This window comes from Zavarzinia aquatilis (assembly GCF_003173035.1).
Taxonomy (GTDB): domain Bacteria; phylum Pseudomonadota; class Alphaproteobacteria; order Zavarziniales; family Zavarziniaceae; genus Zavarzinia; species Zavarzinia aquatilis.
On record NZ_QGLE01000015.1, the window covers coordinates 1 to 84,289 of the forward strand.

An 84,289-nucleotide genomic window follows, 5' to 3' on the forward strand; every position below is an offset into this window, starting at 1 on the left:
CAGGGCATCGGCCGGGGAGGCGTCGATCTGCCAGCGGTCGTTGAGGCCTTCCCCGACAGGCTGCTCCCCGAAAGCGAATTCGTATCTGCTCCGCCAGCCGTCCGGGTTTTTCAGGGCCATCAGCACGTCGGCGAACTTCACCTTCGCCTCGGCGATCCACGCCTGGAAGCGCCTGACGCTGGGCCAGGGCACCACCTGGCCATCAGGCATCACGGCATCCTCGCCGAGGTTGCCGCGCAACTGGCGGCGGACCTCATAGGCGGACAGGTGATCGCTCTTGCTCAGCAGCGCGAGCACGATTTCGACCGCCCGGCCGTCATAGGCACGGTCGATGATCCCGGTGTCCGCCCGGCCGCCATATCGGCCGGCGAGCGCCCCGATCTCGCCCTTCTTGACCGCCTCGGCGATCCGCCGAAGCGTCGCGACCGACAGTCTCGGCTGGGCCTCGAACACCCATCGAGGCTGCTTCGAGATCGCCTCGGGCAGAGCGGCAGGCAGCGGCTGCCCGGCCTTGATCGCCGAGGCCGCGTGGACCCACAGCGTGGCGAAGGACGGCATCGCCTGCCGGTCGGAGGCCCCGGCGGCCAGCCGATAATCGACGTAAGCGTGGTACAGCTCCAGCCGCCCGTCCCGGCGCTGCTCGGCCTTCGGCGTCGCCGAAATCTTCTCGGCCGCGACCAGGGCCGCCGGCGCCGGCGCCGGCGCCGGCGCCTTGTCCTTGAGCACGCCCTTGGCGGTGAGTTCGGCCTGCACGGCCGCGATCTGGTGGCGGGACAGAGCTGTGCGGACGTCGCGGGGCAGGTCGGAAATGGAGTAAAGCCGCTGCCGCCCGCCTCGGACCGATTTCTCGGTGTATAGCCACCCAGCATTGACGGCTCGATCGCGCGCTGCGCGATCAGTGACTTGCAGCGCCGCCGCGATCTCGGCGATCGTCACGAGCTTGGCCTTCATCGCCGTGCCCCCTTCCACAGGCGGCGGGCGGTGCGCTCTTCGCGGTCAAGCTCTTCGCGCTTCTCTCTGATCATTTCGGCCCGGATCGCGTGGACATACCGCCCCTCGATCACGGCCCGTCCCGTCAGTTCGGCGGCCAGCTGCAGCGGCCGGGGGTCGCCCGTCACCTCGACCAGGGCGACCAGCCGAACGTAGCTGATCGTATGATCTTCCTTGGCCTGGCTCGCGTAGGCGTCCAGCATCGATCGAGACACATCCTCGCCCAGGTAGTCCGACATCCGCCGGGCGATCTCATCCCGGCCCAGCTCACTGTCTGTCAGCGTCTCGGCCACGGCCCGCGCGATCTGACCGCGCAACGATCCTGCCCGCACCCGCCGCTCGTCATAGCGCTCGACCAGGGCCGGCGGCTCCCAGCCCAGCAGATCGCCCTGCCGAGGGTCTTTATGGCGCCGCGCCGCCATTCAGGCGGCCCTCCGCGCGACACGGGCCAGCACCACCTGCGGGGGCGCGGGGAAGCAGGTGACGCCGGCCCGGCCGGCCCCTACCATCGACGGTTGCGAACCCGAATCGATGGAGAAGCCCGTGGATGCGAAAGAGATCACCTCCAGATTGATTGAGGATCTTGTGGGGCGACCAATGGCCCAATGGGCGCCGCCCGTTCGCATCGCCGGATATGACTTGCTCACTACCGTTTGGCCCGTCCTCGAACGGGCATATTCATGGACGAGCGCGAACCAGTTGCCGTATCGGAGCAGGGCTGAGCGCGCGGCCGACCAGGCGATCGCTGAAGCCGCCATCAAGGGCGACATAACCCTATTGGATGCGGCATCGCCTCCGGCTCGGCGCGTCATCTTCGAGCGACTGGTCCAACTGGCGTTGGCGCTCTCGGCCGAAGAGCTGATCGGGATATCCGAAACCGTCATCGTGGTGCCTTCCGATCTTTCTCGGACGGCCCACTGGCGGATCGCGATGACATGGCTCCTGATTGAGATGCCCCTGCCTTGGCCACCTGGAGCATTTGATCGGCACGGGCCACAACTGCGGGCGTTGGCTCAGACAATCCAATGATGCCCCAGCTCACATGCTGGCGCCGCTTGGCTTCTGCATAGGCGGTCTCCCACACCCCCTGATTGCTTCGCATGTCAGGCGGCCTCCGAACTTTCGACATTGCGCTGCGACGCGGCGCGGGTAGGCTTGCGTTGCCTTGTACGGGCAAGGGGAATGCGCCCCCCGGCCTCGTCGAAATGTTCGGGAAACAGCTCCTGGTGAGGCACGCCGATCGCTTCGGCGATCGCCTGCTCAATGGCCAGTGAGGGGTATCCCGCCGCCGCGTAAGACACCGCTTGCTGGCTGACGCCCAGCTTCCGGCCCAGGGCACGGAAGTTCGAGCCGACGAGCCGCAGGCGATACTGGATCCACGCCCGCCTTTCGGTGGGCTTTTTGGGGATGTCTAGCCTTGGACGCTTGTTTGTCATGCCAAGGAGATTGCCGGGCAAAAAATTGCCTGACAAGCAATTTTTTGCCCTTCCGGCTTTCGCCGACCGCTCACCCGCGCAGAAATTGGCTCATTACATTGATTTTGTTAGTAAATTCCGGATGCCGGAAGCTCATGGAAAGCTGGAAGGAATACTTCCGGCTTTCTGCCGCATGAGCGCTGAGGAAGAAATTGGCGCGCGCCTCAAGGCGTGGCGCGATCAACTCGGGCTGACAAGGCAGGAAATGGCCGATCGGCTTGAAGTGCCTCTGCGCACTTACCAAAACCACGAAAGCGGCGCCTCGGGCCCCAAAGCGGCTCAGTTGCAGCGATTGGCTGACATTGGCTGTGACATTGCCTGGCTAATAACTGGGGTCTCAGCTCCGCTGGCGCCAGTTACCGGGCGGCCGCAAGCCAGCGACGCGACTATTGTCGGCATACCGCTATATGACGCACGGTTTTCGGCCGGAAAGGGTCTCTTGCCTCCAGAAAATGAATGGAGCCAAGACGTTAAGCTGCCGGAAGATTGGGTGCGTCGCGTTACCGGGCGGCCACCAAAGAACCTAATTATGGCCCAAGCCGAGGGCGACAGCATGGAGCCAACGATCAGTAGCGGCGACGAGATGCTGATTGACATTACCGACCGACTGCTTACGAACGGCAAGATTTACGCGCTGTCGGTTGCGGGAACTCTTCTGGTGAAACGGATACAATTATCCGTTTCTGGCATCATCAAACTTATTTCTGACAACAAAGATTATGACCCAGAGGAGATAGACCACAACACATCCACTGAAATTCAAGTTATTGGGCAGGTTGTGTGGTGGGGCCATAAGGCGCGCTAGAGCGGCTTATCTGCTTTGTTGTTTGGTAATGTGGCAAGAACGCCTAGAACGACCAATGTGGATGGGCCGACTGTCAGCAAGAGCGCCGTCAAATCTCGGGCTTGGTCGCTGATGCCACCAGCGCCGGACAGCTGAGGCCCTTTAGCCGCGCTGATCAGCGCCAACAGGCCAAGGTCGAGGGCGGCGGCGATCAAGGACCATATGACCCCGACGCGGCGAAATTTTTTCTGGGCGAGAACGCCGAGGCCAATGACCTGAGCCAATACCATTATCGCAAGCATTCCACCGTTCATTGCCACCTCCATTTTCAGCAAAGGTAGCGGCGTCACGGCTGGACGTCAGCACTTTTCAAAACGTCGCGATGTTTTGCTTGAGCACATGCCGTCGGCGGACAAATTTTTTCTGGATGACATTGATTTATAAGGGAGAATTACGGGCGGCGTCCCACCTTGTCCCCGAATATCCCGGCAAATCCCGGATCCCCGGTGTGCTCATCCAAAGTGTCGCCTAACACTGAGCCGGCCGGGGAACCTTGAGCTTGGCTGACGCGCCAGCTGTCGGCGCCGCTGAAAAGAGAAAGGGCCGGCACCACCGGCGCCAGCCCTTATCTTTAACACCTGCCAGCATCCCCCATCCGAAGTCCGGGGAATTGCTGGTAGCGGAGGAGGGATTTGAACCCCCGACACATGGATTATGATTCCACCGCTCTAACCAGCTGAGCTACTCCGCCCCATCAAGGCACCGGCTTTACGCCGGGAGGCCGCTCGTATAGGCGACCGGCGCCGGCCTGTCAAGCCTGTGCACGCCGGATCCACCCGCCACCCAAGACCCGGTCTGGCGCCGTCGCATCGTAAAGCACGCAAGCCTGTCCCGGAGCGACGCCATATTCGGGCTCGTCGAGGACGACCGTTGCCTCACCCGCGCCGAGACACAGTGCCGCCGGCACCGGCGCCCGGGCCGAACGGATGCGGGCAAGCGCCGGCACGTCTCGCGCGGCCTCGCCCGGGCCGATCCAGTTCAGTTCGCTGACCCCGATCTCGCGCCGGGCCAGCGCCTCGCGCGGGCCGACGACGACGCGCCGGGTTTCGGGTTCCAGCCGCACGACATAAAGCGGGCTATTGTCCGGCATGGCGCCGCCGCCGATGCCGAGGCCCTTGCGCTGGCCGACGGTATAGGAAATCACGCCCTGATGGCGGCCGAGCACCCGGCCCTCCATGTCGACGATGTCGCCCGGGTCCGCCGCGCCGGGGCGCAGCTTCTCGACCACCGCGGCATATTTGCCGGACGGCACGAAGCAGATGTCCTGACTGTCCGGCTTTTCCGCGACCGACAGACCGAAATGCGCGGCAAGCGCCCGCACCATCGGCTTTTCCATGTCGCCAAGGGGAAAGCGCAGGAAATCGAGTTCCGCCTTGGTGGTCGCGAAGAGGAAATAACTCTGGTCCCGGTTGGGATCGCGGCCGCGGTGCAATTCTGCGCCCTGCGGCCCCTTCACCCGGCGGACGTAATGGCCGGTCGCCATCGCCTCGGCGCCGAGGTCGCGGGCGGCGCCCAGCAGATCGCGAAACTTGACCGTCTGGTTGCAGCGGACGCAGGGCACCGGCGTCTCGCCCGCGAGATAGGCGTCGACGAAGGGCTCGATCACATTGGCGCGGAAGGCCTGTTCGTAATCGAGCACGAAATGGGGAATGCCGATCGCCTCGGCCACCCGGCGGGCGTCGCGGATGTCGAGCCCGGCGCAGCAGGCGCCCTTGCGCCCGGCCGCCGCGCCCTGATCGTAGAGCTGCAGCGTGATGCCGACGACATCGTAGCCCCGCGCCTTCATCAGGGCGGCGGTCACCGAACTGTCGACACCGCCGGACATGGCGACGACAACGCGCGCGCCAGGGGGCAGGTCGTCGTCGGGCGCGGGGCGCAACAGCCGCTCGAGGTCGAGGTTTTCGATCATGGCGGCGACCATAGTCGGCCCGGCAGAAACGGACAAGCGGCGGGAAGGAATTGCCGGGTTGCACGGCCCGCCGATGCCGCCATCCCCCGAAGAGGCGCGGTTTCCGGGCTTTCCGCCGGCTGGCCCGCTCCCTGCAAGGCGGAAGGCGTCTTTTCGCCGGAAGCCGTCATGGATACCGCCAGCCTGTCCCCTGTTCCCGTTGCCGCCCCCGTGCGCAATCCCGCGCCGCCGTCCACTGCCGGAGACGGCGGCTTCGCGGCCCTGCTGGACCAGCAGACCGAAAGCGCCGCCGCCACCGGCGGAAAACAGGCCCACCGGGCGACGCCGGACAAACCGGGCGACGGCGCTAAATCCACCGAAGCCAAGGCATCCCCGGCCGCGGAGGACACGACCGCCGCGGGCGAAGCGGGCACCGCGATGGCGACCGCCGGTGAAGGCGATGGCGCGACCAAGGGCGACCGGGGCGAGCGGACCATCGGCGAAGGCGCCGAGGAAGAGGTCACGGACAAGGTCGCGGGCGATGCCGCCCTGACCGATCCGAGCGCGCTGCTGACCGGCATGTTGCTGGATCTGACCGCGCCGACCGCCCGCAAGGACCAGGCGCCGCCCCCGGCCGCCGCGCCTCCGGCCGAAGCGGAGACTCCGTCCGGCGCCGGAAAGCTCGCGGGACGAGGCTCGGCCGCCCGGCTGGCCGCACCGGTCGCCCCCGGTCAGGCGGAAAAAGCGGGCGACGCCACACCTTCCGCCACCGCCAAAGCCAATTCCCCCGCGACCGAAAGCGCCGCCAAGCCCGCTGCCGCCGATCCGACCACGGCGGCCGTGGCCGCCGCACCGCCCCCGGCCCCGAGCGCGGCCGCCGCGGCGCCGGCACCGGTCGCCGCGCCCCGGGCCGTGCCCGTGCCGCTCGACCCCGAGGCGCTGTCGGTCGCCATCGCGCGGCGCGTCGACGAGGGCAGCCATGTCTTCGAGATTTCGCTGACACCCGACGATCTCGGCCGGGTCGATGTCCATCTCGAATTCGCCGAGGACGGCCAGATGACCGCCCGCGTCTATGCCGACCGGCCCGAAACCCTGCACCTGTTGCAGCAGGACAAGGCGGAACTGGTGCGCAATCTGGCCGGCCAGAGCACGGCGACGCAGAACGCGACCGTCAGCTTCGCCCTGCGCGACGGCACCGCCGGGCAGGGTGGCAATACGGGCAGCAACGGCTCGGGCGAGGGTGGTGGTGGCAACCGGCGCGGCCGGGGCCAGAGCGCGCTGGCCGCCGAAAGCGCGGCCGCCGCCACCAGCCCGCGCCAGCGCCGGGGCGGCAATGCCCTCGCCGTCGATATCCAGGTCTGAACCCGAGAGAAGAAGAAGGAAGGCAATGCCATGACCTCCGTCGCCTCCGCCAACGCCGCCAGCAGCACCGCCGCCAGTTCCTCGACGACGTCGACCGCGACCGCCGGCCTCGCCAAGAATTTCAGCACCTTCCTGACCCTGCTGACCACCCAGCTGCAGAACCAGGACCCGCTCAATCCCATGGACTCGAACGAATTCACCAGCCAGCTGGTCCAGTTCGCCCAGGTCGAACAGTCGATCAACGCCAATTCGACCCTGTCCAACGTGCTGTCCGCCCTGCAGGGCCAGGCGACGGCGAGCGCCGTCGGCTATATCGGCAAGGAAGTCGCGGTGCCGACGGCGACCGCCAGTTTCGATGGCACCACCCCGGTCACCTGGCAATATGGCAAGGACACCGCCTCGGCCTCGACCACGCTAAGCATCGTCGACGCCAAGGGCCAGACCGTGCGCAGCCTGACCGGTACCACCGCCGCCGGCACCACGACCTATACCTGGGACGGCAAGGACGCCAATGGCGATACGGTCGATGCCGGCAAATACACGCTGAAGATCGCCGCGCTCGACAGCGCCGGCAAGACGGTGACCACGGACATCAGCACGATGTCGCTGGTGACCGGCGTCGATTCCAGCGGCAGCGCCATCGAACTGGTGACCCGGAACGGCAATGTCGCCATCGACGAGGTGACCAATGTCGCCTCCGCTGATTGAGAATCGCCCTTAGGTCGGTGTTAACCCCGCCTCGCCTAACATCCTCCTGCCGATGGGCCGGCCCTTCCGGCCCCGCAGGAGACGAGTTGAGCGAGCATCATCATATGGACGACATCACCGAAGCCCTTCTCGGGCCGGAAGGCCGGGGCCTTCGGCTCGAGGATCTGCCGCCCGCGAACACCAAACGCTGGGTGATCCGGCGCAAGGCGCTGGTGGTCAGCGCCGTGCGTGGCGGACTGATCACGCTCGAGGACGCCTGCCGGCGCTATTCCCTCTCGGTCGAGGAATTCCTGTCCTGGCAGCGGGCGATCGACGCCCACGGCCTGCCCGGCCTTCGCGCGACGCGCATCCAGCTCTATCGCGACAGCTGAGGCGTCGCCCTTCCCCCCCCCTTGCATCGAAGCCCGGCCCTGCGCCGGGCTTCGGCGTTTTGGGGCCAGCGCGTCTTATGGCGGCAGCGTTAACCTCCTGTTCAACAGAAAGGGGGAAATTATTGCCTAGGTCGATGGCGCGGAGCCGGGGGCGACATGAACGAACTGCTGATGCGATTGAAGGGTCTGGGGCTGCGGCGCCTGCTGATGCTGGGCGCGGTGACCGCCGTCGTGGCCGCCTTCCTCGTCTTCGCCGCCAACCGCATGATGGCGCCGACCTATGCCCTGCTCTACAGCGACCTCGATCTCGGCGACTCGTCGCGCATCGTCCAGAAGCTGGACGAGCTGAAGGTTCCCTACCAGCTGTCCGCCGATGGCACGCGAATCCTGGTGCCCGAGGATCAGGTCGCCCGCCTGCGCATGACCATGGCCGAAAGCGGCGTGCCCGCCGGCGGCTCCATGGGCTATGAAATCTTCGACCGCACCGAGGCCATCGGCACGACGAGCTTCGTCCAGAACATCAATCACCTGCGCGCCCTCGAAGGCGAGATCGCCCGCTCCATCTCGGCCATCGACCGCATCGCCAGCGCCCGCGTCCATCTCGTGCTGCCCCAGCGCCAGCTCTTCGCCCGCGAGACCGAGGCGCCCTCCGCCTCCATCGTGCTGAAGCTGAAGGGTGGCAGTCTCGATCCCGCGCAGGTCCGCGCCATCCGCCAGCTGACCGCCGCCGCCGTGCCCGGCCTGAAGGCCGACCGCGTCTCCATCGTCGACGATCGCGGCAATCTGCTCGCCTCGGGCGACGGCGCCGTGGCCGACGGCGGCCCGTCGGAAGCCGTCGCCGGCAAGACCCGCGACTACGAAGCCCAGGTGCGCCGCGCCCTCGAACAGCTGGTCGGCTCGTCCGTCGGCTTCGACAAGGTGCGCGCCGAGGTTTCGGCCGAACTCGACTTCGACCGGGTGACGACCCAGACCCAGACCTTCAACCCGGACGGTCAGGTCGTGCGCTCCACCCAGACCGTCAACGACCGCTCGCGCAACCAGGAAAGCGGCTCCCAGGCGGTCACGGTGCAGAGCAACCTGCCCGGCGGCCAGGGCCAGAACGGCGGCGCCCAGAACACCTCCGACCGTTCGGAAGAAACGATCAACTACGAAATCTCCCGCACCGACCAGACCGTGGTGCAGGAGGGCGGCCGGGTGAAGCGCCTGTCCGTCGCCATCCTCGTCGACGGCACCTATCAGACCGCCGCCGACGGCACGCGGACCTATCAACCGCGCAGCCAGCAGGACCTCGACCAGCTCGAGACCCTGGTGAAATCGGCCATCGGCTTCGACGCGAAGCGCGGCGACCAGGTGCGCGTCGTCAACCTGCCCTTCGCCGACCAGTCGCTGCCCGAGACGGGCGCGGCGGCCGACGCCGGCTTCCTCGGCCTCTCCAAGGCCGATTATTTCAAGATCGGCGAGATTGGCGTGCTTGGCCTTGTCGCCCTGCTGCTCACGCTCTTCGTCATCCGGCCGCTGGTCACCCGCCTGCTGGTGCCGGCCGGCGGCACCGGCCACGCCCTGGCGGGGGCCATGGCCGGCGCCATGGCGGGCGGCGCGGCGCAGCTGGCGGGCCCGGGTGCCGCCGCCCTGCCCGGCCCCGACGGCCGCCCCATGCTGGCCAGCCCCGATCTGCCGTCCGAATTCGAGCAGATGGTCGACATCGCCAATATCGAGGGCCGGGTGAAGGCATCGAGCCTGAAGAAGGTCGGCGAGATCGTCGAGCGCCACCCTGAAGAGGCCCTGGCGATCATGCGCAACTGGATGTACCGGGAGTCGTAAGATGGCCGCGGCGAAAGACGAAAACCGCAATCTGTCCGGCCCCGAGAAGGCCGCGGTCCTGATGCTCGCCCTCGGCGAGGAGCATGGCGCGCCGCTGTGGCGCCTGATGGACGACGAGGAGATCAAGGAAATCTCGGCGGCCATGGCCACCCTCGGCCGGGTGAACGCCAATATGGTCGAGCGCGTCTTCGTCGAGTTCGCCTCGCACATGACGACCTCGGGCAACCTGATCGGTTCCTTCGAATCGACCGAGCGCCTGTTGTCGAAGTCGCTGCCCAACGACCGCGTCTCCCAGATCATGGAAGAAATCCGCGGCCCCGCCGGCCGTACCATGTGGGACAAGCTGGGCAATGTGAACGAACAGGTTCTCGCCGCCTATCTGAAGAACGAATATCCGCAGACGGTCGCCGTCGTCCTGTCCAAGATCAAGCCGGAGCACGCCGCCCGCGTGCTGGCCAACCTGCCCGAGGATTTCGCCCTCGAGGTCGTCAACCGCATGTTGCGGATGGAATCGGTGCAGAAGGAAGTGCTCGACAAGGTCGAGCAGACCCTGCGCACCGAATTCATGTCCAACCTCGCGCGCACCGCGCGGCGCGACGCCCACGAACTGATCGCCGAGATCTTCAACAATCTCGACCGCTCGACCGAGGCGAAGTTCATCACCGCCCTCGAGGAACGCAACCGCGAGAGCGCCGACCGCATCAAGGCCCTGATGTTCACCTTCGAGGATCTGCAGAAGCTGGACCCGAACGGCGTCCAGGTGCTGATGCGGGCGATCGAGAAGAGCCGCCTCGCCCTCGCCCTCAAGGGCGCGTCCGACACGCTGCGCGACATGTTCTTCTCCAACATGTCCGAGCGCGCGGCCAAGCTCTTGCGCGAGGAAATGGAGCAGATGGGCCCCGTTCGCCTGCGCGACGTGGACGAGGCGCAGATGCTGATGGTGCAATCCGCCAAGGACCTCGCCGCCCAGGGCCAGATCGTTCTCGCCGACGCCAAGGGCGACGACGAGCTGGTCTATTGACGGGAGCGCGCGGCATGAACGGCGGACCGGTGAAATTCACCTTCGATACCGACTTCCAGATCGCGGCGCCGCGCCCGAAGCCGGTGGCGCCCCCGCCGCCCAGCTTCTCGGCCGACGACTTGTCCGCCGCCCGCGCCGCCGCCTTCGCCGAAGGTGTCGCCGCCGGCCGGCGCGAGGCCGAGGCGGAAATCGCCGCCGCCCTGTCCCATGCCGTCGCCCAGGCGGGCGAATCCCTCGACGCCATCGCCGGCCACATCGCCGCGGGCGAGGCGGCGCAGAAGGCGGATGCCGCCGCTCTTTCCCTCGCCATCGCACGCCGCCTGTGCCCCGCCCTGACCGCGGCGCTGCCGCTCGCCGACATGGAAGCCATGGTCGGCGACTGCATGGCCGAGCTGAAGGACGAGCCCCGCGTGATCGTCCATGTCGCGGCCGCCATGGTCGACGCGGCCCGCGAGCGTTTCGAGGCGATCGCCGCCGCCCATGCCTTCCCCGGCAAGATGATCACCCTGCCGAGCGACGAACTCGCCCCCGGCGACGTCCGCATCGAATGGGCCCATGGCGGTATCGCCCGCGATACCGGGGCCCTCGCCGCCGCCGTCGAATCCGCCGTCACCCACTATATTGCCGCGCAGCGCCGCCAGACCGCCTGACCGGAGAAAGCCCCCATGCCCGCAGACCGTGACATGACCCTGGAAGAGCTGCAGAACGGCCAGGCCCTGGCGACCGACGAGGACGGCCAGATCCGCACGGCCCAGGATCTCGAGGCGGTGTTCGACATTCCCGTCGCCGTTTCCGCCGTGCTCGGCAAGTCCAAGCTGCAGGTCAGCCAGTTGCTGCGCATCGGCAAGGGCGCGGTGATCGAACTGGACCGCAAGGTTGGCGAGGCCATCGACATCTATGTGAACAATCGCCTCGTCGCTCGTGGCGAAGTGGTGGTGGTCGAGGATCGCCTCGGCATCACCATGACCGAAATCATCAAGGGCGACCGGCGCTGAAAGGGTATTGAACCATGCGGCTCATGATCGTCGGTTCGCTGTCGGGTGAATTCGGCACGGCGTCCAAGATCGCCATGTCGCGCGGGGCGAAGGTCGCCCACGCGGATTCGGTCGAAGGCGCGCTCCATGCCCTGCGTTCGGGGCGCGGCGCCGACCTGCTCATGGTCGATGTCCGGCTCGACATCGCCACCCTGATCCAGGCCCTCGCCGCCGAGCATATCCATGTCCCGGTGGTCGCCTGCGGCATCGGCAACGACACGCGGGCGGCGGTCCTCGCCATCCGCGCCGGGGCCAAGGAATATGTCCCGCTGCCGCCGGAGCCCGATCTGATCGCCGCCGTGCTCGAGGCCGTCGCCGAGGAAAGCCATAATCTGATCTATCGCGATCCCGCGATGGCCGAGGTGGTCCGCCTCGCCGAACAGGTCGCGCCGTCCGAAGCCTCGATCATGATCACGGGCGAGAGCGGCACGGGCAAGGAAGTCATGGCCCGCTTCGTCCACCGCAAGAGCCGGCGGGCCAATGCCCCCTTCGTCTCGGTGAACTGCGCCGCGATCCCCGAGAACCTGCTGGAGAGCGAACTCTTCGGTCACGAGAAGGGCGCCTTCACCGGCGCCGTCGCCCGCCGCGTCGGCAAGTTCGAGGAAGCGAACGGCGGCACCCTGCTGCTCGACGAAATCTCGGAAATGGACGTCCGGCTGCAGGCCAAGCTGCTGCGCGCGATCCAGGAACGCGAGATCGACCGGGTCGGCGGCTCGAAGCCGGTCAAGGTCGACATCCGCGTCATCGCCACCTCGAACCGCGACCTCGCGGAAGAGGTGAAGAAGGGCACCTTCCGCGAAGACCTTCTGTTCCGCCTCAATGTCGTCAACCTGAAGATCCCGCCCCTGCGCAAACGCCCGGCCGACGTCCTGCTGCTGGCCGAGCATTTCGCGCGGAAATATGCCGAGCTGAACGCGACGGGCGCCAAGGTCCTGACCGAGGATGCGCGCAAGCTGCTGCTCGGCTATGGCTGGAAGGGCAATGTGCGCGAGCTGGAAAACACCCTGCACCGCGCCGTGCTGCTGTCGCCCGGCACCACGATCGAGCCCGCCGCCATCGTCCTGCCCGACGGCAGCCGCCCGGTCGACAGCCCGTCGCCGACCGCCGCCGCCGCCTCGATCGCGGTCGCCGCCGGGGCCGCCGCCGGCAGCGGCAAGCCGCTGGTCGGCCGCACTGTCGCCGACGTCGAGCGCGACCTCATCCTCGACACGCTCGACCATTGCCTCGGCAACCGGACCCATGCCGCCAATATCCTCGGCATCTCGATCCGCACCTTACGCAACAAGCTGAAGCAATATACCGACGAAGGCGTATCCGTGCCCCTGCCCGGCGACGTCCGCACCGGCGTGGCCTGAGGCGGACGCGGACGATGGCGGACACCGGGGGCAATTCGGGCTTCGACGCGGGCGCCCTGCTCGGGCGGCTGCAGACGGCGCTGCGTGGCGGCGACGTCCTGCTGGCGATCGGCGTCATCGTCATCCTGACCGTGCTGATCTTCCCGATGCCGGGCTGGCTGCTCGACATCTCGCTGGCGCTGTCCGTGACCCTCAGCGTGCTCATCCTGATGACCTCGCTGTTCATCGAGAAGCCGCTCGACTTCAGCGCCTTTCCGACCGTCCTCCTCATCGCCACCATGCTGCGGCTGGCGCTGAACCTGGCGTCGACCCGGCTCATCCTCGAATTCGGCCATGAGGGCACCCATGCCGCGGGCGATGTCATCGCCGCCTTCGGCGGGCTCATCATGGGCGGTAATTTCCTGATCGGCGTGATCGTCTTCGCGATCCTCGTCATCGTGAATTTCGTCGTCATCACCAAGGGCTCGGGCCGCATCGCCGAGGTCGCGGCGCGTTTCACCCTCGACGCCATGCCCGGCAAGCAGATGGCGGTCGACGCCGACCTGTCGTCCGGCCTCATCGACGAGAACGAGGCGCGCAAGCGGCGCACCGAACTCGAACAGGAATCGACCTTCTTCGGCGCCATGGACGGCGCCGCCAAATTCGTGCGCGGCGATGCCGTCGCCGGCCTGCTGATCACCGCGATCAACCTGATCGGCGGTATCGTCATCGGCACGATGCAGGAAGGCATGTCGGCGGGCGACGCCATGCGCACCTATTCGACCCTGACCGTCGGCGACGGTCTCGTCTCGCAGTTCCCCGCCCTCATCGTCTCGACCGCCGCCGGCCTGATGGTGACCAAGGGCGGCACGCGCGGCACCGCCGACAAGGCGCTGTTCGGCCAGCTCGGCGGCTCGGCGCGGGCCATGGGCATGGCGGCCGCGCTCGCCTTCGTGCTCGCCCTGCTGCCCGGGATGCCGGCGCTGCCCTTCCTGATCCTCGCCGCCGGCGCCGGCTATGCCGCCTACCGGATCGAGCGCAAGCAGACGCAGGACGCCGAGACCAGCGCCGCCGTCGCCGTCGCCGAACAGAAGCGCGCCGTGCCGGCGGAAGAGCCGATCTCCTCCGCCCTCGCCATCGACAGCGTCCGCCTCGAACTCGGCTATGGCCTCATTCCGCTGATCAACGACGCGCCCGGCACCCGCATCACCGACCAGATCAAGGCCCTGCGCCGCCAGATCGCGGCCGAGATGGGCTTCGTCATGCCGGCCGTCCGCATCCTCGACAATGTCCAGCTGGCCTCGAACACCTATGTCCTCCGGCTGAAGGAGATGGAGGCCGGGCGCGGCGACATCCGTCCGCACATGCTGCTGGTCATGGACCCGCGCGGCGAGCCGGTCAGCCTGCCGGGCGAGCCGACGGTCGAGCCGACCTTCGGCCTGACCGCCGCCTGGATCGACACGTCCCTGCGCGAGGAAGCGCAGTTCCGCGGCCTGACCGTGGTCGACCCCGCGACCGTGATCACCACCCATCTGACCGAGGTGATCAAGGACAACATGGCCGAGCTTCTGTCCTATGCCGAGACGCAGAAGCTGCTCGACGAATTGCCCAAGCCGCAGCAGAAACTGGTCTCCGACCTGATCCCCGGGCGCTTCACCGTCGCGGGCGTGCAGCGCGTGCTGCAGCAGCTCCTGTCCGAGCGCATCTCGGTCCGCGACCTGCCGACCATTCTCGAGGGTGTCGGTGAAGCCGTGGGTTACAGCCAGAACGTCATGACCATCACCGAGCATGTGCGCAGCCGCCTCGCCCGCCAGATTTCCTTCGCCAACACGGGCCCGGGCGGTTACATCCCGCTGCTGCCCCTGTCGGCGGACTGGGAACAGGCCTTCGCCGAGGCGCTGGTCGGCCCGGGCGAGGAAAAGCAGCTGACCCTCGCCCCCAGCCGCCTGCAGCAGTTCATCCAGTCGGTGAAATCCTCGCTCGACCGGCTGGGCGCCGACGGCGAATTGCCGGTGTTGTTGACCAGCCCCGGCATCCGGCCCTATGTCCGCTCGATCGTCGAGCGGTTCCGGCCGCAGACCGTCGTCATGTCGCAGAACGAAATCCACCCGCGGGCGCGCGTGCGCACCCTCGGCCAGATCTAGGGAGGGGCTAGGACATGCGCCTTCGCACCTTCCACGCCGCCAACATGGCCGACGCCATGGCCGAGATCCGCAAGGCCCTCGGCCCCGATGCCATCATCGTCTCGACCCGGCGCGCCGCGCGCGGCATGGTCGAGGTCGTCGCCGCGGTCGAGGCCGCGACGCCGCCGCCGCCCGTGCCCGACCCGCGTGCCGCCATCGACCGTCGCCCCGACCCGTTCTCGCTGCACCGGGCCGAGGACGATCCGGTCGAGGCCCTGCTGGCCGGCCGCCTCGCCCAGATCAACACCCCCGCCGACGCGCCCGAGGAAACCCGGCACCGCAACGCCTTCGCCCGCCAGATCACCCGCGCGCTCGAATATCACCGCACGCCGCGCCGGCAGGTGGAGCGCCTGGTCCGCCTCGCCGGGGCGTTCGAGGGCGGCTCGCCGTCCGATGCCCTCGCCCATGCCCTGTCGACCCTGCTGCGCTTCGCCCCGCTGTCCGATCAGCCGCAACGCTCGATCATGCTGGTCGGGCCGCCGGGCGCGGGCAAGACAGTGGTCACGGCCAAGATCGCCGCCCGCGCCGCCGCCAACGGCACGCCGCTCCGCGTCGTCTCGACCGACACCCTGAAAGCAGGGGCGACGGCGCAGCTCGAAGCCTATCTGCGGGCGCTGAACCAGCCGCTCGGCCTCGCCGCCAATCCGGCGGAACTCGCCAAGACCGAACATGGCGGCAGCCGGGCGCGCCGCGCCGTCATCGACACCGCGGGCGCCAATCCCTTCGACGAAGGCGAGATGACCCAGATCACCCGTCTGATCGCCGCCGCCGACGTCGAGCCCGTGCTGGTGCTGGCCGCCGGCACCGATGCCCATGACGCCATGGATACCGCCCGGGCCTTCGCCCGTCTCGGCGTCCGGCGCATGATCGTGACACGGCTCGACGCCACGCGCCGCTTCGGCAGCCTGATCGCCGCGGCCGATGCCGGTGGCCTCGCCATCGCCGAGATCGGCGCCAGCCCCTTCGTCGGTCAGGGCCTGCGCCCGATCGACGCGACCGAACTCGCCCGACTTGTCATGCACGATTACGACCACATCGAAGCCGACCAGCTTCACGACGAGGCCGCCCAATGAGCACCGAAGCCCCCGTGGCCCAGAACCCGACCTTCGCCCCCGGCAGCCCCGCCCGGCGCGCCGACAACCGGCGCATCGTCGCCGTCGCCTCGGGCAAGGGCGGCGTCGGCAAGACCTGGCTGTCCATCACCCTGTCCCACGCCCTCGCCCGGGCAGGGCGCCGGGTGCTGCTGTTCGACGGTGACCTTGGCCTTGCCAATATCGACATCCAGCTGGGCCTGATGCCGGAACACGATCTGGGCGGCGTGATCGCCACCGGGGCCGACCTCGGCGCCGCGGTCACGCCGGTGCCGGCGACCGGCTTCGACGTCGTCGCCGGCAAGTCGGGCTCGGGCGCGCTGTCGTCCCTGACCCGGCAGGAGGTCGCCGCGCTGCGCCAGGGCGTGATCGACCTCAGCCCGCGCTACGACAATGTGATCATCGACATCGGCGCCGGCATCGACACGACCCAGCTCATCCTGGCCTCGACCGGAGGCACCGTCCTCGTCGTCGCGACCGACGAGCCGACCTCGCTCACCGATGCCTATGCCTTCATCAAGGTCGCCGGCAAGCTGATGCCCCGGCCCGACCTTCGCGTCGTCATCAACATGGCGACCTCCCGCGCCGAGGGCGAACGCACCTATGCGACGCTGAAGCGGGCCTGCGAGAGTTTCCTGAAATTCACCCCGCCGCTGGCCGGCATCATCCGCCGCGACAACAAGGTGAAGGACGCGATCCGTTACCAGACGCCCTTCCTCACCCGCCACCCCCATGCCGAGGCGGCGGGCGATGTCGAGGCGCTGGCGGCCGAATTGCTGAAACCGCCGACATGACCGGGCCGATCACAGGCCCGGCCGCCCCCTACGCCGTCGGCCTCGGCATCGGCACCGGCGATGAACGCGCGGCCGCCGAAGCCCGCGCGCGCGGCGGGGGCGAGACCGCCGGCCGCCAGACGCCGGGCGACGGCGCCGCCACCGGGCAGAATGCCGCGCCGGGCGAAACCGCCGCCCCGGCCTTGCGCATCGCCGCCGAATTGCTGCGCCTCGCCCGGGGCAGCCTGCTGCAGGCCATCGTCGGCGGCCCGGACGAACAGGGCCGCCCCACGCTGGTGACCAGCGCCGGCCTCTTTACCCCCGAAACCCCGCTGCGCCTGCCGCCACCCGGCACCCCGGTGACCCTGGAGGTCGGCGAGTCCGCCGAACTTCTGTCGGCGATCCTGCGCGCACCCGCCCGGGGCCAGCCGGATCAGAAGGTCGAGCTGCGGTTCCTCGGCGGGCCAGCTCCCGCGCCGGAAGACGGCACCAGCCGTCCGCTCTATCAGGCGCTGCAGACCGCGGCCGACGGCAGCCGCCAGGCCATGCTGGCGCTGCGCCTCGGTGTCGCCAGCAATCCGGCGGCGCTGGTCCTGGCGGCGACGGTGACCGGCCGGCGGCAAATGCCGGACGGCTCGGTCAGCCTGACCCTCAGCGCGGCCGACGGCAGCACGGTCACCATCGACGATGCGCCGCCCGGTCTTGGCACCGGGGCCCGGCTGATGCTGGAAATCGCTGGCCGCCGGCCCCTGGCCCCGGGGGCGGAGGAACGCCCGCAGGCGACGCCTTTGCCCAGTCTCGCCTCGGCCCCCGCCGCGATCCGCCAGTTCGCCGCCGGCCGCACGGCCATCGCCGGTATCGCCCCGCTGATGGGCGGGGAGGACGGCACGGCCGCCGCCCTCGGCCGGCTGCTGCCCGGACTGATGCAGGGCGGCGACCAGACGCTGGCGACCCTGCTGCTGTCGGCCGCGCTGCGTTTTCGCGATCTCAAGCGTCTCGTCGGCGAGGAAGAGGTCGGCCGGATCGAGAGCCGGGACGGCCCCGGCCCCCTGCTGCGCGCCGGGGCGGAATTCGGCGAACTGGCGCGGGCGGCGGCGGAGCCGGCGGCGAATGGCTGGCGCAGCGTGCCCCTGCCCTTCTTCGACGGCAGGGACATCATTCCCCTGGTGGTCTTCGTCCAGCGCCATGCCCCGCCGCCGGAAACGGTCGAGGAAGACACGCAGCAGACGGACCGCAAGACAAGGGGCGGCGCCACCCGCTTCATCGTCGAGCTGAGCCCGAGCGAACTCGGCCCCCTGCAGATCGACGGCTTCGCCCAGGGCGGCCGGGTCGATACCGTGCTGCGCAGCCGGCGGCCGATGCCGGCGGACCTGCGGGAAGGCTTGACCGCGCGCTATGGCGCCGTGCTCGCGGCGTCGGGCCTGGCCGGCACGATCGGCTTTCAGGTGCAGGAAGGCCCCCTGGGCACGCCGCACCTCGGCAGCCCCGCCGGCCCGGCGCGGCGCGGCGGCATCTCGATCACCGCCTGAACGGCGATCCCGGGTTCAGGGCCGGCGGCGCCGGTGCTGGACGATGGCGACTTCGTCGAGATCGGCCTGTTCGGCCTGCGCTTCCGCCGCCTTGCGCTGGCGCTGCTTCATCTCGACGGCGATTTCGTAACGCTTGACGTCCTGGAAGGCGCTGGCGACCGCATTGGCCGCCGCCTCGATCTTGGGCGCCAGTTCGTCGATGGTCTGCTGCATGGTCGCGCGGCGCTGGCGCGCGCCGGCGAGATAGGCGGTAAACTGGCGCAGGGCCTCGGCCGAGCCGGTCGTCGTCAGCCGCTCGCGCTCGATCTCGGCGTCGAGCATCAGGATCTTGTGATCGAATTCGGCACGCAGCTGTTCGAGCTCGGCCAGCATCCGCCGTTTCTCGTCGAGTACCCGCTGGTGCAGGCGGATCAGCGTGGGAAGCCCCCGCTTGCTGGCCATGGCCCTATTCCTCGTTCATCACGGGCGCCAGGATCTGCGCCAGTCGACCGTAACCCTCGTCGAGCGTCGAGTTCTCCGTCTTGCCCTGGCCGAGGAAGGCCTCCAGTTCGGGCTGAAGCTCGATCGACGTGTCGACCTCCGGGTTGGAGCCCCGGCGATAGGCGCCGAGGCGGATCATCTCGGACATGTCGTCATAGGCCGCCATGTAACGCCGGGCGGTCTTGACGAGGCGGTTTTCCCCGGCCGAATTGCAGCCCGGCATGGTGCGCGAGACCGAGCGCAGAATGTTGATGGCGGGAAACCTGCCGCGTTCCGCAATCGCCCGCTCCAGCACGATATGGCCGTCGAGGATACCGCGCACCGCGTCGGCGATCGGCTCGTTGTGATCGTCGCCCTCGACGAGGACCGTGAACAGGCCGGTGATCGAGCCCTGGCCGGTGCCCGGACCCGCCCGCTCGAGCAGTTTCGGCAATTCGGCGAAAACCGTCGGCGTATAGCCCTTGCTGGTCGGCGGCTCCCCGCCCGACAGGCCGATCTCGCGCTGGGCCATGGCGAAGCGCGTGACCGAATCCATCAGGCACAGCACATCCTTGCCCTGATCGCGGAAATATTCGGCGACGGTCAGGGTCATATGCGCGGCCTGACGGCGCATGAGCGCGCTTTCGTCCGAGGTGGCGACGACGACGACCGAACGGGCGAGACCTTCCGGCCCCAGATCGTCCTCGATGAATTCCCGCGCCTCGCGCCCGCGTTCGCCGACAAGGCCGATGACGATGACATCGGCGCTGGAATAGCGCGCCAGCATGGACAGAAGCGACGACTTGCCGACGCCCGAGCCGGCGAAAATACCCATGCGCTGGCCGCGGCAGCAGGTCAGAAACGTGTTCATGGCGCGAACGCCAAGGTCGATCTTGGCGCCGACGCGCTTGCGCTGATGGGCGGGCGGCGGGGCGCGGCGCAAGGGATAGGCCTGCGCCCCGCGCGGCAGGTCACCTTCGCCGTCGACCGGCCGGCCCAGGCTATCGACCACCCGGCCCAGCCATTGATCGCAGGGATAGACCGCGGCGACGCCATCCTCGACGATGACGCGCGAGCCCATGCCGACATTGTCGATAGGACCGAAGGGCATGGCGAGGGCGCGGGTCTCGGAAAAGCCGACGACTTCGGCCAGAACCTCGCTGCCGTCGCGCCCGACCAGCCTCATGCGCGAGCCGACGCCGACCATGCCCTTGACCCCGGCGACCTCGACCACCAGCCCCTGCACCGCGACGACCCGCGCGAAGCGGGTCAGCGGGGGGATGCCGTTGATTTCGGCGATCAGGGCTTGCACGGGCATGGCCTCCGGCATCATGGGGAAAACCGCCACATCATGCGCCCGCGACCCTTAACCGAGGGTAAAGCCGGACGCGGCTCATGCCGCAGTGCAGCTACCAATTGTTAAGCATGAGGCCGCTAAGGTGGTTGCATCGGCTGCGCGCGGGGCGCAGATTAACCTTTGTAAACATTTCGACCGCGACGCGGGTACAGGCGGGGGAAGCCGATGCGCGTTCTACTGATCGAGGACGATCCGCAAATCTCCAAGAGCATCGAGCTGATCCTCGGTGCCGAGGGGCTGAACGTCTACACGACGGACCTGGGCGAGGAAGGCCTCGACCTCGGCAAGCTCTATGACTACGACATCATTCTTCTCGACCTGAACCTGCCCGACATGAGCGGTTTCGACGTCCTGAAGAAGCTGCGGGCATCGCGGGTGACGACGCCGATCCTGATTCTGACCGGCATCGGCGGGCTGGATTCCAAGGTGAAGGGCCTCGGCTTCGGCGCCGACGACTATGTCACCAAGCCCTTCCACCGGGAGGAGCTGGTCGCCCGCATCCATGCGATCGTGCGCCGCTCCAAGGGTCATTCGCAGTCGCAGATCACCACCGGGCGCATGACCGTCAACCTCGACGCCAAGACGGTCGAGGTCGACAGCAAGCCGGTGCATCTGACGGGCAAGGAATATTCCATGCTCGAGCTGCTGTCCCTGCGCAAGGGCACGACCCTGACCAAGGAAATGTTCCTGAACCACCTCTACGGCGGCATGGACGAGCCCGAGCTGAAGATCATCGACGTCTTCATCTGCAAGCTGCGCAAGAAACTGGCGCAGGCCACCGGCGGCGAGAATTACATCGAAACCGTCTGGGGCCGCGGCTATGTCCTGCGCGAGAGCGCCCCGGCCGAGGGCGGCAAGTCGGCCACGGCCTGACGTCCCGAAGGTGCCGCCCGGTCAGAGCCCGGCGGCACGCTTCAGATGGTCGAGGATGAGGGCATTGACCTCATCCGGCTTTTCCTGGTGCAGGAAATGGCCGGTCCCTTCGATGACCTCTAGGCTGATCCCTGCCGGATAATCCTCGGGCCGCACGGCGCGGCGGAAAGCGTCCGCTGAAAAGCAACCGTCGCGGCTGCCCGCGAGGATCAGGCTGGGCCGCCTGATCCGGCGCGAGGCCCGGCGCACCCCTTCGCGGAAGCGCCCGGTGAAGGGCGAAGCCAGCGCCCGGTAATAGGCGAGGGCGGCATGTTTCACGCCCGGCGCCGACAGAGTCGCCTTCACGCCGTCGAGCACGCCCGGCGCCGGGGTCCAGCCCGGCGACCAGCGCCGCCACAGGATGTCGACGAGACGCCAGTCCCGTTTCTCCAGCAGCCAGTCGGAGAAACCGCGGGCCTGGAACAGGCCGATGTACCAGAAAGGCAGCGCCAGCCAGGGCGCCTGCGCCGCGATGGCGATCAGCCGGCCGGTGGGCGGGATCGCGATGGCGGTCCAGCTGGCCAGATTGTCGCCCCGGTCGGCGGCGACGACATGGCCGACGACGGCGCCCCAGTCGTGGCCGATCAGATGGACGGGGGCGGGCCCCAGGCTGTCGATCAGCGCGCCGAGATGATCGGCGAGGGCCGCGATGGTGTAATCGCCATCGGCGGGCTGGGACGACGGTTCATACCCCGGCATCAGCGGGGCGAGCACACGAAAGCCGGCGGCGGCCAGCACCGGCGCCAGGGCGTCGAAGGAATGATTGTTGTCGGGAAAACCGTGCAGGCAAAGGGCGATCGGCGCCCCCGCCGGCTCGCCCGGGGGCAGGGTCTCGAAGGCAGTCATCTGCAGGGCGCCGACGGTCAACGTGACCACCCTCGGCTCCAGTGCGACGAATTCCATAACGCGGCCTCCCCTCCTGTCTTTGGGCGGGGAGTTTGTCGCGACCGGTGCCGGGCCGCAACCCCGGCAAACGGGTGGGGCGGCTTCCCTAACGGCTGACCGGCGCGACCTCGTAGAGCCCGCGGCGGTCCTTGACCGGGCGGAAGCGATTGGACAGGCCGAGCACGGTTTCCGCGGCACCGAGGAACAGCATTCCGTCATCGGGCATGGCGTCGGCCAGGCGGTCGAGCACATTCGCCTTGGTCGGCTGATCGAAATAGATCAGCACGTTGCGGCAATAAATGACATCGCAGCGGCCGAGGCTGCCGAAACCGTCAAGCAGGTTATATTCGCGGAACTGCACCATCGAGCGGATCTCGGGCGCGATACGCCACTGGTCGCCTTCCTTCTTGAAATATTTGACCAGAAGCTGGATCGGCAGCCCGCGCTGGACCTCGAACTGGGTATAAAGACCGGCGCGGGCCCGCAGCAGCACTTCGGACGAGATATCGGTGCCCATGATCTCGATGCGCCAGCCGGCGAGCTGCGCCTTCTGTTCAGAGAGCAGCATGGCCAGCGAATAGGGCTCCTGCCCGGTCGACGCCGCCGCCGACCAGATGCGGATACGCTTGCTGTCCGCCCGGCTCTGCAGCAGACGCGGCAGAACATAGGCCTTGAAGGTGTCGAAGGGCGTGTTGTCACGAAAGAAGAAAGACTCGTTGGTGGTCATCGCCTCGACCACCTCGCGGATCAGCAGTTCGTCCTTGCGCCGCAGGGCGCCGACAAGGCCGTCGAGCGTGGAAAGTCCGCGCTTGCGGGCAATGGGCAGCAGACGCGATTCGACGAGATAGCCCTTGTCGCCGGTCAGAATCAGGCCCGAACGGGCCTTCAGCATGTCGGCCAGATACTGGAAATCGAGCGGATTCATCAACGCACCCCCGCCAGGGCCGGGCCCCGCAGCAAACGCTCGACCGTGGCGCCAATCTCCCCCAGCGGCAGCACGGCACTGCACAGGCCGGCGCCGGCGACGGCCCCCGGCATTCCCCAGACGACACTGCTCGCCTCGTCCTGGGCGATGATCGTGCCGCCGGCCTCGACCACGGCGCGGCTGCCATTGAGGCCGTCCTGCCCCATGCCGGTCAGGATCACGACGAGGCTGGCGGCGCCATAGGCGGCGGCGACCGAGCGCAGCATGGGATCGACCGACGGGCGGCAGAAATTCTCGGGCGGCTCGGTATTGAGACGCAGGACGCGGTTCATCCCCTGGCGCTCCACCACCATGTGGAAACCGCCGGGCGCGACATAGATGCGGCGGCCCTGCACCATTTCGCCGTCACGGCCTTCGGCCGCCGGCACGCCGGTCGCCTTGGTCAGATGTTCGGCCATGATCGCGGTAAAGGTCGCCGGCATGTGCTGGGTGATCAGGATCGGCACATCGAGACGGGAGGCCAGCGGCCCAAGCAGGGTCGCCAGCGCCTGCGGCCCGCCGGTCGACGAACCGATGGCGAGAAGCTGCGGCCGGATGGGGCCGGCCGGCCGGGTCACGATCGGGGCGGAAGGCGACAGCCGCGAGACACGGGGCTCCGTCGCCACGACAGTGGCTGCGGCCGGGGCCGAAACCGGAGCCGTTTCCGGACGCGAGCGTCCACGATGACGCCGGACCGCGGCGCCGAGCGCCCGGACCTTGTCCACCAGGTCGCGGCGGAAGGCCTCGACGGCATTGGTCTCCCGCGTCGAACTGGGCTTGGCCAGATAGTCGGCGGCGCCGAGGCTCAGGGCCTTCAGGCTGATTTCGGCACCCGCCCGGGTCAGGGTCGACGACATCAGCACCTTGGCATTGCAGGCCAGGCGCAGGATCTCGGGCAGCGCGGTCAATCCGTCCATTTCCGGCATCTCGACATCGAGGACGATCACTTCCGGGGCGACGCGGGCAAGCTGCCGGATCGCCATGGCACCGTTCGGCGCGGTCGCCACCACCTCGATGTCCGGCTCGGCGGTGAGCCAGCGCGCCACCATGCCCCGGATGACCGCCGAATCGTCGACGATCATGGCGCGTAACGGGGCCGCGTCGCCCGGTCTTCCCTCCGGTATCGTCCCACCTGCCGTCATGTCAGAGCGCACCGACGGAGGCGAGCTTGGCTTCGAGGATTTCCCGGTCGAAGGGCTTCATGATGTATTCGCTGGCACCGGCCTCGAGCGCGGCCTGGATATGCTCGATATCGTTTTCCGTGGTGCAGAAGACGACGATGGGCGCGTCCCCCCCCGGCAGGCCGCGCAGGGCGCGCAGGAATTCCAGCCCGTTCATGACCGGCATGTTCCAGTCGAGCAGGATGAAATAGGGCAGTCCCTGCCCGCAGCGTTCCAGCGCCTGCTGGCCGTCGCCGGCTTCATCGACCTCGAAGCCGATTTCCTCGAGCATACGGCGCGCAACCTTGCGGATTACGCGGGAATCATCGACGACGAGGCAGGTCTTCATGACCGGTATCCCGTAAAAGCAAAGACATCATTCAGGCCGCCCGCCGGCTTTCCAGCGTCAGGCGCAGCGATTCGAGCAGACCCGCCTTGTCGCCCTTGGCGACGTAATCGGCGAAGCCGACGGCGCGGCCGCGTTCGAAATCAGCAGGCGAGGTGCGCGACGACAGGGCGATGATCGGCGTGGAGCGCCAGCGCCCCTCGCGCCGGACCTGCTCCGCGAACTCGAAACCGTCCATGCCGGGCATTTCGATATCCGACAGGATCAGGTCGAAATCCGTGCCCTGCTCGCGCAGGCGCAAGGCGGTAACCGCATCCTCGGCCGTGGTCACGCGATAGCCCGCGACCGAGAGCACCGGCAGGATCATGTTGCGGAAGAACGGACTGTCGTCGACGAGAAGGACCGACCAGTTGCGGCTGGTCGTCACCACTTCGGCGGCCGAGCGGCGGAACCAGTCGTCATAGGCCTGGGTCAGATAGTGGGCGACATCGACGACGCCGGTCGCCTGGCCGGCGACGACGGCGGTACCGATCAGCCCCGGGCGTTCCGCCTTCAGCTCGACGTCGAGCCGGTCCTCGACGATGTCGATGATTTCGTCGACGGCAAGGCCCATGGCCCGTTCGCCATCGGCGAAGACGATGACCGGCTGCCCGCCCGACGTCTTCAGCCGGTGTTCGGCGTCGGCGCACACGATCGGCATCAGGCGGCCGCGATATTGCACCACCGGCCGGCCATTCGAGCGTTCGATCCGGTCGACCTCGATTTCCTCGAGCCGGGCGACCAGCGACAGCGGCACCGCCTTCAGCTCGTGCCCGCCGGCCCGGAAGATCAGCAGCGACGAGGCATCGCCCTGCTGGGCCGTGACCGCCTGATCGGTCTGGCCGTCGTGATTCTCGCGCAGGGCCTCGCCCGTCTGCAGGGCAAGACCGTTGGGGTCGAGGATCATGATCACACTGCCGTCGCCAAGGATGGTGTTGCCCGAGAACAGGGCATTGTCGCGCAGGATGGTCGCGACCGGCTTCACCACGATTTCTTCGGTATCGAACACCCGGTCGACGACGATGCCGAAGGTCTGGTTGCCGACCTGGGCGACGATGATGAAGGCTTCCTCGGGCCGCTTCGTCTCCGGCGGCACCAGCTTCAGCGTCTCGGCGAGGAAGATCAGCGGCAGCAGGCGATTGCGCAGGCGGACGACCGGCGTGCGGTTGATCTCCTCGATCCGGTGTTCGCTGTCGGGCGTCGCCCGCACCAGCTCGACCACGCCGATCTGCGGCACGGCGAAACGCTCGCCCGCGCATTCGACGATCAGGGCCGAGACAATGGCGAGGGTGAGCGGGATCTTGATCTGGAAGGTGGTGCCCTGGCCCGGATTGGTCTTCAGGTCGATGGTGCCGCCGATCTTCTCGATATTGGTGCGGACGACATCCATGCCGACGCCGCGGCCCGACACGCTGGTGACCTTTTCGGCGGTCGACAGGCCCGGGTGAAAGATGAAGCGGGCGACCTGGGCATCCGACATCGCCTCGAGATCGGCCTCGCTGGCAAGACCGTTCGACGCCACCTTCTGCCGGATCCGCGTGAGGTTGAGGCCCCGGCCGTCGTCGGCGATCTGGATGATGATGTGACCGCCCTCGTGATAGGCGTTCAGGGTGATGCGGCCGGTCTCGGATTTGCCCGCCGCGCGGCGCTCCGCCGGGGTCTCGAGGCCGTGGTCGGCCGAATTGCGCACCATATGGGTGAGCGGATCCTTGATCAGCTCCAGCACCTGGCGGTCGAGTTCGGTCTCGGCGCCGACCATCTGCAGGTCGATCTTCTTCTTCAGTTCGTGCGACAGGTCGCGAACGATGCGCGGCAGCTTCGACCAGGCATTGCCGATCGGCTGCATCCGCGTCTTCATCACGCCTTCCTGCAGCTCGGAGGTGCAGAGCGACAGGCGCTGAAGCGGGCCGGAAAACTCGGTATCGCCCATGCGGCGGACCATCTGCAGCAACTGGTTGCGGGTCAGCACCAGCTCCGAGACCATGGTCATCAGGTTCTCGAGCAGATCGACGGAAACACGCAGGGTCTGGTTGCCCAGCGGGGCCTCGCCACGGCCGTCGGCCGCCTCGGCGTGTTCAGACCGCTGGACCGGGGGCGCGGGGGGCGGATCGCGTTGCACGACGGCCGTCTCGGCCGCCTCCGCTTCCGAAAGCAGCGGCATCGCGCCAGCGGCGATCGCCTCGGGCCCTGGCGCCATCTGGAAGGCCGCCTCGAGTTCGTCCAGCGAGACTTCGCCCGGCTTCAGCACACGCGGGGGCATGATCGGGGCGACCGGCTCCGGCACCGGCGCGATGACCGGGGCAGCGGCCGGCGGCGGGGCATGGCGCCCCTCGGCCAGATCGTCGAGCCTGGCGATGATGGCGGCATCGGTACCCGGCGGCTCCTGCTCGGTTTCGCCGAGAACCTTCAGAATGGCCTTGATGGCGTCGATCGCCTCGAGAATCAGGCTGACCGCGTCCTCGGTCACTTCCATCTCGCCGGCCCGGAACTTGCCGAGCACGTTTTCGCCGGCATGGGCGACCGCTTCCAGCCGGGGCAGGCCGAGGAAACCACAGGTTCCCTTGATGGTATGGACGAGCCTGAAGATGTTGGACAGGACTTCGCGGTTGTTGGGATCCTGTTCGAGCTTGACGATCTCGACGTCGACGACATCGAGATTTTCCGCCGTCTCGGTAAGGAATTCTTGGAGCAAGTCGTCCACGGGCACCCCCGACGTCAGGCGCCGGCAGACGTGCGGCTGCCCCTGCGCTCGATCAATGCGTATCTGGGGCTAATGCTGGGGCCGTGGTTGTAAATATTCGATGAACGCGGGCGGCATTTCGCCCGCCTAGGCCAGCCGCAGCTCGACCGTGCCCTCGCGCGCGGCGCAGGTCAGACTGCCGCCGTCCTGCGCCGCGAGACCGAGCGCATAGACGACCGGGGCGGTGCGGGGTTCGATGCCGGCGTCGTCGCCACCGAAGACCGCGGCATGGGCGGCCGGCAGGACACAGCGGTCACCCGCGGACGTCACGACGACATTCCGCCCCGGACCGAATGAAAGATTGAGGCGACCACCACGGGGCAGACAATCCGCGCCGATCAGGGCCATGAGAAGGCCGATTCGGGCTTTCGCGCGGTCGAGCCCTTCGCGCGCGCCGTCAATCGTCGCGGCGATGCGCCGCCCCTGCATGACCGGCAGCAGGACTTCGGCGATTTCGTCATGGCTCACGATGGAGCCGTCGGCGGCGGCGCCAAAGGCCAGGCGGAACAGGCGCAACCGGGCCGAAAGTTCATTCGCGCTTTCGCCGACGAGGGCGATCGACTGGTCCCGCAGCTCTTCCTCGTCCGGGCCACCGTCGACATCGGTCAGGAGTTCGACACCATTGACCACCGCGCCCACGGGGCCGACCAGATCGTGGCAGAGACGCGAACAGAGAAGGCCGGCGAGAAGCAGAGGATCGGTCATGGAAAGCCACGAAATGCGGAAAGGGTTGGTCCGGGCATTGCCGCGACGGCGGCAAGGAGGGACAGTGACGCGACCGCACCTTAAACCAGCCCTCGCCCCCGCGCTACAGCGAGGCCATGGGCCCTTTCGCCGGAGCCCCGGAGACCGCCATGCACCGCCACACCGCGACAACATTGCTCACCCCCGGCGACCGGGTGCGCCACCCGGGCGAGCCGGACTGGGGCATCGGTCAGGTGCAGAGCGTGGTCGGCGCCCGCGTGACGGTGAATTTCGAACACGCGGGCAAGCGGCTGATCAATATCGCCGTGATCGACCTCGAGACGGTCGCCGACCATGGTCATTGAGCGCGGCGGCGGCCTCGGTCGCCGCTGCCCGGAAACACTGTGTTCACCCCGACGCGGGCCGGGCGGCGCGGCTTGCGCCCAAGGGCCGACATCCCCATAAAGAAAACCAAGTCATCGCAACCGGGGCTCGAACCACGACATGCAGATGATAGGGGGAGCGCTGAAATGGGCGGAGGAGCGGCCAGGGAGTCCATGGCGGTAACGGATGGGCTCATTCGCACGGTGGGGGATATTCCGCGCCATCACGCCGCGCGGCAGCCCGAGGCGACCGCCCTCGTGTTCGAGGGCCGGCGATCCAGCTTCGCGCGCTGGAATGACCGCTGTTCGCAGGTCGCCAATGCCCTGATCCGCGACGGCGCCGGCTCTGGCGCCCGCGTTGTCTTCTTCGCCAAGAATTCGGACTGGTATTACGAGGCCTATGTCGGCGCGACCAAGGCCAATGCGGTGCTCGTCGCGGTGAACTGGCGCCTCGCCCCGCCGGAAGTCGCCTATATCGTCAACGACAGCGCGGCCGAAATCCTGATGGTCGGCCCGGAATTCCTGCCGCTGATCCGCGAGATCAGGGCCGATCTGCCCCGCGTCCGCCGCATCGTCGTGATGGGCGAGGGCGGCGAGGACGGCCCGGGCTGGGAAGACTGGCTGGCGGGTGTCCCGACCGACGATCCCCAGCTGCCGACGGCGACCGACGATGTCGCGATCCAGCTCTATACCTCGGGCACGACCGGCCACCCCAAGGGCGTGATGCTGACCAACGGCAATGTGCTCGAGGCCATGAAGGCGGCCGAGAACGGCACCTATGGCCCGTGGCGGCCCGGGCGCGACAGCCTGCTGATGTGTATGCCGAATTTCCATGTCGCGGGGTCGAACTGGGGCCTGTTCGGCCTTTCGGTCGGGGTCGCGGTCCATGTCCTCGCCGAGGTCGACCCGGCCCGGATCCTGGCCACCATCGAGCGGGAGAAGATCAGCCGCGCCCTCTTCGTGCCGGCGGTCGTGCTCTTCCTCGTCCAGCATCCCGCCGCGCGGACGACCGATGTCTCCAGCCTGAAGACCATCCTTTACGGCGCGGCGCCGATCCCGCTCGACCTGTTGCGCGCGGCGATGGAGGTGTTCGACTGCGACTTCGTCCAGGGCTATGGCCTGACCGAGACCTGCGGCGCCACCATCTGCCTGCCCCCGGCCGACCACGACCCGGCGGGCAATCCCCGGATGCGCAGCTGCGGCAAGCCCCTGCCCGGGGTCGAGGTGCGCATCGTCGATGCCCTGGGCAAGGCCCTGCCGCCCGGCGAGGTGGGCGAGATCGTCATCCGCTCCGCGCTCAACATGATCGGCTACTGGGGCCGGCCGGAGGAGACGGCGAAGACCCTGCGGGACGGCTGGCTGCACACGGGCGACGCCGGCTACACGGACGCCGACGGCTATGTCTATATCCACGACCGGGTGAAGGACATGATCGTCTCGGGCGCCGAAAACATCTATCCGGCCGAGGTCGAAAGCGCGCTCTATGGCCATCCCGCCATCGCCGATGTCGCGGTGATCGGCGTGCCCGACGAGCGCTGGGGCGAGGCGGTGAAGGCCGTCGTCGTGCTGAAACCCGGGCAGGACGCCGCCGCCGCCGACATCATCGCCTTCGCCCGCCAGCGCATCGCCGCCTATAAGGCGCCGAAGACGGTCGATTTCGTCGACAGCCTGCCGCGCAACCCCTCGGGCAAGCTGCTGAAGCGCGAACTCCGCAAACCCTATTGGGAAGGCCGCGACCGTCAGGTGAACTGACCGCCAGCCGGAAGCCCCGGCACGCCCCGCCATGCCCCGGCTTCCGGCCGCGCCCAGGTTCCCCCGCCGGCCGGCCCTGGCGCGGGGACACCACATGCCGGATGCCCTGAACATATTGGAACGGCCAGGTCCGGGCGGGGTGTTGTGGCGCCGCCGGCTGTAGGAATATCGGCGGCTGATGGCAATTGATTCGAAGGGGCGTGCCAAAGCGCGCCACTTCGGCGAGAATCAGCAGCAAGGCGGGGCAGAATGGCGGACCAGGCGCAAAGGGACAGATTCGTGGCGGTGCTGGGCGGGCTTGGCGGCTCTGCCGGCAACGGCCGCCTGCGCGAGGCGCTCGACTGGGACGAAGCCGTCTACAACGCCGTGAAGGATGAACTCATCGCCGGGGGCGTGGTGACGCCCGGGCGCGGACGGGGAGGTTCGGTCGCGCTGGCCGGCGCGGTCGAGGCCAGGATCGCAGCGCCGGCCCCCACGGCGCCGCGCGCGAAGCCCGCGCGGGCGAGCGGCAATGGCGGCGATCTCGGCTTCGAGGCCGAACTGTTCAAGGCGGCGGACAAGCTGCGCGGCAATATGGAGCCGTCGGATTACAAGCATGTCGCGCTGGGCCTGATCTTCCTCAAGCATATTTCCGATTCCTTCGAGGCGAGGCACGCCGCGCTGCTGGCCGACTATCCGGAAGGGGCCGAAGACCGCGACGAATACGCGGCCGAGAACGTGTTCTGGGTGCCGCCCAGGGCGCGCTGGTCCCACCTCCAGGCCAATGCCAAGCAGCCCTCGATCGGCAAGATGATCGACGAGGCGATGCTCGCCCTCGAGAAGGACAACGAGAACCTCAAGGGCGTGCTGCCGAAGGATTACGCCCGGCCGGCCCTCAACGCCGTGATGCTGGGCGAATTGATCGACCTCATCTCCGGCATCGCGCTCGGCCAGGGCAAGGGCGAGGCGCGCGACGTGCTCGGCCGCGTCTATGAATATTTCCTGGGGTCGTTCGCCGGCTCGGAAGGCAAGCGCGGCGGGGAATTCTATACCCCGCGTTCCGTCGTCCGCGTCATGGTCGAGATGATCGAACCCTTCAGGGGCCGCGTCTACGATCCCTGCTGCGGCTCGGGCGGCATGTTCGTCCAGTCGGAAAAATTCGTCGAACTCCACGGCGGCCGCATCGGCGATATCGCCGTCTATGGCCAGGAGTCGAATTACACCACCTGGCGGCTGTGCAAGATGAACCTCGCGGTGCGCGGCATCGACGCCGATATCAAGTGGAACAGCGAGGGCAGCTTCCACAAGGACGAATTGCGCGACCTCAGGGCCGATTTCATCCTCGCCAATCCGCCCTTCAACATTTCCGATTGGGGCGGCGACCGCCTGCGCGAGGACGTGCGCTGGAAATACGGCACGCCGCCCGCCGGCAATGCCAATTTCGCCTGGCTGCAACATATCGTGCACCACCTCGCCCCCGCGGGCATCGCGGGCGTGGTGCTGGCCAATGGCTCGATGTCGTCGACCCAGAACGGCGAGGGCGCCATCCGCCAGGCCCTGATCGAGGGCGTGAGCGGCGCGCCCGGCGTGGTCGACTGCATTGTGGCGCTGCCCGGCCAGCTGTTCTATTCGACGCAGATCCCGGCCTGCCTCTGGTTCCTCGCCCGCGACCGCTCGAACGGCATCGCCCGCAACGCGAAACTGCGCGACCGGCGCGGCGAAATCCTGTTCATCGACGCCCGCCAGCTCGGCCATATGGTCGACCGCACGCGCAAGGAATTCTCCGACGCCGACATCGAGAAGATCGCGCGCACCTATCACGCCTGGCGCGGGGAAGGCGATGCCGGCAGTTACGAGGATGTGCCGGGGTTCTGCAAGGCGGCCAGTTTGGAGGAGATCAAGGCGCACGGGTTCGTGCTGACGCCGGGGCGATATGTCGGGGCGGCGGAGGTTGGAGATGAAGACGCGCCGTTTGCTGATCGGTTTGCGGCTTTGAAGGCAAAGCTCGAAAAACAATTCGCTGATTCCGACAAACTTAATGCCTTTATATTGCACAATCTAGCCAAGGTCACCAAGCATGGCTGAATGGCGCACTGCCAAACTGGGAGAGTTGGGCGAAGTTAACCGTGGGCGTTCCCGTCACAGGCCACGTGACGCTGCCCATCTTTACGGCGGAGCATATCCTTTCATACAAACAGGAGACATTAAGGCTGCGAACGGTCGAATTACGCGCCATTCTCAGAATTATAGTGAGGCAGGCCTTAGACAAAGTCGACTTTGGCCAGCGGGAACAATGGTTATTACGATCGCAGCCAATATCGCTGAAACAGCAATTTTGTCTTATCCAGCATGTTTTCCTGACAGTGTCGTTGGTTTTATTGCTAATAATAATAAGGCTGACGCTCGATTTATCGAGTATCAGTTCCGTCAACTTCGACGACTCATTCAACATGAAAACGTAGGAACTGGTAGCGTTCAGGATAATATAAATCTTCAGACGCTAGAACGTTTAGAACTCAAAGTTCCGCCTATCTGTGAACAGATTGCCATCGCATCCACCCTTGGTGCCCTAGACGACAAGATCGAGCTGAACCGGCGGATGAATGAGACGCTGGAGGCGATGGCGCGGGCGATCTTCAAGGATTGGTTCGTCGATTTCGGCCCGACCCGCGCGAAGATGGCCATGCGGGGCGAAGACCCGCAAAAGGACAATGTGGCCCGCGCGCCCTATCTCGCGTCGGACCTCTGGTCCCTCTTCCCCGACCGCCTCGACGACGAAGGCAAGCCGGAGGGGTGGCCAGAGGCGCCGCTGACGCAATTCTTCGAGATCGTTGGGGGGGGGCACTCCAAAGACGTCCGAGCCAACTTATTGGGGCGGCAATATTCCTTGGTTTTCAGTCGTTGATACCCCGCCGGGTAGTGAAATATTTATTTTCCACACGGAAAAGAAAATTACGGAGGCTGGTCTTCAAAATAGCTCCGCTCGCCTTCTTGAGGCTGGAGATACAATTATTTCGGCCCGCGGCACAGTTGGCAATTTAGCGATAGCTGGATGCCTCATGGCTTTTAATCAATCTTGCTATGGTTTAAAGGGGGTAAACGGATACGGATCATGTTTTGTTTTTCTAGCCGCCAAGAACATGGTGACGAAACTGCAATCGCTGGCGCATGGTTCTGTTTTCTCAACGATAACTCGTCAGACATTCGATTCTGTTCACCTTCCTAGGCCTGGCATTGCAATTGCGGAACAATTTGAGCTTGCAACATCCCCTTTGTTCGAACAGATACGCGCGAACGTGGCTGAGTCTGGCACCCTCGCCGCCACCCGCGACCTTCTCCTGCCGAAACTCATGTCGGGCGAGATTCGCGTCAAGGACGCCGAAAAGCTGGCCGGGGAGGCTCTATGACGCTTGCGCCTGTTCGTCCCGAAATGTTGCGCTGGGCGCGGGAGCGGGCCGGCATTCGTGATGCCGGCGATCTCACCGGGCGTTTCCCGAAGATCAGCGCGTGGGAGAGCGGCCACGCGCGGCGGCCGCCCCAGACGCAAATGGAGGCCTTCGCGAGGGCCGTCCATGCGCCTGTCGGCGATCTGTTCCTGCCGGCGCCGCGCCGCTGCATGGTGGTCGGCGCGAGGCGGTGTGGCGCGACGCGGTGGCGGCCGAATTTCCCGTGCCTCCTCGCGCTCAGCGCCTGCCGTGAAGCCAGGGCCTCAGCGCCTCAAGACGCGGAGATCGAATGATGGCCTATCTGTCCGAAGCTGCCATTGAACAGATGGCGCTCGAGCAGTTCGGCCACCTTGGATATGCGGTGGCGACGGATGCCGAGATCGGCCCCGACGGCAAGACCCCGGCGCGGGAAGCCCATGCCGATGTCGTGCTGGTCAAGCGCCTGACGGCGGCGATCGAGCGGCTGAATCCGTTCATTCCCGCCGAGGCGCGGGGCGATGCCCTGCGCAAGGTGCTGGCGACGGAGAAGCCGTCGCTGGTCGAGGAGAACCGCCGGCTGCACAAGCTGATGGTCGAGGGGGTCGACGTCGAATTCTACGGCGAGGACGGCACGATCCGGGGCGACAAGGTGCGCCTGATCGACTTCGACGATGTCGCCGCGAACGACTGGCTGGCGACCGGGCAATTCACCGTGATCGAGGGGGGCGTCAACCGCCGGCCGGATGTCGTCGTCTTCGTCAACGGGCTGGCGCTTGGCGTGATCGAGCTCAAGGCGCCGGGGGGCGAGAATGCCACGCTGGCCGGCGCCCATAGCCAGCTTCAGACCTACAAGGCGCAGATTCCGTCGCTGTTCCGGACCAATGCGGTGCTCGTGACATCCGATGGCATTACCGCCCGCGTCGGCTCCCTCACCGCCGATCAGGAACGCTTCATGCCCTGGCGGACGACCGACGGCAGCGTGATCGCCATGAAGGGCCAGCCCGAGCTGGGGGTTCTGATCGAGGGGGTGTTCGATCGCCGGCGCCTGCTGGACCTGATGAAGGACTTCACGGTGTTCGGCGAAACCGGCTCCGGCCTCGCCAAGATCATCGCCGGTTACCACCAGTTCCACGCAGTCCGGCGCGCCGTGGATTCGACATTGCGGGCGCTGGCCCTGAACCTCGGTCAGGCCAAGACGCCGTCCTATGGCGGCGGCCTGCGCGAGGAGCCCGCCACCTATGGCCTCCCCGGCGTCAGGGGATACCCGAGGGGTGACAAGCGGATCGGCGTGATCTGGCACACGCAGGGGTCCGGCAAGAGCCTGCTGATGGCGTTCTATGCCGGCCAGCTGGTCCGCCATCCGGAGATGGAAAATCCGACGATCGTCGTCATCACCGATCGCAACGATCTGGACGACCAGCTGTTCGGCACCTTTTCAATGTGCCGCGACCTGATCCGCCAGACACCGGTCCAGGCCGACAGCCGGGAAGACCTGCAATCGGCGCTGAGCCGGGCCTCGGGCGGGGTGATCTTCACGACCATCCAGAAATTCTCGCCGACAACGGGCGAGGCGGTCTACCCGCGGCTGTCCGAACGCCGGAACATCGTGGTGATCGCGGACGAGGCGCACAGGAGCCAATACGGCTTCCGCGCGCGGATCGAGCGGAAGACCGGCGAGATCGCCTATGGTTTCGCGAAATATCTGCGCGATGCCCTGCCGAATGCCTCCTTCATCGGCTTTACCGGCACGCCGATCGAGAAGGACGACGCGAACACCCCCGCGGTCTTCGGGGAATATATCGACGTCTACGACATCAGCCGCGCGGTGGAGGATGGGGCCACGGTCCCGATCTATTACGAGAGCCGCCTCGCCCGGATCGAGCTTCCCGAGGCGGAGAAGCCGAGGATCGACGCTGAGATCGAGGAGCTGACCGAAGACGAGGCGATCACCGAGCAGGAGAAGCTCAAGCAGAAATGGGCGGCCGTCGAGAAACTGGTCGGTGCCGAGAATCGCCTCGCCATGATCGCGGCCGACCTCGTCCGACACTTCGAGGACCGTGTCGCCGCCCTGGAGGGCAAGGCGATGGTGGTTTGCATGAGCCGCCGCATCTGCGTGGCGCTCTATAACCAGATCATCGCGCTTCGCCCCGCCTGGCACAGCGACGACGACGCCGCGGGCCTCGTCAAGGTCGTGATGACCGGGTCCGCCGCCGATCCGCAAGCCTGGCAGGCGCATATCGGGACCAAGGCGCGGCGCGATCTCCTGGCGAAACGGGCGAAAGACCCGCAGGACAGCCTGAAGCTGGTGATCGTTCGCGACATGTGGCTGACCGGCTTCGATGCGCCCTCGATGCACACCATGTATGTCGACAAGCCGATGCGGGGCCATGGGCTCATGCAGGCGATCGCCCGCGTCAACCGCGTGTTCCGCGACAAGCCGGCGGGCCTCGTCGTCGATTACATCGGTATCGCCCAGAACCTCAAGAATGCCCTTGGCCAATATTCGGGATCCGATCAGCGCCAGGCCGGAATCGACGAAGCCGAGGCCGTCGCCGTCCTTCTCGAGAAATTCGAAGTCGTGAAGGCGATGTATCATGGCTTCGATTATGCGCGGGGCCTGGCCGGCACGCCGCGCGAGCGCCTCGTCGTGCTGGCCGAGGCGATCGAGTGGATATTGCGGCGCCAGCATGAAGCCGCCGGCAGGGAGAGCACCGAAGACGGCAAGCGGCGGGAAAACCGCCGCTATCAGGATGTCGTGCTCGCCCTCTCCAAGGCCTTCGCCCTGGCGTCGGCCAGCGACGAGGCGCGCGCCATTCGTGATGAGGTCGGATTCTTTCAGACTGTCCGCGCGGCACTCGCCAAGACCGCCGACACAGCCGGGAAGAACGCGGCCGACCGGGAATTCGCCATACAGCAGATGCTGGATCGCGTGGTCGTCTCGACCGAGATCGTCGACATCCTGGCCGCGGCCGGGATCACGACACCCGACATCTCGATCCTGTCCGACGAATTTCTCGCCGAAGTGCAGCAGCTCGAGAAAAAGAACCTCGCGCTCGAGGCGCTGCGCAAGCTGCTGAACGATGAAATCCGGTCCCGCAGCAAGACGAATGTCGTCGAGACCAAGCGTTTTTCCGAGCGCCTGGAAGCCGCCATCGCCCGCTACCACACGAATGCGATCAGTACGGTGGAGGTACTGCAGGAGTTGATCGAACTCGCGAAGGACGTCCGCGCGGCGCGTCGGCGGGGCGAAGAAGAAGGTCTGTCAGAAGACGAGATCGCCTTTTATGACGCCCTGGCCGAGAGCGAGAGTGCCGTCCAGTTGATGGGCAACGACTCGTTGAAGGTGATCGCCCACGAATTGCTCGTGAGTCTCAGGGACAATGTGACGGTGGATTGGTCGCATCGAGAGAGCGCGCGGGCGCGGATGCGCGTTCTGGTGAAGAGAATTCTGCGCAAGCACGGCTATCCGCCCGATCTCCAGGACGCCGCGGTGCAAACCGTTCTGCGGCAGGCTGAAACACTCTCCGCCAGCTGGGCGCAATGAGAGGGGCCACGGTGGCCAGCCCCCCGCGCATCCATCCGGGGCAAGGGCGGCTTCCGCCGGACCGGCCTTGAGGCCAGCGCCCATTGATCGGCAATTTCAAGGGGGTGGATGGTGGACGCGGCTGGGATTGAACCAGCGACCCCTACGATGTCAACGTAGTGCTCTCCCACTGAGCTACGCGTCCGGACCATGCCGGCGGCCGGGGCTGTGGGTAGATGCCTTCGGCCGGGAGCCGCGTATTTAAGGTATTGCCCGGGCTTATGCAACACCTCTTTTTGTGCTCTGCCTGCACCGGCCGCCGGGTGATCGTGAAAGTGGCGTGACGATAGGCTTCTCGGCGCTTCACCTTGGCGCCCGAAAACGACATTCTATGGAAAGCCCCTGTCCGCAAAGCCCGAGATTGCCGCCCGTGTCCATCGTTCCCTTCGTCGCCAGTCTTGCCGATGCCGCGCGCGCAGAGCCCCGGCGCCGGGAGAGCGACGGCCGGGAGAACGAGGGTCGGGAGAGCGAGGGCCGGGGAGACAGGGATGGCGAATCGGGTGCGGTCGGCGTGCAGGCCCCGGCCGAGGGCGCCGAGACACGGCCGCTGGTGCTCAGTTCGCCCCATTCGGGTTCGGTCTATCCGGCATCGTTCCTGCGCCAGTCGCGGCTCGACCCGGTGTCCTTGCGCCGGTCCGAGGATTGTTTCGTCGACCGGCTGTTCGCGGCGGCGCCGCAGCATGGCGCGACCCTGGTGCGCGCCCTGTTCCCCCGCGCCTATGTCGACCCCAACCGCGAGCCCTACGAACTCGACCCGGCGATGTTCGCCGACAGTCTGCCGTCTTTTGCCAACACACGGTCGCTGCGCGTGCTCGGCGGCCTTGGCACCATCGCGCGGGTGGTCGCCGACGGCGCCGAGATCTATCGCGAGAAGCTGCCCTTCGCCGAGGCGGAGGCGCGCATATCCGCCTGCTACCGCCCCTATCACGCGGCGCTCGCGGAGGCCCTGGGCGAGGCCGAGCGGCGCCATGGCCGGGTCGTGCTGCTCGATTGCCATTCCATGCCCTCGATGGCCGCCCCGGGGGAGCGCGACAGCGGCCGCGGCCGGCCGGACATCGTGCTGGGCGACCGTTTCGGCATGAGTTGCGCCCCCATCGTGATCGAGACCGCGGAAAACCTGCTGCGCGCCCGGGGCTACCGGGTCGGGCGCAACGACCCCTATGCCGGCGGCTATATCACCCATCACTACGGCCGGCCCCGGCGCGGCCGTCACGCCCTGCAGATCGAGATCAACCGCGCGCTCTACATGGACGAGACGCGGCTGGAGCCGAACGCCGGTTTCGACCGGGTACGTCAGGACCTGGAGGCGCTGGTCGCCGCCCTCGCCGCCCTGCCTGACGGTCCGCTGTCGCCGGACTGACGCCCGTGACCGTCCTGCGGCCGGCGACACCGGACGATATCGGCGCCATCGCCGCCATCTATGCCCATCACGTCGACCATGGCTTCGGCTCCTTCGAGGAAATCCCGCCCGGCGAGGCGGAGATGGCCCGGCGTTTCCGCGCGATCACCGAGGCCGGCTTTCCCTATCTGGTCGCGGCAGCGGCGGACGGCCGCATCCTCGGCTATGCCTATGCCGGCCCCTATCGGCCGCGTTCCGCCTATCGCCATACGGTCGAGGATTCGGTCTATGTCCTGCCGGATGCCGTCGGCCAGGGCGTCGGCCGGGCCCTTCTCGCCCGCCTGATCGAGGAAGCCCGCGCAAGGGGGTATCGCCAGATGATCGCCGTCATCGGCGACAGCGGGAACACGGCTTCGATCGCGCTGCATCGCGCCCACGGCTTCTCGCATCAGGGAGTCTTGCGCCATGTCGGCCTGAAGAAGGGCCGCTGGCTCGACAGCGTGCTGATGCAGCTCTCCCTCTGACCGCGCCGGCCCTGCACCGCTGCGCTGAGCGCCGGGCAAAAAAAAGGGGCCGCGTCGAAACGCGGCCCAAGTTTAGGGAGGAAACGCCCAGGAAGGGCAGCGACACCGGCAAGCCGATGCCGCGGTGCACAATATGACATTGCAGCGCACGCTTGCCAAGCCCCGTTCTTGAAAAAATTGTTCATTGGGGGTCAAGCCCCTGAAAAACAATAAAATTTCAAACGCGGCCGGCTTCGGGCAAGGAAAACTCCAACCCGGCCTTCCCAAGGCACCGCGCCCGATTCGGCGCCCGGAGTGGCCCGGCGGCGGGGTGCACGGGTTGAGTCGCGCCATCGTCGACGGGCGGCCGCTGCCCCCTCGCCCCTCATGGATAACCCAATGGATAGATCGGCGAGATCATTGTCATATTTCCGACCTATTGTTCAACAAATCGTCATCAATTGAGTATTACCGGACACACCACGCCGAATTCGAGAAACGACATCATATTGTCTCTAATAGACGTGCTATAAGTCACCCGATGATTTGTTCTTGCATCTGTGTGACGGAAGGGTTCTGTTTTGTTGACACGGCTGTCGCCCACCTTGGCCCGACGCCAGGACGTCGACACGCTCGCCGCCCTGGGCGCGGGCATCGCCGGGCCGGTCGCCGACCAGTCGGCGGGCGATGACGACGCCGTCGAGTCGCCGAAGGACAAACGCCGCTACCGCAGCATCTTCATTTCCGACATCCATCTGGGCACAAGGGGCTGTCAGGCCGACATCCTGCTGGACTTCCTGAAGCACACCGAGTCGGACCACCTCTATCTCGTCGGCGACATCATCGACGGCTGGCGCCTGCGCCGTTCGTGGTTCTGGGCGCAGAGCCATAACGATGTGATCCAGAAGGTGCTGCGCAAGGCGCGCAAGGGCACGCGGGTGATCTATGTCCCCGGCAATCACGACGAGGCCGCGCGGGATTACGTCGACCTGCATTTCGGCGGCGTCGCCGTGCTGATGGAGGCGATCCACACCGGCGCCGACGGCCGCCGCTTCCTCGTCATGCATGGCGATGCCTTCGACGGCGTCGTGAAATATGCCCGCTGGCTCGCCCATCTCGGCGACTGGGCCTATAATATCGCGCTGACCCTGAACACCTGGTTCAACGCCCTGCGCCGACGCTTCGGCTATCCCTACTGGTCGCTGTCGGCCTACCTGAAGCACAAGGTGAAAAACGCGGTCGATTACATCTCGAGCTTCGAGGTGGCGGTCGCCGAGGAAGCCCGGCGGCACCGGGTCGACGGCGTGATCTGCGGTCATATCCACCATGCCGAGATCCGCGACATCGACGGCGTGACCTATTGCAACGACGGCGACTGGGTGGAGAGCTGCACCGCCCTCGTGGAACATGGCGACGGACGCATGGAAATCGTGAACTGGGCGCCGGAATACGAACGGCGCCACAGCCGCAAGCGCAGCCGCGAAACCCTGGCGCTTCCCGCCTGATGATCGGCGCCGCCCAGACCCTGCCGGTAACGGCCAGCGTGCCAGCGACCGATCTGCCGCTGCGCATCCTGATCGTGACCGACGCCTGGTACCCGCAGGTGAACGGCGTCGTGCGCACGCTCGATACGGTCGCGCACGAACTGGCCGAACTCGGCCATGTCGTCGGCTTCGTCACGCCGGACCAGTTCCGCACCCTGCCGATGCCGACCTATCCGGAAATCCGCCTCGCGATCGCGCCGGGCCGGCGGCTGGCGCGGACCTTCGCCGCCTTCGCGCCCGATGCCATCCATATCGCGACCGAAGGGCCGCTGGGCTGGGCGGCGCGGCGCCTGTGCCTGCGCCGGGGCCTGCCCTTCACCACCGCCTATCACACCCGCTTTCCCGAATATGTGAAGGCGCGCTTCGGCATTCCCCTCGCCCTCACGTTCCGCATCGTCCGGCGCTTTCACGCCCCCTCGCGCGGCCTGATGGTGGCGACGCGCTCGCTGCACGAAGAGTTGTCCGGCCGGGGCTTCGGCAATCTGCGCGCCTGGTCGCGCGGCGTCGACCTCGAGCGGTTCACCCCCGGACCGCGCGACCTGCTGCCCCATCTGCCGCGGCCGATCTTCACCTATGTCGGCCGCCTCGCGGTCGAGAAGAATATCGACGCCTTCCTGAAGCTCGATCTGCCCGGCTCGAAACTGGTCGTGGGCGACGGGCCCGAAATGGCGCGGCTGAAGGTGCAATATCCGGACGCGCATTTCGCCGGGGCCCGCCATGGCGACGATCTCGTCGCGCATTTCCGCGCGGGCGACGTCTTCGTCTTCCCCAGCCGGACCGACACTTTCGGCCTTGTCATGCTGGAAGCCATGGCCTGCGGCCTGCCGGTCGCCGCCTATCCGGTCGCGGGGCCGCTCGACGTGCTCTCGCCCGAGTCCGGGGCGATGGACGAGGATCTGGCGGTCGCCTGCCGCCGGGCGCTTCTGCTCGATCCCGCGGCCTGCCGGCGCCATGCCCTCGGCTTCACCTGGTCGGCGACGGCGGCGCAATTCGCCTATAACGTCGCGCCCTTCCGCCAGGACTGGCCCCGCGCCGCCCTGCCCGCGCCGATCCCGACGAGGGCACCGCGGCGCTGACCGGGTTCAGCCCCGGCCGATGAAGGGCATCCGCGTCGCCGCGATGGTCAGGAAGGATATGTCCGCTTCCGTCGGCTGGCCGGCCATGAACACCACCGCCTCGGCGGCGCGGGCGACATCCATCAAGGGCTCGGGCTTGATGCTGCCGTCGGCCTGGGGCATCCCCACCGCCATCTGGCCGGTCATGCCGGTCGCGGCATTGCCGATGTCGATCTGGCCGCAGGTGATGCCGAAAGGCCGGCCGTCGAGCGAGATGGACTTGGTCAGGCCGGTGATCGCGTGTTTGGTCGCGGTATAAGCGGCCGAGAAGGGCCGCGGATGATGGGCCGAGATCGAGCCGTTGTTGATGATGCGCCCGCCTTGCGGGGCCTGCGCCTTCATCACCCGGAAGGCCTCGGCGGCGCAGAGGAAGGAGCCGGTCAGATTGACCTCGACCAGCGCCCGCCAGGCCGCGACATCGACGAGGTCGACGCTGCCGCCGGCACCGAAAATGCCGGCATTGTTGAAGAGGACATCGACCCGCCCGAAGCGATTGACCGCCGCCTTGAACAGGGCCGCGACCTGCGCCTCGTCGGTGACATCGGTCGGGACGGTCAGGCCGCGGGCCGGGTCTGCCAGCAGCGCCCGGGTTTCCTCAAGCGGCCCCACCCGCCGCCCGGAGAGGACAACGGCGTCGCCCTTCGCGGCGAAGGCCAGCGCGGTCGCCCGGCCGATGCCGGAGCCAGCCCCGGTGATCACGACGGTACGGGTCATGCGGATGATCCTTTCGCTGCGTCTTCGATGAGAGAATGCGGCGCAGCGGGGCGGCCAACAACCCGCTCTCGGTGCGAGAGATGCCGGCACGGTGCGGGCCGGGGGCGCCTGTCCCCCGGCCCGTCTCTGTCTTACTTCAGCAGGTCGGCGACGCCTTCGGCTTCCGAGAGCAGTTCGTCGAGGGTGATCTTGAAACGTTCCTTCGAGAATTCGTCCATCTCGAGGCCCTTCACGACCTTGTATTCGCCATTCTCGCAGACGCAGGGCATCCCGAAGATGATGCCTTCCGGCACGCCGTAGGAGCCGTCCGAGGGCACGCCCATCGAGACCCAGCCGCCATTGGTGCCCAGCACCCAGTCGCGGACATGGTCGATGGCGGCATTGGCGGCCGAGGCGGCCGACGACAGGCCGCGCGCCTCGATGATGGCGGCGCCGCGCTTGCCGACGGTCGGAAGGAACACGTCGCGGTTCCAGACTTCGTCGTTGATCTTGGCCTTGACCGATTCGCCATTCGAGGTGGTCAGGCGATAGTCGGCATACATGGTCGGGGAGTGGTTGCCCCACACCGCCAGCTTCTCCAGCGAGGAGACGGCGACGCCGGCCTTGGCGCTGAGCTGCGACAGGGCGCGGTTGTGGTCGAGGCGCAGCATGGCGGTGAAGTTCTTGGCCGGCAGGTCGGGGGCCGACTTCATCGCGATATAGGCATTGGTGTTGGCCGGATTGCCGACGACCAGAACCTTGACGTTACGCGAGGCGACCTTGTTCAGGGCCGCGCCCTGAACCTTGAAGATGGCGGCATTGGCGGCCAGCAGGTCGGCGCGCTCCATGCCCTTCGAGCGCGGACGGGCGCCCACGAGGATGGCGACGTCGGCGTCCTTGAAGGCGACTTCCGGATCGTCGGTGATGACGACGCCGGCGAGGGTCGGGAAGGCGCAGTCCTCGATTTCCATGACGACGCCGCCGACGGCGTTGATCGCCTGCGGCAGGTCGAGGAGCTGCAGGATGACCGGCGTGTCCTTGCCCAGAAGGTCGCCGTTGGCGATGCGGAACAGCAGCGAATAGGCGATCTGGCCGGCGGCGCCGGTCACCGCAACGCGGACGGGAGTTTTAGCCATCTTGGATCTCCAGGACACGGGGAAAGGAGAGGCTGCCGCCCCTCGCGAAAACGAAGCATCAGGCAGCACAACTGGCGCGGTTTCGCAACACTCAATTGCCCGATCGAGCAATGACCTTTGCCGCGTTGCGCTAAATCTCTCCGCGCTGCATCCTGTCGGCGGGGAAGGAATCCCCTGCGTAAGGCAGATGGACGGGAAACAGGCGACGATGAGCAAAAAGGTCTACCCGGACGCGGTGACGGCCCTTGCGGGGCTTCTGCGCGACGACATGGTGATCATGGCGGGGGGCTTTGGCCTCTGCGGCATTCCCGAGAACCTGATCGAGGGCATCCGCCTGTCGGGCGTGAAGGGCCTCACCTTCATCTCGAACAACGCGGGCGTCGACGGTTTCGGCCTCGGCGTGCTGCTCGAGACCAAGTCGGTCAGGAAGATGATCAGTTCTTACGTCGGCGAGAACAAGCTGTTCGCCCAGCAGTATCTCTCGGGCGCGCTCGAGCTCGAGTTCAACCCGCAGGGCACGCTCGCCGAGCGCATCCGCGCCGGCGGCGCCGGCATCCCCGCCTTCTTCACCAAGACCGGCGTCGGCACCCTGGTCGCCGAGGGCAAGGAGCTGCGCGAATTCAACGGCGAGACCTATGTCATGGAGACCGGCCTCGTCGCCGATCTCTCCATCGTCAAGGCCTATTGCGGCGATACCGCCGGCAATCTCGTCTACCGGAAGACCGCGCGCAACTTCAACCCGATGATGGCGACCGCCGGCAAGGTCACCGTCGCCGAGGTCGAGAATCTGGTCGAGCCCGGCAGCATCGACCCCGACCACATCCACACGCCCGGCATCTTCGTCCAGCGCATCATCAAGGGCCCGGCCTACGAGAAGCGTATCGAGCAGCGCACCACCCGGAAGAAGATCTGAGGAGACCGCCCATGGCCTGGACCCGTGAACAGATGGCCGCCCGCGCCGCCAAGGAGCTGCAGGACGGTTTCTATGTGAACCTCGGCATCGGCATTCCGACGCTGGTCGCCAACTACATCCCCGACGGCGTGCATGTCACCCTGCAGTCCGAGAACGGCATGCTCGGCATGGGGCCCTTCCCCTTCGAGGGCGAGGAAGACCCGGACCTGATCAATGCCGGCAAGCAGACCATCACCGAGCTGCCGGACAGCTCCTTCTTCTCCTCGGCCGACAGTTTCGCGATGATCCGCGGCGGCCATATCGACCTCTCCATCCTCGGCGCCATGCAGGTCGCCGAGAACGGCGATCTCGCCAACTGGATGATCCCGGGCAAGATGGTCAAGGGCATGGGCGGCGCCATGGACCTGGTCGCCGGGGTGAAGAAGGTCGTCGTCGTCATGGAACATGTCGCCGGCAACAGCCCGAAACTGCTGAAGGCCTGCAACCTGCCCCTGACCGGCACCAAAGTCGTCGACATGGTCGTGACCGACCTCGGCGTGTTCAGGATCGACAAGCAGGGCGGCACCGGCCTTACCCTCATCGAACTCGCCGAGGGCGTCACCCTCGACGAAATCACCTCGAAGACCGAAGCCGCCTTCGACGTCGACCTGTAAACGAACGAAAGACCCGCCCTCGACCAAGGGCGGGTTGCTCTGCCCGGGCAGCCGTCCTACATCTTTCCCAAGGACAAGATGAACGGGGACCACCCCGCATCCAGGAAGGCGAGACCCGTGCAGATTGCGTTCCTTACCGACATCCACAGCAACCGCGAGGCCCTGACCGCGGTGCTGGCCCATGCGCGGGCGCGGGGCGCGCAGCGTTTCGTGCTGCTGGGCGATTACGTCGGCTATGGGCCCGACCCGGAATGGACCATCGAGACCATCGCCGGCCTCGTCGCCGAAGGCGCCATCGCCATCCGCGGCAATCACGACGAGGCCGCTGTAGGCGGCGTGAACGGCATGAACTCCAACGCCGCCCAGGCCATCGACTGGACCAGCCGCCAGCTCTCCAAGGCGTCTCTCGACTTTCTCTCGAAACTGCCGTTGTCGGTGATCGACGACGACCGGCTTTATGTCCATGCCGATGCCTCGGCGCCGCACCGCTGGCTCTATGTCGTCGACGGCGAGGCCGCGCGCCATAGTCTCGAAGCGGCGGAGACCCGCCTCGTCTTCTCGGGTCATGTCCATGTCCCGGCGATCTATGGCCTCTCGAACATCGGCAAGCTGACCCCGTTCCGGCCGCAGCCGGGCATCGCCATTCCGCTGCTGGCGCAGCGCCGCTGGCTCGCGCTGATCGGCTCGGTCGGGCAGCCGCGTGACGGCGATCCGGCCGCCGGCTATGCCCTCTATAACGACTACAGCGCCGAGATCGTGTTCCACCGCGTGCCCTACGACGTCGAGACGACGGCGCAGAAGATCAGGGCCGCCGGCCTGCCGGCCGGCCTCGCCAGCCGCCTGTTCGCCGGGCACTGAACCATCGTGGCGGCGCCGCGGATCAGCCCCGGCAGCGTCATCGACGGCTTCACCGTCGATTCGCAGGTCCATCGGGGCGGCATGGCCACCATCTGGGCCGTGAAGAAGCCCGGCATCGACACCCCGTTGATCATGAAGGTGCCGCGCCTCGCCGAGGGCGAGGACCCGGCGACCATCGTCGGCTTCGAAATGGAGCAGATGATCCTGCCCCGGCTGTCGGGGCCGCATGTGCCGAAATTCGTCGCTGCCGGCGATTTCCGCACCCTGCCCTACATCGTCATGGAGTGGATCGAGGGCAAGAGCCTGCACACCCGCCTGCCCGATCTGCCCCTGCCCCCGGCGGAGGTGGCCGACATCGGCGCCCGCGTCGCCACCGCCCTCGACGCGCTGCACCGTCAGCAGGTCGTGCATCTCGACGTAAAGCCGTCCAACGTCATGGTGCGGCCGTCGGGCGAGATGGCCTTGATCGACTTCGGCCTGTCGCATCATCTGCTGCTGCCCGACCTGCTCGACGAGGAATTCCGCCTGCCCTATGGCACCGCGCCCTATATGGCGCCGGAACAGGTGCTGGGACAGCGATCGGAGCCGCGCAGCGATCTCTTCGCCCTCGGCTCGCTGATGTATTTCTTCGTCACCGGCACGCGGCCCTTCGGCGATCCCCAGACCCTGAAGGGCCTCAAGAAGCGCCTGTGGCGCGACCCGCCGCCGCCGCGCAAGCTGCGCCCCGAGTGTCCGCCCTGGCTGCAGGAGATCATCCTGCGCTGCCTCGAGGTCGATCCCGCCCAGCGCCATCCGACCGCGGCCCAGCTCGCCCTCGACCTGCGGACGCCGGGTCAGGTGTCGCTGACCGCCCGGTCGGAGCGCATGACGCAGGACGGCTTCATCGCCGCCTTCAAGCGGCGCATGGACCTCGACCATATTCTCGTCATCGACAAGGGGCCGGCGCCGGGCGATGCCCCGATCATCATGGCCGCGGTCGATTTCAACACCCTGGGCGATGCCGCGGCCGAGGCCATGCGGGCGACCATCCGCCAGCTGATGATCGCCATGCCGCGCGCCCGCCTTGCCTGCGTCAACGTGCTGAAGCTGCGCCGCATCGGCATTGATTCCACCCTCGACGACGAGGGCGAGCACAAGCACCTGCAGCGCCTGATCGAGCTGCGCCACTGGGCCCGGCCGCTGGAATTGCCCGACGGCAGCGTGACCTTCCATGTGCTCGAGGCGACCTCGCCCGCCGACGCCATCCTCGACTACGCCCGCGCCAACCATATCGACCATATCGTCATGGGCGCGCGCGAGCGTTCGGCCATGCGCAGCCTGCTCGGCTCGGTCTCGGGCGAGGTCGCGGCCGAGGCGCCCTGCACGGTGACCGTGGTTCGGGTCCGGGCGGAGGACGGCGCGGCGCCATAATTACTGTATTTTTACGTACAATATAATTTTCAACATCACAAATATACGGATTGACGCAAATCATTCCGCCGGACTGTGGTTCATGCTGCCCTGAAGTCATTGCCGATGACCGAGGACATCATGAGTTTTTACCGCGACCTCAACGACAAGCCGGCGCTGGAAGCCTGGAACAGTGCCGCCCACGCGCCCTTCGAGCATCTGACCGTGGAGCGCCTGTCGCCCACCATCGGCGCGAGGATCACCGGGATCGACCTGCGCCAGCCGCTGACCGGCGCGCAGGTGGCGGAGCTGCGCCGGGCCCTGCATGAATTCCTGGTGGTGGCACTGCCCGGCCAGCCGCTGTCCGCCGAGCAGCACAAGACCCTGGGCCGCCATTTCGGCACGTTGCACAGCCATCTGCTGGGCGCCAGCCGGGTGATCGCCGGGGGCGACTACGATCCCGAAATCCTGTCCTGGCGCACCGGACCGCAGTCGCGCTTCACCGCGGGCGATGCCTGGCACGCCGATGTCTCCTGCGACCAGCATCCGATTCAGGTCTCGGCCCTGCGCCTGACCCGGCTGCCGGAGATCGGCGGCGGCGATACCGCCTTCGCCAATATGTATCTGGCTTACGAGACCCTGTCGGACCGGCTGAAGGCCCTGCTGACCGGCCTGACCGCGATCCACGACGGCGGCCACGCCTGGACCCAGGGCTATGGCTCGGCCCCGCAGGGCACCAATGCCTTCCCGGTGACGGAACACCCGGTGATCGCCCGCCATCCGGTGACCGGCCGGCCCTATCTCTATGTCAATCCGGCCTTCACCACCCATATCGTGCAGCTGCCCCGGCCGGAGAGCGATGCCCTGCTCGGCTTCCTCGCCCGCCATGTCGAGCGCAGCCTCGCCCTGCAGGTGCGGGTGCACTGGGAAAAGGACATGATCCTGCTGTGGGACAATTGGGCCGCCCAGCATCACGCGGTCTGGGATTATTTCCCCTATGAACGCTGGGGCGAGCGGGTCTCCGCCGTGCCCGACCACGGCCCCATCGCGGCCTGAAGCCGGCGCGCACCGTTCAGCCGGCGCGCAGGGGCGCCGTCGCCTCGACCAGCGCATCCATCACCGCGCGCACCCGCGGGCTTCGCCGCATGTCGGGATGCACGACGAGCCAGAGGTCGCGCGCCGCCTCCGGCCCGTCGCGCAGGCAGACGAGGTCCTCGCCCCCGGCGAGGACATGGGGCACCGCCGCGACCCCCATGCCGGCCCGCAGCGCCGCCAGCATGGCCGACAGATCGTTGGTCATCAGGCCGACGCCCGTGGCCCCGGCAAGCTCGCGCAGCCAGCGCTGCTGCGGCACGTCGGACAGTTCGCCATCATAACCGATGTAACGCCAGTCATCGCCCCGGGCGACATAATCGCGCCGGCCATAGAGACCATAGGTCAGGCGACCGACATGGCGGGCGACGAGGCCCTTGTCCTCCGGCCGGTAGAGGCGGAGCGACAGGTCGACCTCGCGCCGCGAAAGATTGCTGATCGCATTGGCGACCGACAGGTCGAGCACCAGCCCCGGATGACGGTCGAGCAGCGGGGCAAGGCGCGGCATCAGCCACTGGCTGGCGAAGGCCGGCGGCGCGCCGAGGCGCACCACGCCCCGGATCGCCTGACCGGCGCCGCCGGCCTGCCGCTCGAAGGCGAGCACCGCCTCCTCGACCGCGCCAAGGCGGACGGTCAGCGCCGCCCCTTCGTCGGTCAGGGCATAGCCCCGGGGCAGACGGTCGAACAGTTTGACGCCAAGGCGCGCCTCCAGCGCGGCGATGCGCCGGGCAACCGTGGTGTGATCGGTCTGCAGCACCCGCGCCGCCGCCGACAGGCTGCCGACCCGCGCGAGGGCGGCGAAGAACCGCAGATCGTCCCAATTGCTCATCTGCGCAATTTCGCACAGATCATCCGCGATATCACCGGATATTGCCCCATGATGCGAGCCATTAGCCTGCGCCTGTCTTTCGTCGACAGGAGCGTGCCGTGTCCCTTTCCGTCGCCCTCGCCGCCCATGGCGGTGCCGATGTCCTCCAGCTGCGGGAGGCCGACGTGCCGCCCCCCGGCCCGGGCGAGGTCCGCGTCCGTCAGGGGGCGGTCGGGGTCAATTTCGTCGACATCTATCACCGGCAGGGTCTTTATCCGGTGCCCGGCCTGCCCGCGGTGCCAGGGGTCGAGGGCGCGGGCGCGATCGAGGCGCTGGGGCCGGGGGTCGAGGGCTTGCACGTCGGCCAGCGTGTCGCCTATGCGGGCCTGCCCATCGGCGGCTATGCCGAGGTGCGGAATATGCCCGCCGGCCGGCTGATCCCCCTGCCCGCCACCGTCGGCACGGCCACCGCCGCCGCCGCCATGCTGCGCGGCATCACCGTGCACATGCTGCTGCACCGGGTGTTTCCGGTCGGGCCGGGGATCACCGTGCTCGTCCAGGCGGCGGCGGGCGGCGTCGGCCTCGTCCTCACCCAATGGGCCAAGAGCCTGGGTGCCCTTGTGATCGGCACCGTCGGCAGCGAGGACAAGGCGGAAATCGCCCTCGAACACGGCCTCGACCATGCGATCCTGTACCGGCGGCAGGATTTCGTCGCCGAGGCGCGCCGCCTGACCGGCGGAAAGGGCGTCGACGTCGCCTATGACGGCATCGGTGGCGAGACCCTGCTGCGGACCCTCGACGCCGTCGCCCCCTTCGGCACGATCGCCAGCATCGGCCAGGCCAGCGGCAGCCTGCCCGCCATCGACGTCGCCGATCTCGGCCCGCGCCGCTCCCTCGCCCTTGCCCGGCCGAGCGTCTTTGCCTATGCCGCCGATCCTGCCTCCTACCGCGAGGCGGCGAGCGATCTCTTCGACATGATCGAGGATGGCCTGCGCATCACCGTCGGGGCCGAATTTCCGCTGGCCGAGGCGGCGGCGGCACACCGCGCGCTGGAAGCCGGCCAGACCACGGGCTCGATCCTGCTGCGACCGTGAATGTAAGGGGCGAAGCCGATCATTGAACACGTCTTGGAAATAATTCCTTTCACGGGCGGCCATTTTTCACGACCGGGAAAATGCCTACCTTCTGCCCATGACGGCCACCGGGGGTGGTCCACAACATGGGAGACGGACAATGATCGAACTTCGCCCCTTCTCGGGTCTCGGCGCCGCCGATCACGGCTGGCTGCAGGCCAAGCATCATTTCGCCTTCGGCGATTATTTCGACCGCAGCCGCATGGGCTGGGGCAGCCTGCGGGTCTGGAACGACGACACGATCGCGGCCCAGACCGGCTTCCCGCCCCATGGCCATGCCGACATGGAAATCATCACCTATGTCCGCAAGGGTGCGATCAGCCACAAGGACAGCCTGGGTAACGCCGGCCGCACCGAAGCGGGCGATGTGCAGGTGATGTCCGCCGGCTCCGGCATCCGCCATTCGGAATATAATCTCGAGGACGAGGACACCCAGATCTTCCAGATCTGGATTCACCCGACCAGCCGCGGCGCGGCACCATCCTGGGGCGCCAAACCCTTCCCCAAGGACGACCGGGCCGGCCGCTTCGTTACCCTCGCCAGCGGCTTCGGCGACGAGGACGCCCTGCCCATCCGCACCGACGCGCGGGTGCTGGGCGCGACCCTGAAGGCCGGCGAGAGCGCGACCTATGACCTGACGCCCGAGCGCCACGCCTATCTGGTGCCGGCCCTCGGCAAGGTCGTGGTCGGCGATGTCACGGTGAACGCCCGCGATGGCGCCGCCATCACCGGCCTCGACCGCATCACGGTGACGGCGATCGAGGACGCGGAAGTGGTTCTGGTGGACGCGGCCTGACGGAACGGGAACCATGGCGCGGCGGATCGGCCGCCGCGCCGACTGAAGGGGGAATGAAGCATGACCAAGATTCTCGCCATTTCCGGCAGCCTGCGCCGGGCATCGTTCAACACCGCCCTGGCCCGGGCCTTCGCCGCCCATGCCCCGGCGGGCACGACCGTCGAGGTCGCGACCCTGCACGGCATTCCGCTCTATGACGGCGACCTCGAGGCGGCGGAAGGGATTCCGCCGGCCGTGGCCGCCCTGGCGGCACAGATCGCGGCAGCGGACGGCCTGATCCTGTCGACGCCCGAATACAACAACGGGATGCCCGGCGTGTTCAAGAATGCCATCGACTGGCTGTCGCGCGGCGGTGTCGCCGGCGGCAAGCTGTTCGCCGGAAAGCCGGTCGCCCTCGCGGGGGCCTCGCCCGGCGGCTTCGGCACCATCCTGTCGCAGGCCCATTGGCTGCAGGTTCTGCGCGCGCTGGGCATGAGGCACTGGTCGGAGGGGCGCCTGATGGTCTCCCGCGCCGGCAAGGTCTTCGATGGCGAAGGCGCCCTGCTGGACGGCGAGGTTGCCGCCCAGCTCGGCCCCTATGTGGCCGGCTTTACCGCCTTCATCGGCAAGTAACCCCTCACGCCGCGGCCTTGGGCGCCGGCTGGGCGGGGGCCGAGGCCTTCGGCTTGCCGGCGAAGGCCAGCGCGCCATCGTCCAGCTTGCCGTAGCGCAGCGTCAGGATGTCGAGCAGATAGTTCTGATAAAGCTTCCACGGCCGCTTCGAGCCCTGACGCGGAAAATCCTGCAAGGCGCGCTGGACGTAGCCCGACGAGAAGTCGATGAAAGGCTCGGGCTTCACTTCGGGATCGGTCAGGCGCGGCGTCGCGCTCACGTAACCGTGGCGGTCCATGTGGTTCAGCAGGCGGCACACCCGCTCGGCCGTAAGATCCGCCTTCAGGGTCCAGGAGGCATTGGTATAACCGAAGGCTGTGACCAGATTGGGCACATCGGAATACATCATGCCCCGGTAGTTATAGAGTTCGCTCGCCGCGACCTGCCGGCCGTCGACCGACAGCGCCATGCCGCCGAGGAACAGCAGCTTCAGCCCGGTCGCCGAGACGACGATATCCGCCTCCAGCTCCTCGCCCGACTTCAGGCGGATGCCCTTTTCGGTGAAACTCTCGATGTGATCGGTGACGACCGAGGCTTTCCCCGCGCGCAGCATCTTGAACAGATCGCCGTCCGGCACCAGGCAGACGCGCTGGTCCCACGGCTTGTAGGCCGGGGTGAAATGCTTCTCGACATCGAAATCCGGGCCGAGCTGGCGGCGGATGAGACCGATGATCTGCTGCTTCACCTTTTCCGGACGGCGGCGCGAGAGCTGGAAGAACAACATGCCAAGGCCGACGTTCTTCCACCGCGTGATGCCATAGGCCAGCCTGGCCGGCAGATATTTGCGCAACGTGTTCGCCAGCTTGTCCTCGCCCGGGCGGGAAATGACATAGGTCGGCGAGCGCTGCAGCATGGTGACATGGGCCGCGGTCTTGGCCATTTCCGGCACCAGGGTGACCGCCGTCGCGCCAGAGCCGATGATCACCACCTTCTTGCCCGCGTAATCGAGACCTTCCGGCCAGTGCTGGGGATGGACGAAACGGCCCAGAAACGCTTCGCGTCCCGGAAAATCGGGGGTGAAGCCTTCGTCGTAATTGTAATAACCGCTGCAGCCGTAAAGGAAATTGCAGGTGAGGCGCAGGGTCTCGCCGGCCGCCGTCCTCTCTGCCTCGACCGTCCAGGCCGCGTCAGCCGAGGACCAGGCCGCCGACCTCACCTTGAGGCCGTAGCGGATATGGTCCTTGATGCCGCCATCCCGGGCCACTTCGGTCATGTAGCGCAGGATGGACGGGCCATCGGCGATCGCCTTGGCGTCGGTCCAGGGCTTGAAGGAATAGCCGAGGGTATACATGTCGCTGTCCGAGCGGATGCCTGGATAGCGGAACAGATCCCAGGTACCGCCCAGCCGCTCCCGCCCCTCGAGAATGGCGTAGCTCTTGCCCGGGCAATAGGTCTTCAGGTGCCAGGCGGCCCCGATGCCGGACAGGCCGGCGCCCACGATCAACACATCGAAATGCTCGAGCGCCATCGGCTCTCCCCCAGCAAAGGACCGCGGGCCGCGCCGCCCGCAAGGTCTCGTCCATGCCCCAGATCGGGCAAGCCCCGTGATCCGGGGTCTTCGCGCGGCCGATGGGCCGTCGCCGGGGTATTATAGGCAAACTTTGGTCAGTTGAAATAGATTAATTCCAACCCCGTCAATGCAGCAGGCCCGACTGGCGCGCGATCTGCACCGCATGGGTGCGGTTGCGGGCATTCAGCTTCTTGGTGATGTTGCGCATGTGCCATTTCACCGTCTCTTCCGACAGCACGAGGGCTTCGGCGATGTCGCGGTTGGTCAGGCCCTGCGAAATCAGGGTCAGCACATGCCCCTCGCGGTGGGACAGGCCGTTGAGGCCATTGCCCGCGCCGACATCCGGCAGCACGAAATCGGGCACCGGCGCCGCCTGACGCTCGATCAGCCCGCCGAGCAGGTAATCCTCGTCGATGACCGAACGGCGGAAGCCGGCCTGAGCCGCGGTCAGTTTCGCCTGGGTGGCAAGACGCCGGCTTTCCGCCATGTCGCCCGACTGGGCCTGCGCCCCGGCGGCAAGGCAGAGCGCGGAAATCTCCAGCCTCACCTGGCCGGTCGAACGAACCCGGTTCAGCAGGGTGGCGACCAGACGCGACGCCCGCCCGACATCGCCCCGCGCCAGCGACAGCCGCGCCTGGGTCAGCTGGCGCATGTCCAGGGAAGCGGCGAAATCCTCGGTCGTCGGCTGCGACAGGCCCATTTCCTGATCGACCTGGAACGCCTCGTCCAGCCGGCCGACACGGATGAGGCAGGTCGCCATCTCGCCGCCCAGCAGGTCGACGAGGCGCGGCAATCCCGCCTGCTGGGCAAGAGCGATGGAGCGGCGCAGGATCGACAGCGCCTCCTCGACCTGTCCTGAAGGGAGGGCAAGCCGCGCCAGCACCCGGCTGGCGCTTTCCCCCAGTTCGACCGTGACATGGCCCAGCGCCGCCTCGCCCGCCTCGTCCATCGACTGCCGCGCTTCCTCGAGCCGGTTCGCCTCGTAATGAGCCTCGGCGAGGCAGACCGACATCAATTCCCGCACGAAACCAACGGGACGTATGTCCACGTCGTGATTTTCGAGCGTCAGCCTCGAATGCTCGATCACATCGCCGAGCTTGCCCTCGTAGAGCGCGAGCCTCGCCTTGACCACCGCGTACCAGCCATAGGCATAGGGGGCCTGACTGCGGACCACGACCTCTTCCGATTGCTCGAGAAGACGCCGCGTTTCGCGCGGCCGGCCGAGGGCGAGAGCGGTGTAGGCATTGGCGATGAGGATCGAGGCCTGTTCCATGAAACCCGTGCGGGTCCATTTGCGATCGAAGGCCCGGAACAGCTTGCCGGCGACGGTATAGCGGTCAGACGCCGTCGCCGCGATGGCCCGGATCATGTCGCAGGTCGACAGGGTCTCGGCCGCCTGTTCCTCGGTGATCTTGTCGAGGTTGAGGGCGGCCTGGACGTCGTTCTCGACGCTGGACAGCAGGCGCCCGGCCTCGGCGTGGCGCTGGCGGAAGGTGAAGGCCCAGGCCAGACCGATCTTCAGCGACGGATAGCGGTCGATGATCTCGCCCGGCAGATTGCTGATCCAGCGCTGCACCGTCGCATGTTCGCCGCGATTGAGCGCGATGTCCGTCAGTCGGTCGGAAGCGAAGGCGGCGGCCCGCTCGTGGTCGCCCGCGCGCAGGGCATGTTCGACGGCGAGTTCGATTTCCCCCGCGTCGTGGAACCAGGTGCTGGCCGCCGACAGCAGGCGTTTCTTTTCGCCCGGGTGGTCGACCTCGAGCCGGGATTCCAAGAACTCGCGGAACAGGGCGTGATACTTGAACCAGCGCCGCTGACGGTCGAGGGGGATCAGCAACAGATGGCGATCCTCAATTTCCGCGAGCAGGGCGCGGGCATTTTCGAGCCCGGTCAAAGCGGTGCAGAGTTCGGGCGAGAACATGTCGAGGGGCGAGGTCGCGAGCAGGAGCCGCCGCACATCGGGCTGCTGCAGGTCGAGGGTGACTTCGCACAGGTAGCGCGAAACCTCGATATCGGTGCCCGAAAACTCGTCGATGAAGCGGGCCGGGCTTTCCGAGGCTTCGAGGGCGAGGCCCGCCATCTGCAGCATGGCCGCCCAGCCACCCGCGCGCTGGCGCAATTGCTCGGCCTGGTCGGGCGCGATTTCGCGCTTGCAGATATTGCCCAGCAGACGCTGCGTCTCGGCATCGCTGAGCGCGAGATCGCCTTCCCGCAGGACGAGGACAGTGCCGGCCAGCCTGGCCTTGGCGAGGGCCATGGGCAGGGCGATGCGGCTGCTGATCACCAGCTGGAAGCCTTCCGGCGCCTGGGCCGCGAGGCGCCCGATCGCCCGATGGATATTGGCGTTGGTGACGACATGGAAATCGTCGATGAAGAGCGCGGCCGGCCGCTCGCTGAAATCATGGGACAGCAGCCGGTCGACCACCTCCTCGATTTCCTGCAGCTCGCCGGAGCCAAGAACGACGGATTGACGGCACAGGCCCGGGAAGGCCCCGATCACCAGCGAGGCGAAGCGTCCCGGTTCGTCGTCGAGCGCGTCGAGCGATAGCCACGCCGTGCGCCAGCCCTGTTCGCTGCGCAATTCGAGCCATTGCCGCATGACCGTCGATTTGCCGTAACCGGGCGGTGCCTCGAGCACGATCGCCTGCATGTCGCCGGCCTCGGCCGAAAGTCGCGCCAGCAATCCGTCCCGCCGTACTGTCCATTGCTGCAGCGGTGTCGGCCGCGCCTTGGCGGTCCTGACCAGTGACGGCGGCGTTTTCGTCCCCATCTGTTTCCCCCGAACCATCGTGCCCGGCATTGGTGCCGATGCTTTATTGATTCATTCCTATAATTACCGCGTTTCGCCCCGTATTCAAAAAAAAGGGGAGGAGGTGTGGAGGTCGCTCCTCCTCCCCGAGTACCGGCTGGGGGGCCGGGGACTGAACGCTAGAACTGATAGGTCACGCGAAGCGCGAGTTCGTCGAGATAGTCGACGAGGGCGATGGCGGACCGGCCGTCCTCCGGGGCGACGACGATGTTGGCGTAGATATTGGCTTCCCACTTGTCGTTGGGCTTCCAGCGCAACCCCGGCTGGAAGAACCAGCCGCCGTCGATCTCGTAGAGCACCGCCCATTCGAATTTCCATTCGAGCGAAGGCGAGGGCTGGAAACCGGCGAAGGCGATGGCCGCCGAATAGTCGACGCCCTTCGGGGTCGTGGTCGCCGTCGAGTTGTAGCCCGACAGGTGGCGGGTTTTGACATCGAAGATGTCGGAGCCGTTCTTATACATGAACTGCAGCACGAGATAGGCTGCCGGGAAATCCTCGCTCCAGCGGTGCCACTTCTCGAACACCGCGGCGAAGGACCACTGGTCTTCCTTGATGAAGTCCTGGCCCAGGGTCGGGTTGGTGAAGGTGCGATCCGGCGTATAGGTGACCTCGACGCGGCCGATCAGCTGTTCGAGGAACGAGCCGGGTTCGCCGTCGAAGACATAGTTCACGCTGGCGCCGAACACATTCTCGTAGGGGAAGACATTTTCTATATGGCCGCGCAGACCGCCCGAGAGCCAGAAGAACGTATCGAGCTCGCCCCGGGCGAGCGCGTCGCTCTCGCCGACGTTATAGGCGGTCACTGCGCCGGTCGCCGGCTGGAAGTCGTCGATCGCGGCATTGAGGCCCTGGGTGCCGTCGAGCCGGACCGAATTGGAGTACCAATACCATTCCTCCTGGCTCTTCACGCCGTTCTTCTGGTCGACCTCGAACGGGGTCTCGGCCAGGGTCGCGCCCGAGCCGGGCAGCACCGGCAGGTCCCTGTTCACGCCCGACTTGGTCCAGCGGAGCACGCCGTCCGGGTTATGCCGCGAGACGGCGATGAACTGCAGGCCGAGATTGCCGAGCTGGGCGCGGATGCGACCGCCGACATTCCACAGGTCGTCGGCATAGCCCTTATAGCGCTCGTGCACCGTGAACTGGTCGGGCACCACGTTGTAGGGTGTCGACGGATTGGGATAGAGCGACGGCTCGAACTTCTGCACGAAACCTTCGACTTCCCATTCCGAATTGATCTGATAGGACGCACGGACGCCGAGCGCGGGCACACGCTTGTCGCCATATTCCTCGATCGCCGGCTCTAAGATCAGATGGCGCCGGTAGTCGAGGCCGGCGGGCACGTCCATGACGCGGAAGAAAATAGCCTCGCCCCAGGCGATCTGCTGGTTGCCCATGCGGACGAACAGTGGACCGTTGGTGTAGTCGACCGTCGCCACCGGCAGGTCGATCATGAAATCCTTCTCGGCATATTCGAGCGGGGTGCCGCCGCCGCCGCTGCGCATCTGCGTCTCGAAGAAATTCGTGTCCGAATTGTCGTCGTAGGCGTTCCAGTCGTAGTAACCGCGAACGGTCAGGCGCGCGCTCCAGTTGGCGTCGATCGCCGCCGCCATGTTCACTTCGACACGGGTCGCGAACAGGTTGAAGTCGTTCTTCGCCGTGCGCACGTCACGCCGCCCGGTCGGCGGCAGCGTCGCGGCCGAGCCGAACAGCGGCTGGGTCACGTCCGTCACCGTCGGCAGGCCGAGGCTGCCGAGCAACCCGTTCAGCCCGGCGACGCTCGACAGGTTAAGCCCGAGCGGCTCGAGCGGCACGTCCTGGCCGTTGAACGGGTTGCCGTGATTGTTGGCCTGATTTTCCCTGTCGCTCAGCTTGATCGCCATTTCCTGGCGGATGAAGCCGGAGATCGAGAAGTCGATGGCGAGCGCGGGAACGACGAGGCCGAGCATGGCCCCGCCGATGATGCTGCCCGTGACGATGCCGGCGGTGCCGGTCTGTTTTTTTCTGGACATGGTTTCCCCCCCTGGTCGTCGGACGACCGGCTTCAGTTCTGTTCGACGCGCGCGATACGCCCGGTGTGACCGCCCACGAGCCAGCCGCTGCCCTTGGCGGCCATCGCCGGCTGATACCAGGTGGTGGAGATGTCGCCGGCGACGAGCGGCGTCAGCTTCGTCGCCTCGTCGGTCGCGACCAGCATGGTGCGCATACCGGTGATCAGGGTCTTGCCATCCTCGCCCCGCGCGATACCGAGAAGGTTGGCCGTGCTGCCACTGTCGACGGCTTCCCAGGTCGCCCCGTGATCGTGAGTGCGCAGCACCTTGCCGTTCTGGCCGACGGCATAGCCGATGCCGCTCGTCTCGATCTTCAGATCGAACAGCGAGGCGGTACCGACATGGACGACATCCCAGGTCGCGCCGCCGTCCTTCGAGCGCATGATCAGCTCGAATTCTCCGACCACGGTCATGGTGCCGTCGGTGTCGATGCTGGCGCTGTAGAGATGCGGCTCGAAGCCCTGGTCATTGGTGCGCGACCAGTCGAAGTCGATCTTCTTCCAGGTCTGACCGGTGTCGGACGAGACAAGGATGGTGCCGAAGGCGCCGACGGTGATCGCCCGTCCGGCATCGTTGGCATCGACCGAGAACAGCCGGGCATCGGTGCCGGCGTCGACCTTGGCCCAGCCCTTGGCGTCGCGCCGCAGCATCACGCCCTGCTGGCCGACCACGAGGGCGACATCGTTGTTCAGCGTGCAGCCGAGATAGGCACTGGCGCTGTTGATGTCGGTCACGCGCTGCCAGGTCTGGCCCGCGTCCGCGCTGGTGAACAGCAGATTGGGCACGCCCGCCGCCAGCCGTTCGTTGCCACTCGCCGACAGGCAGAAGATCGCCTCATGCGTCGTGCCCTGCCGCACCGTATCGAGTGCCGGGGTCGCCCCCGCGAGCGCCACGCCCGCCGCCAGCAGACTGCCCGCCGCCGCGACGAGGCCGATCACCCTGCCTCCGATCCTGCTTCCCATGTCCCGTTACCCCTGTTTCCGCCCTGTCGGGCCGGCGATCGCTGTCGCCGGCCCATCTTTCTTATGGTGAGGTCCGACCGAGGATCAGGCGCCGAGACGCCGGATCGCCTGGATGGTCAGATACTGGTCGTGGATGCCGTCGCCCTGGTTGAAGCCGGACTTGTAGCCGCCGGCAATTTCCTTGGCCTTCAGCGCGCGGCTCATGCGGTTCGACTGGATGTCGTGGCAGGTGAAGTGACCCCACGACCAATGCACGTGGTCGCCGTCCATCACCTTGTTCTTGCCGGTGTCGTAGAGGCTGAACGCCGGCTCGAACGACTTCCACATCTCGCCGCGACGGTCGTAGGTCAGATAGGCGATGAACATCATGTTACGGGTGTCGACATAGACGCGCTTCTTGCCGACCGGGGCCCGCGGGTAACCCGTCGGCTCGCACTCGATCACCAGCACTTCGGGGCAGAGTTCCATGTTGGAGAGCCAGAAGGTCTGATCCTTCGGGCCGCCGTGCGCCGGCTTTTCCCAGTTCGGATCGTCACCCGCCCAGTTCTCGGAAACGGCGCCGAGATGCGGCTTGGTCTCGATCACCTTGTAGTTGCCCCAGGTCAGCATCGGGTCGCCCGCGGCCCAGGCGTCCGACAGGAAGATGGTGACGCCCGGCACCAGCGGCTCGAAACGCTGGTTGGTCGGGAAGCGGCGCTCGCGCTTGAAGGCCGGCAGGTAACCGAACAGATCCGGGAACTGGGTCTGGTCGTAGTACCATTCGTTCAGGAACGAGGTGCCGCGCACGTCGTTGGGCGTCAGGAACCACACCGACTGGTACCGGTTACGGTCCTTCTTGCCCTGCCAGTACGGGCCTTCCGGATTGTTCAGCAGGCCCGTGGTGTTCTGCTCGCACCAGCAGAAGTCATACTGGTAGGAAACCGAGCCGGACGGCGAGATGTCCCAGTCCTTGATCGCGTAGAGCGTCTGGTCGTGACGGCCCCAGGACAGCGTGATGTTGGCGAAGGCCTCGAGGCCGTCCTTCGAATCGGGGAAGGGGTTGCCGCCGATCCAGGGATCGCCGTTCTCGATCACGACGTTGCCCTTGGCGTCGAACTTGGCCTTGCCCTTGTTGCTGAGCGTGGCCTCGAGATACTTGTGCGGGAACATGCGGGTCACGTCCGTCGTCGTCTTCACGATGCGGATCTTGCGGCCCATCTCCTTCACCTGCTTGTAGGCGATGGGGTCGAGCAGGTCCTTCACGATGTCGACATTGTTGGCGTCGACGATATCGCCGGTCTTGATCTTGCCCTTGGTGTAGGCGTCGATCGAGAGCAGCTCTTCCGGATAGACCTTGGAGATATCGCCCGACCGCGCGATCTCCGGCCAGAGCGCCGTCAGCATCCCGAGCGAGAGCCCGGCCTTGGCCGACTTGTCCATGAACTGGCGACGGGTATAGCCCTTGTCGAACTTGGTGATATGCATTGCTCTTCCTCCCGGACTGGGTTTTCTGGTTGGTTCTTGTTTTACGCTCGGGTTATTTCGCGAATGCCGCCTGCTCGAGGGCGCGGCCTTCGGTGTACTGGCTGAGGTCGATGGATTCGCCGACCAGCAGGTCGTCGCGGGTTACGAAGTGCGGCTTGAACAGCCAGACCAGCAGCGGCACCACGACGATGGCGAGGACCATGTTGATGGTCATGACCATGACGAGGAGCAGGCCCATGTCGGCGAGGAACTTCAGGTCCGACAGGAAATACCAGGGCAGGATGCCGACCGCGACGATGGAGGCGGTGAACAGGATCGCCTTGCCCGTGGTCATGATCGCGGCCCGGATCGCCGTGTCATAACGCTTGGTCGCCTGATATTCCTCGCAGATGCGCGAGAGCAGATAGATGCCGTAGTCGATGCCGACGCCGATGCCGATCGAGGCGATGGGCAGGGTGTTGACGTCGAGGCCGATGCCGAGTTCGACCATCACCGCGCCCAGCCGGGATCAGCAGGAAGAAGCCGGCGGTGATCGAGCGATAGGCGATGGCGCAGCCCACCAGGATGATCACGTTCAACGCGCCGAGGATGACATATTCATACTGGGCGACGGTGTCGTTGATCGACTGCTGCAGGGCGATGGTGCCGGTGGCGAGACGAACCGTGAACTCGGGATGATCGACACCGACCAGTTCCACGGCCTTGCGGGCCTGGGCCAGGGCGAGATCGACCGTTTCCTGCTTGTTGTTCTTGTACCAGAGCGAGACCGTGGCGTTCTGCTGCTCGAAGTCCGCGACATGCAGGAAGGCCTTCGGGCTGGTGCCGAACATCACCGCGCCCACCGCGGCGCCCGTGGCCGCGTCGGTCGGATCGAGCGGCGCCCACTTCGGATTGCCACCCGCGAACAGGCGGTTGGCCTCGGGCAGATAGTCGGCGAAGGACAGGGTCGCCTCAGGCGGGTTGTCCATGTGCTCCAGCGCGTACTGGATCTGGGCCATGGTCGCGATGGTCTCGGCCTGGCGCGCCACCCGGTTCGGATTGATCGGGTTCTTCGCCTCGAGCACGATCTCGAGCGTATTCACACCGGGGAAGTTGCGGTTGATCGCTGCGACCGCGGTGTTGAACTCGCCGTCCTCCCACAGGATGTTGCTGCCCTCGACCGGGTTGCCCACCTTCATCTGCAGGAACTCGTAGGTCGAGACGCCGGTGATGATCAGGAAGGCCACCGTGGTGATGCGCGCCGTGCGGCCATAGGTGATGGTCGCGACATGGCCGAGGAAGCGCTTCAGCGCGGCGTGGAAGCCGTGGTCACCGTCCATGCCGGTGATCTTCCGCACGTTGCGCGGCGCCGGCAGGAACGAGAGGATGAGCGGCGACAGGAAGACGTTGGCCGGCACGAGCATCGAGGCCCACCAGCCGCAGAACACCGCGAAGCGTTCCATGGCGGGAATGGGCGCCAGGGCGATGAGCAGCAGGCCCGCCGCGTCGGTGAAGATGCCGAGCATGGAGGGCGCCATCATCACCGAGAGCGCGATCTCCGCCGCCTTGCGCTTGTCGCCGACGTGGAGATAGATCTCGTAGTAACGCTCGGTGAACTGCACGCTGTGGCTGAACGAACGGGCGACGAGCAGCAGCGGCACGACCATGATCAGCGGCTCGATCGCGAGGCCGAGCCAGCCGACGAAGCCGAAGCCCCAGATCGCAGCGATGATCGAAGTGGTGATCGGGGTGATCACGCCGGCGAAATTGCGCATGTAGAGGATGAGGCAGAACAGCAGGGCAAAGCCGGTGATGGCGAAGATGCCGATCATCTGCTGCTGATAGCGGTAGACCCAGCCGGTCAGGGCCGGCATACCCGCCATATGCACTTCGTGGTTCGCGTCGCGCGCATCTTCCACGATCTTCTGCATGTATTCGAAGGTCTGGCCGTAATCGAGCAGGCGTTCGATGAAGGTCGCGGTGATCAGGGTCGCGGTGCCATCTTCGGAGATATAGAAGCGACGGGCCAGCGGCGCCATGTCGACGCGGCGCTTGAATTCGTCGATATCGGCCTGGGTCGAGGGAATGGTGTCGCCCATGACCGGCTGGGTGTCGATACCGCCCGGCACCGCCTCGGCATAGCGCACCTTCTCGGTCGAGATCGAGATCACCTGGTCATGGTCGACGCCGGGCGCCAGGTCGACGTCACGGGTCAGGTTCCAGACTTTCTGCAGGGTCTCGATGTTGTAGATGTCACCGTCGGTGCGCTTGACCATGATGGTGATGGTCAGCGGATTGCCGAAGTTCGGATGGTCCTTGAAGGTCTCGACGAAGGGATGGTCCGCCGGCAACAGGTCGGAGAAGATCGTCCTCAACTCGACGTTGCGGCAACCCCAGCCGAAAAAGGCCGTGATGAGCGCGATGATGAAAATCGAGATGCCCCGATTGGTCATGATCGCGTGCGAAAGGCGATAGCTGAAATTCTGCACGAGCCCCGAGCCCCCTGCCTAGCGGTGGAACATTGGGCTTGCCGCCCCTGGCGTGATGTCATGAGAAGTCCGCGAGTGGACTCCCAACGCGAATGGTCGCGTCATCTCTTCCTCCCTGTGCGTCCGGTTGCCCCGGAGCCTCGTCGTTAGGCCGCGCCGCTTCCTGCGGTGTCTTGCCGTTGCCAGAGGGTGCGACGGATCAGGGGGGTCTGCCCCCCACCCGTATGGGGTGGGAGAGGCGACATTTCTCCCGATTTGGCATGAAACCGAACCGCAAGAATAGGCGCTTCCGATTTCCCCTCGATCGAGGGGGGGGTTGCCCACGCCGCCTTGCCTGAAAGTGAGCCTCGATCAGGTCCGCGTATCGACGCGGGTCCGATGAGGAGCGGCAAAGCCGCCAAGGACAAAGAACAACGAACCACCCCCGCTTGCGGGAAACAGGGAGTGCGGAGATGAGTGAAGCAGCCTTGAAACGGGACGGCGCCAACGATCCTTACGCGATACCGCTCGCCGATATCGACGTCAGCGATCCCGCGCGCTTCCGGGATTTCACGCTATGGCCGTATTTCGAGCGGCTGCGCAAGGAAGACCCGGTCCATTGGTGCGCCAACGGCATGTTCGGTCCCTATTGGTCGGTGACCAAATACAAGGACATCATGCAGGTCGAGACGAGCCACAACATCTTCTCGTCCGACACCGAGCTGGGCGGCATCACCATCGAGGACGGCAACGCCAAGCTGGGCCTGCCCATGTTCATCGCCATGGACCCGCCCAAGCACGACGAACAGCGCAAGACGGTCAGCCCCATCGTCTCGCCGGAGAATCTGGCCAAGCTCGAATCGACCATCCGTGCGCGCGTCGGCATGATTCTCGACGACCTGCCGGTGAACGAGACCTTCAACTGGGTCGAGCGGGTGTCGATCGAGCTGACCACCCAGATGCTGGCCACCCTGTTCGATTTCCCCTGGGAAGACCGCCGCAAGCTGACGCGCTGGTCGGACGTCGCGACCGCGACCCCGGGTTCGGGCATCATCGACAGCTACGAGCAGAAGATGGCCGAGGTGATGGAATGCGGCGCCTATTTCACCCGGCTGTGGAACGAGCGGGTGAACGCCGAACCGGGCAACGACCTGATCTCGATGATGGCCCATTCGGACGCCATGCGTCACATGTCGCCTGAGGAGTTTCTCGGTAACCTCTTGCTGCTCATCGTCGGCGGCAACGACACCACCCGGAACTCGATCACCGGCGGCCTGCTGGCCCTCAACGAATTCCCGGACCAGTACCGCAAGCTGCGCGAGAATCCGGCCCTGATCAGCAGCATGGTGCCGGAAATCATCCGCTGGCAGACCCCGCTCGCCCATATGCGCCGCACGGCGAAGATGGACACGGTGCTGGGCGGCAAGACCATCCGCGCCGGCGACAAGGTCGTCATGTGGTACGTCTCGGGCAACCGCGACGAGGAGGCGATCGAGCGGCCGAATGAATTCATCATCGACCGCGCCCGCCCGCGCCAGCATCTGTCCTTCGGCTTCGGCATCCACCGCTGCGTCGGCAACCGTCTCGGCGAGATGCAGCTGCGCATCGTCTGGGAAGAAATCCTGAAGCGCTGGCCCGACCAGCCCATCGAGGTGATGGGCGAGCCGAAACGCGTCTACTCCTGCTTCGTCAAGGGCTACGAATCCCTGCCCGTCCGCATCCGCGCCTGAGAGAGTCAGCAATCATGAGCAAGATTACCTTCATCGAACACAACGGCACCCGTCACGAAGTCGAGATCGCGGACGGCCACAGCATCATGGAAGGCGCGGTCGCCAACATGGTGCCGGGCATCGACGCGGATTGCGGCGGCGCCTGCGCCTGCGCCACCTGCCATATCCATGTCGACCCGGAATGGCTGGAGCGCCTGCCGGCCAAGAGCGACATGGAAACCTCGCTGCTCGAATTCGCGCCCAGCCCGACCGAGGGCTCGCGCCTCGCCTGCCAGATCAAGGTCTCGCCCTGCCTGGCTGGCATGACCGTGCATCTGCCCGAAGCACAGCACTGAGCGGACAAGGGAAGGGGCGGGTCGCCGTGGCGGCCCGCCCCTTTTTTCCTGCCTGCGCGCGGCCGCGATCAGGCGACGTTGCGCGTCTCTTCCCGCGGCAGGGCGGCGCGGCCGAGGATCATGTCCGCCGCCTTTTCCGCGATCATGATGGTCGGCGCGTTGGTATTGCCCGAGACCAGCGTCGGCATGATCGAGGCATCGACGACGCGAAGCCCGGCGATGCCATGGACCTTGAGGTCGTCGCCGACGACGGCCATCGGATCGCTGCCCATCTTGGCCGTGCCCACCGGGTGATAGACGTGTTCGCAGTGTTGGCGCACCGCGGCGCCCAGTTCGGCGTCACTGCGCACCTCGACGCCCGGGATCATCTCGCGGTCGAGATGGGCGGCAAGGGCCGGCTGCTGCAGGATGCGGCGGCACAGTTTCACGCCCTTGATCAGGCGGTCGACGTCGCGCTCGTCGGACAGCAGGCCGATGTCGATGGCCGGATCGTCGAAGGGATCGGGCGAGGCCAGGGTGACGCTGCCCCGGCTGTAGGGGCGCAGGAAACAGGCGTGCAGCGACAGACCATGCTGGCCCATCGCCTTGGTGTCGCGGCCATGGTCGACGAAGACCAGGGGCACGAAATGCAGCTGCAGATCGGGTACGTCGACGCTCGGGTCCGACTTGATGAAACCGCCCGCCTGGGTGACGGAGCGGCCCAGCATGTTGTCGCGCCGCCCCATCATGTAGGAGAGGCCAGCCCCCGCCATCTTCATCAGGCCGGCGCCATTCATCACGAAGCCGTCGCGCAGCTTCGACGAATAGACCGCGGCGACGTCGGGATGTTCCTGCAGGTTGCGGCCGACACCCGGCAGGTCGTGGACGACGCCGATGCCCTTGGCGCGCAGCTCCGCCGCCGGGCCAATGCCCGAGAGCAGGAGAACCTGCGGCGTGCCGAAGCTGCCGGCGGCCATGATCACTTCGCGCCCGGCCTTGATCGTCTCGCGCTTGCCCGCGCGGTCGACGACGACGCCGGTCGCGCGGCGCCCGTCCATCGCCAGTTTCAGCACCCGCGCATCGGTCAGCACGGTCAGGTTCGGGCGCGAGCGCGCGGGTTCGAGATAGGCCTGGCGCACGCCCCAGCGCCGCCCGTCCTTGATCGTGAACTGATAGAGGCCGACGCCCTCGAACTGCGCGCCGTTGAAATCCGGGTTGCGCGGGAAGCCCGCCTGTTCCGCCGCCTCGATGAATTTCAGGTTGGGGACATAGCCGTAATGGGTGTCGGAGACGTGCAGCGGCCCGCCCTCGCCGTGAAAATCGTCGGCGCCCCGCGCGTTGTCCTCGGCCCGGCGGAAGTAGGGCAGAACATCCTGATAGGCCCAGCCGCGGTTGCCGCTCTGCGCCCAGGTGTCATAGTCGGAGGCATCGCCCCGGATATAGACCATGGCGTTGATCGCAGAGGAGCCGCCGAGACCCTTGCCGCGCGGCAGGAAGTGGCTGCGCCCGCCGGTCGCCGGGTTGGGCAGGGAATTGAAGGCCCAGTTATAGCGATGGGTCAGCATGTTCATGCCGAACATGCCGGGCCAGCGCACCAGCGGCGACGATTTGGCCGTGCCCGCCTCGATCAGGCAGACCTTGCTGCGGCCGTCCGCGCTCAGCCGATTGGCCATCACGCAACCGGCCGAGCCACCGCCGACGATGACGTAATCGAATTCCATGGCCCCGTTCCTCCCGGTTTTGCCTTGTTTTCTGCGGGCTAGAACACCCCTCCGGGCCTCGCAGGTCCAGCACCTCGAATAGGGGGGTGGGAGGGCCCGGCCGTTCTCGTCACCTTGGCCGAAAAGCGGAGGAGAGACATGCAAGCCCAAGCATCGGCGGATTGGGGCCTCGCGGCCCGTGCCCGCAGCACCCCCAGCCTGCAGGACCTGCACGTCCTGCCCCTGTTCCCGGTGCCGACCCTGGCGCTGCTGACCGGCTGCATCGCCGGTTTCGGCCTGTCGGGCTGGGCCATGGTGACCGGCGTGCTGCATCCCGCCATCGCCATCGCGATCAGCTCGGTGCTGGTCTACGCCTCCTTCACCGTGCTGCACGACGGCACGCATCGGGCGATTTCGCGCAGCCCGCTGCTCAACGACATCATCGGCACGCTGGGCGGCCAGTTCCTGCTGCCCGGGATCGAGGTCGCGGTCTATCGCCACCTCCATCTCGAGCACCACAAGAGCACGGGCGAGCATGGCGACGACCCGGACGACATCCTGGTGGCGCCCCTGCCCGGCGTGCTGCCCGCCCTGTTCTTCATAGATATCATCTGGTTCTTCTGGTACGTGAGGCGTTTCAATCGCTGGACGGCGCTGCAGAACAGCCGCTTCCTGCTGGGCTTTTCGCTCTATGTCGCCTGGCATGTCGCCTGGATCGCCTCGCCCTACGCCTATGAATGGCTGCTGGTCTGGCTGCTGCCCCAGCGTCTTGGCCTCGGCATCACCACCTATCTCTTCGCCCATATCCAGCATCCGCCCGGCGTCGAGCAGCGCGAGCATCCCATCCACGCGACGGTGATGATCGAGCGCAATCCCCTGGTGCTGTCCTTCATGCTGGGGCAGAGCGCGCACCTTATTCATCACCTCTACCCCCAGCTGCCCTTCTACCGGCTCGAAGCCGGCTGGCGCGCGGCGGAGCGCCTGCTGGCGCCGCGTGGCGTGCTGTTCCGCGGCCTCGTCGAGAGCGAGGCCCCGACCCTGCCCGAGGCGGAGCAGCCCTGGCGCCGCGCCCGCGTGACCGCGGTCGAGGACATCGCGAACGGCATCCGCCTGTTCACCCTCGCCCGCGCCGACGGCGGCGACCTGCCCGGTTTCGAGGCTGGCGCCCATGTCGACCTGCGGCTCGATCCCCACAGGGTCCGGCAATATTCGCTGATCGGCGTGCCCGGCCAGGCCGGGACCTGGCAGATCGGCGTGAAGCGCGAAGCGGCGGGGCGCGGCGGCTCCATCGCGGTGCACGAGCGGCTGGTGACGGGGGCCGAGATCGAGGTCGGCCGGCCGCGCAGCCATTTCCCCCTGCGGGACGGCGGCGGACGCCATGTCCTGATCGCCGGCGGCATCGGCATGACGCCGCTGATTTCCATGGCCCACGCCCTGCAGGGCCGCGATTTCACCCTGCATCTCTTCGCGCGGGACGCGGCCGGCGCCCCCTTCGGCGCCAGTTTCGCGCGTTTCCCCTTCGCCGCCCGTATCCAGCCGCATTACGACGAGGGCAAGGGCTTCAGCGACGGGGAAATCGCCGCCGCCATCGGCCCCTGGCACGACGGCGACCGCATCCACCTGTGTGGCCCGGGCGGCTTCATGGACCGGGTGAAGGCGGTCGCCTTCAGCCTCGGCTGGCCGGCGGACGCCGTCTCGACCGAGAATTTCTCCCCCGTGCCCCTGTCCCCGGGCGAGGCCTTCACGGTAACGCTGGCGCGCAGCGGCAAGCGCATCGAGGTCGCGGCCGGCGCCGCCCTGACCGACGCGCTCGAGGCGGCGCGCCTGCCGGTCGACACCCTGTGCCGGCGCGGCATCTGCGGCACCTGCCGCTGCAAGGTGATCTCCGGCACGATCGAGCATCGCGATTCCGTGCTGACCGACGAGGAACGCGCCAGCGGCCAGCACATGATTCCCTGCGTCTCGCGCGGCACCGGCAAGGACACGCTGGTGCTCGATCTGTAGGGCGGGGAGCGACGCCGGCCCTGGGCCGGCGTGTTTTCGGCCTTTGAGACGCAGGCAGGACCACCCCATAATGCCCCTGGGGTGGTCTTTTCATTGACGGATTTGTCTCCAGAGACTGCAGGGAGGAGGGTATGATGGCCTATCGTCCCGAATTCCTCGAAGGCTTGGCCTTGATCGCCAAAGCCGCAACCGCGGCCGTAAAGTCCGGGGGCACTCCGCCCATTCTGGTTGGTGGGGCAGCGGTGGAGTTTTTCACTGGGGGCGCCATCACTTCTGGTGATTTCGACCTGTGGACGGCATCGGAAAATTTGCTTCGGCGCAATTTGCTGATCGTGGGTTTCAAGGATGAGGATCGTCGCGGGCACCTTGCCCGCGGCTTTTATCACCCGGATCTCGACATGGGCGTCGAGCTTGTCAGCGGGACTCTATTCGACGGCCGATGCGACAGATCACGTCTCGTCATGGCAACGATCGGCGATGCCGCTATCCACCTTCCACCCGTCGAAGACCTTATTGCCGACCGCATGGGGCAATATAACTCGGCCCCCCGGAAAGTTCCGGCGATGCGGGAGCAGGCGGCGATTCTCTACCTTCTTGCGGACGACCTGGACGAAGCCTACCTTGAACGCCGTATTCGCGAGGACACGGCAGGCGATTTTGGCCTGTCAGACCTCAAGGAAGCTGCCCATGAACTATCGCACGATCACGATTGAGCAACAGGCCGAGCGCATCGCCCGTCGGGTGAAAGCTCTCGGCTGGTCAACCGTGCCCGCGCCCGTCAACGACGGCACCAGACGAACAGTCGAGAAACGGAGGCTGTTGGCCGCCATTTCCGAGAGCGCCGGTGCACAGGGCCGCACCCCCCGCTTTCGAGCACGGTTTGTCCCGCCGGATGACGGGCAAGAGGAAACAGCCGAGGTTCGGAGCCTTCAGGAATAAAAATGCCCACCGTCGGAAGCGACGCAGCGTCAGCTATTTCCGAATCCGGGGAACCGCGATGTCTTTAAATCCCGCAGCGGGGGGAAGGTTGGTGGAGCTGAGCGGAATCGAACCGCTGGCCTCCTCATTGCGAACGAGGCGCTCTCCCATCTGAGCTACAGCCCCTCACCCGCCGCTTGCGAGGCGCGGATAATGCTCAAGCCAATATCGTCTGTCAAGCGGGTTGCGCGTCGGCTTTCAAAGCCCTACATCGGCAGGGGTTGGCCAGCGGATGGACGCGATGATTGCCCTTGTTCAGACCATTGATCTGATTCTTTCCCTCTATACCTGGGTGCTGATCGGCACCGCCGTCATCTCGTGGCTGATCGCCTTCAACGTGATCAATCCCTACAGCCCGGCGGTGCGCTCCATCGGTCAGGGACTGCATGTGGTGACCGAGCCCCTGCTGCGCCCGATTCGCCGCATCGTGCCCTCGGCGGGCGGCATGGATTTCTCGCCGGTCATCCTGCTGATCGTCATCTTCTTCCTGCGCCGCTTCATTCCCGAAGTGCTGCTGGGCCTCTGATGGCCGGGCTGCCTTTCGCGGCGGAGGCGGGCGGCGACGCGGTTCGCCTCGCGGTGAAGCTGTCGCCCCGGGCTTCGCGGAACAGTCTCGAGGGGATCGTCGCCGGGGCGGACGGCCGGACGGCGGCGGCGATCCGCCTGAATGCCCCGCCGGTCGACGGCGCCGCCAACGAGGCGCTGATCCGTTTCGTCGCCGAGGCGCTGGATGTGCCGAAATCGTCGGTGACGATCCGTTCCGGCCACACCTCGCGGCAAAAGCTCCTCGTCATAGCAGGTAGCAGCGAGACGCTGTTGCAGCGCCTCGCCAAATGGCTTAACCCCGCGCCATCGAAGGATTGAGGGCGGCCCGGCCGCCACAGCGACAGGGGTGTCCCATGACCGCGCAGGTGATTGACGGCAAGGCTTTCGCCGCCGGATTGCGAACCCGTGTCGCCGCCGGGGTCGCCCGCCTGAAGGCAGAGCATGGCATCACCCCCGGTCTCGCCGTCGTCCTCGTCGGCGAGGATCCGGCCAGCCAGGTCTATGTCCGCAACAAGGGCGAGCAGACCAGGGCCGCGGGCATGAATTCCTTCGAATTCAAGCTGCCGGCCGACGCCAGCGAACAGGAACTGCTGGAGCGGGTGGCGGCGCTGAACGCCGACCCCGCCGTGAACGGCATCCTCGTCCAGCTGCCCCTGCCCCGCCACATGGACGCGGCCAAGGTGATCGACCTGATCGACCCGGCCAAGGATGTCGACGGTTTCCATGTCGTCAACGCCGGCAAGCTGGCGGTCGGGGCGGAGGGGCTGGTGCCCTGCACCCCGCTCGGCTGCCTGATGCTGGTCAAGGACCGGCTGGGCGGCAATCTGGCCGGGCTGAACGCGGTGGTCATCGGCCGCTCCAACATCGTCGGCAAGCCGATGGCGCATCTTCTCCTGAAGGAAAGCTGCACGGTCACCATCGCCCATTCCAAGACTCGCGACCTGCCCGCCCTCGCGCGCAGCGCCGATATCCTGGTCGCCGCCGTCGGCATCCCGCAGCTCGTGAAGGGCGACTGGGTGAAGCCGGGCGCGACGGTGATCGACGTCGGCATCAACCGCGTGCCCAAGCTGGATGGCAGCGGCACCCGCCTCGTCGGCGATGTCGACTATGCCTCGGCGGCCGAGGTCGCGGGCCATATCACGCCGGTGCCCGGCGGCGTCGGCCCCATGACCATCGCCTGCCTGCTGGCCAACTGCTTGACGGCGGCCTGCGCCCAGGCAGGATTGCCGAAGCCCGCGCTCTGACCCTTTTGGTGACGACATGGACCTGCCGCTCGACCCGCATCTGTTCCAGCTCTATCTCGTCGCCGTCGTCATCCTGATCCTGATCCCGGGGCCGGATTTCCTGCTGGTGCTGGGGCGCAGCCTGTTCGATGGCAGGCGCGCCGGCTGGACCGCCATCGGCGGCATCACGCTGGGCAATTTCACCCATTCAACCCTGGCCGCGGCCGGCATTTCCGCCGTCGTCGCCGCCTCGCCCGGGCTGTTCCAGGGCCTGAAGACCGCGGGCGCCGCCTATCTCGCCTTTCTCGGCGTGAAGGCGCTGCTCGCCGCCCGCCACCACTGGAAGCATCACGGCGCCGCCGGCGCGGTGCGGCAGGACAGCAGCCTCGATGCCCGGCGCATCTTCACCCAGGCGCTGGTCACCAATCTGCTGAACGCCAAGGTGATCCTGTTCTATCTCGCCTTCCTGCCCCAGTTCGTCGCGCCCCAACTGGGCCATGTCGCGCTGCAGATGTTCATCATGGGGCAGATGGTGGCGATCATCGGCGGGCTCTATCTGCTCGTCATCGCCGCCTTCGCCGCGCGCGCGGCCGCCCGCATCGCCGCCAACCGCTGGTTCCGCGCCGGGGTCGAGGCTTTGTCCGGGGTGATCTTCCTCGGCTTTGCCCTGCGTCTGTTCATGACCGAGCGGAAGCTGGTCTGAGTCCTCAGGCGGATTTCGCCAGGAAACCATTCATCAGGATGTCGACCGCCGTCTCGGCATAGCGGTTGCACAGGTCCTGGTCGATCTCGGTCACGCCGAACGTATAGCGCAGCGTGCTCGACTCGGCGAAGAGATGGTCGCAGGCGCCGATGGCGCAGAGGTGGAACATCATCGGGTCGATGGGCCGGAACGCCCCCGTGGCCACCCCTTCGGCGATGATCGCCTTCTGGGTCTCGACCACCGGGCGGCTGAAGAATTCGCTCAGCTCCCGCGCCGCCTTGGAATCGGCGTCGCGCATCAGCGCCCGCATCAGCCGGTAAAGATAAGGGCAGCGATAGAAGGTGCGGATGATGCCGGTCAGGTGACGGCGCATCTTCTCGGCCGGGGGCAGGTCGGTCGCCAGCAGGCGCTGCATCTCGGCGACCGACTGGGCCGCGTCGCGCCGGACAAGGGCGATATGCAGCCCGGTCTTGGTGCGGAAATAGTAATTGACCAGCGCCGCGTTCAGGCCGGCCCTGGCCGCGACATCGGCCACCGGCACGTCGATCGTGTTGCGTTCGGTCATCAGCGCGGCGGCGGCGAGGAGCAATTGCTCCGCCGTTTCGGAGGTCGTGGGGTCGGCCTTGTGGCGCAGGGTACTCTCGCGTGCCAAATCGCTGGTCCTTCGGGGCGGCGCCGGGGCGGCCCGCTTTCTCTATTCCAGCGATTAAAACGACGTATGGCAAGCCCCGGTCAATAGTCCCGGCGGCGATCCGGCCGCGACGGCCCGGACAACAGCGCGGACAGGAACAAGGCAAAGGCGTCGTAGACAAAGGCGAACATGGGACATCTCCTGTGGGTCGCCCACAGGATCGGCGCGGCGGCGCCAACGCTCAAACGCCGTCCCGTTGCGCTGAGCACAACAAAAAGTTAGCCTTGACCATGAGCCGCAGCCTGCCGCCCCTCAATGCCGCGCGCGCCTTCGAGGCGGCGTTCCGGCACCAGTCCTTCGCCCGCGCGGCCGAGGAGCTGAACGTCGCCCCGGCCGCGGTCAGCCGCCATGTCCGCGATCTGGAGATCTGGCTGGGCCTTGCCCTGTTCGAGCGCCACAGCCGTGGCATCGCCCTGACCGACGCCGGCCGGCGGCTGGGCGCCGCGCTCGCCCCGGCGTTCGAGGCCATGGCGGCCGCCTTCGAGGCGGAACGGCCGGCCACGCCGACCCAGCGGGTGACGGTGACGGTGGAGCCGGTCTTCGCCCAGCGCTGGCTGCTGCGCCGGCTGGCCGAGTTTCGCGCCCTGGCGCCGGAGGTCGAGCTGGTGCTGGCGCCGGGCGACCGCCTCGCCGACCTGAAGGCGGAGGGCATCGACCTCGGCATCCGCTACGGACGAGGCGGCTGGCCCCATGCCGAGGCGGAGTTGTTGACCATGGTCGAGGTCTATCCGGTCGCCTGCCCCGCCATCGCCGCGCAGCTCCCGGCGGAGCCCGGCGTCGAAGACCTGCGCCGTTTCACCCTGCTGCACGAGGATGGCGAGCTGTGGCCGCGCTGGGGCCGTTTCACCGGCGGCGAGGTGAGCGCCACAGCGCCCTCGGGCCTGATGCTGCACGACACGCATCTGGCGATCGAGGCGGCGGCCCTCGGCCAGGGCATCGCGCTCGGCGATTCCGTGCTCGATTTCGACGACCGGGCGGCGGGACGGTTGATCCGCCTCACCCGCGCCGTCCTGCAGGATCACGGCTATTGGCTGGTCTCGCCGCCACGCAGGCGCCCCGCGCCCGCCGTTCGCCGCTTCCGCGACTGGCTGCGGGCGCGGTTGCGGGCGGATATGGAAGAAGCCGCCCGCCTGCCGGTCCACCAGGGACCGGCCCCCGCGCAATGAAGCCTCAGCTCTCGAAGCCGATCAGCACGTTGGCGGTATTGATGCCCAGCGCCTCGACCGCGTAACCGCCCTCGAAGACGAACAGGGTCTGCAGGCCGAGTTTGCGGATCCGCTCGCCCATGCGGAGGTAATCCTCCGACTTCAGCTTGAATTTCGAGATCGGGTCTTCCTCGAACGTATCGAGGCCGAGGGAGACCACCACCGTGTCGGCGCCGAAGGCGACGATGCCCTCGCAGGCCTTGTCCAGCGCGGCACCATAGGCATCCCAGGCCGAGCCCCAGTAGAGCGGCAGGTTGAGGTTCGCCCCCTCGCCCGCGCCCGCCCCGGTCTCGTCGGCATAGCCGAGAAAATACGGATATTCCTGCGTCGGATGGCCGTGGATCGAGGCGAAATAGATATCGCCCCGTTCGTAGAAGATCGCCTGCGTGCCATTGCCGTGATGATAGTCGACATCGAGGATGGCGACCCGGCGCCCGGCCTCGGCCAGGACCTGCGCCGCGATGGCGGCATTGTTCAGGTAACAGTAGCCGCCCATCTGGTCGGCGGTCGCGTGATGGCCCGGCGGCCGGCTGAGGGCGAAGGCCGACGTCTCGCCGGCGAGGATGAGGTCGACGCCGGTCAGCGAAGTCTCGACCCCGGCGGCGATGGCCTGGAACGAGGTTTTCGTCAGGCCGCAGCCCGCGTCGAAGGAATAGAAGCCCAGCTTGCCGTCGATCGAATCCGGCTCGATCTGGCGCAGCGAGCGGGCGGGCCAGGTCATGGGCAGGGCGTCGCTGTCGCCATGTTCCTCGGACCACAGGCCCCAGGCCTTTTCGAGGAAGGCGACGAACTTGGCATCATGCACCTTGGCCGCGGCGGCGATACCCGTGGCGGTCGGCGCGATGACGGGACCCAGCTTCGCCTCGGTCACTTTTTCCAGCACGATCTCGGCCCGGCGCGGGCATTCGAAGGCCGGCATCATCTTGCCGCCGATCAGCTCGAAGGCGGCGTCATGCAGTTTGTGGTCGGCGTTGAAAATCGTCTTCATCACAGGTCCTCGATGACGAGATGGGCCGCGCTCCAGGCGCCGGGCCAGACTTCCGCGCCCTGACGGCGCAAGGCCCGGACAAGCCCGAGCGGCAGGTCGCGGCAGAGCAGATAAGGTCCGGCCCCCGCCGCCGTGTCGGCGATGGCGGTCGCGGGGCCGAAGCCGGTGAAACCGAGGGCTTCCTCGCAAGGGTAATAGACGGCGGCGCCCGAGGTGTTGGGATGCGCCGCCCCCGACAGGGGCCGGTTGCCGATGGCGCCGACGGCGGCGATGACGGTCATCAATTCGACCGCCCGCGCCTTGGCGCAGCCAAAGACCCTGGCATTGCCCGAGGCGAGCCGGGTCATCGACGGCACCACGATGAAATCGAGGTCGAGCCCGGCGAGGCGGACCGACAGCGCCGGCAACTCGATGTCAAGGCAGATGACAACGGCGAAGCGCCAGCCCGCGATCTCCATCACCTTCAAGGTGGTACCGGTGCCGAGGCACCAGGCGGCCGGGTCCCGCTCCCCCGGGGTCAGGGCCATCTTGTCCTGAACGAGGTGGCGGCCATCCGGAAACAGCACATGGGCCCGGTTGGTGTAACGCCCGGCGCCGTCATCATGCGGGATCGTCCCCGCCAGCAGGGCGACGCCATGGCGCGCGACGAGCGGGCGGAGCAGATCGAGCGCCGCCGCTTCCCGTGCCGCCAGCCAGGGAATTTCCCCGGTCGGCGCCAGCGCGGGCGCGAAAGACAGCCATTGCGCCGAGGCATATTCGGGCATGACCAGCAGCGCGGCGCCATCGGCCGCGGCTTTCGCCAGCATGGCCCCGACCCCGGCCGCCCATTCGTCCAGCGACGACAGGCCGGGTTCGAGATTACTCGCCCAGAGGGCGATGGTCAGAGTCTCGGACATTCTCTCATCTCTTCCCCCTCTCCGCCCTTCAGGGGGGAGAGGGCCGGGGTGAGGTGGGCGGCTCCGACATCGACACGGTTACAAGCCAACACCCGGCAATCACCCAGCCTTCCCCACCTCACCCCCCGCCCTCTCCCCCCGCGAGCGGGCGGAGAGGGGGCCATAGGGAGCCGCAGACTTACTTGCGGACGTTGGTCCAGACCTTGTCCATCAGTTCCTTGGCCTTCACGTCGCAGGGCTTGGCCATGACGAAGAGCTTGTCCATGCCTTCGGGCGGGACCACCGCCGGGTCGGCCTTCATCGCGTCGTCGAGATAGGGCGCGGCGGCGGGGATGGCGCCCATGTAACCGGTGAAGTTCGAGGCTTCGGCGATATTCTTCGGGTCCATCATCCAGTTGATGAAGATCTTGGCTTCCTCGATATTCTTGGCGCCGACGGGCACGGCGAAATTGTCGGCCCACAGGCTGATGCCTTCCTTGGCATAGACATATTCGACCGAGGGCAGCGCCATCTTGGCGCGGTGGGCGGCGCCGTTCCACTGCATGTGCATGACGACTTCCTTGGCCGCCAGACGCTCGTGGGTGCCGTCCGAATTATAGAGCGCGACGAAAGGCTTCTGCTTGAGCAGCAGCTCCTGCACCTTCTTCATGTCGGCCGGGCTCTCGTTGCACAGCGGCAGGCCGAGGTAACGCAGGGCGTTGTTGATCACCTCGACCTGGTCGTTCAGGACGGCGATCTTGCCGCGCAGCTCCTCGCGCGGTTCGTAGAATTCCTTCCAGCTCGCCTCGAGGCCCTTGATCGCCCCGGTGTCATAGGAGAAGGAGGTGGTGCCATACATATAGGGCGCGGTGTATTTCCGCTCCGGATCGAAATAGGGCGACTTCAGCGGGCCTTCGACATTCTTGAAGTTCGGCATGTCGTGCACGCCGATGTCGACCAGCATCCCCTCGTCCGCCATGATCTTGACCATGTAGTCGGACGGCACGACGACGTCGTAACCCGAGCCGCCGGCCTTCAGCTTGGCCAGCATGGACTCGTTCGAATCGTAGAGGTCGAGGGTGATGTTGATGCCGGTCTCGGCGGTGAAACGCTTCAGCAGCTCGGGCGGGGTGTAATCCGACCAGTTGTAGAGCACCAGTTCGCGGGCCTGCGCCGCGAGCGGCGCCGCCAGCACGGCGACGGCGGTGAGTGCCGCGCCGGCGACACCCTTCAGCAGATTGAGCGACATGTGAGCCTCCTCAGGTTGGGATAAGCCGGTCACTTCGACCGGCGGCCGATCCAGGCCGAAACGGACACGAACAGGATGGAGACGACGAGCATGAGCGAGGAGATCGCGTTGACCTCGGGCGTCACACCCATGCGCAGGCTGGCGAAGATGTAGATGGGCAGGGTCGAGGCCCCGGGCCCGGCGACGAAATAGGTGATGACGAAATCGTCGAGGCTGGTGATGAAGGCCAGCATCGCCCCGGCGATCACCCCGGGCCAGAGCAGCGGCAGGGTCACCCGCCGGAAGGTCTGCCATTCGTTGGCATAGAGATCGGCCGCCGCCTCGCGGTAAGCGATGGGCATCCCTTCGAGCCGCGCCTTGATCGGCAGATAGGCGAAGGGAATGCAGAACACGACATGGGCGAGGATGACCGTGCCGAGGCCGAGCTTCAACCCGATGGAGAGGAAGAAGATCAATGTGGCGACGGCCGTGACGATTTCCGGCACGACGAGCGGCAGGGCGATCACCGAATTGACCGCGTTCATGCCGCGAAAGCGTGCCCGGTCGAGGCCGATGGCGGCAAGGGTCGCCAGCATGGTCGACAGGACCGTCGAGATCGTGCCGACGATCAGCGAATTCTTGGCCGCGCGCAGGATGTCCGGATTGTCGAGAACGACGCCGTACCAGTCGAAGGTGAAGCCTTCCCACAGGGTGGACGAGCGCCCGGAATTGAACGACAGGGCGATGAGGACGACGACCGGGGCATAGAGGAAGACGAAGAAGGCGAGCGCGGCGGTGCCGGTGCCGGGAAAGCGCCGCAAGGGATTGTCGGACATCAGCGGCCCTCCGTCAGGGCGCCGCGGCCGAAGCGCAGCGAATAGGCGATGAGGGCGATCAGCACGATGGCCAGCAGGGCGAAGGACAGGGCGGCGCCGAAGGGCCAGTTCTGCGAGGCACCGAACTGCTGCTGGATCAGGTTGCCGATCATCAGCGCCTTGCCGCCACCCAGGAGTTCGGGCGTGACATAGGCGCCAAGACAAGGCACGAGGACGAGGATGCAGCCCGCCGCGATCCCGGGCATGGCGAGGGGGATGACGATGCGGCGGAGCGCGGTGATGCGGTTGGCGCCGAGGTCATAGGCCGCCTCGACCAGGCGGAAATCCAGCTTCTCGAGGCTGGAATAGATCGGCAGCACCATGAAGGGCAGGAAGGAATAGACGAGACCGATGAGGTTCGCGACGTCGGTATAGAGAAGACCGAGCGGCGCGTCGGTGATCCCGACCGCCTGCAATCCGTAATCGACCAGCCCCTCCCGCCTCAGCAGCAGGATCCAGGCATAGGTGCGGACGAGAAGATTGGTCCAGAACGGAATGGTCACCAGGAACATCAGGATGTTCCGCCGTCGCTCCGATTGCTGCACCAGATAGAGCGCGGTGGGAAAACCGATGATGACGCAAAGGACCGTGGTGATGCCCGCGAGGATGAAGGAGCGGGCATAGATCTGCAGATAGGCGGAATTGAAGATCAGGCTGTCGTCCAGATCATGCTCGAACAGGAACTGGATGTAGCTCTGGAACGACAGGGTCCAGATCACGCCGCCATAGGTCGCGCGCTGCAGGAACGAATAGATCAGCATCAGGCCGAGCGGCAGCACCATGAACAGCAGGATCGCCCCGACGGCGGGGGAGACCAGGGCGGTGCGGCGGGCGGCGGGGGTGCGGCGGAAGTATTCGATCACGATCCTCGCCCCCCGGCCTCAGCCCTTGAAGTCGCGAAAGGCCCGGACGGCGGCCCGGGGCATCTGGATCGTCACCCGGTCGCCCCTGTCGAAGGGAAAGGGCTTGCCGGCGATATTCTGCTCCCGCACGCGGATCGAGCCGGCACCGCCGTCGAGGGCGACATGAAAGGTGGTGTCCGTGCCGAAATAGACCACGGCGTCGATCGTGCCGGCGAGGCCATCGCCCGCGGCATCGCCCAGGTGCAGCCGCTCCGGCCTTGTCGACAGGGCGACACTGGCCCCAGCGTTGAAGTCTTGTGGCGGGCCGTCGATGAAGGCGCCCGACGACAGTCGATAGCGCACACCCGCGTCATCCGACGCCTCGACCATGGCGTCGAGAAAGTCGGTCTCGCCGATGAAATCGGCGACGAAACGGTGCTCCGGATTCTCGTAGATATCGCGCGGCGCGCCGACCTGCAGCACCCGCCCCGCCGACATGACGGCGATGCGGTCCGACATGGTCAGGGCTTCTTCCTGATCGTGAGTGACGAAGACGAAGGTGATGCCGGTCTCGGTCTGCAGGCGCTTCAGCTCGAACTGCATTTCCTTGCGCAGCTTGAGGTCGAGGGCGGACAGCGGCTCGTCGAGCAGCAGCACTTTCGGCTTGTTGGCGAGGGCCCGGGCGAGCGCCACGCGCTGCTGCTGGCCGCCGGACATCTGGTCGGCCTTGCGTCCCTCGAAGCCTTCGAGCTTCACGAGGGCCAGCATCTCGGCGACACGCCTGGCGATCTCGGCCTTCGCGATACCCTGCATCTCGAGGCCGAAGGCGATGTTCTGCCCCACGGTCATATGGGGGAACAGGGCATAGGACTGAAAGACGGTATTGATCGGCCGGCGGAAGGGCGGCAGATGCTCGATCCGCTCGCCGTCGAGATAGATCTCGCCCGCGGTCGGCTGCTCGAAGCCGGCGATCAGGCGCAGCAGCGTGGTCTTGCCGCAGCCCGATGGCCCGAGAAGGGTGAAGAATTCGTTCGGGCGGATGTCGATCGAGACGTGGTCGAGGGCAACCGCCCCGCCGGGGAAGGATTTGACGACCGAGCGGGCCTCGATCGCCGGAATACAGGAGCCTACGCCTTCACCCAAGATCACCCCTCCTGGACGGCGCTGGTGTTCCAGTCGGCCCGTCCGATCTCTTGCCTTCAAGGCTAGATTCGGTCAGGTGCGATTGTCCAGCGGTCCGGGAGAAAATTTTTCGGGTGGCTATGCGCGACTTTCGTCTAAGGAAACCCCGGGCTGCAGGGGCCGGCGTCCTTTCCACCCACATGAGGCAGGCGGAAAAGGCGCCGGGGTTCAGCTCTTCTTCAGCCGGTACGACAGCTGCGCCCGACTGATGCCGAGCAGACGGGCGGCTTCCGAAATATTGCCGCGGGCCTGTTCGACCGCGCCGCGCAGCAGCGAATCTTCCAGCTGGTCGAGCGGAATGCGCGACTTCAGCACAGTCTGCACCAGTTGTTCCGCGCTGGACGACGATGGCCGCGAGGCGGGTTCGTCGGTAATCGGGTTAAGGTGCCCCTCCTGATCCATGCCGAGCACGGAGGGATCGAATTTCTCGCCCGACGTGAAGAGATGGCACAGGTCGATGGCGCCATTTTCCGGGGCCAGGATCACGCCGCGCTCCACCATGTTCTCGAGTTCGCGCACGTTGCCGGGCCAGGCATAGGAATAGAGGCTGGTGATCGCGCGCTGGGTGAAACCGGTCAGGGCCTTGCCGTGACGGCGGCAGAAGAAGCCGAGGAAATGGTTCAGCAGCAGCGGAATATCGGCCCGGCGGTCGCGCAGCGGTGGAATATGGATGGGGAAGACATTGAGGCGATAGAACAGGTCTTCGCGGAACGAGCCGTCGGCAACGCCCCGGCGCAAATTCACATTGGTCGCGGCGACGATGCGCACGTCGATCTTGCGGCTGCGCTGGTCGCCCACCCGTTCGATCTCGCCTTCCTGCAGGGCACGCAGCAACTTGCCCTGGGCGGCGAGGCTGAGGGTGCCGATCTCGTCGAGGAACAGCGTGCCGCCATTGGCCCGCTCGAACCGGCCGGGACGGGAGGCGATGGCGCCCGTGTAGGCGCCCTTCTCGACGCCGAACAATTCGGATTCGATCAGATGCTCGGGGATCGCGGCGCAGTTGACGGCGACGAAGGGACCTTCGGCGCGCGGGCTGATCCGGTGCAGGGTCTGCGCGAACATCTCCTTGCCGACGCCGGATTCACCAAGCAGCAGCACGGTCGCATTGGTGCCAGCGACCTTCTCGAGCATGTGACAGACGATATTGAAGCCGGCCGAGGCCCCGACCAGATCCTTGACCGGCGAGCGCGAGCCGGTGCTGTTCTCGTCCGGCAAGGCGATCACGGCGGCCTCGGCGTTGACGACGATCGGCCCGGCGGTCTTGCGGTTGGCGAAAGTATGGGGCTGCAGGTAGCGGATGTCCTCGTCGGCGTCCGACCATTCGGCGACCGGCTTGCCAATGATGCGGCAGGCGGAATGGCCCATGGAACGGCATTCGACCTCGCGGAACAGCATCGGCCGGCCCATGAAGATGCTGGTGTAACCCGAGGCATAGCCGATCTGCATCCAGCAGGCGGGATCGCTGCCGATGCCGTGGGAGGCGATATGCACTTCGTCCTCGCAGGAGTCGTGCCAGATGAATTCGCCGTAGAACTTGCCCGTGTTCACATCGGATTCGACGCGCACCGGCTCGACGGTGACGATACCCTCGAGCATGTGGAGCTGCGGGCCGACATTGATGAAATCGAAGAAATCGCGCCCGGTACGCACCTTCACCGCCAGTTCAGCGTCCTGCGCCCCGGAGGCATAGCCCATCCGGGTCAGCAAGGCCCGCGCGCCCTGAAGGCCGAGGGTTTCGATCAACTCGTTGCGCAGCGCGCCAAGGGCGTGGTTGTGCAGCAACACCATGCGCTTGTCGTCAAGCCAGATGCGCCCGACCTGCGGACAGAAGCGCAGCCGCGCCGCCAGATCGTCGATGTCCGGAAAATGTCGTGCATTTTCAGGAGGAGGGGTTGAATCCGCCATGCCATTTCTTACGGTAGAAAAATTTCGCACGACTACAGTCATGGTGGTTCCCCCTTTTATTTTTTATGAGACCCGCGACTTATTTTTTTGTCAGGCCAAGCATTTCACTAGATTACATCACCATGCCGCAACTTACCATTTGGGTATGCCCGCGGATTCCAGATGAAATCCGCCGATTGCCCCGAAGATGAAGGTGAGTTCCTTCATCTCCGGGTCTAAATCGTCAGTCGCGCAGACCGAGCGTGCGCTGGAAATTCAGCAGCCGGGCCGTCGCCGCCACGCCGCCATCGCTTTCCGGCAGGGCTTCGGCAAAGGCGGCGATCGCCGCTTCGGCGAGCGGCGTCCAGGCCGCGACACGGTCGCGCAGCCAGGCCTTGTTGCCCTCGACGGTCAGCGCCATTTCGACGAGGCGCGACGCCCACCGGCGATGACGTTCGGCATCGCGCATTTCCGCCTGCGACAACAGGCTGTAGAGCGTATCGCCATTGGCGAGCGCCACCTCGGCGAAGGTGCCGAACATGACTTCCTCGACCGCGGGCTTCAGCACCAGATTGAAGACGACGAAAGCCTCGGACCAGTCCCAGACGACCAGGGCTTCTTCCAGCAGACGGCGGAAGCCCTGCCACTGCGGCGCGTCTTCCCAGATCTTGCGCTCGGCGGTGCCGAAACCGAGATCAGACTGCGCCTTGCCCAGTTCGATCGTACGATAGGCGGTGTGGGTCACCCAGCGCAGCGAGTCCGCCGACTGGAAGTAGAGGCAGGTGGTGATGGTGCTGGCCGGCGCCATCTGGGCGACATAGGCCGAGCCCATCTGCAGGCCGTGATAGAGATAACGGGCCGGCGAATGGAATGCCGCCAGCGTCGCGATCCACTCGCGCGAGATCATCTGGTCGTGACCACGGTCGCTGAACTGGTCGAACAGGCCGTTGACATAGGTCTCCTGCCCGTCCTGCAGGATGTTGTAGGTCCGGTAGACCAGCTGATCCGGATCCTGGAACAGATCCCAGTCGTGGTGCTTCAGCGGGCTTTCGTTGCAATACTTGCGATACCACTGGTTCATCGCCAGGTTGGGATCGAGTTCCCACGGAACATTCGGATCGCGCTGACGATAGTGCAGGCGGGTATTGACGATGTCGTATTCGCTCGGCCGTTTGCGGCGATCGGCGAGATGCGACCAGGTCTTCAACGGCTTCAAGGGCTCGGGTGCGGCGGACATTGGGGGTTCCTTCCCGGAATTCGGTTCTTGTCAGATGTGCTTGGCGAGATAGAAGCGCACGCGATCTTCCGACGTGTCGATCTGGCCCGAGAAGGAGCCGAGATTGATCTCGATCTCGCGCATCTGGAACGGACGGCCCAGGGCCTCCTCCATCGACGCGCGGGTGAGGATGCATTCATCCTCGCATTCGATGCGGATGTAGGCGGTGCGGTCCTCGACGTGGATTTCCTTGCCGGGGTTGTCATCCTCGACCGCCTGGATGGCGGCCTGGGCGACTTCACCGGCGCGCAGAATCGGGCCGACGCGGTTGTTACGATAGGCGTCACCGGACGAATTTTGCTTGGACATGTCTCTCTCCCGCGTCAGGTGTGCGATTTGCAGGCCTCGATGCCTTCGACATTCACGAAGACGTCGTCGCCCCGAAGTTCAACCGGATACTGCGCGATCCGGCAGTCGGTCGGGTTCAACCCGGCGCCGGTCTCGCTGTCGAACTGCCAGAGATGCGCCTTGCAGGTGATCACGCCATTCTCGAAGCTGCCGTCGATGAGGGCGATTTCCTGATGCGGGCACATGGACTGGAAGGCCTTGATCCGGCCGCCGTCAACACAGACGACGAGGACGTCACGGCCGCTGGCGGTGGTGAACTCCTCCATCTCGCCTTCCCAGACGTCGTCGAGCGTGCAGATTTTCTCGAACGCCATGCTTTTTCTCTTCGCGCGGTCAGATGTCGGAAAAGATGACGTCGATGGTCTCGGTCGGCATCAGGCCGGCCGATTTCACCTGCAGGTCACGCGGAAAGACCTCGCCGGTCGAGTGACGACGGACACGCAGCACCTTGCCGGGACGCGGCGCGACACGGCGGTTCACCGAATGCACGGCGCAGGCGGCGGCGACTTCGTCCATGGTCGAGCCATCGTCGACGACGACCAGCTGGATCACGAAATCGCCCTCGAAATTCGAAGACAACGGAAAAATGGCCATGGGTTCCTCCCCTTTATTCACGAATGGGGGAGAGCGACTGTCTTGTTGGTCAAGAGAGATTTGGCATGGCCTGCCGGACGTCTCGTGCTTTTGCGTTGAGCCGGACGAGGAGTTTTCGGGCGAGGGCGATGCGGATGACCTTTCTGGG

80 protein-coding genes and 3 tRNA genes are annotated in these 84,289 nt (G+C 66.5%); 44 read left to right on the forward strand and 39 right to left on the reverse strand.

All coding sequences use genetic code 11. The features are described from left to right. Together DKG74_RS19140 and DKG74_RS19145 are read right to left on the reverse strand one after the other, a co-directional pair. The coding region (locus tag DKG74_RS19140; protein ID WP_207779424.1) for a hypothetical protein at positions 1 to 951 on the reverse strand (951 nt) is incomplete at its 3' end. Then, the gene (locus tag DKG74_RS19145; RefSeq protein WP_109907794.1) at positions 948 to 1,412 is read right to left on the reverse strand and encodes a DNA transposition protein; all 465 of its coding nucleotides are present in this window, start codon (positions 1,410 to 1,412) and stop codon (positions 948 to 950) included. The genes DKG74_RS19140 and DKG74_RS19145, both read right to left, overlap by 4 nt. 121 nt (positions 1,413 to 1,533) lie before the next feature. On the opposite strand from DKG74_RS19145, the gene DKG74_RS19150 reads away from it, so the two are divergent. Beyond that, complete coding sequence (locus tag DKG74_RS19150) at positions 1,534 to 2,019, forward strand: hypothetical protein (RefSeq protein ID WP_133251629.1); 486 nt, start codon at positions 1,534 to 1,536, stop codon at positions 2,017 to 2,019. Positions 2,020 to 2,093: 74 nt separating this feature from the next. Here the strand turns inward: DKG74_RS19150 and DKG74_RS19155 are convergent, their stop codons facing one another. Next, the gene (locus DKG74_RS19155) at positions 2,094 to 2,426 is read right to left on the reverse strand and encodes a helix-turn-helix domain-containing protein (RefSeq protein ID WP_109907796.1); all 333 of its coding nucleotides are present in this window, start codon (positions 2,424 to 2,426) and stop codon (positions 2,094 to 2,096) included. On the opposite strand from DKG74_RS19155, the gene DKG74_RS19160 reads away from it, so the two are divergent. Next, the gene (locus DKG74_RS19160) at positions 2,425 to 3,270 is read left to right on the forward strand and encodes an XRE family transcriptional regulator (RefSeq protein WP_165837766.1); all 846 of its coding nucleotides are present in this window, start codon (positions 2,425 to 2,427) and stop codon (positions 3,268 to 3,270) included. The two genes, DKG74_RS19155 and DKG74_RS19160, sit on opposite strands and share 2 nt — an antisense overlap. On the opposite strand, the gene DKG74_RS19165 is transcribed toward DKG74_RS19160, so the two are convergent. The 3 genes from DKG74_RS19165 to mnmA all read right to left on the reverse strand — a co-directional run bounded on the left by DKG74_RS19165 (position 3,267) and on the right by mnmA (position 5,188). Beyond that, positions 3,267 to 3,599, reverse strand: coding sequence for a hypothetical protein (locus tag DKG74_RS19165; protein ID WP_133251631.1), 333 nt, complete (start codon positions 3,597 to 3,599; stop codon positions 3,267 to 3,269). The two genes, DKG74_RS19160 and DKG74_RS19165, sit on opposite strands and share 4 nt — an antisense overlap. 324 nt (positions 3,600 to 3,923) lie before the next feature. Beyond that, positions 3,924 to 4,000: transfer RNA gene (locus DKG74_RS19170), tRNA-Met, on the reverse strand. 60 nt (positions 4,001 to 4,060) lie between these two features. Next, positions 4,061 to 5,188: a tRNA 2-thiouridine(34) synthase MnmA gene (gene mnmA, locus DKG74_RS19175; RefSeq protein ID WP_423841704.1), complete on the reverse strand. Its 1,128-nt coding sequence runs from the start codon at positions 5,186 to 5,188 to the stop codon at positions 4,061 to 4,063. Between the two features lie 198 nt (positions 5,189 to 5,386). Here mnmA and DKG74_RS19180 point away from each other — a divergent pair, with 198 nt between their 5' ends. The 12 genes from DKG74_RS19180 to DKG74_RS19235 all read left to right on the forward strand — a co-directional run bounded on the left by DKG74_RS19180 (position 5,387) and on the right by DKG74_RS19235 (position 18,424). Next, positions 5,387 to 6,559, forward strand: a complete 1,173-nt coding sequence (locus DKG74_RS19180; protein WP_109907799.1) for a flagellar hook-length control protein FliK — start codon at positions 5,387 to 5,389, stop codon at positions 6,557 to 6,559. A gap of 30 nt (positions 6,560 to 6,589) precedes the next feature. After that, the gene (locus DKG74_RS19185; protein WP_109907800.1) at positions 6,590 to 7,267 is read left to right on the forward strand and encodes a flagellar hook assembly protein FlgD; all 678 of its coding nucleotides are present in this window, start codon (positions 6,590 to 6,592) and stop codon (positions 7,265 to 7,267) included. A gap of 86 nt (positions 7,268 to 7,353) precedes the next feature. Beyond that, positions 7,354 to 7,638, forward strand: a complete 285-nt coding sequence (gene sciP / locus DKG74_RS19190; protein ID WP_481111767.1) for a CtrA inhibitor SciP — start codon at positions 7,354 to 7,356, stop codon at positions 7,636 to 7,638. A gap of 156 nt (positions 7,639 to 7,794) precedes the next feature. Further along, positions 7,795 to 9,459 carry a flagellar basal-body MS-ring/collar protein FliF gene (gene fliF, locus DKG74_RS19195; RefSeq protein ID WP_109907802.1) on the forward strand — a complete coding sequence of 555 codons (1,665 nt, stop codon included), beginning with the start codon at positions 7,795 to 7,797 and terminating at the stop codon, positions 9,457 to 9,459. Position 9,460: 1 nt separating this feature from the next. Then, positions 9,461 to 10,480, forward strand: coding sequence for a flagellar motor switch protein FliG (fliG, locus tag DKG74_RS19200; protein ID WP_109907803.1), 1,020 nt, complete (start codon positions 9,461 to 9,463; stop codon positions 10,478 to 10,480). A gap of 14 nt (positions 10,481 to 10,494) precedes the next feature. After that, the gene (locus DKG74_RS19205; RefSeq protein ID WP_109907804.1) at positions 10,495 to 11,130 is read left to right on the forward strand and encodes a FliH/SctL family protein; all 636 of its coding nucleotides are present in this window, start codon (positions 10,495 to 10,497) and stop codon (positions 11,128 to 11,130) included. A gap of 33 nt (positions 11,131 to 11,163) precedes the next feature. Beyond that, positions 11,164 to 11,475: a flagellar motor switch protein FliN gene (gene fliN / locus DKG74_RS19210; RefSeq protein ID WP_243404182.1), complete on the forward strand. Its 312-nt coding sequence runs from the start codon at positions 11,164 to 11,166 to the stop codon at positions 11,473 to 11,475. A 14-nt stretch (positions 11,476 to 11,489) separates the two neighbouring features. Further along, positions 11,490 to 12,869: a sigma-54-dependent transcriptional regulator FlbD gene (flbD, locus tag DKG74_RS19215; RefSeq protein WP_109907806.1), complete on the forward strand. Its 1,380-nt coding sequence runs from the start codon at positions 11,490 to 11,492 to the stop codon at positions 12,867 to 12,869. A 14-nt stretch (positions 12,870 to 12,883) separates the two neighbouring features. Next, a complete protein-coding gene (gene flhA, locus DKG74_RS19220; protein WP_109907807.1) occupies positions 12,884 to 14,992 on the forward strand; it encodes a flagellar biosynthesis protein FlhA in 2,109 nt (702 codons plus the stop codon). Positions 14,993 to 15,006: 14 nt separating this feature from the next. Beyond that, complete coding sequence (locus DKG74_RS19225; RefSeq protein ID WP_109907808.1) at positions 15,007 to 16,104, forward strand: flagellar biosynthesis protein FlhF; 1,098 nt, start codon at positions 15,007 to 15,009, stop codon at positions 16,102 to 16,104. Further along, entirely contained in the window at positions 16,101 to 16,916 is an 816-nt protein-coding gene (locus DKG74_RS19230; protein WP_109907809.1) for a MinD/ParA family protein, read from the forward strand. Before DKG74_RS19225 ends, DKG74_RS19230 begins: the two co-directional genes overlap by 4 nt. Beyond that, positions 16,913 to 18,424: a hypothetical protein gene (locus DKG74_RS19235; RefSeq protein ID WP_109907810.1), complete on the forward strand. Its 1,512-nt coding sequence runs from the start codon at positions 16,913 to 16,915 to the stop codon at positions 18,422 to 18,424. The genes DKG74_RS19230 and DKG74_RS19235 overlap by 4 nt, the downstream gene beginning before the upstream one ends. 15 nt (positions 18,425 to 18,439) lie before the next feature. Here the strand turns inward: DKG74_RS19235 and DKG74_RS19240 are convergent, their stop codons facing one another. Then, the gene (locus tag DKG74_RS19240) at positions 18,440 to 18,865 is read right to left on the reverse strand and encodes a flagellar FliJ family protein (protein WP_109907811.1); all 426 of its coding nucleotides are present in this window, start codon (positions 18,863 to 18,865) and stop codon (positions 18,440 to 18,442) included. A 4-nt stretch (positions 18,866 to 18,869) separates the two neighbouring features. Next, a complete protein-coding gene (gene fliI / locus DKG74_RS19245; RefSeq protein ID WP_109907860.1) occupies positions 18,870 to 20,201 on the reverse strand; it encodes a flagellar protein export ATPase FliI in 1,332 nt (443 codons plus the stop codon). Between the two features lie 204 nt (positions 20,202 to 20,405). Between fliI and ctrA the strand changes: the two genes are divergently transcribed. After that, positions 20,406 to 21,113 (forward strand): response regulator transcription factor CtrA, encoded by a 708-nt coding sequence (gene ctrA / locus DKG74_RS19250; protein WP_109907812.1) that lies wholly within the window; start codon positions 20,406 to 20,408, stop codon positions 21,111 to 21,113. Positions 21,114 to 21,134: 21 nt separating this feature from the next. On the opposite strand, the gene DKG74_RS19255 is transcribed toward ctrA, so the two are convergent. The 6 genes from DKG74_RS19255 to DKG74_RS19280 form a co-directional block, all read right to left on the reverse strand. Continuing rightward, positions 21,135 to 22,055: an alpha/beta fold hydrolase gene (locus tag DKG74_RS19255; protein ID WP_109907813.1), complete on the reverse strand. Its 921-nt coding sequence runs from the start codon at positions 22,053 to 22,055 to the stop codon at positions 21,135 to 21,137. Between the two features lie 88 nt (positions 22,056 to 22,143). Then, complete coding sequence (locus DKG74_RS19260) at positions 22,144 to 22,962, reverse strand: CheR family methyltransferase (protein ID WP_109907814.1); 819 nt, start codon at positions 22,960 to 22,962, stop codon at positions 22,144 to 22,146. Beyond that, entirely contained in the window at positions 22,962 to 24,143 is a 1,182-nt protein-coding gene (locus DKG74_RS19265) for a protein-glutamate methylesterase/protein-glutamine glutaminase (protein WP_109907815.1), read from the reverse strand. Before DKG74_RS19265 ends, DKG74_RS19260 begins: the two co-directional genes overlap by 1 nt. A 1-nt stretch (position 24,144) precedes the next feature. Next, positions 24,145 to 24,510 carry a response regulator gene (locus DKG74_RS19270; RefSeq protein WP_109907816.1) on the reverse strand — a complete coding sequence of 122 codons (366 nt, stop codon included), beginning with the start codon at positions 24,508 to 24,510 and terminating at the stop codon, positions 24,145 to 24,147. A gap of 31 nt (positions 24,511 to 24,541) precedes the next feature. After that, positions 24,542 to 27,247, reverse strand: a complete 2,706-nt coding sequence (locus tag DKG74_RS19275) for a hybrid sensor histidine kinase/response regulator (protein ID WP_109907817.1) — start codon at positions 27,245 to 27,247, stop codon at positions 24,542 to 24,544. Positions 27,248 to 27,373: 126 nt separating this feature from the next. Further along, positions 27,374 to 27,991, reverse strand: coding sequence for a histidine phosphotransferase family protein (locus tag DKG74_RS19280; protein ID WP_165837767.1), 618 nt, complete (start codon positions 27,989 to 27,991; stop codon positions 27,374 to 27,376). A gap of 149 nt (positions 27,992 to 28,140) precedes the next feature. Here DKG74_RS19280 and DKG74_RS19285 point away from each other — a divergent pair, with 149 nt between their 5' ends. The 7 genes from DKG74_RS19285 (at position 28,141) to DKG74_RS19315 (ending at position 37,053) form a co-directional block, all read left to right on the forward strand. Beyond that, positions 28,141 to 28,335 (forward strand): DUF3553 domain-containing protein, encoded by a 195-nt coding sequence (locus DKG74_RS19285; protein ID WP_109907861.1) that lies wholly within the window; start codon positions 28,141 to 28,143, stop codon positions 28,333 to 28,335. A 192-nt stretch (positions 28,336 to 28,527) separates the two neighbouring features. After that, positions 28,528 to 30,105, forward strand: a complete 1,578-nt coding sequence (locus DKG74_RS19290; protein ID WP_109907819.1) for a fatty acid--CoA ligase — start codon at positions 28,528 to 28,530, stop codon at positions 30,103 to 30,105. A 279-nt stretch (positions 30,106 to 30,384) separates the two neighbouring features. Further along, the gene (locus DKG74_RS19295) at positions 30,385 to 32,169 is read left to right on the forward strand and encodes a class I SAM-dependent DNA methyltransferase (RefSeq protein WP_243404176.1); all 1,785 of its coding nucleotides are present in this window, start codon (positions 30,385 to 30,387) and stop codon (positions 32,167 to 32,169) included. Further along, positions 32,162 to 32,989, forward strand: a complete 828-nt coding sequence (locus tag DKG74_RS19300; RefSeq protein WP_109907821.1) for a restriction endonuclease subunit S — start codon at positions 32,162 to 32,164, stop codon at positions 32,987 to 32,989. Before DKG74_RS19295 ends, DKG74_RS19300 begins: the two co-directional genes overlap by 8 nt. Beyond that, positions 32,916 to 33,491, forward strand: a complete 576-nt coding sequence (locus DKG74_RS19305) for a restriction endonuclease subunit S (protein ID WP_109907822.1) — start codon at positions 32,916 to 32,918, stop codon at positions 33,489 to 33,491. The genes DKG74_RS19300 and DKG74_RS19305 overlap by 74 nt, the downstream gene beginning before the upstream one ends. After that, complete coding sequence (locus DKG74_RS19310; protein ID WP_133251633.1) at positions 33,488 to 33,823, forward strand: hypothetical protein; 336 nt, start codon at positions 33,488 to 33,490, stop codon at positions 33,821 to 33,823. Before DKG74_RS19305 ends, DKG74_RS19310 begins: the two co-directional genes overlap by 4 nt. After that, entirely contained in the window at positions 33,820 to 37,053 is a 3,234-nt protein-coding gene (locus DKG74_RS19315) for a type I restriction endonuclease subunit R (RefSeq protein WP_243404177.1), read from the forward strand. The genes DKG74_RS19310 and DKG74_RS19315 overlap by 4 nt, the downstream gene beginning before the upstream one ends. A 109-nt stretch (positions 37,054 to 37,162) precedes the next feature. Here DKG74_RS19315 and DKG74_RS19320 read toward each other — a convergent pair. Then, positions 37,163 to 37,237: transfer RNA gene (locus tag DKG74_RS19320), tRNA-Val, on the reverse strand. Positions 37,238 to 37,462: 225 nt separating this feature from the next. On the opposite strand from DKG74_RS19320, the gene DKG74_RS19325 reads away from it, so the two are divergent. From DKG74_RS19325 to DKG74_RS19340, 4 genes are all read left to right on the forward strand, one after another. Then, positions 37,463 to 38,452: an N-formylglutamate amidohydrolase gene (locus tag DKG74_RS19325; protein ID WP_341475866.1), complete on the forward strand. Its 990-nt coding sequence runs from the start codon at positions 37,463 to 37,465 to the stop codon at positions 38,450 to 38,452. 5 nt (positions 38,453 to 38,457) lie between these two features. Beyond that, on the forward strand, positions 38,458 to 38,955 hold the full coding sequence (locus tag DKG74_RS19330; RefSeq protein ID WP_243404178.1) for a GNAT family N-acetyltransferase: 498 nt from the start codon (positions 38,458 to 38,460) through the stop codon (positions 38,953 to 38,955). 713 nt (positions 38,956 to 39,668) lie between these two features. Then, the gene (locus tag DKG74_RS19335; protein WP_243404184.1) at positions 39,669 to 40,439 is read left to right on the forward strand and encodes a UDP-2,3-diacylglucosamine diphosphatase; all 771 of its coding nucleotides are present in this window, start codon (positions 39,669 to 39,671) and stop codon (positions 40,437 to 40,439) included. A 59-nt stretch (positions 40,440 to 40,498) separates the two neighbouring features. After that, positions 40,499 to 41,554, forward strand: a complete 1,056-nt coding sequence (locus DKG74_RS19340) for a glycosyltransferase family 4 protein (protein WP_109907863.1) — start codon at positions 40,499 to 40,501, stop codon at positions 41,552 to 41,554. Between the two features lie 6 nt (positions 41,555 to 41,560). On the opposite strand, the gene DKG74_RS19345 is transcribed toward DKG74_RS19340, so the two are convergent. Further along, the gene (locus DKG74_RS19345) at positions 41,561 to 42,307 is read right to left on the reverse strand and encodes an SDR family oxidoreductase (RefSeq protein ID WP_207779426.1); all 747 of its coding nucleotides are present in this window, start codon (positions 42,305 to 42,307) and stop codon (positions 41,561 to 41,563) included. Between the two features lie 131 nt (positions 42,308 to 42,438). Continuing rightward, positions 42,439 to 43,422: a malate dehydrogenase gene (locus DKG74_RS19350; RefSeq protein ID WP_109907827.1), complete on the reverse strand. Its 984-nt coding sequence runs from the start codon at positions 43,420 to 43,422 to the stop codon at positions 42,439 to 42,441. A gap of 208 nt (positions 43,423 to 43,630) precedes the next feature. Here DKG74_RS19350 and DKG74_RS19355 point away from each other — a divergent pair, with 208 nt between their 5' ends. From DKG74_RS19355 to DKG74_RS19375, 5 genes are all read left to right on the forward strand, one after another. Next, entirely contained in the window at positions 43,631 to 44,335 is a 705-nt protein-coding gene (locus DKG74_RS19355) for a CoA transferase subunit A (RefSeq protein ID WP_109907865.1), read from the forward strand. An 11-nt stretch (positions 44,336 to 44,346) separates the two neighbouring features. After that, positions 44,347 to 44,988: a 3-oxoacid CoA-transferase subunit B gene (locus DKG74_RS19360; protein WP_109903599.1), complete on the forward strand. Its 642-nt coding sequence runs from the start codon at positions 44,347 to 44,349 to the stop codon at positions 44,986 to 44,988. A 117-nt stretch (positions 44,989 to 45,105) separates the two neighbouring features. Beyond that, on the forward strand, positions 45,106 to 45,846 hold the full coding sequence (locus tag DKG74_RS19365; RefSeq protein WP_109907828.1) for a metallophosphoesterase family protein: 741 nt from the start codon (positions 45,106 to 45,108) through the stop codon (positions 45,844 to 45,846). A gap of 6 nt (positions 45,847 to 45,852) precedes the next feature. Next, the gene (locus DKG74_RS19370; RefSeq protein ID WP_109907829.1) at positions 45,853 to 47,256 is read left to right on the forward strand and encodes a bifunctional serine/threonine-protein kinase/universal stress protein; all 1,404 of its coding nucleotides are present in this window, start codon (positions 45,853 to 45,855) and stop codon (positions 47,254 to 47,256) included. A 120-nt stretch (positions 47,257 to 47,376) separates the two neighbouring features. Further along, positions 47,377 to 48,291, forward strand: a complete 915-nt coding sequence (locus DKG74_RS19375) for a TauD/TfdA dioxygenase family protein (protein WP_109907866.1) — start codon at positions 47,377 to 47,379, stop codon at positions 48,289 to 48,291. Between the two features lie 16 nt (positions 48,292 to 48,307). On the opposite strand, the gene DKG74_RS19380 is transcribed toward DKG74_RS19375, so the two are convergent. Further along, positions 48,308 to 49,156: a LysR family transcriptional regulator gene (locus tag DKG74_RS19380; RefSeq protein WP_109907830.1), complete on the reverse strand. Its 849-nt coding sequence runs from the start codon at positions 49,154 to 49,156 to the stop codon at positions 48,308 to 48,310. 98 nt (positions 49,157 to 49,254) lie between these two features. On the opposite strand from DKG74_RS19380, the gene DKG74_RS19385 reads away from it, so the two are divergent. The 3 genes from DKG74_RS19385 (at position 49,255) to DKG74_RS19395 (ending at position 51,676) form a co-directional block, all read left to right on the forward strand. Continuing rightward, entirely contained in the window at positions 49,255 to 50,229 is a 975-nt protein-coding gene (locus DKG74_RS19385; protein ID WP_109907831.1) for a quinone oxidoreductase family protein, read from the forward strand. 139 nt (positions 50,230 to 50,368) lie between these two features. Next, positions 50,369 to 51,064 (forward strand): pirin family protein, encoded by a 696-nt coding sequence (locus tag DKG74_RS19390; RefSeq protein WP_109907832.1) that lies wholly within the window; start codon positions 50,369 to 50,371, stop codon positions 51,062 to 51,064. Between the two features lie 60 nt (positions 51,065 to 51,124). Further along, positions 51,125 to 51,676 carry an NADPH-dependent FMN reductase gene (locus DKG74_RS19395; protein ID WP_109907833.1) on the forward strand — a complete coding sequence of 184 codons (552 nt, stop codon included), beginning with the start codon at positions 51,125 to 51,127 and terminating at the stop codon, positions 51,674 to 51,676. A gap of 4 nt (positions 51,677 to 51,680) precedes the next feature. Here DKG74_RS19395 and DKG74_RS19400 read toward each other — a convergent pair whose 3' ends face one another. From DKG74_RS19400 to DKG74_RS22345, 7 genes are all read right to left on the reverse strand, one after another. Then, positions 51,681 to 53,183: a flavin-containing monooxygenase gene (locus DKG74_RS19400; protein WP_109907834.1), complete on the reverse strand. Its 1,503-nt coding sequence runs from the start codon at positions 53,181 to 53,183 to the stop codon at positions 51,681 to 51,683. Between the two features lie 166 nt (positions 53,184 to 53,349). Continuing rightward, positions 53,350 to 55,995 (reverse strand): winged helix-turn-helix domain-containing protein, encoded by a 2,646-nt coding sequence (locus tag DKG74_RS19405; protein ID WP_133251634.1) that lies wholly within the window; start codon positions 55,993 to 55,995, stop codon positions 53,350 to 53,352. A gap of 158 nt (positions 55,996 to 56,153) precedes the next feature. Further along, the gene (locus DKG74_RS19410) at positions 56,154 to 58,043 is read right to left on the reverse strand and encodes a DUF1302 family protein (RefSeq protein WP_109907836.1); all 1,890 of its coding nucleotides are present in this window, start codon (positions 58,041 to 58,043) and stop codon (positions 56,154 to 56,156) included. Positions 58,044 to 58,075: 32 nt separating this feature from the next. Continuing rightward, positions 58,076 to 59,044, reverse strand: a complete 969-nt coding sequence (locus tag DKG74_RS19415; protein WP_109907837.1) for a sialidase family protein — start codon at positions 59,042 to 59,044, stop codon at positions 58,076 to 58,078. An 84-nt stretch (positions 59,045 to 59,128) separates the two neighbouring features. Continuing rightward, complete coding sequence (locus tag DKG74_RS19420; RefSeq protein WP_109907838.1) at positions 59,129 to 60,508, reverse strand: DUF1329 domain-containing protein; 1,380 nt, start codon at positions 60,506 to 60,508, stop codon at positions 59,129 to 59,131. A 52-nt stretch (positions 60,509 to 60,560) separates the two neighbouring features. Then, complete coding sequence (locus DKG74_RS22095) at positions 60,561 to 60,983, reverse strand: MMPL family transporter (protein ID WP_243404185.1); 423 nt, start codon at positions 60,981 to 60,983, stop codon at positions 60,561 to 60,563. After that, entirely contained in the window at positions 60,865 to 62,940 is a 2,076-nt protein-coding gene (locus tag DKG74_RS22345) for an efflux RND transporter permease subunit (protein ID WP_243404179.1), read from the reverse strand. Before DKG74_RS22345 ends, DKG74_RS22095 begins: the two co-directional genes overlap by 119 nt. A 488-nt stretch (positions 62,941 to 63,428) precedes the next feature. Between DKG74_RS22345 and DKG74_RS19430 the strand changes: the two genes are divergently transcribed. Then, positions 63,429 to 64,685, forward strand: a complete 1,257-nt coding sequence (locus DKG74_RS19430) for a cytochrome P450 (RefSeq protein WP_109907839.1) — start codon at positions 63,429 to 63,431, stop codon at positions 64,683 to 64,685. 14 nt (positions 64,686 to 64,699) lie between these two features. Then, positions 64,700 to 65,020, forward strand: coding sequence for a 2Fe-2S iron-sulfur cluster-binding protein (locus DKG74_RS19435; protein WP_109907840.1), 321 nt, complete (start codon positions 64,700 to 64,702; stop codon positions 65,018 to 65,020). A 68-nt stretch (positions 65,021 to 65,088) separates the two neighbouring features. Here DKG74_RS19435 and DKG74_RS19440 read toward each other — a convergent pair whose 3' ends face one another. After that, the gene (locus tag DKG74_RS19440) at positions 65,089 to 66,720 is read right to left on the reverse strand and encodes a GMC family oxidoreductase (RefSeq protein WP_109907841.1); all 1,632 of its coding nucleotides are present in this window, start codon (positions 66,718 to 66,720) and stop codon (positions 65,089 to 65,091) included. Between the two features lie 138 nt (positions 66,721 to 66,858). Here DKG74_RS19440 and DKG74_RS19445 point away from each other — a divergent pair, with 138 nt between their 5' ends. The 3 genes from DKG74_RS19445 (at position 66,859) to DKG74_RS19455 (ending at position 69,642) form a co-directional block, all read left to right on the forward strand. Continuing rightward, entirely contained in the window at positions 66,859 to 68,703 is a 1,845-nt protein-coding gene (locus tag DKG74_RS19445; protein ID WP_109907842.1) for a fatty acid desaturase, read from the forward strand. A gap of 131 nt (positions 68,704 to 68,834) precedes the next feature. After that, complete coding sequence (locus DKG74_RS19450) at positions 68,835 to 69,416, forward strand: hypothetical protein (RefSeq protein WP_109907843.1); 582 nt, start codon at positions 68,835 to 68,837, stop codon at positions 69,414 to 69,416. Continuing rightward, the gene (locus tag DKG74_RS19455) at positions 69,391 to 69,642 is read left to right on the forward strand and encodes a hypothetical protein (protein WP_109907844.1); all 252 of its coding nucleotides are present in this window, start codon (positions 69,391 to 69,393) and stop codon (positions 69,640 to 69,642) included. Before DKG74_RS19450 ends, DKG74_RS19455 begins: the two co-directional genes overlap by 26 nt. A gap of 89 nt (positions 69,643 to 69,731) precedes the next feature. Here the strand turns inward: DKG74_RS19455 and DKG74_RS19460 are convergent. Then, positions 69,732 to 69,807, reverse strand: a tRNA-Ala gene (locus tag DKG74_RS19460). Between the two features lie 115 nt (positions 69,808 to 69,922). Here DKG74_RS19460 and DKG74_RS19465 point away from each other — a divergent pair. From DKG74_RS19465 to DKG74_RS19480, 4 genes are read left to right on the forward strand one after another with little or no spacing between them, the layout of a single operon-like run. Further along, entirely contained in the window at positions 69,923 to 70,207 is a 285-nt protein-coding gene (locus DKG74_RS19465) for a YggT family protein (protein ID WP_109907867.1), read from the forward strand. Next, positions 70,207 to 70,545: a DUF167 domain-containing protein gene (locus DKG74_RS19470; RefSeq protein ID WP_109907845.1), complete on the forward strand. Its 339-nt coding sequence runs from the start codon at positions 70,207 to 70,209 to the stop codon at positions 70,543 to 70,545. The genes DKG74_RS19465 and DKG74_RS19470 overlap by 1 nt, the downstream gene beginning before the upstream one ends. Before the next feature lie 35 nt (positions 70,546 to 70,580). Further along, the gene (folD, locus tag DKG74_RS19475; protein ID WP_109907846.1) at positions 70,581 to 71,471 is read left to right on the forward strand and encodes a bifunctional methylenetetrahydrofolate dehydrogenase/methenyltetrahydrofolate cyclohydrolase FolD; all 891 of its coding nucleotides are present in this window, start codon (positions 70,581 to 70,583) and stop codon (positions 71,469 to 71,471) included. Positions 71,472 to 71,487: 16 nt separating this feature from the next. Further along, a complete protein-coding gene (locus DKG74_RS19480) occupies positions 71,488 to 72,153 on the forward strand; it encodes a LysE family translocator (RefSeq protein WP_109907847.1) in 666 nt (221 codons plus the stop codon). A 4-nt stretch (positions 72,154 to 72,157) separates the two neighbouring features. On the opposite strand, the gene DKG74_RS19485 is transcribed toward DKG74_RS19480, so the two are convergent. Then, positions 72,158 to 72,805, reverse strand: a complete 648-nt coding sequence (locus DKG74_RS19485) for a TetR family transcriptional regulator (RefSeq protein ID WP_109907848.1) — start codon at positions 72,803 to 72,805, stop codon at positions 72,158 to 72,160. Between the two features lie 269 nt (positions 72,806 to 73,074). Between DKG74_RS19485 and DKG74_RS19490 the strand changes: the two genes are divergently transcribed. Next, entirely contained in the window at positions 73,075 to 74,010 is a 936-nt protein-coding gene (locus DKG74_RS19490; protein WP_109907849.1) for a LysR substrate-binding domain-containing protein, read from the forward strand. A 4-nt stretch (positions 74,011 to 74,014) separates the two neighbouring features. On the opposite strand, the gene DKG74_RS19495 is transcribed toward DKG74_RS19490, so the two are convergent. From DKG74_RS19495 to DKG74_RS19545, 11 genes are all read right to left on the reverse strand, one after another. Further along, on the reverse strand, positions 74,015 to 75,037 hold the full coding sequence (locus DKG74_RS19495) for a histone deacetylase family protein (RefSeq protein ID WP_109907850.1): 1,023 nt from the start codon (positions 75,035 to 75,037) through the stop codon (positions 74,015 to 74,017). Beyond that, complete coding sequence (locus DKG74_RS19500) at positions 75,037 to 75,933, reverse strand: nitrilase-related carbon-nitrogen hydrolase (protein WP_109907851.1); 897 nt, start codon at positions 75,931 to 75,933, stop codon at positions 75,037 to 75,039. The genes DKG74_RS19495 and DKG74_RS19500 overlap by 1 nt, the downstream gene beginning before the upstream one ends. A 178-nt stretch (positions 75,934 to 76,111) precedes the next feature. Next, on the reverse strand, positions 76,112 to 77,161 hold the full coding sequence (locus tag DKG74_RS19505) for an extracellular solute-binding protein (protein WP_109907852.1): 1,050 nt from the start codon (positions 77,159 to 77,161) through the stop codon (positions 76,112 to 76,114). A gap of 29 nt (positions 77,162 to 77,190) precedes the next feature. After that, positions 77,191 to 77,976: an ABC transporter permease gene (locus tag DKG74_RS19510; RefSeq protein ID WP_109907853.1), complete on the reverse strand. Its 786-nt coding sequence runs from the start codon at positions 77,974 to 77,976 to the stop codon at positions 77,191 to 77,193. Then, positions 77,976 to 78,878, reverse strand: a complete 903-nt coding sequence (locus tag DKG74_RS19515; protein WP_243404180.1) for an ABC transporter permease — start codon at positions 78,876 to 78,878, stop codon at positions 77,976 to 77,978. Before DKG74_RS19515 ends, DKG74_RS19510 begins: the two co-directional genes overlap by 1 nt. Before the next feature lie 18 nt (positions 78,879 to 78,896). Further along, the gene (locus DKG74_RS19520) at positions 78,897 to 80,000 is read right to left on the reverse strand and encodes an ABC transporter ATP-binding protein (protein ID WP_243404181.1); all 1,104 of its coding nucleotides are present in this window, start codon (positions 79,998 to 80,000) and stop codon (positions 78,897 to 78,899) included. A gap of 207 nt (positions 80,001 to 80,207) precedes the next feature. After that, entirely contained in the window at positions 80,208 to 81,944 is a 1,737-nt protein-coding gene (locus tag DKG74_RS19525; RefSeq protein WP_109907854.1) for a sigma-54-dependent Fis family transcriptional regulator, read from the reverse strand. Positions 81,945 to 82,167: 223 nt separating this feature from the next. Beyond that, on the reverse strand, positions 82,168 to 83,160 hold the full coding sequence (locus tag DKG74_RS19530) for a ferritin family protein (RefSeq protein ID WP_109907855.1): 993 nt from the start codon (positions 83,158 to 83,160) through the stop codon (positions 82,168 to 82,170). Between the two features lie 30 nt (positions 83,161 to 83,190). Further along, on the reverse strand, positions 83,191 to 83,508 hold the full coding sequence (locus DKG74_RS19535; protein WP_109907856.1) for an MmoB/DmpM family protein: 318 nt from the start codon (positions 83,506 to 83,508) through the stop codon (positions 83,191 to 83,193). A 14-nt stretch (positions 83,509 to 83,522) separates the two neighbouring features. Further along, on the reverse strand, positions 83,523 to 83,861 hold the full coding sequence (locus DKG74_RS19540) for a monooxygenase system ferredoxin subunit (RefSeq protein WP_109907857.1): 339 nt from the start codon (positions 83,859 to 83,861) through the stop codon (positions 83,523 to 83,525). Positions 83,862 to 83,880: 19 nt separating this feature from the next. Beyond that, positions 83,881 to 84,141: a toluene-4-monooxygenase system B family protein gene (locus tag DKG74_RS19545; protein WP_109907858.1), complete on the reverse strand. Its 261-nt coding sequence runs from the start codon at positions 84,139 to 84,141 to the stop codon at positions 83,881 to 83,883. Positions 84,142 to 84,289 lie beyond the last annotated feature (148 nt).

Excerpts from the sequence above, each read along its gene's own strand:
- DKG74_RS19145 (WP_109907794.1), bottom strand. The coding sequence starts at position 1,412 with ATGGCGGCGCGGCGCCATAAAGACCCTCGGCAGGGCGATCTGCTGGGC.
- DKG74_RS19160 (WP_165837766.1), top strand. The coding sequence starts at position 2,425 with ATGCCAAGGAGATTGCCGGGCAAAAAATTGCCTGACAAGCAATTTTTT.
- DKG74_RS19155 (WP_109907796.1), bottom strand. The coding sequence starts at position 2,426 with ATGACAAACAAGCGTCCAAGGCTAGACATCCCCAAAAAGCCCACCGAA.
- DKG74_RS19180 (WP_109907799.1), top strand. The coding sequence starts at position 5,387 with ATGGATACCGCCAGCCTGTCCCCTGTTCCCGTTGCCGCCCCCGTGCGC.
- DKG74_RS19185 (WP_109907800.1), top strand. The coding sequence starts at position 6,590 with ATGACCTCCGTCGCCTCCGCCAACGCCGCCAGCAGCACCGCCGCCAGT.
- fliF (WP_109907802.1), top strand. The coding sequence starts at position 7,795 with ATGAACGAACTGCTGATGCGATTGAAGGGTCTGGGGCTGCGGCGCCTG.
- fliG (WP_109907803.1), top strand. The coding sequence starts at position 9,461 with ATGGCCGCGGCGAAAGACGAAAACCGCAATCTGTCCGGCCCCGAGAAG.
- DKG74_RS19205 (WP_109907804.1), top strand. The coding sequence starts at position 10,495 with ATGAACGGCGGACCGGTGAAATTCACCTTCGATACCGACTTCCAGATC.
- fliN (WP_243404182.1), top strand. The coding sequence starts at position 11,164 with ATGACCCTGGAAGAGCTGCAGAACGGCCAGGCCCTGGCGACCGACGAG.
- flbD (WP_109907806.1), top strand. The coding sequence starts at position 11,490 with ATGCGGCTCATGATCGTCGGTTCGCTGTCGGGTGAATTCGGCACGGCG.
- flhA (WP_109907807.1), top strand. The coding sequence starts at position 12,884 with ATGGCGGACACCGGGGGCAATTCGGGCTTCGACGCGGGCGCCCTGCTC.
- DKG74_RS19225 (WP_109907808.1), top strand. The coding sequence starts at position 15,007 with ATGCGCCTTCGCACCTTCCACGCCGCCAACATGGCCGACGCCATGGCC.
- DKG74_RS19230 (WP_109907809.1), top strand. The coding sequence starts at position 16,101 with ATGAGCACCGAAGCCCCCGTGGCCCAGAACCCGACCTTCGCCCCCGGC.
- DKG74_RS19235 (WP_109907810.1), top strand. The coding sequence starts at position 16,913 with ATGACCGGGCCGATCACAGGCCCGGCCGCCCCCTACGCCGTCGGCCTC.
- DKG74_RS19240 (WP_109907811.1), bottom strand. The coding sequence starts at position 18,865 with ATGGCCAGCAAGCGGGGGCTTCCCACGCTGATCCGCCTGCACCAGCGG.
- fliI (WP_109907860.1), bottom strand. The coding sequence starts at position 20,201 with ATGCCCGTGCAAGCCCTGATCGCCGAAATCAACGGCATCCCCCCGCTG.
- ctrA (WP_109907812.1), top strand. The coding sequence starts at position 20,406 with ATGCGCGTTCTACTGATCGAGGACGATCCGCAAATCTCCAAGAGCATC.
- DKG74_RS19255 (WP_109907813.1), bottom strand. The coding sequence starts at position 22,055 with ATGGAATTCGTCGCACTGGAGCCGAGGGTGGTCACGTTGACCGTCGGC.
- DKG74_RS19260 (WP_109907814.1), bottom strand. The coding sequence starts at position 22,962 with ATGAATCCGCTCGATTTCCAGTATCTGGCCGACATGCTGAAGGCCCGT.
- DKG74_RS19265 (WP_109907815.1), bottom strand. The coding sequence starts at position 24,143 with ATGACGGCAGGTGGGACGATACCGGAGGGAAGACCGGGCGACGCGGCC.
- DKG74_RS19270 (WP_109907816.1), bottom strand. The coding sequence starts at position 24,510 with ATGAAGACCTGCCTCGTCGTCGATGATTCCCGCGTAATCCGCAAGGTT.
- DKG74_RS19280 (WP_165837767.1), bottom strand. The coding sequence starts at position 27,991 with ATGACCGATCCTCTGCTTCTCGCCGGCCTTCTCTGTTCGCGTCTCTGC.
- DKG74_RS19285 (WP_109907861.1), top strand. The coding sequence starts at position 28,141 with ATGCACCGCCACACCGCGACAACATTGCTCACCCCCGGCGACCGGGTG.
- DKG74_RS19290 (WP_109907819.1), top strand. The coding sequence starts at position 28,528 with ATGGCGGTAACGGATGGGCTCATTCGCACGGTGGGGGATATTCCGCGC.
- DKG74_RS19300 (WP_109907821.1), top strand. The coding sequence starts at position 32,162 with ATGGCTGAATGGCGCACTGCCAAACTGGGAGAGTTGGGCGAAGTTAAC.
- DKG74_RS19310 (WP_133251633.1), top strand. The coding sequence starts at position 33,488 with ATGACGCTTGCGCCTGTTCGTCCCGAAATGTTGCGCTGGGCGCGGGAG.
- DKG74_RS19315 (WP_243404177.1), top strand. The coding sequence starts at position 33,820 with ATGATGGCCTATCTGTCCGAAGCTGCCATTGAACAGATGGCGCTCGAG.
- DKG74_RS19345 (WP_207779426.1), bottom strand. The coding sequence starts at position 42,307 with ATGACCCGTACCGTCGTGATCACCGGGGCTGGCTCCGGCATCGGCCGG.
- DKG74_RS19350 (WP_109907827.1), bottom strand. The coding sequence starts at position 43,422 with ATGGCTAAAACTCCCGTCCGCGTTGCGGTGACCGGCGCCGCCGGCCAG.
- DKG74_RS19355 (WP_109907865.1), top strand. The coding sequence starts at position 43,631 with ATGAGCAAAAAGGTCTACCCGGACGCGGTGACGGCCCTTGCGGGGCTT.
- DKG74_RS19360 (WP_109903599.1), top strand. The coding sequence starts at position 44,347 with ATGGCCTGGACCCGTGAACAGATGGCCGCCCGCGCCGCCAAGGAGCTG.
- DKG74_RS19375 (WP_109907866.1), top strand. The coding sequence starts at position 47,377 with ATGAGTTTTTACCGCGACCTCAACGACAAGCCGGCGCTGGAAGCCTGG.
- DKG74_RS19380 (WP_109907830.1), bottom strand. The coding sequence starts at position 49,156 with ATGAGCAATTGGGACGATCTGCGGTTCTTCGCCGCCCTCGCGCGGGTC.
- DKG74_RS19390 (WP_109907832.1), top strand. The coding sequence starts at position 50,369 with ATGATCGAACTTCGCCCCTTCTCGGGTCTCGGCGCCGCCGATCACGGC.
- DKG74_RS19395 (WP_109907833.1), top strand. The coding sequence starts at position 51,125 with ATGACCAAGATTCTCGCCATTTCCGGCAGCCTGCGCCGGGCATCGTTC.
- DKG74_RS19400 (WP_109907834.1), bottom strand. The coding sequence starts at position 53,183 with ATGGCGCTCGAGCATTTCGATGTGTTGATCGTGGGCGCCGGCCTGTCC.
- DKG74_RS19405 (WP_133251634.1), bottom strand. The coding sequence starts at position 55,995 with ATGGGGACGAAAACGCCGCCGTCACTGGTCAGGACCGCCAAGGCGCGG.
- DKG74_RS19410 (WP_109907836.1), bottom strand. The coding sequence starts at position 58,043 with ATGTCCAGAAAAAAACAGACCGGCACCGCCGGCATCGTCACGGGCAGC.
- DKG74_RS19415 (WP_109907837.1), bottom strand. The coding sequence starts at position 59,044 with ATGGGAAGCAGGATCGGAGGCAGGGTGATCGGCCTCGTCGCGGCGGCG.
- DKG74_RS19420 (WP_109907838.1), bottom strand. The coding sequence starts at position 60,508 with ATGCATATCACCAAGTTCGACAAGGGCTATACCCGTCGCCAGTTCATG.
- DKG74_RS22345 (WP_243404179.1), bottom strand. The coding sequence starts at position 62,940 with ATGACCAATCGGGGCATCTCGATTTTCATCATCGCGCTCATCACGGCC.
- DKG74_RS19430 (WP_109907839.1), top strand. The coding sequence starts at position 63,429 with ATGAGTGAAGCAGCCTTGAAACGGGACGGCGCCAACGATCCTTACGCG.
- DKG74_RS19435 (WP_109907840.1), top strand. The coding sequence starts at position 64,700 with ATGAGCAAGATTACCTTCATCGAACACAACGGCACCCGTCACGAAGTC.
- DKG74_RS19440 (WP_109907841.1), bottom strand. The coding sequence starts at position 66,720 with ATGGAATTCGATTACGTCATCGTCGGCGGTGGCTCGGCCGGTTGCGTG.
- DKG74_RS19445 (WP_109907842.1), top strand. The coding sequence starts at position 66,859 with ATGCAAGCCCAAGCATCGGCGGATTGGGGCCTCGCGGCCCGTGCCCGC.
- DKG74_RS19450 (WP_109907843.1), top strand. The coding sequence starts at position 68,835 with ATGATGGCCTATCGTCCCGAATTCCTCGAAGGCTTGGCCTTGATCGCC.
- DKG74_RS19455 (WP_109907844.1), top strand. The coding sequence starts at position 69,391 with ATGAACTATCGCACGATCACGATTGAGCAACAGGCCGAGCGCATCGCC.
- DKG74_RS19465 (WP_109907867.1), top strand. The coding sequence starts at position 69,923 with ATGATTGCCCTTGTTCAGACCATTGATCTGATTCTTTCCCTCTATACC.
- DKG74_RS19470 (WP_109907845.1), top strand. The coding sequence starts at position 70,207 with ATGGCCGGGCTGCCTTTCGCGGCGGAGGCGGGCGGCGACGCGGTTCGC.
- folD (WP_109907846.1), top strand. The coding sequence starts at position 70,581 with ATGACCGCGCAGGTGATTGACGGCAAGGCTTTCGCCGCCGGATTGCGA.
- DKG74_RS19480 (WP_109907847.1), top strand. The coding sequence starts at position 71,488 with ATGGACCTGCCGCTCGACCCGCATCTGTTCCAGCTCTATCTCGTCGCC.
- DKG74_RS19490 (WP_109907849.1), top strand. The coding sequence starts at position 73,075 with ATGAGCCGCAGCCTGCCGCCCCTCAATGCCGCGCGCGCCTTCGAGGCG.
- DKG74_RS19495 (WP_109907850.1), bottom strand. The coding sequence starts at position 75,037 with ATGAAGACGATTTTCAACGCCGACCACAAACTGCATGACGCCGCCTTC.
- DKG74_RS19500 (WP_109907851.1), bottom strand. The coding sequence starts at position 75,933 with ATGTCCGAGACTCTGACCATCGCCCTCTGGGCGAGTAATCTCGAACCC.
- DKG74_RS19505 (WP_109907852.1), bottom strand. The coding sequence starts at position 77,161 with ATGTCGCTCAATCTGCTGAAGGGTGTCGCCGGCGCGGCACTCACCGCC.
- DKG74_RS19510 (WP_109907853.1), bottom strand. The coding sequence starts at position 77,976 with ATGTCCGACAATCCCTTGCGGCGCTTTCCCGGCACCGGCACCGCCGCG.
- DKG74_RS19525 (WP_109907854.1), bottom strand. The coding sequence starts at position 81,944 with ATGGCGGATTCAACCCCTCCTCCTGAAAATGCACGACATTTTCCGGAC.
- DKG74_RS19530 (WP_109907855.1), bottom strand. The coding sequence starts at position 83,160 with ATGTCCGCCGCACCCGAGCCCTTGAAGCCGTTGAAGACCTGGTCGCAT.
- DKG74_RS19535 (WP_109907856.1), bottom strand. The coding sequence starts at position 83,508 with ATGTCCAAGCAAAATTCGTCCGGTGACGCCTATCGTAACAACCGCGTC.
- DKG74_RS19540 (WP_109907857.1), bottom strand. The coding sequence starts at position 83,861 with ATGGCGTTCGAGAAAATCTGCACGCTCGACGACGTCTGGGAAGGCGAG.
- DKG74_RS19545 (WP_109907858.1), bottom strand. The coding sequence starts at position 84,141 with ATGGCCATTTTTCCGTTGTCTTCGAATTTCGAGGGCGATTTCGTGATC.